General features: G+C 57.2%; 104 protein-coding genes and 1 riboswitch (2 of these 105 running past the window's edge). Of the genes, 39 read left to right on the top strand and 65 right to left on the bottom strand.

Annotated elements, in window-relative coordinates; all coding sequences use genetic code 11:
* The 4 genes from MKZ79_RS08085 to MKZ79_RS08100 all read right to left on the bottom strand — a co-directional run.
* Positions 1-263, bottom strand: partial view of a YbjN domain-containing protein gene (locus MKZ79_RS08085; RefSeq protein ID WP_336141105.1) — the 5' portion only. 217 nt of this gene lie to the left of the window's left edge; 263 of the gene's 480 nt are visible here — the first part of the coding sequence; its start codon is at positions 261-263; its stop codon lies beyond the left edge, outside the window.
* A gap of 86 nt (positions 264-349) precedes the next feature.
* On the bottom strand, positions 350-1252 hold the full coding sequence (gene rimK, locus MKZ79_RS08090) for a 30S ribosomal protein S6--L-glutamate ligase (RefSeq protein ID WP_336141106.1): 903 nt from the start codon (positions 1250-1252) through the stop codon (positions 350-352).
* Positions 1253-1273: 21 nt separating this feature from the next.
* The gene (gene nfsA, locus MKZ79_RS08095) at positions 1274-1996 is read right to left on the bottom strand and encodes an oxygen-insensitive NADPH nitroreductase (protein ID WP_336141107.1); all 723 of its coding nucleotides are present in this window, start codon (positions 1994-1996) and stop codon (positions 1274-1276) included.
* Positions 1980-2264: a DUF1418 family protein gene (locus tag MKZ79_RS08100; protein ID WP_336141108.1), complete on the bottom strand. Its 285-nt coding sequence runs from the start codon at positions 2262-2264 to the stop codon at positions 1980-1982. Before MKZ79_RS08100 ends, nfsA begins: the two co-directional genes overlap by 17 nt.
* 185 nt (positions 2265-2449) lie before the next feature.
* On the opposite strand from MKZ79_RS08100, the gene MKZ79_RS08105 reads away from it, so the two are divergent.
* Complete coding sequence (locus MKZ79_RS08105; RefSeq protein ID WP_125288765.1) at positions 2450-2713, top strand: GrxA family glutaredoxin; 264 nt, start codon at positions 2450-2452, stop codon at positions 2711-2713.
* Between the two features lie 80 nt (positions 2714-2793).
* Here the strand turns inward: MKZ79_RS08105 and ybjM are convergent, their stop codons facing one another.
* Entirely contained in the window at positions 2794-3162 is a 369-nt protein-coding gene (ybjM, locus tag MKZ79_RS08110; RefSeq protein ID WP_336141111.1) for an inner membrane protein YbjM, read from the bottom strand.
* Between the two features lie 263 nt (positions 3163-3425).
* On the opposite strand from ybjM, the gene MKZ79_RS08115 reads away from it, so the two are divergent.
* The 3 genes from MKZ79_RS08115 (at position 3426) to MKZ79_RS08125 (ending at position 7881) form a co-directional block, all read left to right on the top strand.
* Entirely contained in the window at positions 3426-5111 is a 1686-nt protein-coding gene (locus MKZ79_RS08115; RefSeq protein ID WP_336141112.1) for an aspartate:alanine antiporter, read from the top strand.
* Between the two features lie 404 nt (positions 5112-5515).
* Positions 5516-6121: an undecaprenyl-diphosphate phosphatase gene (gene ybjG / locus MKZ79_RS08120; protein ID WP_336141383.1), complete on the top strand. Its 606-nt coding sequence runs from the start codon at positions 5516-5518 to the stop codon at positions 6119-6121.
* Between the two features lie 500 nt (positions 6122-6621).
* On the top strand, positions 6622-7881 hold the full coding sequence (locus MKZ79_RS08125; protein ID WP_336141115.1) for an HAAAP family serine/threonine permease: 1260 nt from the start codon (positions 6622-6624) through the stop codon (positions 7879-7881).
* Positions 7882-7938: 57 nt separating this feature from the next.
* Here the strand turns inward: MKZ79_RS08125 and MKZ79_RS08130 are convergent, their stop codons facing one another.
* The gene (locus tag MKZ79_RS08130; protein ID WP_336141116.1) at positions 7939-9132 is read right to left on the bottom strand and encodes a serine hydrolase; all 1194 of its coding nucleotides are present in this window, start codon (positions 9130-9132) and stop codon (positions 7939-7941) included.
* A gap of 235 nt (positions 9133-9367) precedes the next feature.
* On the opposite strand from MKZ79_RS08130, the gene MKZ79_RS08135 reads away from it, so the two are divergent.
* On the top strand, positions 9368-10024 hold the full coding sequence (locus MKZ79_RS08135) for an HAD family hydrolase (RefSeq protein WP_336141118.1): 657 nt from the start codon (positions 9368-9370) through the stop codon (positions 10022-10024).
* Positions 10025-10064: 40 nt separating this feature from the next.
* On the opposite strand, the gene MKZ79_RS08140 is transcribed toward MKZ79_RS08135, so the two are convergent.
* Positions 10065-11177: a PQQ-dependent sugar dehydrogenase gene (locus tag MKZ79_RS08140; protein ID WP_336141120.1), complete on the bottom strand. Its 1113-nt coding sequence runs from the start codon at positions 11175-11177 to the stop codon at positions 10065-10067.
* 202 nt (positions 11178-11379) lie between these two features.
* On the opposite strand from MKZ79_RS08140, the gene MKZ79_RS08145 reads away from it, so the two are divergent.
* A complete protein-coding gene (locus tag MKZ79_RS08145) occupies positions 11380-12087 on the top strand; it encodes a phage antirepressor KilAC domain-containing protein (RefSeq protein WP_336141122.1) in 708 nt (235 codons plus the stop codon).
* Between the two features lie 392 nt (positions 12088-12479).
* Positions 12480-13334, top strand: coding sequence for a manganese catalase family protein (locus MKZ79_RS08150; protein ID WP_336141124.1), 855 nt, complete (start codon positions 12480-12482; stop codon positions 13332-13334).
* A gap of 143 nt (positions 13335-13477) precedes the next feature.
* On the opposite strand, the gene MKZ79_RS08155 is transcribed toward MKZ79_RS08150, so the two are convergent.
* The 6 genes from MKZ79_RS08155 to MKZ79_RS08180 all read right to left on the bottom strand — a co-directional run bounded on the left by MKZ79_RS08155 (position 13478) and on the right by MKZ79_RS08180 (position 20276).
* A complete protein-coding gene (locus tag MKZ79_RS08155; RefSeq protein ID WP_336141126.1) occupies positions 13478-13927 on the bottom strand; it encodes a DUF4385 domain-containing protein in 450 nt (149 codons plus the stop codon).
* A 65-nt stretch (positions 13928-13992) separates the two neighbouring features.
* Positions 13993-14898, bottom strand: coding sequence for a glutathione ABC transporter permease GsiD (gene gsiD, locus MKZ79_RS08160; RefSeq protein WP_336141127.1), 906 nt, complete (start codon positions 14896-14898; stop codon positions 13993-13995).
* 9 nt (positions 14899-14907) lie between these two features.
* Positions 14908-15828, bottom strand: coding sequence for a glutathione ABC transporter permease GsiC (gsiC, locus tag MKZ79_RS08165; protein WP_336141129.1), 921 nt, complete (start codon positions 15826-15828; stop codon positions 14908-14910).
* A 54-nt stretch (positions 15829-15882) separates the two neighbouring features.
* Positions 15883-17415, bottom strand: coding sequence for a glutathione ABC transporter substrate-binding protein GsiB (gene gsiB / locus MKZ79_RS08170; RefSeq protein ID WP_336141131.1), 1533 nt, complete (start codon positions 17413-17415; stop codon positions 15883-15885).
* 35 nt (positions 17416-17450) lie between these two features.
* Positions 17451-19304, bottom strand: coding sequence for a glutathione ABC transporter ATP-binding protein GsiA (gene gsiA, locus MKZ79_RS08175; RefSeq protein WP_336141133.1), 1854 nt, complete (start codon positions 19302-19304; stop codon positions 17451-17453).
* A gap of 9 nt (positions 19305-19313) precedes the next feature.
* Positions 19314-20276: an isoaspartyl peptidase/L-asparaginase gene (locus tag MKZ79_RS08180; protein ID WP_336141135.1), complete on the bottom strand. Its 963-nt coding sequence runs from the start codon at positions 20274-20276 to the stop codon at positions 19314-19316.
* A gap of 253 nt (positions 20277-20529) precedes the next feature.
* On the opposite strand from MKZ79_RS08180, the gene moeA reads away from it, so the two are divergent.
* The 4 genes from moeA (at position 20530) to MKZ79_RS08200 (ending at position 28211) form a co-directional block, all read left to right on the top strand.
* Positions 20530-21765, top strand: coding sequence for a molybdopterin molybdotransferase MoeA (gene moeA, locus MKZ79_RS08185; RefSeq protein ID WP_336141138.1), 1236 nt, complete (start codon positions 20530-20532; stop codon positions 21763-21765).
* The gene (gene moeB, locus MKZ79_RS08190) at positions 21765-22526 is read left to right on the top strand and encodes a molybdopterin-synthase adenylyltransferase MoeB (RefSeq protein WP_336141139.1); all 762 of its coding nucleotides are present in this window, start codon (positions 21765-21767) and stop codon (positions 22524-22526) included. The genes moeA and moeB overlap by 1 nt, the downstream gene beginning before the upstream one ends.
* A 107-nt stretch (positions 22527-22633) precedes the next feature.
* Positions 22634-24175 carry a GGDEF domain-containing protein gene (locus tag MKZ79_RS08195; RefSeq protein ID WP_336141141.1) on the top strand — a complete coding sequence of 514 codons (1542 nt, stop codon included), beginning with the start codon at positions 22634-22636 and terminating at the stop codon, positions 24173-24175.
* Between the two features lie 643 nt (positions 24176-24818).
* A complete protein-coding gene (locus MKZ79_RS08200; RefSeq protein ID WP_336141143.1) occupies positions 24819-28211 on the top strand; it encodes an autotransporter family protein in 3393 nt (1130 codons plus the stop codon).
* A 142-nt stretch (positions 28212-28353) separates the two neighbouring features.
* Here the strand turns inward: MKZ79_RS08200 and MKZ79_RS08205 are convergent, their stop codons facing one another.
* From MKZ79_RS08205 to ompX, 8 genes are all read right to left on the bottom strand, one after another.
* Positions 28354-29946 carry an ABC-F family ATPase gene (locus MKZ79_RS08205; RefSeq protein WP_336141144.1) on the bottom strand — a complete coding sequence of 531 codons (1593 nt, stop codon included), beginning with the start codon at positions 29944-29946 and terminating at the stop codon, positions 28354-28356.
* A 100-nt stretch (positions 29947-30046) separates the two neighbouring features.
* Positions 30047-31534: a sugar porter family MFS transporter gene (locus tag MKZ79_RS08210; protein WP_336141147.1), complete on the bottom strand. Its 1488-nt coding sequence runs from the start codon at positions 31532-31534 to the stop codon at positions 30047-30049.
* Between the two features lie 445 nt (positions 31535-31979).
* Positions 31980-33542 (bottom strand): efflux transporter outer membrane subunit, encoded by a 1563-nt coding sequence (locus MKZ79_RS08215; protein WP_336141149.1) that lies wholly within the window; start codon positions 33540-33542, stop codon positions 31980-31982.
* Between the two features lies 1 nt (position 33543).
* Positions 33544-35112: a DHA2 family efflux MFS transporter permease subunit gene (locus tag MKZ79_RS08220; protein WP_336141151.1), complete on the bottom strand. Its 1569-nt coding sequence runs from the start codon at positions 35110-35112 to the stop codon at positions 33544-33546.
* On the bottom strand, positions 35109-36287 hold the full coding sequence (locus tag MKZ79_RS08225; protein WP_336141153.1) for an HlyD family secretion protein: 1179 nt from the start codon (positions 36285-36287) through the stop codon (positions 35109-35111). Before MKZ79_RS08225 ends, MKZ79_RS08220 begins: the two co-directional genes overlap by 4 nt.
* 103 nt (positions 36288-36390) lie before the next feature.
* A complete protein-coding gene (locus MKZ79_RS08230) occupies positions 36391-37512 on the bottom strand; it encodes an SLC13 family permease (RefSeq protein ID WP_336141154.1) in 1122 nt (373 codons plus the stop codon).
* Positions 37513-37522: 10 nt separating this feature from the next.
* Positions 37523-37975 (bottom strand): manganese-binding transcriptional regulator MntR, encoded by a 453-nt coding sequence (gene mntR / locus MKZ79_RS08235; protein WP_336141155.1) that lies wholly within the window; start codon positions 37973-37975, stop codon positions 37523-37525.
* A gap of 338 nt (positions 37976-38313) precedes the next feature.
* The gene (gene ompX / locus MKZ79_RS08240; RefSeq protein ID WP_336141158.1) at positions 38314-38826 is read right to left on the bottom strand and encodes an outer membrane protein OmpX; all 513 of its coding nucleotides are present in this window, start codon (positions 38824-38826) and stop codon (positions 38314-38316) included.
* Positions 38827-39191: 365 nt separating this feature from the next.
* Here ompX and rhtA point away from each other — a divergent pair, with 365 nt between their 5' ends.
* The 7 genes from rhtA to ybiO all read left to right on the top strand — a co-directional run bounded on the left by rhtA (position 39192) and on the right by ybiO (position 46165).
* Positions 39192-40088, top strand: coding sequence for a threonine/homoserine exporter RhtA (gene rhtA / locus MKZ79_RS08245; RefSeq protein ID WP_336141160.1), 897 nt, complete (start codon positions 39192-39194; stop codon positions 40086-40088).
* Between the two features lie 365 nt (positions 40089-40453).
* On the top strand, positions 40454-40957 hold the full coding sequence (gene dps, locus MKZ79_RS08250; RefSeq protein ID WP_336141161.1) for a DNA starvation/stationary phase protection protein Dps: 504 nt from the start codon (positions 40454-40456) through the stop codon (positions 40955-40957).
* A 98-nt stretch (positions 40958-41055) separates the two neighbouring features.
* Complete coding sequence (locus tag MKZ79_RS08255; protein WP_336141163.1) at positions 41056-41319, top strand: DksA/TraR family C4-type zinc finger protein; 264 nt, start codon at positions 41056-41058, stop codon at positions 41317-41319.
* A gap of 268 nt (positions 41320-41587) precedes the next feature.
* Positions 41588-42334, top strand: coding sequence for a glutamine ABC transporter substrate-binding protein GlnH (gene glnH, locus MKZ79_RS08260; protein ID WP_336141164.1), 747 nt, complete (start codon positions 41588-41590; stop codon positions 42332-42334).
* Between the two features lie 80 nt (positions 42335-42414).
* Positions 42415-43074, top strand: a complete 660-nt coding sequence (gene glnP, locus MKZ79_RS08265) for a glutamine ABC transporter permease GlnP (protein WP_336141166.1) — start codon at positions 42415-42417, stop codon at positions 43072-43074.
* Complete coding sequence (glnQ, locus tag MKZ79_RS08270) at positions 43071-43793, top strand: glutamine ABC transporter ATP-binding protein GlnQ (protein WP_336141167.1); 723 nt, start codon at positions 43071-43073, stop codon at positions 43791-43793. The genes glnP and glnQ overlap by 4 nt, the downstream gene beginning before the upstream one ends.
* Positions 43794-43912: 119 nt before the next feature.
* Positions 43913-46165: a mechanosensitive channel protein gene (ybiO, locus tag MKZ79_RS08275; protein ID WP_336141169.1), complete on the top strand. Its 2253-nt coding sequence runs from the start codon at positions 43913-43915 to the stop codon at positions 46163-46165.
* Positions 46166-46214: 49 nt separating this feature from the next.
* On the opposite strand, the gene rlmF is transcribed toward ybiO, so the two are convergent.
* Complete coding sequence (gene rlmF, locus MKZ79_RS08280; protein WP_336141171.1) at positions 46215-47147, bottom strand: 23S rRNA (adenine(1618)-N(6))-methyltransferase RlmF; 933 nt, start codon at positions 47145-47147, stop codon at positions 46215-46217.
* 127 nt (positions 47148-47274) lie between these two features.
* Here rlmF and MKZ79_RS08285 point away from each other — a divergent pair, with 127 nt between their 5' ends.
* The 4 genes from MKZ79_RS08285 to MKZ79_RS08300 all read left to right on the top strand — a co-directional run bounded on the left by MKZ79_RS08285 (position 47275) and on the right by MKZ79_RS08300 (position 50291).
* On the top strand, positions 47275-47907 hold the full coding sequence (locus MKZ79_RS08285; protein ID WP_336141175.1) for a flavin reductase family protein: 633 nt from the start codon (positions 47275-47277) through the stop codon (positions 47905-47907).
* A gap of 260 nt (positions 47908-48167) precedes the next feature.
* Positions 48168-48692: a 5' nucleotidase, NT5C type gene (locus MKZ79_RS08290; RefSeq protein ID WP_336141177.1), complete on the top strand. Its 525-nt coding sequence runs from the start codon at positions 48168-48170 to the stop codon at positions 48690-48692.
* 73 nt (positions 48693-48765) lie between these two features.
* The gene (locus tag MKZ79_RS08295; RefSeq protein ID WP_336141179.1) at positions 48766-49920 is read left to right on the top strand and encodes a M20 aminoacylase family protein; all 1155 of its coding nucleotides are present in this window, start codon (positions 48766-48768) and stop codon (positions 49918-49920) included.
* A 218-nt stretch (positions 49921-50138) separates the two neighbouring features.
* Positions 50139-50291, top strand: a complete 153-nt coding sequence (locus MKZ79_RS08300) for a hypothetical protein (protein ID WP_336141180.1) — start codon at positions 50139-50141, stop codon at positions 50289-50291.
* Positions 50292-50442: 151 nt separating this feature from the next.
* On the opposite strand, the gene ybiB is transcribed toward MKZ79_RS08300, so the two are convergent.
* The 4 genes from ybiB to MKZ79_RS08320 all read right to left on the bottom strand — a co-directional run bounded on the left by ybiB (position 50443) and on the right by MKZ79_RS08320 (position 55196).
* The gene (ybiB, locus tag MKZ79_RS08305) at positions 50443-51414 is read right to left on the bottom strand and encodes a DNA-binding protein YbiB (protein WP_336141183.1); all 972 of its coding nucleotides are present in this window, start codon (positions 51412-51414) and stop codon (positions 50443-50445) included.
* A 20-nt stretch (positions 51415-51434) separates the two neighbouring features.
* Positions 51435-53597 carry an ATP-dependent DNA helicase DinG gene (gene dinG / locus MKZ79_RS08310; protein WP_336141184.1) on the bottom strand — a complete coding sequence of 721 codons (2163 nt, stop codon included), beginning with the start codon at positions 53595-53597 and terminating at the stop codon, positions 51435-51437.
* Positions 53598-53715: 118 nt separating this feature from the next.
* A complete protein-coding gene (locus tag MKZ79_RS08315; RefSeq protein ID WP_336141186.1) occupies positions 53716-54492 on the bottom strand; it encodes a DUF3750 domain-containing protein in 777 nt (258 codons plus the stop codon).
* A 164-nt stretch (positions 54493-54656) separates the two neighbouring features.
* The gene (locus MKZ79_RS08320) at positions 54657-55196 is read right to left on the bottom strand and encodes a GNAT family N-acetyltransferase (RefSeq protein WP_336141188.1); all 540 of its coding nucleotides are present in this window, start codon (positions 55194-55196) and stop codon (positions 54657-54659) included.
* A 217-nt stretch (positions 55197-55413) separates the two neighbouring features.
* Between MKZ79_RS08320 and MKZ79_RS08325 the strand changes: the two genes are divergently transcribed.
* Both MKZ79_RS08325 and MKZ79_RS08330 read left to right on the top strand, forming a co-directional pair.
* Complete coding sequence (locus MKZ79_RS08325; RefSeq protein ID WP_336141189.1) at positions 55414-56145, top strand: MerR family transcriptional regulator; 732 nt, start codon at positions 55414-55416, stop codon at positions 56143-56145.
* Between the two features lie 102 nt (positions 56146-56247).
* Positions 56248-56352 (top strand): protein YohO, encoded by a 105-nt coding sequence (locus tag MKZ79_RS08330; RefSeq protein WP_336141190.1) that lies wholly within the window; start codon positions 56248-56250, stop codon positions 56350-56352.
* On the opposite strand, the gene MKZ79_RS08335 is transcribed toward MKZ79_RS08330, so the two are convergent.
* The 4 genes from MKZ79_RS08335 to osmF are packed head-to-tail and all read right to left on the bottom strand — an operon-like array spanning position 56339 to position 60087.
* Positions 56339-57064 (bottom strand): ABC transporter permease, encoded by a 726-nt coding sequence (locus MKZ79_RS08335; RefSeq protein ID WP_336141191.1) that lies wholly within the window; start codon positions 57062-57064, stop codon positions 56339-56341. The genes MKZ79_RS08330 and MKZ79_RS08335 overlap by 14 nt on opposite strands.
* 1 nt (position 57065) lies before the next feature.
* Complete coding sequence (locus MKZ79_RS08340; protein WP_336141192.1) at positions 57066-57998, bottom strand: ABC transporter ATP-binding protein; 933 nt, start codon at positions 57996-57998, stop codon at positions 57066-57068.
* Complete coding sequence (locus MKZ79_RS08345; RefSeq protein ID WP_336141195.1) at positions 57995-59155, bottom strand: ABC transporter permease; 1161 nt, start codon at positions 59153-59155, stop codon at positions 57995-57997. The genes MKZ79_RS08340 and MKZ79_RS08345 overlap by 4 nt, the downstream gene beginning before the upstream one ends.
* Before the next feature lie 14 nt (positions 59156-59169).
* Positions 59170-60087 carry a glycine betaine ABC transporter substrate-binding protein OsmF gene (osmF, locus tag MKZ79_RS08350; RefSeq protein WP_336141197.1) on the bottom strand — a complete coding sequence of 306 codons (918 nt, stop codon included), beginning with the start codon at positions 60085-60087 and terminating at the stop codon, positions 59170-59172.
* 184 nt (positions 60088-60271) lie between these two features.
* Between osmF and MKZ79_RS08355 the strand changes: the two genes are divergently transcribed.
* Entirely contained in the window at positions 60272-61750 is a 1479-nt protein-coding gene (locus MKZ79_RS08355; RefSeq protein ID WP_336141198.1) for an MFS transporter, read from the top strand.
* On the opposite strand, the gene idi is transcribed toward MKZ79_RS08355, so the two are convergent.
* From idi to MKZ79_RS08415, 12 genes are all read right to left on the bottom strand, one after another.
* Entirely contained in the window at positions 61731-62279 is a 549-nt protein-coding gene (gene idi / locus MKZ79_RS08360; RefSeq protein WP_336141200.1) for an isopentenyl-diphosphate Delta-isomerase, read from the bottom strand. The genes MKZ79_RS08355 and idi overlap by 20 nt on opposite strands.
* 85 nt (positions 62280-62364) lie before the next feature.
* Complete coding sequence (locus MKZ79_RS08365; protein WP_336141201.1) at positions 62365-63468, bottom strand: suppressor of fused domain protein; 1104 nt, start codon at positions 63466-63468, stop codon at positions 62365-62367.
* 138 nt (positions 63469-63606) lie between these two features.
* On the bottom strand, positions 63607-64884 hold the full coding sequence (locus MKZ79_RS08370; protein ID WP_336141202.1) for a hypothetical protein: 1278 nt from the start codon (positions 64882-64884) through the stop codon (positions 63607-63609).
* A gap of 57 nt (positions 64885-64941) precedes the next feature.
* Positions 64942-65817 (bottom strand): oxygenase MpaB family protein, encoded by an 876-nt coding sequence (locus MKZ79_RS08375; RefSeq protein WP_336141203.1) that lies wholly within the window; start codon positions 65815-65817, stop codon positions 64942-64944.
* Between the two features lie 84 nt (positions 65818-65901).
* Positions 65902-66594, bottom strand: a complete 693-nt coding sequence (locus MKZ79_RS08380) for an amino acid ABC transporter permease (RefSeq protein ID WP_336141205.1) — start codon at positions 66592-66594, stop codon at positions 65902-65904.
* Positions 66595-66609: 15 nt separating this feature from the next.
* Positions 66610-67314 carry an amino acid ABC transporter permease gene (locus tag MKZ79_RS08385; protein WP_336141208.1) on the bottom strand — a complete coding sequence of 235 codons (705 nt, stop codon included), beginning with the start codon at positions 67312-67314 and terminating at the stop codon, positions 66610-66612.
* A gap of 46 nt (positions 67315-67360) precedes the next feature.
* Positions 67361-68179, bottom strand: coding sequence for a transporter substrate-binding domain-containing protein (locus tag MKZ79_RS08390; protein ID WP_336141209.1), 819 nt, complete (start codon positions 68177-68179; stop codon positions 67361-67363).
* A gap of 17 nt (positions 68180-68196) precedes the next feature.
* Positions 68197-68934: an amino acid ABC transporter ATP-binding protein gene (locus tag MKZ79_RS08395; protein WP_336141211.1), complete on the bottom strand. Its 738-nt coding sequence runs from the start codon at positions 68932-68934 to the stop codon at positions 68197-68199.
* Positions 68927-69508, bottom strand: coding sequence for a peroxidase-related enzyme (locus MKZ79_RS08400; protein ID WP_336141212.1), 582 nt, complete (start codon positions 69506-69508; stop codon positions 68927-68929). The genes MKZ79_RS08395 and MKZ79_RS08400 overlap by 8 nt, the downstream gene beginning before the upstream one ends.
* A complete protein-coding gene (locus tag MKZ79_RS08405) occupies positions 69505-69987 on the bottom strand; it encodes a CMD domain-containing protein (protein WP_336141214.1) in 483 nt (160 codons plus the stop codon). The genes MKZ79_RS08400 and MKZ79_RS08405 overlap by 4 nt, the downstream gene beginning before the upstream one ends.
* The gene (locus MKZ79_RS08410) at positions 69984-71444 is read right to left on the bottom strand and encodes an NAD(P)/FAD-dependent oxidoreductase (RefSeq protein ID WP_336141216.1); all 1461 of its coding nucleotides are present in this window, start codon (positions 71442-71444) and stop codon (positions 69984-69986) included. The genes MKZ79_RS08405 and MKZ79_RS08410 overlap by 4 nt, the downstream gene beginning before the upstream one ends.
* Before the next feature lie 245 nt (positions 71445-71689).
* On the bottom strand, positions 71690-72646 hold the full coding sequence (locus MKZ79_RS08415; RefSeq protein ID WP_336141220.1) for a LysR family transcriptional regulator: 957 nt from the start codon (positions 72644-72646) through the stop codon (positions 71690-71692).
* 211 nt (positions 72647-72857) lie between these two features.
* On the opposite strand from MKZ79_RS08415, the gene MKZ79_RS08420 reads away from it, so the two are divergent.
* Positions 72858-73343, top strand: a complete 486-nt coding sequence (locus MKZ79_RS08420) for a GNAT family N-acetyltransferase (RefSeq protein WP_336141221.1) — start codon at positions 72858-72860, stop codon at positions 73341-73343.
* 30 nt (positions 73344-73373) lie between these two features.
* Here the strand turns inward: MKZ79_RS08420 and bglX are convergent, their stop codons facing one another.
* Entirely contained in the window at positions 73374-75671 is a 2298-nt protein-coding gene (bglX, locus tag MKZ79_RS08425) for a beta-glucosidase BglX (RefSeq protein ID WP_336141223.1), read from the bottom strand.
* Between the two features lie 149 nt (positions 75672-75820).
* On the opposite strand from bglX, the gene dld reads away from it, so the two are divergent.
* Positions 75821-77557: a D-lactate dehydrogenase gene (gene dld, locus MKZ79_RS08430; RefSeq protein ID WP_336141224.1), complete on the top strand. Its 1737-nt coding sequence runs from the start codon at positions 75821-75823 to the stop codon at positions 77555-77557.
* Between the two features lie 121 nt (positions 77558-77678).
* Here the strand turns inward: dld and MKZ79_RS08435 are convergent, their stop codons facing one another.
* The 3 genes from MKZ79_RS08435 to MKZ79_RS08445 all read right to left on the bottom strand — a co-directional run bounded on the left by MKZ79_RS08435 (position 77679) and on the right by MKZ79_RS08445 (position 81914).
* A complete protein-coding gene (locus MKZ79_RS08435; protein ID WP_336141225.1) occupies positions 77679-80114 on the bottom strand; it encodes a DUF3772 domain-containing protein in 2436 nt (811 codons plus the stop codon).
* A gap of 85 nt (positions 80115-80199) precedes the next feature.
* A complete protein-coding gene (gene pbpG / locus MKZ79_RS08440) occupies positions 80200-81147 on the bottom strand; it encodes a D-alanyl-D-alanine endopeptidase (protein WP_336141226.1) in 948 nt (315 codons plus the stop codon).
* Between the two features lie 179 nt (positions 81148-81326).
* Positions 81327-81914, bottom strand: a complete 588-nt coding sequence (locus MKZ79_RS08445) for a Yip1 family protein (RefSeq protein ID WP_336141227.1) — start codon at positions 81912-81914, stop codon at positions 81327-81329.
* 219 nt (positions 81915-82133) lie between these two features.
* On the opposite strand from MKZ79_RS08445, the gene MKZ79_RS08450 reads away from it, so the two are divergent.
* A complete protein-coding gene (locus MKZ79_RS08450; RefSeq protein WP_336141229.1) occupies positions 82134-82709 on the top strand; it encodes a DedA family protein in 576 nt (191 codons plus the stop codon).
* Positions 82710-82775: 66 nt separating this feature from the next.
* Here MKZ79_RS08450 and MKZ79_RS08455 read toward each other — a convergent pair whose 3' ends face one another.
* A complete protein-coding gene (locus MKZ79_RS08455) occupies positions 82776-83552 on the bottom strand; it encodes an SDR family oxidoreductase (RefSeq protein ID WP_336141231.1) in 777 nt (258 codons plus the stop codon).
* Positions 83553-83695: 143 nt separating this feature from the next.
* Here MKZ79_RS08455 and MKZ79_RS08460 point away from each other — a divergent pair, with 143 nt between their 5' ends.
* The 4 genes from MKZ79_RS08460 to MKZ79_RS08475 all read left to right on the top strand — a co-directional run bounded on the left by MKZ79_RS08460 (position 83696) and on the right by MKZ79_RS08475 (position 89019).
* Complete coding sequence (locus tag MKZ79_RS08460) at positions 83696-85510, top strand: glycoside hydrolase family 15 protein (RefSeq protein ID WP_336141235.1); 1815 nt, start codon at positions 83696-83698, stop codon at positions 85508-85510.
* 159 nt (positions 85511-85669) lie between these two features.
* The gene (locus tag MKZ79_RS08465; RefSeq protein ID WP_336141236.1) at positions 85670-86905 is read left to right on the top strand and encodes a L,D-transpeptidase family protein; all 1236 of its coding nucleotides are present in this window, start codon (positions 85670-85672) and stop codon (positions 86903-86905) included.
* Between the two features lie 181 nt (positions 86906-87086).
* Positions 87087-87275, top strand: a complete 189-nt coding sequence (locus tag MKZ79_RS08470; protein WP_336141238.1) for a YjfB family protein — start codon at positions 87087-87089, stop codon at positions 87273-87275.
* Positions 87276-87759: 484 nt separating this feature from the next.
* Entirely contained in the window at positions 87760-89019 is a 1260-nt protein-coding gene (locus tag MKZ79_RS08475) for a diguanylate cyclase domain-containing protein (protein ID WP_336141240.1), read from the top strand.
* Positions 89020-89029: 10 nt separating this feature from the next.
* Here the strand turns inward: MKZ79_RS08475 and MKZ79_RS08480 are convergent, their stop codons facing one another.
* On the bottom strand, positions 89030-90037 hold the full coding sequence (locus MKZ79_RS08480) for a DUF481 domain-containing protein (RefSeq protein WP_336141242.1): 1008 nt from the start codon (positions 90035-90037) through the stop codon (positions 89030-89032).
* Between the two features lie 237 nt (positions 90038-90274).
* Between MKZ79_RS08480 and MKZ79_RS08485 the strand changes: the two genes are divergently transcribed.
* The gene (locus MKZ79_RS08485) at positions 90275-91882 is read left to right on the top strand and encodes an inorganic phosphate transporter (protein WP_336141244.1); all 1608 of its coding nucleotides are present in this window, start codon (positions 90275-90277) and stop codon (positions 91880-91882) included.
* A 10-nt stretch (positions 91883-91892) separates the two neighbouring features.
* Here MKZ79_RS08485 and MKZ79_RS08490 read toward each other — a convergent pair whose 3' ends face one another.
* The 4 genes from MKZ79_RS08490 to MKZ79_RS08505 all read right to left on the bottom strand — a co-directional run bounded on the left by MKZ79_RS08490 (position 91893) and on the right by MKZ79_RS08505 (position 96222).
* Entirely contained in the window at positions 91893-93086 is a 1194-nt protein-coding gene (locus MKZ79_RS08490) for an MFS transporter (protein WP_336141246.1), read from the bottom strand.
* 88 nt (positions 93087-93174) lie between these two features.
* Positions 93175-94122: a tRNA dihydrouridine(16) synthase DusC gene (gene dusC, locus MKZ79_RS08495; RefSeq protein WP_336141248.1), complete on the bottom strand. Its 948-nt coding sequence runs from the start codon at positions 94120-94122 to the stop codon at positions 93175-93177.
* A gap of 76 nt (positions 94123-94198) precedes the next feature.
* The gene (gene rhlE / locus MKZ79_RS08500; RefSeq protein ID WP_336141250.1) at positions 94199-95605 is read right to left on the bottom strand and encodes an ATP-dependent RNA helicase RhlE; all 1407 of its coding nucleotides are present in this window, start codon (positions 95603-95605) and stop codon (positions 94199-94201) included.
* Between the two features lie 239 nt (positions 95606-95844).
* Positions 95845-96222, bottom strand: coding sequence for a YbhQ family protein (locus tag MKZ79_RS08505; RefSeq protein ID WP_336141251.1), 378 nt, complete (start codon positions 96220-96222; stop codon positions 95845-95847).
* 185 nt (positions 96223-96407) lie between these two features.
* On the opposite strand from MKZ79_RS08505, the gene MKZ79_RS08510 reads away from it, so the two are divergent.
* Genes MKZ79_RS08510 through MKZ79_RS08520 form a run of 3 tightly spaced genes read left to right on the top strand, consistent with a single transcriptional unit; the run spans position 96408 to position 99381 of the window.
* Positions 96408-97169: an endonuclease/exonuclease/phosphatase family protein gene (locus MKZ79_RS08510; RefSeq protein WP_336141253.1), complete on the top strand. Its 762-nt coding sequence runs from the start codon at positions 96408-96410 to the stop codon at positions 97167-97169.
* Complete coding sequence (gene clsB / locus MKZ79_RS08515; RefSeq protein ID WP_336141255.1) at positions 97166-98416, top strand: cardiolipin synthase ClsB; 1251 nt, start codon at positions 97166-97168, stop codon at positions 98414-98416. The genes MKZ79_RS08510 and clsB overlap by 4 nt, the downstream gene beginning before the upstream one ends.
* Positions 98416-99381, top strand: coding sequence for a lysylphosphatidylglycerol synthase domain-containing protein (locus MKZ79_RS08520; RefSeq protein ID WP_442897133.1), 966 nt, complete (start codon positions 98416-98418; stop codon positions 99379-99381). The genes clsB and MKZ79_RS08520 overlap by 1 nt, the downstream gene beginning before the upstream one ends.
* A 27-nt stretch (positions 99382-99408) precedes the next feature.
* Here MKZ79_RS08520 and MKZ79_RS08525 read toward each other — a convergent pair whose 3' ends face one another.
* Positions 99409-100119: a Bax inhibitor-1/YccA family protein gene (locus MKZ79_RS08525; protein ID WP_336141256.1), complete on the bottom strand. Its 711-nt coding sequence runs from the start codon at positions 100117-100119 to the stop codon at positions 99409-99411.
* A 227-nt stretch (positions 100120-100346) separates the two neighbouring features.
* Here MKZ79_RS08525 and MKZ79_RS08530 point away from each other — a divergent pair, with 227 nt between their 5' ends.
* Positions 100347-102290, top strand: coding sequence for a methyl-accepting chemotaxis protein (locus MKZ79_RS08530; protein ID WP_336141257.1), 1944 nt, complete (start codon positions 100347-100349; stop codon positions 102288-102290).
* A 55-nt stretch (positions 102291-102345) separates the two neighbouring features.
* On the opposite strand, the gene MKZ79_RS08535 is transcribed toward MKZ79_RS08530, so the two are convergent.
* From MKZ79_RS08535 to moaA, 8 genes are all read right to left on the bottom strand, one after another.
* Complete coding sequence (locus MKZ79_RS08535; protein WP_336141259.1) at positions 102346-102672, bottom strand: helix-turn-helix domain-containing protein; 327 nt, start codon at positions 102670-102672, stop codon at positions 102346-102348.
* Complete coding sequence (locus MKZ79_RS08540; RefSeq protein ID WP_336141260.1) at positions 102665-103048, bottom strand: type II toxin-antitoxin system RelE/ParE family toxin; 384 nt, start codon at positions 103046-103048, stop codon at positions 102665-102667. The genes MKZ79_RS08535 and MKZ79_RS08540 overlap by 8 nt, the downstream gene beginning before the upstream one ends.
* Before the next feature lie 100 nt (positions 103049-103148).
* Positions 103149-104237, bottom strand: a complete 1089-nt coding sequence (locus MKZ79_RS08545) for a DUF1615 domain-containing protein (protein WP_336141261.1) — start codon at positions 104235-104237, stop codon at positions 103149-103151.
* A 105-nt stretch (positions 104238-104342) separates the two neighbouring features.
* A complete protein-coding gene (gene moaE / locus MKZ79_RS08550) occupies positions 104343-104795 on the bottom strand; it encodes a molybdopterin synthase catalytic subunit MoaE (RefSeq protein ID WP_336141262.1) in 453 nt (150 codons plus the stop codon).
* A 1-nt stretch (position 104796) separates the two neighbouring features.
* Complete coding sequence (moaD, locus tag MKZ79_RS08555; RefSeq protein WP_336141263.1) at positions 104797-105042, bottom strand: molybdopterin synthase sulfur carrier subunit; 246 nt, start codon at positions 105040-105042, stop codon at positions 104797-104799.
* Positions 105035-105520: a cyclic pyranopterin monophosphate synthase MoaC gene (moaC, locus tag MKZ79_RS08560; protein WP_336141264.1), complete on the bottom strand. Its 486-nt coding sequence runs from the start codon at positions 105518-105520 to the stop codon at positions 105035-105037. The genes moaD and moaC overlap by 8 nt, the downstream gene beginning before the upstream one ends.
* Positions 105521-105523: 3 nt before the next feature.
* Entirely contained in the window at positions 105524-106039 is a 516-nt protein-coding gene (moaB, locus tag MKZ79_RS08565; protein WP_336141265.1) for a molybdenum cofactor biosynthesis protein B, read from the bottom strand.
* 15 nt (positions 106040-106054) lie between these two features.
* The gene (moaA, locus tag MKZ79_RS08570) at positions 106055-107044 is read right to left on the bottom strand and encodes a GTP 3',8-cyclase MoaA (protein ID WP_336141385.1); all 990 of its coding nucleotides are present in this window, start codon (positions 107042-107044) and stop codon (positions 106055-106057) included.
* A riboswitch (molybdenum cofactor riboswitch) is annotated at positions 107031-107164 on the bottom strand. (Overlaps the previous gene by 14 nt.)
* A gap of 175 nt (positions 107165-107339) precedes the next feature.
* Here moaA and yvcK point away from each other — a divergent pair.
* A complete protein-coding gene (gene yvcK / locus MKZ79_RS08575) occupies positions 107340-108248 on the top strand; it encodes a uridine diphosphate-N-acetylglucosamine-binding protein YvcK (protein ID WP_336141266.1) in 909 nt (302 codons plus the stop codon).
* 76 nt (positions 108249-108324) lie between these two features.
* Here the strand turns inward: yvcK and uvrB are convergent, their stop codons facing one another.
* Positions 108325-110346 carry an excinuclease ABC subunit UvrB gene (gene uvrB, locus MKZ79_RS08580; protein WP_336141267.1) on the bottom strand — a complete coding sequence of 674 codons (2022 nt, stop codon included), beginning with the start codon at positions 110344-110346 and terminating at the stop codon, positions 108325-108327.
* A gap of 898 nt (positions 110347-111244) precedes the next feature.
* On the opposite strand from uvrB, the gene MKZ79_RS08585 reads away from it, so the two are divergent.
* Positions 111245-111961 (top strand): ABC transporter ATP-binding protein, encoded by a 717-nt coding sequence (locus tag MKZ79_RS08585; protein WP_336141268.1) that lies wholly within the window; start codon positions 111245-111247, stop codon positions 111959-111961.
* Positions 111962-112000: 39 nt separating this feature from the next.
* On the opposite strand, the gene bioD is transcribed toward MKZ79_RS08585, so the two are convergent.
* The 3 genes in view from bioD to bioF are tightly spaced (each overlapping or abutting the next) and all read right to left on the bottom strand, a layout consistent with a single transcriptional unit that may run on beyond the window.
* Positions 112001-112672, bottom strand: a complete 672-nt coding sequence (gene bioD, locus MKZ79_RS08590) for a dethiobiotin synthase (RefSeq protein ID WP_336141269.1) — start codon at positions 112670-112672, stop codon at positions 112001-112003.
* Complete coding sequence (bioC, locus tag MKZ79_RS08595; RefSeq protein ID WP_336141270.1) at positions 112665-113420, bottom strand: malonyl-ACP O-methyltransferase BioC; 756 nt, start codon at positions 113418-113420, stop codon at positions 112665-112667. Before bioC ends, bioD begins: the two co-directional genes overlap by 8 nt.
* Positions 113401-114250: the 3' portion of an 8-amino-7-oxononanoate synthase gene (gene bioF, locus MKZ79_RS08600; RefSeq protein ID WP_336141271.1), read on the bottom strand. It continues 308 nt past the right edge of the window; 850 of the gene's 1158 nt are visible here — the last part of the coding sequence; its start codon lies off the right edge, out of view; the stop codon is at positions 113401-113403. The genes bioC and bioF overlap by 20 nt, the downstream gene beginning before the upstream one ends.

Below are 114250 nucleotides of genomic sequence, written 5' to 3' on the forward strand. Positions count from 1 at the left end.
AAAGCCTTGACGGTCAGCGAGCTGGCATTGATTTGCGAAAGATCGCCCACCAGCGGGATCAGCGCGGTGGGTTTAACCTCCGCCAGGGCGGAAAACAGGATGACGTTGTCCACCAGATCCAGCTTGGCATCAAACACCCCGTCGAAATTTTGCATATGCGGCAGGTGAAGCGCCTGACAGGAGTCGCACTCAAACCAGGTGATGCTTTGCTGATCCAGCCAACGTCGTAGAAGGTCAATATCGGGAACGACGAGTGAATCCATGTAGTTGGTCTCTTACTGCCTTAAAATTGCGCCCTAGCTTACGGAAAAAAGCCTCTGAACACCACGATTGTGTATGAAATATCGGGTCAACCGCCCGTTTTCAGACAGAAACCCGGCTTTGCCTGCTGTTCAATCCAGGCAATCATCTGCGTGGCGATATCTCTGCCCGTGGTTTTCTCAATGCCTTCCAGGCCGGGCGAAGCGTTGACCTCCATCACCAGCGGCCCGCGCGCGGCGCGCAAAATATCCACGCCTGCCACATCCAGCCCCAGCGTTGCTACGGCCCGCAGAGCGATCTCCTGCTCGCTGGCGGTGATTTCCACTCTGCGCGCCTTTCCGCCACGGTGCAGATTAGAGCGAAACTCCCCTTCTTTGGCCTGCCGCTCGATAGCCGCCACTACCCTGCCGCCGATCACCAGGCAGCGAATATCTTTACCTCTTGCCTCTTTAATAAACTCCTGCACCAGAATATGGGCATTCAGACCGCGAAAAGCGTCGATGACGCTTTCAGCCGCCTGCCGCGTTTCCGCCAGCACCACGCCGATCCCCTGCGTACCTTCCACCAGCTTGACCACCAGCGGCGCACCGCCAACCATCTCTATCAAATCGCGGGTATCGTCCGGTGAATGAGCGAAGCCGGTAACGGGCATCGGGATCCCTTCTCTGGCGAGCAGCTGCAGCGAACGCAGCTTATCCCGCGCTCGGGTAATGGCGACCGATTCGTTTAGCGGATAGCTGCCGCAAACTTCGAACTGGCGCAGCACCGCCGTGCCGTAAAAAGTGGTGGCCGGCCCGATACGCGGTATCACCGCATCGTAATGCCCCAGCTGCCTGCCGCGATAGTGAATGGCTGACGAACCGGGATTGATATTCATATAGCAGGACAGCGGATCGATGACTTCAACGCAGTGACCGCGCAGCTGTGCGGCCGCCAGCAGCCGCTTGCAGGAGTAAAGCGAGCCATCCCGGGAAAGAATCGCTATTTTCACCCGATATCTCCAGAAAGGTTTTTAACGGGTCGCCCAACCCTGCTTATGCAGATAATCCAGCATAAACGGACGGCTTTCTTTGATAATGGTTTTCTGGATATGCTCGCTCCAGCTTTCGCGCCGCGCGTTGCTTTCCCGCGTCAGGTAGTACTCTTCATGCTCCGCGTCGTACGCGGCCAGCGTTTGCGGATCGATCGGCTGATAATGATTTTCATGCACCAGCATAGCCGCCGGCATACGCGGCTTCAGCTGCGGCGTCTGCGCAGGCCAGCCGAGACAAAGGCCAAACAGCGGCAGAACGAATTTCGGCAGCCCCAGCAGCTCGGTCACCTCGGCGATACCGTTGCGGATGCCGCCGATATAGACGCCGCCCAGCCCCAATGACTCTGCGGCAACCAGCGCGTTTTGTCCCATCAGCGCGGTGTCCACGCAGCCCAGCAGCAGCTGCTCCGCCAGGCCCAGCTGTGCTTCCGGGCAGATCTGCTGATGACGATTAAAATCGGCGCAGAACACCCAAAACTCAGCGGCCTGCGCAACATATTTCTGGCCGCCGGTCAGCTCAACCAGCCGGTCGCGCATCGTCCGGTCTGTCACGCGGATAATGGAGGAGCACTGCAAAAAGCTGGAGCTGGAAGCCGCCTGTGCAGCGGCGATAATTGCCGCACGTTCAGCCTCGCCCACGGGCTGGTCGGTAAAAGATCGAATGGAACGGTGGGCGCAAAGTAGGTCAATGGTCGGCGTCATGCTTCTCTCCTGATTGGTGCTTTTCTGACAAAGTAAACAGCTCCGGCGCCATTGCTTTGGCCGTACGCCACATCATCACGGCGGCGGCTGGCAGCATCAGGATAATGCCAGTGATAAACAGAATCGCCGCGGCGCCAGGGCCGGAAAAAGATGCGGGCAAGGGTAGCATTTGATGCAGCACGAAGTAAGAGAGCAGCAGTATAATTCCTCCCAGCGCTTCCGCCACCAACACCGCTTTAGGCATTCCGCTAAAGGTAAGGCCGCGCATATCGACTCCATCCTGATAATAAAAGGGTTAATAAAGCGTAACCTGTTTTCTCTACATAGATGAAACGAATCGAAGCGACAGGCAATTCCTTCTTTCTTTCACGGTCGGAAGTGGGCATGATAAGCGCCATTACGTGATAAGTTGTGATGCATATCACACAAAATCTGGACTTTGAGGAGAAACCTATGTTTGCCGTAATTTTTGGACGTCCTGGCTGTCCTTATTGTGTCCGCGCAAAAGAACTGGCAGAGAAGCTGACCGAAGAGCGTGAAGACTTCAACTTCCGCTATGTGGATATCCATGCCGAAGGCATCACCAAAGCCGATCTGGAAAAAACCGTGGGTAAGCCGGTGGAAACCGTGCCGCAGATTTTCCTGGATCAGACCCATATCGGCGGCTGCACCGATTTCGAAGCTTACGCTAAAGAAAACCTGGGCCTGTTCCAGTAAGCCATCCGCTACGGATTGGTAAATGAACGATAAAAAAGAGGATCGCCTGGCGATCCTCTTTTTTTTGCTTCTGTTCCGTCTTAGCTGTGCGAATGCCAGAACAGCGTACGGCAGAGCATTACGATCAGCGCGCCGGAGCCGCACCAGAAAATGGCGCTGGTGTCGAAAGCCAGCTCCTGAAAAGGCGCATGGTAATGCAGTGAATAATAGTGCAGGAAGATCAGGCAAAACGGCGTAGCCAGCAAGGCGCCCAGCAGCGCTACCGACAGCGGATGCTCCTTTGAAATCAGCGCGGCGACGCCGCCGGGCAGCGTAAACATCAGCAAACCCGGTCTTGCCTGCGCCCAGGCGGATCCTTCAATCACCATGCCATAGCGCACTGCCAGGAAAACGATGCTGTAGAGAACAAAACTAAATGCTACGCTTGTCCAGGACATACCCTTAAACATAATAGGATCTTCTCTCGGTAATGGATGTTATCACCTGGCCGGAACAATACCGGACCGATTTTCCCTGTTTTGAATAAACAAAAGCCGTGGCTTTTACTGGCTGAAAAAGCGTGATGCGATTAAAATGACGGCCGTTTTATCTGACGCTGGGCTGTAATTCGCGGAAAATCCTGAATGTTGCCGCTGCTCTGCTGGCAGTGCAATAAATTTATCGCAAAACACCCACTAATTCAACATCTTACTAGTAAACAAGAAGTTAAACCGTGAATATAAACGTCGCAGATTTGTTAAGTGGAAATGACATTCTGTTATTATTCGTCGTACTGGCGCTGGGACTGTGCCTGGGAAAATTACGCCTTGGTTCTGTCCAACTGGGTAATTCTATTGGCGTTTTAGTGGTTTCTCTTCTGCTTGGCCAGCAGCATTTCACTATTAATCCCAACGCGCTTAATCTTGGCTTTATGTTATTTATTTTTTGCGTGGGCGTGGAAGCCGGGCCTAACTTTTTTTCTATTTTCTTCCGCGACGGCAAAAACTATCTGATGCTGGCGCTGGTGATGGTGCTTAGCGCCGTCCTGATCGCGCTGGGATTGGGCAAGCTGTTTGGCTGGGATATCGGCTTGACGGCCGGGATGCTGGCAGGCTCGATGACCTCCACGCCGGTGTTGGTGGGCGCAGGCGATACGCTGCGGCATACCTGGCCAGGCGGCGCGGTACTGAGCCAGGCGCAGAACAATCTCAGCCTCGGTTACGCGCTGACTTATCTGGTCGGCCTGGTAAGCCTGATTTTCGGCGCACGCTACCTGCCTAAACTTCAGCATCAGGATCTGCCTACCAGCGCGCAGCAGATTGCTCGTGAACGTGGCCTGGACGCCGAACAGCGTAAGGTCTATCTGCCGGTTATCCGCGCCTACCGCGTAGGCCCGGAGCTGGTTGCCTGGATCGACGGTAAAAATCTGCGCGAGCTGGGGATCTATCGGCAAACCGGCTGTTACATTGAACGTATTCGCCGCAACGGCATCCTGGCCAACCCCGATGGCGATGCGGTGCTGCAGCAGGGCGACGAAATCTCGCTGGTAGGCTATCCGGACGCTCACTCTCGTCTCGATCCCAGCTTCCGCAACGGCAAAGAGGTTTTCGATCGCGATTTGCTTGATATGCGCATCATTACCGAAGAGATCGTGGTCAAGAACAATAACGCGGTAAACAGAAGGCTCAGCCAGCTGAAACTGACAGACCACGGCTGCTTCCTCAATCGCGTGATTCGTAGCCAGATTGAGATGCCGATCGACGACAGCATCATTTTAAACAAGGGCGACGTGCTGCAGGTCAGCGGTGAAGCGCGCCGGGTTAAAACGGTGGCGGATAAGATCGGCTTTATCTCTATTCATAGCCAGGTGACCGATCTGCTGGCTTTCTGCGCCTTCTTTATTATCGGGCTGATGGTCGGCATGGTCACTTTCCAGTTCAGCAGCTTCAGCTTTAGCGTCGGCAACGCCGCCGGGCTGCTGTTTGCCGGTATCATGCTGGGCTTTCTGCGGGCGAACCATCCCACCTTCGGCTATATCCCGCAGGGCGCGTTAACCATGGTGAAAGAGTTTGGCCTGATGGTGTTTATGGTTGGCGTTGGCCTGAGCGCGGGCAGCGGTCTCTCACAAGGTATGGGCGATACCGGTCTGCTGATGCTGGTGGCAGGATTGATGGTCAGCCTGCTGCCGGTAGTAATCAGCTTTGTTTTTGGCGCCTGGGTGTTGAAAATGAACCGTGCGCTGCTGTTCGGTGCGATCATGGGCGCGCGCACCTGTGCGCCGGCGATGGAAATAATCAGCGACACGGCCCGCAGCAATATTCCCGCACTCGGCTACGCGGGTACCTACGCCATCGCCAACGTGCTGCTGACCCTTGCTGGTACTTTAATCGTTTTAATCTGGCCGATGATCGGCGGCTAAAATAATTTCTGTCTGGTCGCGAACTTTTGCAACGGCCCGCAGTCATAATTAATGCCACTGCTTTTCTTTGAAATCCCCGGATTGTGGAGCCCGTCAATTTTTTGATTGACGGGTTTTTTTCGTTCTTTTTCTGGCATTTAGCTCTGCGCCACGCTTTGTTTGTCATCAAACCTTAACGAAACTGCAACCGCCTGCCGAATTAAGAACGAGACTATTTATCTTTTATCAACCCGCTTCTACCTTATCCGGCTGACAGTCAGGGAGACCGTTTACGCCTGTTGAAAAGCGACCGGTAGACGAGGCCAACCTCTGCTCAGATAAGCACTATGTTATGGCCTGACCCGGCCTGTTTTCACCTGCAGATACATCGCGTACCTGCTGAACGAGATGAGGAAATAACCATGCTGGAAGCGCTGAACCGGACGCTGTTTCTCTGGATTAACGCCACGCCCGACACGCCCGACTGGCTGATCTCGCTGGCTACTTTGGTGGCCCGCGATCTGATCACCATAGTGCCGGTGCTGATTGTCGCCCTATGGCTGTGGGGCCCGGAAAATCAGGTAGGTTCGCAGCGTCGCCTGGTGTTGAAAACCGCTATCGCGTTGGCCTGGGCGCTTACCGTCTCCTGGCTTATCGGCAACCTTTATCCTCATCCGCGTCCTTTCGTTGTTGGTCTGGGCCACCAGTTCCTTGCGCACGATGCGACGGAATCTTATCCCAGCAATCACGGCACCATTATTTTCACTTTCGCTATCGCCTTTTTCTGCTGGCATCGTGTCTGGTCGGGCATAGTGCTGCTGGCTGTCGGGTTGGCAATCGCCTGGTCGCGAATTTTCCTGGGCGTTCACTGGCCGATGGATATGCTGGGCGGGCTGCTGCTTGGCGGGCTTTCCTGCCTGATAGCCCAGATCGCCTGGCACTTCTGCGGACAGCGTTTGCTGAGTAATATTTCATCGCTCTATCGGCTGCTTTTTGCTTTTCCTATTCGCAAAGGTTGGGTAAGAGAGTAATAGTTTCTTAAGCGTTTATTGCACCTGCAATAAATGAACAAAAAACAAACGCGCTATTGCGCAACAGGTCAAAACAAAAAAGCCTTTTTATTTCCCTGTTGCGCAAGCGAGTAAAAAAACGACAAAGCCTGCTTGACTATAATCATAACTTATTGTTTTTAATGAATTAAAACTATCACCTCGGTTATTTGGTCGTTTCAAAACGCGAAACTTAACTATTTACATCCTGTTAAATACGGTTTTTATCACTACGGTAATGGCCTGTCACCAGCACATCAAACCAAATAGAAAATAGCCTGTAGCTTATTAAACTAAAAAATAGTGTTACGCTGTTCTCACCTTTCTCACCTGCCGCCTATTTTTCACTTTCTTCTTCCGTTGCTAATGGTAGAGTGTTGCTCGCCTCGGCCAGAGTAGTTAATTAAATAACGACTGGTAAGAGGATTTTCCTGCGCCAGGTTCAGGTTATTTAGCTCACTATTCTCAACCGGGAGATCTTAATGGAATCCACCAAAACGGCTAAGTTGTCGTCGACGGAGACATCGACAGCGTGGCGCAAAAGCGATACCACGTGGATGCTGGGTCTGTATGGCACCGCCATCGGCGCCGGCGTGCTGTTTTTACCAATTAACGCCGGTATCGGCGGGCTGATTCCGCTGCTGATTATGGCGGCTCTCGCTTTCCCAATGACTTTCTACGCTCATCGCGGACTCTGCCGTTTCGTCCTTTCCGGCCGTGGCGATCGCGATATCACCGGCGTGGTGGAAGAGCATTTCGGCGCAGGCGCGGGCGCGCTGCTGACTCTGCTCTACTTTTTTGCTATTTATCCTATTTTGCTGGTCTACAGCGTAGCGATCACCAATACGGTGGAAAGCTTCATCACCCATCAGCTTCATCTGCAGGCGCCGCCGCGAGCGCTGCTATCGCTGATTCTGATCGCCGGTCTGATGACGATTGTCCGCTTCGGCAAAGAGATGATTGTCAAAACCATGAGCGTGCTGGTTTACCCTTTCGTTTTAGTTCTGATGGCGCTGGCGCTGTTTCTGATCCCACACTGGAACAGCGCGATTTTCCAGCATGCGGCAGTCAGCGGCAAAGGGCTGTGGCTGACGCTGTGGCTGGCGATCCCGGTAATGGTGTTCTCTTTTAATCATTCGCCGATTATTTCAGCTTTTGCCGTCGCTAAACGTCAGGAGTATGGCGAGAAAGCCGCGCAACAGTGCTCTCGCATTCTGGCGCGCAGCCATCTGATGATGGTGATAACGGTGATGTTTTTTGTTTTCAGCTGCGTGCTCAGCCTGTCGCCAGAGAACCTGGCGGAAGCAAAAGCGCAGAATATCTCTATTCTTTCCTATCTTGCCAACCATTTTGACACGCCGCTTATGGCGTGGCTGGCGCCGCTGATTGCGATGGTCGCCATTACCAAATCCTTTTTGGGGCACTATCTGGGCGCACGCGAAGGGTTTAACGGTCTGCTGGCGAAAGCGATGCGAAATCCACCAGCAGAAAGTCGGCTGAACCGCATAACGGCGATCTTTATGTTTCTGTCCACCTGGCTGGTCGCGACGAAAAACCCCAGTATTCTGGGCATGATCGAAACCCTGGGCGGCCCGATTATCGCCGTGCTGCTGTTCCTGATGCCGATGTACGCCATTAATAAAGTGCCATCAATGCGTCAGTACAGCGGTAAAATCAGCAATCTTTTCGTGGTGGTCTCCGGCCTGATCGCTATTTCCGCGATCGCTTACGATCTGTTCTGATCGTCAGCAAGCCGGCGCCACGGATGGCGCAACCGCCCTGCTCTTTTCCTGATTTCCTCAGCCAAACCATTTACTGAACAAGCCATTCAGCTTCATCAGGACAAAATCCGCTATCCGGCTAAAGAATCCGCCCTCTTTGACTTCTTCCATCACCACCAGCGGACGCTGCTCGACGATTTTGCCATCCAGCTGAAAATCGATGGTGCCAACAACCTGATTTTTACGTAACGGCGCGCTCAGCTGCGGTTCGTTCAGGGTAAAGCTGGCCTTCAGCCCTTTTAGCTGGCCTTTAGGCAGAGTGATGGCGGCATCTTCCGCCACGCCCAGGCTGACCTCTTTACGATCGCCATACCAGACACGCTGCGTGGCGAAAGGCTTATCCGCTTTAATCGGCGTAACGGTTTCATAAAACCGAAATCCCCACGTCAGCAGCTTTTCGCTTTCGCGAAAGCGGATAGCGTCCGTTTGCGCGCCCAGTACTACGGAGATCAGGCGCTGATCCCCTTCCGTGGCCGAAGCTACCAGGTTATTGCCCGCGCCCGCCGTATGGCCGGTTTTGATGCCGTCGACATTCAGATTGGTGCTCCAGAGCAGGCGGTTGCGGTTGTACTGTTTGATATTGTTAAAAGTGAACTCTTTCTCTTTATGTAGCGCGTATTCCGCAGGGACGTCGCGGATTAAAGCCTGGCCCAGCAGCGCCATATCGCGCGCGGTGCTGTACTGCCCGGCGGAATCAAGCCCATGTACGGTTTTAAAATGGGTGTTTTTCAGGCCAAGCGCTTTCACATAGCTGTTCATCAATCCCACAAAGGAGTCCTGACTGCCCGCAACGTAATCCGCCAGCGCGATGCTCGCGTCGTTGCCGGACTGGATCACCACGCCCTTATTCAGTTCAGATACGGGAATGCGATCGCCCGGTTTTAAAAACATCAGCGATGAGCCTTTCAGTACCGGATTGCCGGTCGCCCAGGCGTCTTTGCCAATGGTGACCAAATCGTCATCATGGATTTTTCCGGCCTTCATCGCCTGCCCGATAACATAGCTGGCCATGATTTTTGTCAGGCTGGCCGGATCGTGGCGTTCGTCCGCATTAAACTCGGTCAGCACCTTGCCGCTGCGGTAGTCCATCAGAATCCAGGCTTTGGCTTCGATTTGCGGCGGCATCGGTACTTCCGCCGCACGACTGGCAGCGGCGGTTAAAAGCAGCAGAACGGGTAAGGTAGGGGCGACGGAAAGGCGCGTATTCATCATGGCGGTTCTCGGATATCCTTATGAAAGATAATAAATTTATAGCTAAACCAGGCAGAGTGCCTCCTACGCTATCGTTTACCGACGCTAAAAAGAACCGCGTTTCGGTAAAGTTTCTTAAAATTTATTAGAGAAATTTAGATGCGCGAGGCAGGCGTATTCTGATTTTACGGTGTGCTGTTAAGTCGATCACAAAACTCCGCTACGCTGAATAAAATGTCACAGTGGAGTAAGAACCATGGATTTAGCTCTGTTCGATCTTGATGAAACGCTGATCTGCGAGGACAGCGCCAGCCTGTGGTCGCGCTGGCTGGTTTCACAGGGCTATGCGCCCGCCTCGCTGATAGAGCAGGAGAGAGCGCTGATGGCCCGCTATGATCAGGGTCTGCTGTCAGCAGAGGAGTATATGCAAACCACGCTCTCGCCGCTGACGGGCATGAGTACGCTGACCGTTTCCGGCTGGGTCAGGCGTTTTATTCAGCGCGATATTCTGCCGCGCGTCTATCCTGCCGCTCGCGAGAAACTGGCCTGGCATCAACAGCGCGGCGACAAAATCATGCTCGTTTCGCCAGGCGGCGATCACCTTGCTATGCCGATTGCGCAACAGCTTGGCGCCCATGGCGCGCTGGCGGTCAGCGTAGAGATCGTAAACGATCGCTATAGCGGCCAGATCTGCGACAACTGCGCTGGTAAGGAAGATCGTATGGTGAGATTAGCCGACTGGCTGGCGTTACAGAGTCACGCTCCTTTTGACTCTGTCTGGGCCTATAGCGACTCTATTACCGATCTGCCGCTGCTCGAACAGGCGGATCGCGCGCACGTGGTGAATCCCGCTGAACCGCTTTATCAACTGGCGCAGCAGCGCGGCTGGGAAGTTTGCCGCTGGGTAAAATAGTCTCGCCACAGCATAGGCAGAACCGGCCAGGCGGCCGGTTTTATTGCAGCCCGATTTTGAGCAGCTTGCCGTCGGTTTCATCCGTCAGCACATAGAGATAGCCGTCCGGCCCGACGCGCACATCCCGAATTCGCTCGCCGAAATTTTTTAACATGCGGGATTTTTCTTCAACCTTATTCTCGTTAACGGAGAGATGAATCAGGCTTTTATCTTTCAAAGCGCCGACGAAAAGTGAATTTTTCCACTGCGGGAAGCGATCGCCCTGGTAAAAAGCCATGCCGCTGAGAGCAGGCGAAACCTTCCAGTAAAATTGAGGCTGTAACGTACCCGGCGCTTCACCGCCCTGAGAGCCGGGGACTTTGTCGCCGCTGTAATCCACTCCCCAGGTCGCCAGCGGCCAGCCGTAGTTTTGTCCCTTGCGCAACGGGTTGATTTCATCGCCGCCGCGCGGGCCATGTTCACTTTCCCACATCTCACGCGTTTGCGGATTTAGCGCCAACCCTTGCGGATTACGCATGCCGTAAGTCCAGATTTCAGGCCGTGCATCCTTTGTGTGTGCGAAGGGATTATCCTCAGGCACGCTGCCATCAGTCTTTAAACGTACGATTTTACCAGTAAGGGTTTTTAAATCCTGCGCCGTAGCGGCCTGAAAGTTATCGCCGAAGCTGGCATAAACATAGCCGCGGTCATCAAAAGCCAGTCGCGTTCCCAGGTTGGCGCCGCCAGAGAGTTTTGGCTGCTGACGCAAAATGACCCGGAAATTTTCCAGCGCGGTATTACTCTTATTCAGCGTACCGTAACCTATCACCGCGCCAGCCCGTCCATCGCTGTCGGCTTCGGTGTAGCTGAGCCAGAGTCGCCGGTTTTGCGCAAAGTCTGGCGCCAGCGCCACGTCCAGTAGACCGCCCTGCCTTTCGGCCCACACTTTCGGCACGCCCGACAGCGGATCGGACAGCCCTTTCCCCTGCTGCCATAAACGAAGCTGTCCCTCGCGTTCCGTAATCAACATTCCCTGGTTGTCGGGCAGAAAAGCGAGTGACCAGGGATGACGTAAGCCTTTTTGCAACTCGGTGACGCTCACCTCTTCAGCGACAACGGCGCCGGTTGCCAAAAGAGAGAGGCTCAGCAGACAGGTTTGCAGCGGTCGGGACATGCTTTTTCTCCTGATTAACAAGGGCTGAAATAACCTTAGCGAAGATGCCGCGGCGGCGCGTTACCTTTACAAAAAATGAAAATGAGTAAGCAATTCATATAACTCGATCGCTTAAAAAAAGTACTGGATATTTAAACAGGCAACTGTATAATATTTCTACTGCCCGCTCGGGGCTCTTTTGAAAAGCTTGGGGGTAAAACCTATGATGATTTCGACAGAAAACCTCAGCTCGCTGAATCAATCGGTCACGATGAGCAGCCGCGAAATCGCCAAATTAGTCGGCATCCCGCATGGCGAAGTAAAACGGCTGATCAAAACGCTGGAAACCACGCAGCGTCTTTCTCAACCGCTGACCATCGGAGTCTACGAGCGTGAGGGCGAAGCGCGTCAGGAGTATTGCCTGAACAAACGCGATTCGCTGCTGGCGGTTGCCCGTCTGGCGCCCGCCTTTATTGCCCAGGCGCTGGATAGCTGGCAGGAGCGTGAAAGAAACACTCGTCTGCCGGACTTTACCAATCCTGCAGCGGCGGCACGCGCCTGGGCTGAACAGTTTGAACAGCGTCAGGCGGCGGAACAGCAGCTGGCCCTTTTCGCCCCAAAAGCGGAATTCTTCGACCGTTTTGTGCAGGTAGAGGATTCGCTGGGTTTTCGCCAGCTCTGCAAGATGCTGAAAGCGAAAGAGCCTGAGTTCCGCCAGTTCCTGTTTGAGCGCAATATTATGTATCGCGCCAACGGCACGCTGATGCCGCAGCAGCATCACGTTCAGGCGGGCTACTTTACCGTTCGCACCAGCGTGGGCGAAAATCTGCATGCTTTTTCCCAGGCGCGTTTTACCTCGAAAGGCGTCAAATGGGTGACAAACCTGTGGGCGGCGCACCTCGCTACTCAGCCAAAAGGCGCGGCGGCATAATCGCTATCACCTTACTCAAGCCACGGACAGGCTTGTTATTTAGTATGTTGTAACTATAAATGCAGATGTTGTGCATGTCACCAAAACCCGCCGCGGTGACTATGTGGCATGATGATTTCGCAGTTTGCACTTTGATATTGCCCTGGTCGCGGTACTGAAAACCAGGCATAACGGCCGGTTACATAATAGCTCCTGCCTGAAAATTACTCTCATCATCGTCGTTATTTATTGATTTTAATAAGTTTTTACGACAAAAGCCCGTTTGCATCCTGCTTGTTTTTCGATCGATCACACCAGCAAAATGAGAATCTGTTGCATTTACCTTTCATTCTGAGCGATTTCAACCAGGCTTAATGCGTTGCTTAACTTACGTAACCCACCAGGAGGAAATCATGTTTCATCATTCATCGAAACTGCAATATCCGGTAAAAGTCGACAAGCCCGATCCAGAGTTTGCCATGCTTCTGCAGCAGGCCATCGGCGGCGTTGAAGGGGAAATACGTGTTGCCATGCAATATTTTTTCCAGGCGATGGGCACGCGCGGCGATCCGCGCATCAAGGATCTGCTGATCTCCACAGCCACCGAAGAGCTGGCCCATATCGAAATGCTTGGTCATGCCGTCGCGCTTAACCTGGAAGGCGCGCCGCTTTCTTATCAGGAAGAATCCGCAAAAGATCCCGTGGTTAACGCCATCATGGGCGGTATGAATCCGCGCCATATTCTGTCGTCCGGCCTGGCGGCTATGCCAGTCAACGCTAACGGCATGGCTTTTGATATGAGCCATATCTACGCTTCCGGCAACGTTGCTGCCGATATGCTGGCTAACGTGACTGCAGAGGCGACGGGGCGCGTACTGGCGACACGTCTCTATAACCTTACGGAAGATAAAGGGATGAAAGATTTTCTTTCCTTCTTGATCGCCCGCGACACCATGCACCAGCAGCAGTGGCTGGCGGTGATTGAGGATATGGGCGGCATCAGCGCTTCTATGCCCATTCCTAACAGCTTCCCGCAGTCGGAAGAAGCGCAGGAGCATTCTTACTACTGTCTGAATACTTCGCTGGATAAGCCGCTGCCGAAAGGCCGCTGGAGCGAAGGCCCGGCTTATGACGGCGTAGGTGAATTCACGGCGAAAGAGAAACCGGAGATTCTGGGACAGGAGCCTCTTCTTGGCCCGGCCAGGCCTGGCTCCGGCGCGCAGAAAGAGCAGATGCTGCCTGACGATGCCGCCGCGCTAAAAAAATAGCGCCGCTTAATTGCAGATCGACTGACAATTTAGCTATTAAAAAGCCGCGGCGGATAACGTCGCGGCTTCTTTTTTTGGGTAGGTGAATACTCTGCATCACGACTGGCAGCGGTAGCAGGCCGCCGAATAGCGGCCTGCTCCGTTCATCCATACTTTGCCTGATGCGCTTTTTTCCGTTTCAGATAGTCTTCATCTTCACGGATCTTGTCCCACCAGCCTTTGAAGATGGCGGCGGCAGCGGCTTTTTCTTCATTAACGTGATAAGGCAGCACTTTGCGATCTTCATCATATTTGCGGCCGCCTTTGTGGTTGGCATAGCGCCGGGCGCGGGTATAGCCCATCTGAATAAATTTACGCGCCATATCCATGCCGACAAAATCGTCTTTCGCTCGGTACTCTTCAAACAGCTCCATAATTTTTTTCGCGGAAGCTTCCGCGATCGCGGGGGTTTTGAAGCGCCAGTGCGGCAATATTTCGCCTTTATAGGGCTCCACCATCAGTACGCCCTGCTCGCCGCGACCTACCTGATAGCGTTCCGGATGCTGACGAAAGTCGATGGTTTTAAAATCCTGCTGATAATCAAATTCCTTCATGGCCGACCTCCGGGTAAAAGAGTAAGTCTGGCACAGGAAAGCGAAAACGCGTCGGCGGACGCGGCTCAGTTTTTTAGTTTGGGATCCAGCGCGTCGCGCAGGCCATCGCCCAGCAGGTTAAACGCCAGCACGGTAAAAAAGATCGCCAGGCTCGGGAAGATCGCCACGTGCGGCGCCATCACCATATCCGCCCGCGCCTCGTTCAGCATCGCGCCCCACTCCGGGGTCGGCGGCTGCGCGCCCAGCCCCAGAAAAGAAAGGCTGGCAGCGGTAATAATGGAGGTGCCGATACGCATGGTGAAATAGACCACGATGGAGGAAAGCGTGCCCGGCAGAATATGCCGCAGAATAATAGTGATGTCGCTGGCGCCGATGCTTCTGGCGGATTCAATATAGGTCATCTGTTTCAGCACCAGCGTATTGCCGCGCACCAGTCGGGCAAAGGCGGGAATGCTGAAAATCGCCACGGCAATCACCACATTCGCCATACCGCTGCCCATCACAGCCACAACCGCGATCGCCAGCAAAATGCCCGGGAAAGCAAACAGCACGTCGCTGATACGCATGATAATTCGATCCCACCAGCCTTCGTAGTAGCCCGCCAGCAGGCCCAGCAGCGTCCCGATCGCCGCGCCGATAGCCACTGAAAAGAAACCGGAGATGAGCGACAGCCGGGTTCCCAGCAGCACGCGGCTGAAAATATCGCGGCCCAGCGAATCCACGCCGAACCAGTGCATGGCGGAAGGCCCTTCCGTCAGGCGATCGTAATCAAAGTAGTTTTCCGCGTCGAAAGGCGCTAACCAGGGCGCGAGCAAAGCGATCGCCACCAGCAAAAGTACAAAAACTCCGGCTACCATCGCCACCGGCTGGCGCTTAAAACGCCGCCAGAACTCCCGCCACGGCGTGCGTACGCGATGTTGCTCTATTGTCGGCATCGCGGCCAGAGCCGCGTTACGTCGCCAGTTTTTCATCGCCCGTCCTTATTTGTAGCGAATCGCCGGGTTTATCGCCGCGTAAAGCATATCGACAACCAGGTTGATAAGAATAAATTCCAGGGAAAACAGCAGCACTTCCGCCTGTACCACCGGGTAATCGCGCATCTCTACCGAATCCACCAGCAGGCGCCCCAGGCCAGGCCAGTTAAAGACCACTTCCACCACTATCGAGCCGCCCAGCAGAAAGCCGAACTGCAGCCCCATCATGGTGACCACCGGGATCATGGCGTTGCGCAAACCGTGTTTAATCACCACCAGCGTTTCACGCACGCCTTTCGCCCGCGCGGTACGCATATAGTCTTCCTGCATCACCTCGACGAAAGAGGCGCGGGTAAAGCGCGCCATAACGGCGGCGACGGCCGCGCCCAGGGTTATTGAAGGCAGAATATAGTTGCGCCAGCCGTCCGCGCCAACGGTAGGCAGCCAGCCCAGCTCGACGGAAAAAATCTGCATCAGCAACATGCCGAGCGCAAAGGCGGGAAAAGAGATGCCGGAAACCGCCAGCGTCATGCCGATACGATCCGGCCAGCGGTTGCGCCAGACGGCAGAGACGATACCGATCGCCATGCCAAAAATCACCGACCAGACCATGCTGCTCAGCGTCAGCCATAAAGTCGGCAGAAAGCGCTGGGCAATTTCCATGGAAACGGGTCGGCGGGAAACCATTGACTGACCGAAATCGCCCCGCAACGCGTGGCTGATAAAGTGCCAGAACTGCTGAATTAGCGGCTGATCCAGGCCAAGCTGCTGACGTACCAGCGCCACCACGGTCGCGTCCGCTTCCGGCCCGGCCACCAGCCTGGCCGGATCGCCCGGCAGCATATGCACGAACAGAAACACCAGCACCGCCACAATGAGCAGCGTGGGGATCAGTCCCAGCAGACGTTTAATAAAATAATTAAGCATACTTTTCCCTGCGCTTTACGGCGGCGCCGGCATCTACCGATGCCGCCGTGGCGGCTACTTCAGGTCGGCCTCGTCAAAGTTGAAAGAGGTATCCGGCATCACATAAAAGCCCGTCAGGTTTTTACTGTTGGCCGACACCAGCTTTTCCACCACCAGCGGCGCCCACGGACGGTCGTTCCAGATACGATCCTGCGCGTCTTTATACAGGGAAGCTTTCTTTGCATCGTCGGTGGTTCGTAGCGCGTCGGCTAAATCTTTATCCACCTGAGGATTGCTGTAGAACGCGGTGTTAAAAATGGTCGGCGGCCAGGACTGCGTAGCGAAAAGCGGCGTTAAGGCCCAGTTGGCTTCCCCCGTCGAGGCGCTCCAGCCGGTATAAAACATTCTTACGCCGCTCTCTTTCTGGCCTTTATCCTCCACCTGGGCCGCGCGCTGGCCAGCGTCCATCGCCGTGACTTTAACCTTGATGCCGACCTGCGCCAGCTGCTGCTGCGTGAACTGCAATACTTTCTGCGCCGTGGAGTGATTGTGGGAAGACCACAGCGTGGTGCTGAAGCCGTTTGGATAGCCCGCTTCCTTCAGCAGCTCGCGCGCTTTCGCCGGATTGTACTCCGGCGCCGGGTAGCTCTGCGCATACTGGATGGATGGCGGCACAATGCCGGTAGCCGGTTCCGCGTAGCCGGCAAACGCGACCTTCACCAGCGCCTGACGATTGATGGCGTAGTTAACGGCTTCACGCACTTTCGGGTTATCAAACGGCTTTTGGGTGACGTTGAAACTGATATAGCGCTGCATAATCGACGGCGAGGCGACCAGATCCAGCTTGCTGTTTTTCTCCAGCAGTTTCGCCTGCTCGTAAGGAATCGGGAACGCGAGGTTCGCCTCGCCGGTTTGCAGCATCGCTGCGCGGGTGTTGTTATCCACCACCGGACGCCAGGTAATGCTGTCCAGCTTCGGATAGCCCTGTTTCCAGTATCCCGCGAATTTTTTTACCTTCACAAAGTCGGTCTGATTCCACGTCTCCAGCTCGTATGGGCCAGTGCCCACCGGATGGAAGCCGATCTCTTTGCCATATTTTTTCAGCGCCGTCGGCGAGATCATCGCCGCCGCCGGACTGGCGAGCGTGTTGATAAACGCCGAGAACGGCTCTTTCAGCGTAATTTTTACCGTGGTGGGATCGATAACTTCAGTGGTCGCCACGGATTTAAACAGGTTGTAGCGTTTCAGATGATTATCGGGATTGCTGGCGCGATCCAGATTTACCTTTACCGCTTCGGCGTTAAAGTCCGTGCCGTCCTGAAACTTGACGCCGCTACGCAGTTTGATGGTGTAGGTCAGGCCATCCTTGCTGGCATCAAAGCTCTCTGCCAGCACATTAACCCGCTTCATCTCTTTATCGAAGCCGAACAGGCCCTGGTAGAAGGATTTGGCAACCGCCTGCGACAGCGTGTCGTTAGCGTCGTAGGGATCGAGCGTGGTGAAGTTAGAACCTACGGCAATGACCGCGTCCTTCGCCGCCCAGGCCGGCAGTGCCGCCAGGCTGCTCAGGATCCCGGCAGCCACCAGCAGCTTGCGTTGAATCATCATGCTTGTTTCTCCTGTGATTTTATTATCTGGCCTTTTCAGACGCTGCCGACGACATGACGCGCAACGTAGTGTCCTGCGCCCACTTCCACTAACGGCGCCACTTCCGGCTCATCGCCGACGGGCCGAATCGGGCTGGGTATCTCATCCACCAGCAGCGCCCGCTCGCGGCGACGATGGTGCGGATTAGCAACGGGCACGGCGGACATCAGCTTGCGCGTGTAGGGATGCTGCGGGTTTTCGAACACCGCCTGACGCGAACCGATTTCAACGATCTGCCCCAGATACATCACCGCCACGCGATGGCTGATCCGTTCCACCACCGCCATATCGTGAGAAATAAACAGAAAGGCGATACCGAATTCCCGCTGCAGATCCATCATCAGATTGACGATCTGCGCCTGTACGGATACGTCGAGCGCGGAAACGGATTCATCGGCGATCACCACCTTAGGGTTAAGCGCCAGCGCTCGCGCAATGCAGATCCGCTGCCGCTGGCCGCCGGAAAACTCATGCGGATAGCGGCGCGCGTGTTCAGGCAGCAGGCCAACGCGCTCAAGCAGCCAGGCTACTCTCGCCTCCGCTTCTTTGCCTTTCGCCACGCCGTGAACCAGCAGCGGCTCCATAATCGAGAAGCCAACCGTCAGACGCGGATCGAGCGAGGCGTAGGGATCCTGAAAAATAAACTGGATATCGCGCCGCAGATGGGAAAGCGCCGCGCCGGTAAGGTTATCGATACGCTGACCGTTGAAGGTAATAGTGCCGCTCTGGCTGGCCACCAGCCGCAGCAGCGAACGACCGGTCGTGGATTTGCCGCAGCCCGACTCGCCCACCAGCGCCAGAGTTTCGCCCGCATACAAATCGAAACTGACCTTTTCTACCGCATGTACGCGGCGCGTAACGCGATTAAGGATGCCGCTGCGAATATCGAAACGCGTCACCAAATCGCGCACCTGCAGCACCGGCGGCGCATCGGCCTTCACCGTGTTTTGGCTCTCTTCTTCCTGCGCATCGGCGGAATTTATCAACGGAAAACGCGCCGGAAAAGGCTTGCCGTGCATCGCGCCCAGCTTCGGTACCGCGGCCAGTAGCGCTTTGGTGTAATCCTGCTGCGGGTTCTGAAAAATGGCTTCAACCGGGCCGGTTTCCACGACCTCGCCGCGATACATGACCTGGACGCGATCGGCCATTTCCGCCACTACGCCCATATCGTGGGTGATAAAAATCACCCCCATCTGCATCTCTTTTTGCAGGACGCGGATCAGCTGGAGGATTTGCGCCTGAATAGTGACGTCCAGCGCCGTGGTAGGCTCATCGGCGATCAGCAGCGCCGGACGGCAGGAGAGCGCCATCGCGATCATCACCCGCTGGCGCATGCCGCCGGAAAGCTGATGCGGAAAGCGCCCCAGCACGTTTTTGGCTTCGGGAATGCGTACCAGATCCAGCATACGCTCCGCTTCCTTCAGCGCCTCGCGACGGCTTTTTCCCTGATGCAGAATAATGGATTCCGCTATCTGGTCGCCGACGGAAAACACCGGATTCAGCGAGGTCATCGGTTCCTGAAAAATCATCGCCATATCCGCGCCGCGCACGCGGCGCAGCGCGTGTTGCGACGAACGGGCGAGATCGACCACTTCGCCATTGCGGCGCCTGAGTAAAATTTCGCCGCTGTCAATACGCCCGCCGCCCTGCTCCACCAGCCGCATCAGCGCCAGCGAGGTGACGGATTTGCCCGAGCCGGATTCGCCCACGATAGCCAGCGTTTCGCCGCGCCCAACCTCCAGCGACAGATTCTTCACCGCGCGCACGGTTTCGCCTTCCTGCGCGAAGCTGACGCTCAGATTACTGACCGACAGAACCTGCCCGTCGGGCAGATCGGATCCACTGGTCATCCTCTCTCCCTATTCTTCGCGATAGATTCCTACGTTCGGCGCTTCGCCTACGTAGCCAAAACCCCGGTACATGCCTTCGCTGTTGAAAGGCAGCGCGATATTGCCTTCGCGATCTATCGCTATCACGCCGCCGCTGCCGCCCAACACTTTAATTTTTTCCATTACTACGCGCTCGCTGGCCTGCTTCAGCGACAGGCCGCCATACTCCATCAGCGCCGCGATATCATAAGCCGCCAGCGTGCGCATAAATACCTCGCCGCTGCCGGTACAGGAAACCGCCACGTTGGCGTTATTGGCATAGCAGCCTGCGCCCACAATGGGCGAATCGCCTACGCGACCGGCCTGTTTGTTGGTCATGCCGCCGGTTGAGGTAGCGGCGGCAAGATTACCCTGGCGATCGAGAGCCACCGCGCCCACGGTGCCGAATTTACGATCGGGATCGAGCGGATCGTCCGGGGTTTGCGCCGCGCCGTCGTGATCCAGCAGCGTTTGCTGCGTCGCCAGCGCCCGCTGGAGCTGTTGCCAACGTTCAGATGTAGAGAAGAAATCGGGCGACACCGGCGTCAGTCCTTGCTCAACGGCAAACTTTTCCGCGCCCTCGCCGATCAGCATCACGTGCGGACTTTTCTCCAGGACGGCCCGCGCCGCCAGCACCGGATTACGTACCTGCTTCACGCCCGCCACCGCGCCTGCGTCCAGCAAGCGCCCGTCCATTACGCAGGCGTCGAGCTCGTGCGTGCCCTGGTGAGTAAATACCGCGCCTTTACCCGCATTGAACAACGGGCACTCTTCCAGTAGCCGCACGGCTTCCGTTACCGCATCCAGCGCGCTGCCGTTTTGAGCCAGGATAGCCTGGCCGCTGGCTACGATGGCCGAAAGCGCCTCGATATAAAGCCGCTCTTTTTCCGCGCTCATGCTGGCGCGGGCGATTGCGCCAGCGCCACCGTGAATGACAATCGCTGCTCTGCTCATAATTCCCTTACCCTGCCCGCCAAATTGGCAATAAAAACACTGTGTTAGAATAGTTTTGCCGACCTGTTGCCGTTTTTGACTATAGGCAGGCTGTAAAGTGATGTAAAGCGGAAAGTGGGGGGAGCGGTAATAACGAAAGCTTATGGTTTATAACCTGACGGCGGCTTTTCGTGACCGTACCGATAAATCACGCCATAATAATGGCTATCTGAAGTCTATGCCTGTCCGCGCTGCCGGATACGCTGAGGAAGTTATGGAAGCTTTTACTGCGGGACTTATCTCCCTTGACGATGCGCTCTCCACCATGCTGGATCGCGTTACGCCGGTTGCCGAAACGGAAACGCTGCCGCTGACGGCGGCCACAGGCCGGATTACGGCTGCTGCTGTTATTTCCCCCATCGACGTTCCGCCTTTCGCCAACTCCGCGATGGATGGCTACGCCGTTCGCCTGGCCGATCTGGCGATGGAGAGACCTCTGGCTATTGCCGGGAAAGCCTTTGCCGGATCGCCTTTCAGCGGCGACTGGCCTGCCGGCAGCTGCATCCGCATTATGACCGGTGCGCCGGTTCCGCCAGGCGCCGAGGCCGTTGTGATGCAGGAAGAAACTGAGCTGACGGAAGATAAAGTGCGTTTTCTCTCCGGTGCGAACGCCGGACAAAACATTCGCCTGGCCGGCGAGGATATTGCTCGCGGCGCCAGCGTGCTGGCTGCCGGCATTCGTCTGGGCGCGGCGGAACTGCCGCTGTTGGCCTCGCTGGGCGTGGCGGACGTCACCGTCAAGCGTCGGCTGCGCGTGGCGGTTTTCTCCACCGGCGATGAGCTACAGCCGGTCGGCAAGCCGCTGGCCGCCGGACAGATTTATGACACCAACCGCTTCGCGGTGCGTTTGATGCTGGAAAAGCTGGGTTGCGAAGTCATCGATCTGGGCATCGTTCGCGACAACCAGCCCGCGCTGCGCGCCGCCTTTATCGAAGCAGACAGCCGGGCCGATGTGGTTATCAGCAGCGGCGGCGTATCGGTGGGCGAAGCAGACTACACCAAAGCGATGCTGGAAGAGCTGGGCAAAGTCGGTTTCTGGAAACTGGCGATCAAGCCGGGCAAACCCTTCGCCTTTGGCCGTCTGCAAAATAGCTGGTTCTGCGGCCTGCCGGGCAACCCCGTTTCCGCCGTGCTGACCTTTTATCAGCTGGTACAGCCGCTGCTGGCGAAACTCAGCGGCCTGACGGCGCCCGCGCTGCCGCCGCGCCAGCGGGTGAAAAGCGCCAGTAGCCTGAAGAAAACGCCGGGCAGGCTCGATTTTCAACGCGGCAGGCTGACGCGTAACGCTCAGGGCGAGCTGGAAGTCAGCAGCACCGGGCCACAGGGCTCGCACGTTTTCAGCTCGTTCAGCCAGGCAAACTGCTTTATCGTGCTGGAGCGCGAACGCGGCAACGTCCAGGCTGGCGAGTGGGTCGAAGTCGAACCCTTTAACAGCCTGCTGGAGGGATAATGCAGCCGGAGCTTAGCGATGAAGAGATGCTGCGCTACAACCGCCAGATTGTGCTGCGCGGCTTCGATTTCGACGGTCAGGAGAAGCTAAAGGCGGCGAAAGCGCTGATTGTCGGGTTGGGTGGTCTGGGCTGCGCCGCCAGCCCTTATCTCGCCTCCGCCGGCGTGGGTCAGCTAACGCTGCTCGATTTCGATACGGTTTCCGTTTCCAATTTGCAGCGGCAGATCCTGCATCGCGACGCGCAAATTGGCCTGCCGAAAGTGGAATCCGCCCGCCAGCAGCTCAGTGAGATCAATCCGCATATCAGTGTGGAGACGATCGATCGCCAGCTTGACGATGCGGAGCTGGCCGAGCTGATCGCGCGGCATGACGTCGTGCTGGACTGCACCGATAATGTCGCCACCCGCGAGCAGCTGAACCGGCTCTGTTTCGCCAGCAAAACGCCGCTGGTATCCGGCGCGGCCATCCGTATGGAAAGCCAGCTCAGCGTTTTCACCTGGCAGGAAACGGAACCCTGCTATCGCTGCCTTAGCCGACTCTTTGGCGACGCGGCGCTCAGCTGCGTGGAGGCTGGCGTCATGGCGCCGCTGGTTGGGGTGACGGGTTCGCTGCAGGCGATGGAGGCGATTCGCCTGCTGGCGAACTATGGCGAGCGCGTGGCGGGAAAACTGCTGATGTACGATGCGATGACGCTGCAATTCCGCACGCTTAAGCTCGCCCGAGATCCGCATTGTGAAGTTTGCAGCGATCGTCCCGCCTGATTTGCTACAGCGCGTCCGTTCCCCGCCAATTTGGCCGTAAAAACAACCTATTCTTCTGGCTGCCGCTATAGTTAGATCACAGCGAATTTCGCGCCAGGGAGAATTTCATGAGCGAGGAGCATCATCCGCAACCTGATGTCAGCATGCAAAGCCTGCGTCGCCTGCTGATTCTCTTTTTGCTGGTGATAGGCTGTGCAGTCGTGCTGGTAAACGGCTGGGTGGTTTACAGTATCTGGCAGCGTATTGTGAACGAAACGCAGAACGACGCCCATAATTTATCCCAGTCGCTGTCACGACAATCTGAAGATACGCTGCTACCTGTCGAACTGACGCTGCAGGATCTGCGCGATCGTATTACGCTGGTCGGCCTTGACGCCGAGCGGCAAAACTACCTGCGCACGTTATTAATGGAAAGAAAAGCCTCGCTGCCGCAGCTGCACGGGCTGTTTGTCTATGACAGCGCCGGCAACTGGGTGCTGGCTTCGCAGAGCATGTTGAGCCAGCATAATAACAACGCCGATCGCGCCTATTTTAAATATCACCAGCAGCACGACGATCTTAGCCTGCATATAGATGAGGTGATCCGCAGCCGCTCTACCGGCGAGCTGATTATTCCGCTGTCGATGCGGCTTAATAACCGCGATGGCTCTTTTCGCGGCGTGCTGCTGGCGACGCTACGCGTTGACTATTTCCGGCAAATTTTTGGTTACTACAATCTGGGCGACAAAGGCCTGCTGGCGCTGATGACCCATACCGGCGACATCCTTTACGTCCGTCCTTTTTCCGAAAGGCTGCTGAACCGCAATATCGCCTACAGTCCGCTGTTTACCCATTTATTAAAATCCTCCTCCAACGGCACGGCCAACTACAAAGCCGCACTGGACGGCGTCGAGCGCCTGTTTGGTTACGCCAGCCTGAAACGCTATCCGCTGGTGGTCACCGTCGGCTACGACAAGCAGCAGCTGGTGCAGGACTGGCTTACGGAACTGGTGGTTTACCTGACGTTATGCGCGCTGCTGCTGCTGGTGATCGCCGCGCTGGGCTGGCTGCTGATGCGCAATATCGCCCATACTATCCGCGATCAGAAAGAGCTGGCGCTGGCGCGCGACAGGCTGACGGCGATGAATCGCACGCTGCAAACGCTGGCGCTGGTTGACAGCCTCACCGGGCTCGCCAACCGCCGCCAGTTCGATCTCTATCTGGATCGCAGCCTCGAGCGCGCCCACAAGCTGCGTTCTTCGCTGGCGTTGCTGATGATCGATGTGGATTCTTTTAAGCGGTTTAACGATACCTATGGCCATCTGGCAGGCGATGAGTGTCTGAAGTATGTCGGCAACGCGCTGCAAAGCATTGAGCATCGCACCGACGATCTGATTGCGCGCTATGGCGGCGAAGAGTTCGCGGTGATCCTGTACGACTGCAACCAGGACGTTGCCAGACGGCTGGCCGAGCGAATCAGGGAGGCCGTAGCCGCGCTGGCGATCCCGCATCGCAACAGCGAAAGCGCGACGAAAGTGGTGACGATTAGCATAGGCCTGCATGTCATGCAAAGCGAACAGCCGGAAGATCGCCAGACGCTTATCGGCCAGGCGGACAAAGCCCTCTACGCGGCAAAAACAAAAGGACGAAATCGCACAGAGGTCAGGTGAGGCGTTGTAGCTGCAGAAATGTCAGTAAGCCAGAGGGCAGCGCGGCTAACCGAATCGACCGCTAAACGCCTGCGGGTAAAATCCCCGCTTAGCCAGAAACAAAGCCGCGAGGCTAAAACCTCGGCCCGCAGTCGTCAATTACTCGCCACCTTTTTTAACTCCCCTTTTTTCAACCTAACGTCCGACCAGCAACCCGCCTGAATCTCTTCAATACCTTTTCAGGAAAATAAGCAATATAACAAGATATAATCAGTCTATGTATATTTTAAAAAAATAAAAGAATATTCCTGGAATTCTGCTTTCCCCCTACAGAATAAACGCGATATTTTTTGTAATAACTGACGACTCGCCGGCTGACCTTCTTATATTGCCTTGTTTTATGAAAAAAACAGGAAATATATTAACAAAGCGCTTAATTATACCTAAAGTTTTCATAATGAATTCTTTACAAAATAGTTTAACAAAGCTAACTTAAGCGCCAGAATAAAACTGCCGATGAAACAGGTTATTTAATATAGCGAAAAGTCTTCGCTACACTGTTTTCTGTGGCTTTATAAACTGGCATTTCAATCATTTTCTGTAACCTCTTTCATATCTGGCAGGCCGTCAATTTTATTATTAGTAATATTCAGAAGGATATAATATGACTAAGGAAATAAAGCGTTTCCTGCCCGGTATTTTAACGCTGGGATTACTCCCGTTCTGTTGCGTAGCGGCTTCGCCGTGGAAAGCGACTGAAGGCGCGACCCTACAGGTTACTTCAGGTTATACCTCAACGGAATATGGCGACAAAATTCTGGTAGCTACCGGCGCGGGCAGTCAATTGATTACCAATAACCGGTTGACGTTTAACAGCGTTGCCGCCGCCACCGCTGTCGCTTATATAACAGAGGAGGCGGCTATAAGCCTTAACGATGCCACTATCGTGGCTACAGGAAAAGATGCAGACGGGATTATTGCAGAGAGCAACGGTAAAATTAACGTTACCGACAGTCTGTTTGCGGTGACAAACAACGGTCGCGCTATCTATGCCACTGATGCTGAGGTTGCCGTCAGCGGCTCGACTTTCTGGAATAGCTTACGCAAAGGCGCTGTCGCGCTAAAAAGAAGTACGCTCCGCCTTACCGATTCATCCATTAATAAAGCGGATGCCGGTATTTTACTCTCCGATAACAGCAGTGCTGTTCTGGAGAATGTAGAGATCAACACGCCTTACGAAACCAGCATAACAAGCATCAGCCTGGTTAACAGCGATCTGACGGGCGTTAACGTTACCGTTAATAGCGGCTCGACAAATTACGATGCCATTCACGTGGGTAACGGTAGCGGAAGACGAAGTACGCTAACGCTGACTGACAGTAGCCTTAATACGGCGTTTATCGGTATTCGCGCCATGAATGGCGATATGCAGCTAAATAACGTTGATATCCACACTACTCTGGCATTCGGCAAGGCTATCGACCTTAATTTCAATGCTGACGCGGTGATTCGTGGCGGAAGCTTTCAGACAGCCGGCGATTACGCGGACGCCGTTATTTTTTCCGGAAAAACCGACAGGCCTACCACGCTGGATGCCTCTGGCGCGATTTTTGCCACTAACGGTGCGCACGCGCACGCCATTAACGCGCAATATGGCACGGCGACGATTGCTGACAGCGTCATTACTACTTCCGGAATGAGCAGCTACGGCCTGACGACCAGCTACAGTATCACCGGCAGCAATCTGAGCATCGCGACTTCAGGAGAAAAAAGCCATGCTGTGGTCGCTTATAACGGCGGAACCATTACCCTCTCCGACTCAGAAATCAACACAGCCGGGCAGTACAGCGTTGGGGTAATAGGAACGAAAGATCATCGTTTACTGCTGGAAAACCTCACGGTAACGACCGCAGGCGATACCGCGCACGGGTTGCAGGTTTCTTCAGGCGTGGGCCAACTCTCTGGTTCGGTACTGACCACTTCCGGTAATGCCTCTCATGGCGTAACGAATATCGCCAGTATGCTGGATATCCGTGAAACGACTATTTCTACCTCCGGCGAAAAGAGTAACGGGATAGCCGTTTCTTCTGACGGCGTGCTTACCGCGGAAGGATTGACAATCACCACCTCCGGAGAGAAAGCTGCTGCTTTAGTGGCCAACCGCTCTTCCGTCACTCTCTCTGACGCAGCGTTATCCAATACGGGCAGCGGCAGCACAGGGTTGTTTGCTTCAGGAAATGCGACCATTAGCGCGGATAACCTGACGCTGACCAGCTATGGCAACGCTTCGCGGGCGATGGTTACCCGTTCAGCCTCTTTAGAGATCAGCGACAGCCAGATTGAGACTCACGCCGGTTCTGATGGAATTTCCATTGGGCTGCTGGCGCAACAGGAAAACAACGTCGTTAAGCTCTATAACAGTAGTCTGCGTAGTGAAACAGGCTATGCCGTTTACGCGGAAGACGCCGCGCTTGATTTAACGTTGAGCAACGGCTCCGAACTCGAGGGCGTCGTCAGAAGCCTGACCAGCCTGACCCTGGATGAAAGCAGCCGCTGGCTGCTGACCGGCAGTTCCGACGTCGGCTCGCTGCAACAAATCGGCGGCTCGGTTATCTTCAGCCATCCTTCCGACTTCAGCACCCTTACCGTAAAAGGTAATCTCACCGGCTCCGGCGAGTTTGTCCTTAACACTCGTCTCGGCGACGATAATTCCGCTACCGACAGGCTGCTGGTTAAAGGCGATGCCTCCGGCAGCTATGGCGTCACCGTCAACAACCGTGACGGCACGGGCGCGCTTACCAGCCTCGGCATCCCGGTCATCAGCGTTACCGGCAGTACGCAGGACGCCTCTTTCGTGCAGCGAAACACTATCGTGGCCGGCAACTACCAGTATCTGCTGAATAAGGTCAGCGACCACGACTGGTATCTGCAGTCTTCACTGACTCCGGTGAAAAAGGGCCGGGCTTTCAAAACCGCCGCGCTCGCCACAACTGCCACCGCACAGGCTGTTTCAACCACTGAACAGGCTGCGGCAACCCCCGTGACCGTAACGGTGAAGGCCACGGAAAGCGCCGCCGCAACCGTGATTGCCGCTGAAATCCTGCCCGAAACCCAGGCTGAGGATATCGCGATTTCTTCTCCCGTGCTCGCTTACCGCCCGGAAACCGCCGGCTACCTTATCGCACCTTACCTTAACGCCTCGTACGGCTTTGACAGCGTCGGCAGCTGGCACGAGCGACAGAGCGCCCGCCACAGCGGCGCTGCCTGGGGCAGAATCGAGAGCCGTCGCGACGAGCATGACGCCGGACGCTTTGGCTTTAAGGTCAATACCTCTTTTGTTCAGCTGGGCGGCGACCTGCTGCAGGCAGAGTTGGCTACTGGCTGGCACCTCAGCGCCGGCCCGATGCTGACGCTTGGCCATCAGCGCAGCAACAACCGGGATAACGCGCGCAGCATCCGACCAGAGCTTTCTGCGGACGTCGGTAAAAACGTCACTCATGCCTATGGCTTAGGCGGCTACCTTACTGCATGGAGCGATGAGGGCGCTTACCTGGATGGCGTTATCCAGGCGACCCGCTACCGCAACAAATTCTCCAGCCTCACCGAAGCCACCATGAACAGCAACGGCGTGGTGGCTTCCCTGGAAGCGGGCCTGCCCGTAGCGCTGGGCGGCAGCTTCTGGCTGGAGCCGCAGCTGCAGGCCATGGGGCAATATCTCAATACCCGCGAACTGAACTCCGGCGGCGTGAAGCTCACGGCGCAGGATTTGACCACCGGCCGGATGCGCGAAGGATTACGCCTTTCCTACGGCGGCGCCGCGCTTAAACCCTGGCTGCAGGCGGATGTAGTACAGTTTGTTGGTCGGATGCCGGGCGTGGAGATGAACAACGAGGGACTGAAACCCGATTTGCGTCGTAACTTCTGGCAGGCAACCGCAGGCGTCAGCGGCAAGCTGAACCAGCGCGTCAACGCTTATGCTCAGGTGAAATATTCGCACAGCTTCGGCGCGGGTTCGAAAGGCTACACCGGCAATGTCGGCGTGGAGTATAAGTTCTGACAAGACCTGTAAACAGTGCCGACCGCCACGGGCGGGTTTAATTCCGGCCACCCTTGATCAAAACGGCGATATTAAACTGACCCGGCTCTCTGCCGGGCCAGCATAATAGCAAGGCAAAGCGGGCGCTTTGCCTTCTGTTTCCTCAGACAATACCTTTGCTGCGCAGGTAGTCTTCGTAGTTGCCGGTAAAGTCATGGATTTTGCCCGGCGTCATTTCAATCACGCGGGTTGCCAGCGAGCTGACGAATTCACGGTCGTGAGAAACGAAAATCAGCGTGCCTTCATACATCTCCAGCGCCATATTCAGCGCCTCGATTGACTCCATATCCAGGTGGTTAGTCGGCTCATCCATAATCAGCACGTTCGGCTTTTCCATCATCAGCTTGCCGAACAGCATACGGCCCTTTTCACCACCGGAAAGCACTTTGGCCGGCTTTTTAATGTCATCCTGGCTGAACAGCAGACGACCCAGAATGCTGCGCACCGCCTGCTCATCGTCGCCTTCCTGCATCCACTGGCTCATCCAGTCGAACACCGTCAGGTCGTTGGCGAAGTCATGCGCGTGATCCTGCGCGTAGTAGCCAAGACGGGCATTCTCTGACCACTTAACCGTGCCGTTGTCCGACTGCAGTTCGCCTACCAGCGTTTTCAGCAGCGTCGATTTACCGATGCCGTTCGGGCCGATAATCGCCAGCTTCTCGCCGACTTCCAGCAGCAGGTTGACGTTTTTAAACAGCGGTTCGCCATCGAAACCTTTGGTCAGAGACTGAAGTTCAAGCGCGTTGCGGAACAGCTTTTTATCCTGCTCAAAACGGATAAACGGGTTCTGACGGCTGGAGGCTTTTACCTCGTCCAGCTTGATTTTATCGATCTGTTTGGCGCGAGAAGTCGCCTGACGCGATTTAGAGGCGTTAGCACTAAAGCGGCTGACAAAGGACTGCAGCTCGTTGATCTGCGCCTTTTTCTTGGCGTTATCGGCCAGCAGACGCTCGCGCGCCTGAGTCGCCGCCGTCATGTATTCGTCGTAGTTGCCCGGATAAACGCGCAGCTCGCCGTAATCGAGATCGGCCATATGGGTGCAGACCATGTTAAGGAAGTGACGGTCGTGCGAAATGATGATCATGGTGCTGTTACGCTCGTTCAGCACCTGCTCCAGCCAGCGGATAGTATCGATATCCAGGTTGTTGGTTGGTTCGTCGAGCAGCAGAATTTCCGGGTTCGAGAACAGCGCCTGCGCCAGCAGCACGCGCAGCTTCCAGCCTGGCGCTACTTCGCTCATCGGGCCGTAGTGCTGCTCCAGCGGGATCCCTACGCCCAGCAGCAGTTCGCCAGCGCGGGACTCGGCGGTGTAACCGTCCATCTCGCCATACTTCTCTTCCAAATCGGCGACTTTGTAGCCATCCTCTTCGCTCATTTCTGGCAGCGCATAGATGCGGTCGCGCTCTTCTTTCACTTCCCACAGCTCGCTGTGACCCATGATCACCGTATCCAGCACGGAATACTGCTCAAAGGCGAACTGATCCTGGCGCAGCTTACCGATGCGTTCGTTTGGATCAAGGGAAACATTCCCCGCTGTCGGCATCAGATCGCCGCCGAGGATTTTCATAAAGGTGGACTTGCCGCTACCGTTGGCGCCGATCAGGCCGTAGCGGTTGCCGCCGCCAAATTTGACGGAAATATTTTCGAACAGCGGCTTACTGCCAAACTGCATGGTGACGTTGCTGGAAACTAGCACAGGATAGCCTTTCGTTTGCGATGGGGAAAAATCAGCGCGTAGTATGCCAAAAAAAAGGGGCGGCGAATACACCGCCGCCCGCTGAAGGCTTCCCTTTTCGTTAGTGGCTTTCCGCTTTGCGTCGGGAAGCGGGCGCCGGTCGCGACTCGGCATCGTTGCTTAGCCAGTCATGCAGATAGTGCTCGATCTGTTCCAGGCTACGGTTGCGCGTTTCCGGCACGCATTTAATCACAAAGACGGCGCCGAACAGGCCGATAAAGGCGAAAATAAAGAAGGCGCCGGAGAGGCCCACGCTCGCCAACAGCAGCGGAAAAGCCAGCGAGATAAGAAAATTGGCGATCCACATGGCGAATACCGCGCCGCCCATAAAAATACCGCGCAGGCGCGTTGGGAAGATTTCGGAAAGCAGCAGCCAGGTTACCGGCGACAGCGCGCCCTGCTGGAAGCTGAGAAACATCAGCATCCCCAGCAGCACCAGATAGCTGCGCATCACGTCCGGCTGGCCATTGACCGTTTCCGGCATAAAATAGCTGATACAGCCGATAAATAGCAGGCAGGCGGTACAGCCGAACTGGCCGATCATCGTCATAGTGCGGCGACCCAGCCGGCCCAGCAGCCCGATGCCGACAAAGGTCATCAGCACTGAAATCGCCCCGTTGGCGATGGTGGCAAACAGCGCGGCGTCGGTGCTCATGCCAACCGCCTTCAGCATGGTTGGCGCGTAGTACATGATGGTATTGACGCCGGAAAGCTGTTGAATAACCGCCACGCCGATGCCGATAAGGAACAGCTTGAACAGCCAGGGTTTGCGCAACTCTCTCAGGCTGGGCTTATTTTTGTTCTCTTCTTCGCTGAGCGTCTCTTCAATCTCGGTCAGCTCCCACTCAACGTCGCTTTTCGCTCTGGTACGCTCCAGCACCTTGCGCGCCTCGGCCAGGCGCCCTTTCATCGCATACCAGCGCGGCGTATCCGGCATAAACATCATGCCGAACCAGAGCGCCACGGCCGGCACGGTGGCGACAGCCAGCATCCAGCGCCAGGTCTGCTCGCCGCCCCAGGCGGCGTTAAAGCCCGCGTTAGAGATATAGGCCAGCATCTGTCCGGATACGATCATCAGCTCCTGCAGCGTAACCAGCTGACCGCGCTTGTTCGCGGGTGCGATCTCCGCGATATAGACAGGCACGGTCGCCGCCGCGCCGCCCACCGCCACGCCTAATACCAGGCGGAAGAAAATCATCCAGTGCACATCAGGCGCCAGCGAAGTCCCTAATGCGCCAATGGCAAAAATCACGGCAAGCACGACAATGATTTTTTTCCGTCCGGCAGCCGCAGCGAAATGCCCGGAAAGCAGCGCGCCAAATGCCGCGCCGAACAGCAGCGAGCTGGTTACCAGACCGGTGGTAAAAGGCGTAAGATGCAGCTCCGAGCCCATAAACAGCAGCGCGCCGGAGATCACCCCGGTATCGTAGCCAAACAGCAGGCCGCCCAGCGTGGCGATAACGGCGATAACCTTAACAAAAGGCTCTGTTCGCGACGTGCTGTTTGGCCCTGAAGCCCGGTTGGGCGTGAGATATTGTTCTTTCGGCATAATGATCGACCTCTTATCGTTATTCGCAGGTCAGGCCGCCAACGAGGCCCGATATAATCTCCAGGCTCTTAAGTTAGTCTGTTTTTTTCATTTGAAATAACAATGAAAATTAAATTTTGCGGCATAGCTCTCACACAATTGCTGATTTTGTGATGCCCGTATCAAAAAACGGCGGTTTAATCCCGGCATTACTCATCAAACTGGCTTTCCGGCACAGATAACAAGGAAAAGCGAAATAAAAAATTCATTTCATTTTGATGGGATAACATCAGGATAATTTCAGCAAGCGCGCTGTTTTGCTTGCAAAACTGCGATGCCGCAAAGCGAAGACGGTTTCCGGTAGCGAGCTGTACGCGTTAAGCGTTGAGGAAGGAAATTTAATGAGGTGGTGCAACGACGGCACGAACCGGCGGCACCTTATGTTGCCGCCGGTCAGTGAAAGGCGTCAGCCTGCAGGCGTATAGCCGCTTTCCGCCGGGCCAAATACGGAGTAGTCCGGCAGCTGTACGTTCTGGTAAAGCTCCCAGCCGCCGCCCAGCGCTTTATAGAGCGCGACCAGATCCAGACTGGTCTGTACCCTGGCGGAAGCGGCCTGCTGTTTCGCCTGCGACAGCTGGCGCTGTGCGGTTAACGCGTCGATAAAGGAAGAAAGTCCCTGACGATAGCTGTCGTTGGCCAGGTCGAAAGCGTTTTGCAACGCGTCGACCGTTTGATCCAGCCCTTCAACCTGCTGCTGATCGGTGCGATAGCTGACCAGCGCGTTTTCCACGTCCTGCAGAGCGGTCAGCACCGTCTGACGATAGCCAAGCGCGGCGCTGGCCTGTTCCGCCCTTGCCAGCTTCACGCCCGAAACCAGCCGACCACCCTGAAAAATGGGCAGCGAAACCGAAGCGCCATAGCTGTAAAAGTGGCTGCTCCAGTTATCGAGATAGCTGGCTTCGGTATTGCGCAGGCCAAACTGGCCGGTCAGCGAAAAGTCCGGGAAGAGCTGCGCGACGGAAACGCCGATATTAGCCGTAGCCTCATGCAGTCTCGCTTCGGCCTGACGCACATCCGGACGTCGCCGCGCCAGCGTGGACGGTAGCCCTACCGCCACCGCTTTTGGCAAAGCCGGCATCGCTTTCGGCGCGCTCAGTTCCGCATCCAGCGCGCCAGGCGGCTTGCCGATCAATACCGCCAGCCCGTTCATCGCCTGGTGAATTTGCGCTTCATACTGCGGTAGCTGGGCGTTCAGGGAATGCAGCTGCGCGCGGGCGTTTTCCACGTCCATCTGCGGCGCCAGCCCGTTACGCTGCTGGCTCTGCGTCAGCTCCAGCGTCTGTTGCGCTACGTCGATCTGCGTCTGTAGCGTCTGGCTGACAAGCTGGGCGCCGCGCAGCTGAAGATAGGTTCGGGCCACTTCTGCCTGCAGCGAAACCAGCGCGTCGTTACGGCTTTCCAGCGATTCCTGCTGCTGTGCGCCCGCGGCTTCAACCTGGCGACGTACCTTGCCCCAGAGATCCAGCTCCCAGGAGGCGTCAAAGCTGCCCTGATAGAGCCCGACAGGTTTTGTCAGGCCATCCAGCGCCGAACGGACGTCGCTGCCGCCGTCAACCTGGTCCAGCTGGCTATAGACGCCGTTGGACTCCAGCTCGCCTTTCAGACCGAGCTGCTGGCGCTGCGCGGACGCCTGGCCGTTAACGGCAGGGAACCAGGCGCCGCGAGCCTGATTAAGCTGCTGCCGCGAACCGGCAATACGCAGTACCGCCTGCTGCAGGCTCAGATTGCCGGCAATAGCGCGGTCGACCAGGCTGTTCAACTGCGGATCGCCGAAGGATTTCCACCAGCCCGGATTGGTCACGGTGGGCTGAGGACGCGACGCGCGATCGGAGGCCAGCGAGTTAAAAGCGGCCGGCGTGGAAGGTTTCGGCGCGCGGTAGTCCGGCCCAACGCTACAGGCCGACAGCGTGATAGCGGCGACCAACAGCACGCCGAGTCGCGAACGCGTAAACAGAGGAGAAACGTTCATGTCAGTGTGCTCCTGCACTGCCCTCGCTCTTAATCGGCGCCAGCAGTAAACAAAATGGAATAAGGATCAGGGCGAGAATGCTCAGCCCCATAAAGACATCGATATAGGCCAGAATTCGCGCCTGGACGATCATCTCTTTATAAAGCTGGCCGGTGGCGATAGTAATCGGATCGCCGACGGCAGAGGTAAAGTCTTTGACGCCCTGCGCCCAGCGCTCCACCGCCAGGTTAAAAGGCTCGTTCAGCGGCGTCATGTTATGCACCATATGCGCGCTGCGCGCCTGTTCCCGTTCGGTGATCATCGCGGTGGAAAGCGAGATGCCGATTGAGCCCGCCACATTGCGGCACATGGTAAACAGCGCCGAAGCGTCGGCATTCAGCCTCTGCGGGATAGTGACAAAAGCGATCGTGGTCAAGGGCACAAACAGGAAGCCAAGCCCGATAGTCTGCGCGCTGCGCATCATCACCAGCGTGGTGAAATCGATATTGGGCGTCAGCTGCGCTGAATAAATAAATGAAACGAACAGGCAGGTGAAGCCGAAGGCGATAATCCAGCGCGTCTGCACCAGCGGCATCAGCTTCAGTACCAGCGGAATAGTCAGAACGATCAGCACCGCGCCGGGCGAGAGCACCAACCCAGACCAGGTTGCGGTGTAGCCTAAGTCCTGCTGCGCCAGTTGTGGGATCACTACCGAGCTGCCATAAAGGATGGCGGCCATGCCCGACATCAGAATACTGGCGACGGCGAAATTGCGATCCTTCAGCACGTGCAGATCTACTACCGGCTTTTTGGCATAGAGCAGCCAGTAAACCGCGCCGACCAGCCCGATGGCGCTCAGGATGGCAAACGTCACGATAAAGTGAGAGCTGAACCAGTCGTCGTCTTCGCCGCGATCCAGAAATACCTGCAGGCAGCCGAGTCCCAGCGTAATCAAACTGATGCCGATATAGTCGATTGAGAGCTTGCCCTTCGCCATCTTGCGCTCCCACGGCGGATCTTCCAGCAGCTGATAGATAGCCAGCACGCTGAGAATGCCTACGGGAATATTGATAAAGAAGACCCAGCGCCAGCTGTAGTTATCGGTGATCCAGCCGCCTAGCGTCGGGCCGAGCACCGGCGCGACAATAATCGCGATAGAGGAAAGGCCAAACGCCTTGCCGCGATCTTCCGGTTTAAAATAATCGAGCAGCACCGACTGCTGCACCGGCTGCAGGCCGCCGCCAAAAAAGCCTTGCAGCACCCTGAAGAGAATGATTTGCCACAGTTCGGTAGCGATGCCGCACAGGAAAGAGCAGACGGTGAACATCACAATGCAGATCAAAAAGAACTGCTTGCGGCCAAATACGCGGCTGAGAAAGGCTGAGATCGGCAGAACAATGCCGTTCGCCACCAGATAGGATGTCAGCACCCAGGTCGATTCGTCATAGCTGGACGACAGCGAACCGGCCACGTGCGGCAGCGCCACGTTAACGATGGTGGTGTCCAGGATTTCCATAAACACCGCCAGCGTCACCGTCATGGCGACCAGCCAGGGATTACTGGCCGGCTGCCAGCTCTGGCTGTGACTCATTCCACTGTTACCTCAGGCTCTACCGACAGTCCAATCGGCAGCGGCCTGTTGGGATCCAGTCCTTTATCAATCACGATTTTTACCGGTACGCGCTGCACGATCTTCACGTAGTTGCCGGTGGCGTTCTCTGAAGGGAAAGTGGAGAAGCGTGAACCGGAACCCATCTGGATGCTGTCCACATGCCCTTCCAGCTTCATATCCGGCCAGGCATCCACGGAAATTTCCACTTTGTTACCTGGCTTCATGCGCTCCAGCTGCGACTCTTTGAAGTTAGCGGTGATCCAGACATCAGGCGAAACCAGCGAAAAGAGCGAGGTTCCGGCCTGCACCAGCGTACCGACCTGCACGTTGCGTTTGGTCACAAAGCCGTCGTAAGGCGCGCGCACTTCAGTGTAGGAGAGGTTCAGATTGGCGGTGTTCAGCTGGGCTTTCGCCTGCTCGACCTGCTGCTGGCGCGCTTCCACATTGGTTTCCTGCTGACGGATCTGCAGCTGGATTTGCGAAGCGACTTCTACCTGCGCTTTCGCGCTTTCCAGCTCGGCTTTGGCGCTTCGCAACTGTGCGCTGGCGGCATCAATATTGCGCTGCGAGGTGGCGCGAGGATCGACGCCGCGCTGGCGCTTGTAATCTTCCTGGGCGTTGAGCAGATTCGCTTCCGCCTTCGCCTGCTGAGCCAGCGCCTGATCGCGCTGCGCCGGATACTGCACGCGGGAAAGCGCCAGCTGGGCCTGAGCCTGATGCAGCTGCGCTGTCGCCAGACCGAGCTGCGCCTGCGCCTGATCGCGCTGGGCCTGATTATCCTGCGGATCGATAACTACCAGCAGATCGCCCTTCTTCACCAACTGGTTATCTTTCACCAGCAGCTGCGTGACGTAGCCGGAAGCCTTCGGCGCGATGGTGACCGCGTCCGCTTCGGTAAAGGCGTCGTCGGTGGTTTCGATATTGCGGCTGGTAAACCAGAAATAAAAGCCGACAACGATCATCACGATGACCACAATTGCCAGAATAATCAGCGGTTTTTTGCCGGGGCGTTTGCGCTCCGGCTGCTCATCATCCTGCTGTTTATTGTCGTCCTGCTGACGCTGGTTATCACCCTTGTCGGACTGAGCCTGGTTATGCGGATGACGCTGGTCATCATCTGAGGAAGAATTTGATTGATTAGCCATAGTTCTCATCAGGTTACGGCGGGCTCAAGCCGAGCCCGCAGGATTCACGCTGCTATAAACATAGGGCTTAAATTGACAAATGCCAGCATTTCTTTACGAAGTCAGAGTAGCCTTAGCCTGACAAAGCACCAATCACTAAAAGCAGCGCCCAACCCAGCGCCATCGCCCACAGCAACATCGGCAGCGAGTAATAGTGAAAACGCAGCCAGACGCTGCGATCCTGCGCCATCCGCAGAGCGATCAGATTCGCCAGCGAGCCTGGCAGCAGGCCAAAGCCGCCAATATTGACCGCCCAAGCCAGCAGCGTAGTAGCGGGAAGATTCGCCAGCAGCAGAATGGTCGCCGGGACGTTGCTGATCGCCTGCGACAGTCCGATCGCCAGCAGATATTGTCCGCCTGCTGACAGCTGCGGAATTTGCTGTAATAAATGCTGTGAGGCGGGCAGCCGCGTTAGCAGAAAGACATCCACAAACATAGCGATAAACACCGCCAGCAGGCTCCAGTCAATCGCCAGTAAAATACGGCGCGCCATCAGAAGAAAGACGAGAAAGACGCCCAGCACGCCCCAACCCGCATAGCCAAACTCCAGCGCGGCAATAAAGAGCGGATAGAGCACTACGCTGGTAATCAGCAGCGGGCGTTGCCACTGCGCCTCCGGTGAGTGCTGCGGCCGCTCAATGCGTTTCGCGGAGAAGCTGAAAGCGGTAAGCAGCAGCAAACTTAGCAGCAGCGTGGCGCCCAACGGCAGCATTTGCCAGATAAACCCGGCGAAACCGGCTTTGCCATGCTGCCACAGCAGGATATTCTGGGGATTACCGATAGGCGTCAGCAGCGAACCCGCGTTGACGGCCAGCGCTTCGAAAATCACAAGCCGGGTTATGGGTAGCGAAGAGTAGCGGCGCAGCGTCAGCGTTAACGGCACCAGGATAAAGAGCGCGACATCGTTAGTCAGAAAAGTCGAGAGCAACGCGGCGGCGGCAGTCAGAAACAGCGCCAGCGAGCGCTGAGAATCAAAACGCTGGATCAGCCGCCTGCCCAGCACGTCAAAATAACCGCTGGCCTCGATGCCTTTGGTCAACATCAGCAGTCCGCACAGCGTCAGAATGGTTGACCAGTCAACCGCTGCCGGCAGTTGACGGAGCTGGAAAGGCGCAAAAAAGGCCAGCAGCAGCCCCAATAAAACCAACAGATGCAAAAAGCGATCGTGCAAAAAAGGCCTGAGCAGCGCGGTCATTTATCACCCGTTATTGGCGGCTTTCGTAAAATTGCTGAAATATGGCCAGCGTTTCATCGCTGACGTGGTGCTCCAGCCCTTCGGCATCACGGCGAGCCGTATCGGGGCTGATGCCCAGCGCCAGCAGAAAAGTTTCCACAATGTGGTGTCGCTTGCGGCTCTCTTCCGCCAGCGCCTCGCCTTCGGCGGTCAGAAAAACGCCGCGATAGGGAACCTGCTCGACCAGCCCGCCCGTCGCCAGCCTTTTTAACATTTTTGCTACGGTAGGCTGAGAAACGCCAAGACGCGCCGCCATATCAACCTGACGGGCCTCGCCGAATTCACGGATCAGATCGGAAATGAGCTCAACGTAGTCATCGATCAGCTCGCGACGATGGGCTTCACGCACCTGCCGGAAGCCTTCGACGTGCTCTTCAATTTCTTTCAGTGGCGCAGGCACTGCGGTTTTCGCGCGACGACTCATTAAGCTTCCTCTTTATTATCACTAACGCGCATTACCATTCGCATCAGCCTTCAGGTGCAACAGTGTAAACGAAGCTCGGGGAAGCACAAAATTTCGCGCAACAGCGCTGGCTATGAATTATAGCCTGTGCTATACCTGTCTATAAAGCGACCAGAGGAGAACGCGATGAAAAAGCCCCTTTTACTGCAGCTGTTCTGTCGCTCGCCTTTTACGCTGCGGCTGATGCTGCTGGAGATGCTGAGCGAGCGGCGAAAAACCTGCCGCTGAAACAGCCATAAAAAAATCCGCCACTTGGGCGGATTTTTTATCGACCGGTCGAAACCGGCTCTCAGCAAACCTTAGAAGCTGTAGCCAACGCCAGCGATCCAGGTGCCAACGTCTACGCTGCGGATGCGGCTCTGCTCGTAGCCAACGTCCAGAGCAACGTTTTCGATGCCTGGGTTGAACTGGAAGCCTGCACCGTAGGAGAAGCCAACATCGCTTGAGTCAGACTTCACGCGATCTGCTGCGTTCTGCTGGAATTTACCGTAACCGATACCCACCACGCCGTAGATGCTCGCCCAGTCGTTTAGACGGAAAGCAGGACCACCGGTGATGCCGTAGTACTGGCCTTTGTTATAGACGCCAGCGTCGGTACGATCTTTCTCGGTGTAGGTGAAAGAACCGATCCAGCCCAGTGGATCGCTGCCGTTTTCGTAGCGGTATTTCAGGTTGAAACCGTTAGCTTTGTTAGCCACGCCCTGCATATCGCTTTGTGCGTAACCACCGGAAACAGTGCTCTGTGCCATTGCTGAACCAGCAGAAACTGCCAGTACACAAGCCAGTGCTGAAAGACATGCAATTTTTTTCATAACCACCTCAAATGTGAAAGTACTTATCTCCTGACAACGCTGAAAATATAACAAAACTCAGACAGAAACTCTGCCCCGATTTTGTTGTCCAAGACAATGTTTGGTGTAACAGGACGTTAATGAATCATTGTATGTCATTATTATTTCTTATTTTTTTCTGTTTACCGCTTCGTTATGTCTGGAATGTAAAAAATTGTTCATTGAGATAAATCTTAAATAAATTGACAATTCTTTACCTGCGCGCCACAAAATCTCCGAATTTTCTTAGCCTTTTTTCGGCGGTTTTTGCTGTTTCAGCGCGATCTGTTGATACACTGCTGGGAACTTTTTCCTCGTTCAATGGACAAACAAGGTTGGTCAACAGGATGTCTTCCCCTTCTCGTGCTTCCTCAATCTGGCTTCCCGTTTTACTGCTGCTTCTTGCCATGACCTCTATTCAGGGCGGCGCAGCTCTGGCCAAAACGCTGTTTCCGGTGGTTGGCGCGCCTGGCATTACCGCGCTGCGTCTTAGTCTGGGCACGCTTATCCTCTGTGCGATCTTCAAACCCTGGCGCCTGCGCTTTAGCCGTCAGCGCCTGCTGCCGCTTATTATGTACGGCCTGGCGCTGGGCGGAATGAACTATACCTTCTACCTGGCGCTGCGCACCGTGCCGTTGGGTATCGCCGTCGCGCTGGAGTTTGTCGGCCCGCTGACGCTGGCGCTGGCAGGCTCAAGAAGGCCGCTTGATTTCCTTTGGGTGGCGCTGGCGTTGGGCGGGTTATGGTTTCTGCTGCCGCTGCATCAAAGTCTTTCCGGCGTCGATCCTGAGGGCGCGCTGCTGGCGTTGCTGGCGGGCGCCTGCTGGGCAGTCTACATCCTCAGCGGCCAGCGCGCCGGTGCGGAGCATGGGCCTGCGACCGTAGCGATGGGTTCGCTGGTAGCGTCACTGATTTTTGTGCCGGTTGGCTTCACTTTTGCTGACAGCGGCGTCTGGAGCCTGTCGATTCTACCGGTCGCCCTGCTGGTGGCCATCCTTTCCACCGCTTTTCCCTATACGCTGGAGATGATGGCGCTCACCCGGCTGCCGGCTAAAACCTTTGGGACGCTGATGAGCCTGGAGCCGGCGATGGGCGCGCTTTCCGGTATGCTTTTCCTGGGAGAGCTGCTGACGCTGCCGCAGTGGCTGGGCCTGCTGGCGATAGTTGTTGCCTCAGCGGGAGCGACGCTGACGCTGCGTCCCGCAAAAAACAAAATCGATCCGGTTAGCGAAATCCGTGAATAGCGCTAATTCCTTGTTATGACGCAGCCTAATAAAATAATCCTCTGTTTCAGAGGATTGATTTAACTTTAATCGGATTATTCTGAGCAAAACGAATAAAAGAGGGTGAATTTCATTCATATTGTCAGGGAATAAACAGCGAACGGATAAATTTAAAAGAGGCTTATTATCAGTAAGTTAATAAAAAGGTGTAAATGAGAATATTTATTATTAACACTTGCCAGTTTATTTAGTTGAAATACCAGTGAGTTGAGGCGCAAGATCGTCGCTATTTTTGCAATAGGCAGCATCTTCATGGCAAGAGTGGAAAGCGCTGCTATACTTAATCGGTACATTTCAGGACAACTGACATTAAGAGGATATTAATGATGAGTACCGCAAAACTGGTAAAAACGACTGCAACCGATCTGCATTATACCCGCAACGACGTGGCCGACGAGGAAAAGAAAGCCACCATCGAGGTGCTGAATCGTCTGGTAACGGAATTCATTGATTTGTCCCTGATCACCAAACAGGCGCACTGGAACATGCGCGGCGCAAACTTCATCGGCGTACATGAAATGCTGGACGGCTTCCGTACCACGCTTACCGATCACCTTGACACTATCGCCGAGCGTGCGGTGCAGCTGGGTGGCGTGGCGCTGGGTACCACTCAGGTAGTGAACGACAGAACACCGCTGAAAAGCTATCCGCTGAACATTCATACCGTTCAGGATCACCTGAAGGCGCTGGCGGAACGTTACGCTATCGTGGCTAACGATACCCGTAAAGCGATTACCCAGGTAGAAGATGAAGATACCGCCGACATCTTTACTGCGGCCTCGCGCGATCTGGACAAATTCCTGTGGTTTATCGAATCTAATATCGAATAAATCGCAGCAGGCGGTCAAAGTGGCCGCCGTTTCATAGAGTAGTTACAGAGCAGATGAGGCCTTCATCTGCTTTTTCTTTTTCTTATGGAGGATTAACGATGGCCAGTGGTTGGGCACGTGATGATGCCGTACAGGAACAGATTGATTCGACGGTGGAAGATGCCGTTAATCGTGCAAGGCGCGCCATTCACCACGGCGTCAGCGCGGAGTATTGCGAAGAGTGTGGCGAACCTATTCCACAAGCACGTCGCATCGCCTTACCAGGCGTGCAATATTGCATCCAATGTCAGGCGCAGCGCGATAAGCAGCAGGCCGCCTCACTTTATAATCGCCGTGGCAGTAAAGACAGCCAGCTGCGCTGATCAATTAATTTTTCTTATCAGATTTTTCCGTCTTTTTCACTTTGTTTTTTCTTCCCGCCAGGTTACAACAGATATGCACCATGATGAAACTAATGCACCATTTTGGTGATCCATTATGGTGCATAGCGCCGCTACGGGCGCTGTTATCCCGGTTAAATTGACTCAACGTGCTGTTTTCAATATATTTCGAAAAACTGGCATAGTTTTTTCATATGGCTGCTGGCATTCAATCGGACAAATGCTTGTCCGACTGCATAAGGATAAAAAGATGAAGTCACTTGTTAAGTTTTCCCTGGCTGCGCTGACGCTGGCGTTTGCCGTCTCTTCTACCGCCGCAGAAAAAAAGCTGGTTGTCGCTACCGACACCGCCTTCGTGCCATTCGAGTTCAAACAGGGTAACCAATACGTTGGCTTCGATGTGGAACTGTGGGCCGCTATCGCGAAGGAGCTGAAGCTGGATTACACCCTCAAGCCGATGGATTTCAGCGGTATCATTCCTGGTCTGCAAACCCGCAACGTCGATCTGGCGCTGGCCGGCATTACCATCACCGATGCCCGTAAAAAAGCGATCGATTTTTCCGACAGCTACTACAAAAGCGGCCTGCTGGTAATGGTTAAAGCCAACAACGACCAGGTTAAAAGCATCAAAGATCTGGATGGCAAAGTCGTTGCAGTGAAAAGCGGTACCGGCTCGGTGGACTACGCTAAGCAGAACATTAAAGCCAAAGATCTGCGCCAGTTCCCGAATATCGACAATGCCTATATGGAACTGGGTACGGGCCGCGCTGACGCCGTCCTGCATGACACGCCAAACATCCTTTACTTTATCCATACCGCTGGCAAAGGTCAGTTTAAAGCGGTAGGCGACTCTATCGAGGCGCAGGACTACGGCATCGCCTTCCCGAAAGGCAGCGATGAACTGCGCGAGAAGGTCAACGGCGCACTGAAAACCCTGCGTGAGAACGGCACTTATAACGCTATTTATAAAAAATGGTTCGGTTCAGAACCTAAATAAGAGTGTTTTACTTTTGCAGGCGCGCGCCTCGCGCCTGCTTTTTCCACACCAACAAATGGTTTTGAACCGGAGAAATAAGAATGCAGTTTGACTGGAGCGCCATCTGGCCATCTATTCCGGCCCTGCTTGAGGGCGCCCGACTGACGCTGTGGATTTCCGTCCTCGGCCTGATCGGCGGCCTGATTATCGGCCTTATTGCGGGTTTTGCCCGCGCCTACGGCGGCTGGCTGTCGCGCAATATCGCGCTGGTTTTTATTGAGCTGATCCGCGGCACGCCGATTGTGGTGCAGGTGATGTTTATCTACTTCGCGCTGCCGATGGCGTTCAGCGATCTGCGCATCGATCCCTTCAGCGCGGCGGTGATCACTATTATGATCAACTCCGGCGCCTATATCGCCGAGATCACTCGCGGCGCCGTGCTTTCCATCAATAAAGGCTTTCGCGAAGCGGGCCTGGCGCTGGGGCTCTCCAGCCGTGAAACGCTGCGCTATGTGATTATGCCGCTGGCGCTGCGCCGTATGCTGCCGCCGCTGGGCAACCAGTGGATCGTCAGCATCAAGGATACCTCGCTGTTTATCGTTATCGGCGTGGCGGAGCTGACTCGTCAGGGCCAGGAGATCATTGCCGGTAACTTCCGCGCGCTGGAAATCTGGAGCGCCGTAGCCGTTATCTATCTGTTTATTACGCTGGTGCTGAGCTTTGTTCTGCGTCGCATTGAGAAAAGGATGAAAATCCTGTGATTGAATTTAAGAACGTCTCCAAGCACTTTGGCGAAACCCAGGTGCTGCACAATATCGATCTGACCATTAAACAGGGCGAAGTCGTGGTGATTATCGGTCCGTCAGGCTCTGGTAAATCCACGCTGCTGCGCTGCATCAACAAGCTGGAAGAGATCACCTCTGGCGAACTGATTGTGGATGGCCTGCGGGTTAACGATCCGAAAGTAGATGACCGCCTGATCCGTCAGGAAGCGGGCATGGTGTTTCAGCAGTTCCATCTTTTCCCACAGATGAGCGCGCTGGACAACGTCGCTTTCGGCCCCATCCGCGTGCGCGGCACTAATAAAGCCGACGCGCAAAAGCTGGCGAAAGAGCTGCTGGGCAAGGTTGGCCTGGCGGAGCGCGCACACCATTTCCCTTCAGAGCTTTCCGGCGGCCAGCAGCAGCGCGTTGCCATCGCCCGCGCGCTGGCGGTTAAGCCCAAAATGATGCTGTTTGACGAGCCGACTTCCGCCCTCGATCCGGAACTGCGTCACGAAGTACTGAAAGTGATGCAGGATCTGGCCGAAGAAGGCATGACGATGGTGATCGTCACGCATGAAGTGGGCTTCGCCAAAAAAGTAGCTTCCCGTCTGATCTTTATCGATAAGGGCCGTATCGCGGAAGATGGCGATCCAGCAGCGCTGATCGACAATCCGCCAGGCGCGCGCCTGCAGGAATTCCTGCAGCACGTTTCCTGATGTCACGGGGCGGTATCGCCGCCCCGCTTTCTTTGCGCTAAAAAAGCGCCCTTCCCGTTTCTCCCGGCAGACTATACTTGCTGGTCGATGCTTGTTTTGCGTCGTCTCAGGAGAAAATAATGTTGGGAGCTGCCCCATTCTGGCGCCATCTGCTCAGATGGCTACTGTTAGTCGCTGTTATCTTTTGCTATCAGGCGCGAGCCGTCAGCCCATCCGCCGCCATAGCGGCATCCCAGACCAACGCCGCCAGCGCGCCCGCTGAACCCAGCCTCGCCGAGAAAAAAGCCGCTTACGCCGCGCTGGCTAATATTTTGCAAAATGACCAGTCGCGCGCGGAACTGATCGAGCAGCTGCGCAGCGCTTCCGAAAGCGCCTCCAAAACCAAAGATCCCGTGCTGACGCCGCCGGACGAGGAAGATAAGACGGTGCTGGAGAGCGTAACGGACGTCAGTCGCCATTTCGGCAGCGAATTTTTGGGCAAGATAGAGAGGCTTCAGCGCAATATCGCCAGCGCGCCGCACAAGGCTTTTAACCCCACCACCTTTTATAATGCGCTGAGCCATTTCGCCATGCTCGCCGCTGCGCTGTTCGCCTTTTACTGGCTGCTCTGTCGGGCTGTGGCGCCGCTCTATCGCCGCATGGGCGCATGGGGAAGGCGTAAAAACAGCGAGCGCACCAGCTGGCTACATCTGCCCGCAATGATTTTGGGCGCCTTTATCATCGATCTGCTGCTGCTGGCGCTGGCGCTGTTTGTCGGTCAGTTGCTTAGCGATATGCTGAACGCGGGCAGTCGAACCATTGCTCGCCAACAGGGACTGTTTTTAAGCGCCTTTGCGCTGATTGAATTCTTCAAGGCGATCCTGCGGCTGATCTTCTGCCCGCGCTATCCGCAGCTACGCTTTTTCCATCTTTCCGACGAGCGCGCCACCTACTGGAATACCCGGCTTAGCTGGCTGAGCGGCGTTATCGGCTATGGCCTGCTGGTTATCGTCCCTATTGTTTCCAATCAGATTAACGTGCAGATTGCGGCCGTGGTCAATCTGGTATTGATGTGTGTGATTACTGCCTGGGCGCTCTGGCTGATCTTTCGCAACCGCCGTGCCGTACAGCTGGCGCTGACGCAGCTGGCCGATCGGTCGATGAGCTTTTTCTCGCTGTTTATCCGCGCTTTCGCCCTGATCTGGCACTGGCTGGCCAGCGCCTATTTTATCGCGCTGTTTTTGCTTTCGATCTTCAACCCTGGCGACAGCCTGAAGTTTATGATGTCCGCCACCGTGCGTTCGCTGGCGATAATCGGCCTGGGCGCGCTGGTTTCCGGTATACTCAGTCGCTGGATCGCCAAAACCATCATTCTTTCGCCGGAGCTGCGCCGCAACTATCCCGAGCTGCAAAAAAGAGTCAACGGCTGGGTTTCTATGATGCTGAAGCTGGCGCGCACGCTGACGGTCTTCGCTGTCTGCCTGCTGCTGCTCAATGCCTGGAATCTGTTTGATCTCTGGCACTGGCTGACGGTCGGCGCGGGCGTGAAAATGGTCGACGTGATTATCCGTATCGTGATGATCCTGTTTTTCTCGGCGGTCGGCTGGACGCTGCTAGCCAGCCTGATAGAGAGCCGTCTCGCTTCTGATTCGCACGGCAGGCCGATGCCCAGCGCCAGAACCCGCACGCTGTTGACGCTGTTCCGCAATGCGCTGGCCGTGGTCATCAGCACCATCACTATTATGATCCTGCTGTCGGAAATCGGGGTGAACATCGCGCCGCTGCTGGCGGGCGCAGGCGCGCTGGGTCTGGCGGTGTCATTCGGCTCGCAAACGCTGGTGAAGGATATTATTACCGGTATTTTTATCCAGTTTGAGAACGGCATGAATACCGGCGATCTGGTCACTATTGGCGCGATTACCGGTACGGTGGAACGCATGTCGATCCGTTCGGTCGGCGTGCGCCAGGATACCGGCGCCTACCATATTATCCCGTGGTCTTCGATCACCACGTTCGCCAACTTTGTACGCGGCATCGGCTCTTTTGTCGCCAACTACGATGTGGATCGCAGCGAGGATAGCGATAAAGTCAACGCCACGCTGCGGGCGGCGGTTAGCGAGCTAATGCAGGATGAGACGATTCGCGGCATGGTCATTGGCGAACCCAACTTCGCGGGGCTGGTAGGATTGACCAATCAGGCTTTCACCGTACGCGTCTCTTTCACTACACAACCGCTGAAGCAGTGGACGGTGCGTTTTGCGCTCGACAATAGGGTGAAAAAACATTTCGACGCGGCCGGGATCAAAGCGCCGCACCCTACCGTGCAGGTGATGCAAACGGGCAGCGAGCTGGACGCCGCCGCCAGCTATCCTTCTTTGCCAGCGCCGGAATAACGGCCATAGCCCGCGTCATTGCAGAGGCGGGCTGGCAACGCCGCGTGGGTCAGCTGCGGCTCATCTGACGCTCGCGCGCCGGTTTTTCCATAAAGGTCCAGGCGATAAAGCGGCTCTGTTTCTGGCCCTGCGCCATTTCCACGGTGCGTACCGCAACCGCACCGACCTGCTCCAGCGCGCGCCACAGCTCGGGCAGATTTTCGCGTCGCGATACCAGCGAGGTAAACCAGACGCACTGCTTCGCAAAATCCACGCTTTCGTTAATCATGCGGGCGATAAACGCCTTTTCACCGCCTTCGCACCACAGCTCATCCTGCTGGCCGCCGAAATTCAGCGGCGCGTTTTTATCCAGGCCGAGATTGCGCACCTTGCGCTGGCTCCCCTGCTGCGCGTCGCTGGCGGAAGCGTGAAACGGCGGATTGCAGATCACAGCATGATACTGCTCGTTTTTATGGATAACGCCGTGGAAAATAGCCTGGCTGTTTTTCTGGCGACGCAGGCGGATAGCGCGGTTCAGTCCGGGATTAGCAGCGATAATAGCGTTGGCGGCACGCACGGCTTCTTCATTGATCTCGCTGCCGGTAAAGCGCCATTCATATTCACGGTGACCGATCAGCGGATAGATGCAGTTAGCGCCGCAGCCAATATCCAGCACGTTAATATTGCGTGGCGGCACGGAGCGGTTATCTTCCGCCAGCAGGTCGGCCAGATGGTGAACATAGTCCGCCCGGCCCGGCACCGGTGGGCAGAGAAAGCCGTCCGGGATAGCCCACTGCTCAATCTGGTAGAAATGCTTCAGCAGAGCCTGATTCAACATCTTTACCGCGGCCGGATCGGCGAAATCCACCGACTCATCACCGTATTGATTCACGGCCACAAAAGCGGCCAGCGGCGGATGGCTGGCGATCAGGGAAGGAAAATCATAGCGGCCGCGATGGCGGTTACGGGGATGAAGCTGGGCTTTTTCAACACTTTTTTTCATGAACGGCTCTCTTATCTGCAGGCGCGTAAGATACCTGCTGCGGTAAAGATCGTAAACAATTCCCGCCTTTTTTCCCGCGCCTGAACGGCTACTATGTAGTAACTATCCTTTAAAAACAGGAGTTATGATGTCATCTTCCCGCCACTCGTATCAGCCTCGTCTGGGCCACGGTCTGCCTCACGATCCGCTTAACGCTATTATCGGGCCGCGTCCCATCGGCTGGATCAGTTCGCAAAGCGCCAGCGGCGAGCGGAATCTGGCGCCCTACAGCTTTTTTAACTGCTTTAACTATAAGCCGCCGATTATCGGCTTCTCCAGCCAGGGCTGGAAAGACAGCGTGGCGAACATTGTGGAAACCGGCGAGTTTGTCTGGAACCTGGCGACCCGCGAGCTGGCTGTCGCGATGAATGAAAGTTCCGCTTCGCTGCCGCGCGGCGAAGATGAGTTCGCTTTCGCTGGCGTGACGCCCATTCCCGCGACTCAGGTGGCGGTCAGCATGGTGGCGGAAAGCCCGGTCAATTTTGAGTGCAAGCTGACGCAGGTTATTCAACTGCAGGATGCCGACGGCGGCAAGCTGGAACAGTGGCTGGTGCTGGGCGAAGCGGTAGCTATCCATATCGACCACGCTCTGCTGGAAGACGGGATCTATCAGACGGCGAAAGCCAACCCCATTCTGCGCGCCGGCGGCCCAAGTGCTTACTACGCCATCAGCGACGAGCTGCGTTTTGACCTGGTTCGTCCGGATGCCCGCAAGTCCTGATATTCATCGTGGCTTTCGCCGATAGAACACTTTCTTTTAGCTTATTCACAACCGCTATCGTTGTAGCCTGAAAAAACGCCCGCTAACGGCCGATGCGGCCTTGCTGCATCGGCTTCCGGCTGTTTTACCCCTGGCCGACGCGAAAGCAGGTGCGTCTCTTTTTCCCTCTTCTCCTGCGATTTTCGGTCAGCGCCTGAAGCCGGGCATCGGGCTTTTTTGGTATGATAGAGAAAAATCCCGAATGCAGTCATGGAGCGATAATGAAAAGAATTGCTATTGATATGGATGAGGTCATCGCCGACTTCCATCCCAAGATGGTTGCCACTTTCAACCGCCATTTTTCGCTTGAACTGACGCACAGCGAGCTGAATCTGTTCAGCCTTTCCCGGGAAAAGCCGGAGATGCTGCAGGAAATTTTTAGCCTGGTGAGCGAGGATGTGGATTTCTTTGGCGATCTGCCGGTTATCGCCGACAGCCAGCGCGTGATTGAGGCGCTGAGCCGCCGCTACGAGATCTTTATCACTACCGCCGCCATGCAGATGCCAACTTCATTTAACGCCAAGTTCCGCTGGCTGAATACGCATTTTCCCGCCATCAAACCGAGCAACATCGTGTTCTGCGGCAATAAAAGCATTATCAACGCCGACTATATGATCGATGACAACGCCCATAATTTCGAAGGGTTTTGCGGTGAAGGGATCCTTTACAGCGCTCCGCATAACGCAGAGGTAACAGGCTACCGTCGGGTTAAAAACTGGCAGGAAATAGAGAATCTGCTGCTCTGACTTTCCGGTAAAAATTATCGCCCGGCGCGCTCTCGCGCCTGCCATCCAGCTTATCGTCCGCTAAGGAGAAAATATGATTCCCGTTTCGCTGATTCAGGAAGCTATTGCATGGCGCAGGCAGTTTCATGCCCAACCTGAGCTGGGCTATCAGGAGCACCACACTTCTCAGCGGGTCGCGGCGCTGCTGCGCGAGTTTGGCCTGCAGGTACATACGGGCCTGGCCGGCACCGGCGTGATCGGCACGCTGGAAAACGGGCTTGGCCCGACAATCGGTTTCCGTGCGGATATGGATGCGCTGCCGATCACCGAACTGGGCGATGCGCCGTGGCGTTCTGGTCAGCCAGGCGTCATGCACGCCTGCGGACACGATGGTCACACCGCCATGCTGCTGGCTGCGGCGAAGCACCTCAGCGCGACGCGCCGCTTCAGCGGCACGCTGCACTTTGTTTTTCAGCCTGCGGAAGAGAATCTGGGCGGCGCCAGAAAAATGGTCGCCGACGGTTTGTTTACCCTGTTTCCGATGGACGCCATCTATGGATTGCACAACTGGCCTGGCCTGCCGGTCGGGCATCTGGCGGTAAACAGCGGCCCGATGATGGCCTCGCTGGATGCCTTTGCCATTACGCTGCGCGGCAAGAGCTGCCACGCGGCGATGCCGGAAAACGGCGCCGATCCTGTTGTCGCCGCCGCGCAGCTGATTTTAGCGCTGCAAACCATTCCGGCCCGCCGTTTGTCGCCGCTCTCTTCTGCGGTAGTCAGCATCACGCAAATCAACGGCGGCGAGGCGATTAATGTTATCCCGGAAAGCGTAGTGCTGCGCGGTACGCTGCGCTGTCTGCAAAGCGATGTAAGAACGCGGGTGCGCACTATGATCGATGACTTTGTCACGACCTTTACCGCGCCGCTGGGCATCGACGGCAGCATTGAGTATCTGACTGACTATCCCGTGACCTGCAACGACGCCGCCGCCGCACAGCAGGTTCGCGACTGCGCGCTGGCGATGCTGCCGGCGGAAAAAGTGCACTGGGAAACCAATCCTTCCATGGCTTCTGAAGATTTCGCCTGCATGCTGGAAGCCTGTCCCGGCGCCTATTTCTGGCTGGGCGCGGATGGCGAGCGCCCTTCCGCCCCGCTGCACAATGCCCGCTACGATTTTAATGACCAGCTTATCGCGGAAGGCGTCGCGTTCTGGACGGCGCTGGCGGAAAAGCTTCTGCCGATGCGGTAAAAATCGCCGCTACTCGCTATCCGCAAATTCAGATCCACTGCAAAAAAGAGAGCAAAACGCCTGGGCTCGTAAAATATTTTGCGTAGCCCATTCCTGTTTGGCAAAACGTCACTGGTATCCTCGCTTTACCTGTCGCCTGAGTTTGCTTAAGCTTTGCAGAAGCCTGCCGCACCGGATAGCGGCCGTTTACCAAAACCTTGATCCTCACAGGAGGGGTTATGCCATTAAACTCAAATAAACGCACCAGACCGCTGACGCTGGAAGAGGCGATAGCCCTTAAGGCCCGGCGGATGAAAGAGGTTCACGCGCACTTTCAGAAGCTGGATAAAAAACGCACTGAAAGCGTGATTTTTCTTACGCCGCAGGCGTAACCGTAAAGTAAGGCTCGACGAGCCTTACTTTTGTCTTCTTCAGCCAACTTCCGTTTGCCTGAAGAGCAGGCCAGTCGTCGCTTCTCTGTCCACGGCTGAGCGTTTTTATTGCTTCTGCCCGACTGTCGCACAGGAGTGACGTTGGCCTCTCTCAATATCCCGCCTTTGCGATTTGCTCCAGCGCGCTTTCCACATCCGCCGCACGGCCTGTAGCAACATAGCAGCAGGCGATCTGCTGACGCAGCGACTGCGGCACCGCCACTTCACGATTCAGGCAGCGGCTAATCCATTCAGCGGTAGTCTGCGCATCTTTGCCCGCGGGCAGCGCGTCGCGAGCGATATCGCTCTCCAGCTGGCGCGCCAGCAGCACTTCCGGCTCCTCGCCAGCGATCAGGTTTATCGCCGGGCAGCGCTGCGGGTTGGCGTAGACCTCGCCTTCCGTGCCGTTCAGCAGCAGCGCGCGGCCACCGACCGCATGAAAAAACTTGCCGACGCGCGGGATATATTCCGGGTGCGACACGCTGGAGAGTCGCAGCGCCGCGTCTTCGCCAAAAGGCGTCAGCAGCTTGGCCAGCGTATGGGCGCTGTTACGCACGCCAAGCTGCCAGCGCAGCGAAAGCTGTCGCGCCAGCGGCGCACAAAGCGTATCGACGGTGAGGAACACCAGCTTGCCCGCTTCCAGCCGCTGCTGCGCTTCTTCCAGTGAGGACGCGGCTTGTATGCCCATTTCAGCAAAGATCGCCTCGCTGGTGACGCGGGTCGGATCGTCGCTGACGCCGTGTACCACCACCGGAAAACCCTGCGCGGAAAGCAGCAGCGCCAGCAACGGTGTCAGATTAGCCTGCTTGCGCGCGCCGTTATAGCTGGGGATAACCACCGGCATCGGCAGGCTGGCCGGCGGCTGCAGCTTCAGCACGCGCTCCTGCGTGGCCTGATAAAAACCGCGCATCTCCTCTTCGCCTTCGCCTTTGATACGCAGCGCTATCAGGATGGCGCCCATCTCCAGCGGCGGCACCTCGTCCGCCAGCATTCGACGATAAAGCTCGCTGGCGGCAGCGGCATCAAGATCGCGGGCATGATTTTTTCCGCGGCCGATCTCTTTAATGATTTTTGTATAGTCCATGCTTCTGCTCTGTTTGGTTGTTAGCGACGTCGACGACGCAGGCTTTTCTTACCCTGAACGCTTGCTACCGGCTTCGGCGGCTCGCCTGGCGGCATCGGCGGCTGCTCAATCGGGAAAACCGGCAGCGCGCCCAGCAGTCGTGCGCCATAGCTTTTGCTGAGCAGGCGACGATCGTAGATCACGATTTCGCCGAAACAGTCGTGACTACGAATTAGCCGACCTACCTGCTGAATCAGGTTAAAAGAGGCGCTGGGCAGGCTCTGTACTTCAAAAGGATAGCGCTTCAGGCTTTTCAGCCATTCACCCTCGGTCAAAATAACCGGACTGTCCACCGGCGGAAAGGCAATTTTATGGATATGCACCTGAGACAGCAGTTCGCCTTTTAAATCCAGGCCTTCGGCGAACGACTGCAGGCCTACCAGCACGCTGGTTTCGCCCTGCTGCACCTTCTTGCGGTGCAGCGCCACCAGCGCCGGACGCGGCTTATCGCCCTGCACCAGCAGCATCAGCCGCAGCTCCGGCAGGTAAGAGATAAACTGCTGCATGGCGCGACCGCTGGCGAAGAGCACCAGCAAACCTTTATGTTTGCCTTCTTTAATTTGGTGACGGAAAAAGTGCGCCATCTCCGCCAGATGCTCCACCTCGTTAGCCAGCATCGGCTCGTAGCGCATCTGCGGGATAATCAGCTTGCCCTGCTCGACATGGTTGAAAGGCGAATCCAGCGCGATAAAGCGATCGCCCGGCTTGTCGCTCAGTCCCGACATCTCCTGCAGGCGCTGGAAGCTGTTCAGCGAGCGCAGCGTAGCTGACGTCAGCACCACGTGCGGGATCTTGCGCCACAGCAGCTTTTCCAGCTGTTCGCTGACGCGGATGCCGGCGCAGTGAAACAGCAGATGGGCGTTGCCTTCGCGCAGCTCGCGGGTCACCCATTTGGAAACTGGCGCGCCGGAAGCCTGCGCCATAGAGGCGAGCCGCCAGAGCTTGCTGCTGGCTTCGAACCAGCCCAGCGCGCGGTTCATCTGAATCAGCGTGCGGTGCAGCCGCACCACGTCAAACTGGCCGGTTTTTTCGCTAAGATCGTTCAGCAGCGCCTCCGCCAGCCCGCGCAGGCCGTCGCTCAGCTTGAACAGGCGGGCGCACAGCGTCATTACCTCTTCCGGCAGCTCGCCCATCTCAAAGCGGTATTCGCCTTCCTGATTGCCGGGCGGCAGCAGCTGCGTCAGGATTTGCGACAGCTGCTGTAGCTGCTCGCGCACCTCTTCGCAGTGCGCCTTAAGCCGCTCGGGATTGCCGAGATGCGGCGGCTTCTTCGGCCGGAACTGCGCCATGCACTGCTCCACCAGCCGGCAGAAAAGATCGAGCTGCAGCGTGCTCCAGGCCGGCGTGATATCGCCGCTCATTTCCAGCGCGTCGCGCGCCACGTCCGGCAGATGATGGCCCTCGTCCAGCACCAGCAGCAGGTTTTTCGGCGGCGGCAGCACCGACTCCGTTTCCAGCGCCGCCATCACCAGCGCATGGTTGGCTACCACGACGTCGGCGTTTTCGATCTCGCGGCGAGCAAGATAAAAGGGGCATTCGCGAAACCAGTGGCAGTTGCTGCCCAGACAGTTGGCCTTGTCGGTGCTGATGCGCTGCCAGAGCGAGTCTTCTATTGTCTCTTCGCAGTGATCGCGCAGACCGTCCCACTGATGACGATCGAGATTTTTCGCCAGCGTGGTGCAAAGCGCCCGTTCATCTTTGCTGGCGGTCATTTCGTCGTCCAGAAACAGCAGCAGATCGCCCTGTTTCTCTTCATCGCCGCCCAGCGCGGAGAGGTTGCGCGGACAGACATAGCGTCCGCGACCAAAGGCGGCGGTGAATTGCAGATCGGGAATGATCTTGCGCAGCAGCGGCAGATCTTTGCTGTAGATCTGATCCTGTAGCGCCACGTTGGCGGTGCTGACCACCAGCGGCTTATCTTCCGCCCGGCTGACGGCGATGCCCGGGATCAGATAGGAGAGCGTTTTCCCCACGCCGGTCGGCGCTTCAATCGCCAGATGGCGGCCTTCATCGCCCGCCAGCGTTTTCGCCACTTCGGCAATCATCTGCCGCTGCGGCGCGCGGGAAATAAAATCGGGGATCTGCTGCTGGAGAGCTTTGTACCAGCCGGCAATTTGCGCTTTTAACGCGGCATTTAGCGCCATAACAACCACTTTTTATTGAAACGGCCTGTATTTTTACACAGTATTCCGTTCAGCAATAGCCCCTGAAAGTGAATCCTTCGGCCCGGCTCGCAACTTATCGCTCTGGCCGCCGCGCCGGTTAATCGCCGTCGTCCGTCTCAAGCTTGCTGCTGCCCAGCCTGCCGGTAAAAGGCAGCCGCAGCGCTGGATGCCTGAAATCGATGCCGAAATTAAAGGCGAGGACGTTAAACTCCAGCCCCTCTTCCGCGCCCAGCGTCAGGCCAAGAACGCCCAGTAGCGAAACCTGCAGGCCTCTGCCTGACGCAGGCAGGCCAACAGGACGACTCAGCGGACGAAAATCCTTGCCGATGGCGTTGGCGGGCAAATCCAGCTTCAGTGCAGGCACTTCCCTGCCGATATGGGCCAGAAAGGTATTGCTGTTGGGGCCGGGCCAGACGCGGTAGCTGTGTGGCCAGGGATAGCTGGCGATAGCGGCCTCAATCTGCGGGATCATCATTGCGGCGCGCTTGCCGCGATGATCGACCAGTAGCCTGGGCTTAGCGCCAAACCAGTAGCCATCAGGCAAAGCGTAGTTATGGCGCACGACATTGCTGCTGCCCCAGCTGACTACCTCATAGCGGTTGAAGCGGCTTTCGCCCGCTTTTTTATAGATAATCCAGGGATGAACGGCAAAGAGTCCGCGCCAGCCGAAAGTCGGCGCGGTATAGACCTGAACAATCGCCGTATTGATAAATTTTTGCGGATCCGGCGCTATCTCTGCTGAATCACGTCGTGCCGTAGACCAGTGCTGTCCGGTGATGGCTACGCCGCTGTGCGTGGCTTTGATATAGCTCTGTACGAATGAGAGCAGCAGCATACAGAGAAAACCGATACTGATGACTTTTGTAAGAAACATAATACCTTTAGCCGCCCGCGACAGCAGGCCTGGTCAGGAATGAAAAAAGTTAGCGAGCAGCGTTCCGTCGCTTAGGATGTGAGCAGAATCACACTACTGAAAATCGGGCCGCCATTCAATCGCTATTAGCCGAATGGTGTAATGAGGAAAATGAATAAATCCGCCTACGAGCTGGATGCCGCGGGTTCCGACAGCTTGTACATCACCGTGGTGGCATCCAGGTCGCCCTGCGTTGAGCGTGCAAAACAGGGGATCTGTCCGCAGACCTGCCAGCCCTGCGCCAGGTAAAGCTGCTCTGCCGCGTCGCCGCTGCGCGTATCCAGCACCAGCAGCGTTTTCCCCTGCTCTTGCGCCAGCTTTTCCGCCCGGGAGAGCAGTTCGCGCGCGATGCCCTGACGCCTGGCGTCTGGATGCACCAGCAATTTGGCGATCTCCGCGCGGTGAGCGCCGTTCGGCTTGCCGCAATACTCCACGATCACCGTCCCGACAATCTCCTGCTGACGACGCGCCACCAGCAGCTGCTTCTCGCCGCTGGCGAGGCTGGCGATAATACCCCGCCAAAAATTTCGCATAGGTTCAGGATTGTTATCAGTAAAACCGATACTGGCGCCCAGAGCGACACAGGCGCTCAGCACCCGGTAGAGCTGCTCGAGGGCGGATTGCGCCTCTTCTTCGCTAAGGAGCTGGCAGGTAATAGTGGTCATAATCAGCAAAATATCCTGTAAATCGTGCTTTGGCGGCACGGAGATTAGCGGGTAAACTATCGCGGTCGTTTAAAGGGCGGCCAGCGGTTTTCCGGCGCCTTTCAATAAGATATACGATGTCGTCAATCGCGCCGCAAGTTGTACAGTTAAATAATAGTTGTACAACAATGGAGAGTTGGTTAGGCTCAGGGAAGTCAAACGGGTTTTAAGGAAATGCATGGCTTTATACAGTATTGGTGACGTCGCCGAACGCTGCCGGATAAATCCCGTCACGCTGCGCGCGTGGCAGCGCCGCTACGGTTTACTGAAGCCGCAGCGCACCGAAGGCGGCCATCGTCAGTTCGATGATGAGGATATTCAGCGCATTGAAGAGATCAAGCGCTGGATTGAGAGCGGCGTGCCGGTAGGTAAAGTCAAAGCCCTGCTGGAAGGCGAAAGTGTTAACGTTCATGACGGCTGGACGGCGCTACAGGAAGAGCTGATGGCGGTGCTGCGCCACGTCAGGCCGGCGAAGCTAAGAGCGAAAGTCGCGGCCGCCGGCAAAGAACATCCCGCCGACGCGTTAATCGATCATGTTTTTATTCCTATCCGCCAGCGTCTGGGCCTGGATCAAAATACGGCCAGAACGATGTGCAGTCTGCTTGACGGCATCCTTATCGACTACGCGACCTTTTGCCTGGCGGGCAGCCGCAAAAAAATGGGCAAGGACGCGCTGATTATCGGCTGGGGCACGGAAGACCGCACGCGCATCTGGCTGGAGGCCTGGCGTCTTTCGCAGCAGGGCTGGCGGATGGAAGTGCTGGCTGAACCTTTGGATCTGCCGCGGCCCGAGCTTTTTCCCGGTCAGCAGCTGTTTATCTTTACCGGCAAGCCGCTAACCCGTCGCCAGCAGGAGCAGATCGTTCACTGGCAGGAACAGGGCTACGCCGTTACCCATCAGGCGGGTTAACGCTCGCCCCGCGTTTTCCCACAAAAACTCAGCAAAGGCTTAACGTCCGTTAATGAAAAGCGATATACTTTGCCCTCTTTTTGGCGGCAGATGGACAACGGCATGAACTGGCAGAAAATCGGCGTAACCCTTATCTTTTTAATGATGGCGCTGGGCGGCATCGGCGGCGTAATGCTTACTGGCTACACCATTCTTATTCGTTCCTGAAGCGGCGCAGCAGCCGTTCGAAAAGGCGATCCGTGATAATCGCCAGCAGCGCCACCAGACAGGCGCCCTGCAGAATATAGGCGGTATTAAAGCCGCTCAGCCCGATAATCACCGGCGATCCCAGCGTTGTGGCGCCCACCGTGGAAGCGATGGTGGCGGTGCCAATATTGATAATCACCGACGTGCGGATACCGGCCAGAATAACGGGCGCGGCCAGCGGCAGCTCTACCCTGAACAGAATCTGGCGCGGACTCATGCCGACGCCCGCCGCGACTTCTCGCACGCTGGCCGGCACGGCGCCTGTACCTGCCAGCGTGCCCTGTAGTACAGGCAGCAAGCCATACAGCAGCAGCGCCATCATCGCCGGTTTTTCGCCAAAGCCCATCACCGGTACGGCCAGCGCCAGCACGGCTACCGGCGGAAAAGTCTGTCCCGCGGCCACCAGCGTCTCCACCACCGATCGAAACTCTTCTCCCGCCCGGCGCGTGACCGCGATACCGGCGCTGACGCCAATCACCACGGCGGCAAAGCTGGAGAGCGCCACCAGACGAATATGCGCCAGCGCCAGCCTGGCGAAGCTCTCCTGCTGATAGAGCGGCCTGTCGAGCTCCGGAAACCAGCGTCCGAACAGCGGGCCGCTGTAGGGTAACAGCCACAGCAGCGCCGCAAACAGCAAAATAAGCCAAAGAAGCGGATCGCGGAACAGGCGCATGTTAATCCCCTTTCTGCCGCAGCAGATCGGCGAAATGCAGCACGCCCAGCGGTTGTTGCCCGCTGTCCCGTACCGCCAGCCGATCGGTGCCGCGCGCGATAAAGACCGACAGCGCTTCTCTCAGCGTCAGGCTGGCCGCGATGCCTTCCTCTTCCAGCCACTCTCCGCGCCGCGCCGCTTCGCCAGCCAGCCTCTGCGACAGCAGCCGAATGCCCCATTCGCTCTGGCCGAAAAAGCGCCGAACGAAATCGCTGGCTGGTTGGGTCAACAGCTCTGTCGGCGTGCCCTGCTGTACAATCCTGCCGCCGTCCATCAGCACCAGCCGATCGGCCAGCGCCAGCGCTTCATCGATATCGTGCGTCACCAGCACGATAGTTTTGCCGGAGAGCTGATGAATACGGGCAAGCTCCTGCTGCAGCGCGGCGCGCGTGACCGGATCGAGCGCGCCGAAAGGCTCGTCCATCAGCAACACCTCCGGATCGGCCGCCAGCGCTCTCGCCACGCCGACGCGCTGCTGCTGACCGCCGGAGAGCTGATGGGGATAGCGATGGCGAAAAGCCTCTTCCATATTCAGCAGCGCCAGCAGCTCGCTGACGCGTTCGGCTATCCGCGCCCTGCTCCAGCCCAGCAGCGTCGGCACGGTGGCGATATTTTTCTCTACCGTCCAGTGGGGAAAAAGCCCCGTCGACTGAATCACATAGCCCATCCGGCGGCGTAAAGCCTGCGGATCGAAGCGCCTGATCTCTTCGCCGCCAAAGCGAATCGCGCCCGTATCGTGCTCCACCAGCCGGTTAATCATCTTCAGCGTGGTCGATTTGCCGCAGCCAGAGGTGCCAATCAACACCGTCAGTTCGCCTTTAGCGATACGCAGCGTCAACTCGCTGACCGCCGCTTTGCCTGCAAAATGTTTGCTCACGCCCTGAAATTCAATCACTGAACTTGTTTCCCGGTTATGGAGAGTAAAAGCTTAAACAGCGCGTCCACCGCTACCGCCAGCGCGATGACGGGGATAACGCCCAGCATCACCAGATCCAGCGCGCTGCTGAGCAGCCCCTGAAAGATAACGGCGCCAAAGCCGCCAGCGCCGATCAGCGCGGCGATAACCGCCATGCCGATAGTCTGTACCGCCGTGACGCGCAGCCCGGTCAGCAGCACCGGCAGCGCCAGCGGCACCTCGACCTGCCAGAAAATTTGCCGGCCGCTCATGCCCATTCCCCGCGCGCTTTCCGTCACCGCGGTCGGCACGTTCTGCAACCCTGCCACCACGCTGCGCACCAGCGGCAGCAGCGCGTAAAGCACCAGAGCGAGCAGCGCAGGCGCCATGCCGATCCCGCTGATGCCGAGCGAGGCCAGCGCCGGAAACTCGCGAGCCAGGCCGCTGAGCGGCGCGATAAGCAGGCCGAACAGCGCAACGGAAGGCACGGTTTGAATAATATTCAGCGTGGCGAACACCGGGGACTGAATGCCCGGACGACGGCAGCAATACCAGCCCAGCGGCACGCCGATCAGCAGCGCCGGCAACAGCGTGCCGCCGAGGATCAGCAAATGCCGACCAAGCGCCTGGTCGAAAACTTCCTGCCGGTTAGCGTACTCTTTCAGCAGCGACAGCGCGTCAAGCTCGCCGCTCAGCAGCAGAAAAATAACGGGCAGCCAAATCTGGCCGTTCAGCAGTAAGCGCCACAGCGGATGTTGCGTAAGGCGGCTGACGGCATCCGCCGCAATCAGTAACGCCAGCGCAGAGGCCAGCCAGAAGCCGCTGCCGTAAGAGGTTCTCGCCAGCGGATGTCCCTGCTGGGCCAGCGAAGCCGCCGCAAAACCGCCTGCGGCGACCATGACGATAAACAGCGCCTCGCTACAGCACAGCGTCAACACAGGCCCGATGCGCCGCTGCGGCAGAAAGGCCAGCAGCATCAGTAAAACGGCGGGCAGCAGCAGCAGCCAGCCGAGGCCGTTCGCTATCTGCCCCAGCGCGACGGCCTGGCCGGAAACCAGTCGGTTTGGCGCCCAGTTAAGAAAAGGAAGCGCGACAAGCGCTGCGGCCAGCAGCAGCGCCAGCGTCAGCGCGACGCGGTTATAAACCCGGATAGTCATCCTGCAACGCGCGTCTACAGCTTTTTCTGCTGCAGGTAGTCGGCGGCCACTTGTTTGGCATCCATTCCTTCCACGGCGATTTTGGCATTCAGCTGCTGGAGCGTCTGCTCATCCAGAGAGGCGAAAACCGGCTGCAGCCAGTCGCCGATCTGCGGATAAGCTTTCAGTACCGCCTCGCGGATCACCGGCGTTGGCGCGTAAACAGGCTGCACGCCCTGCGGATCGCTCAGTGTTTGCAGACCAAGCGCCGCTACCGGGCCATCGGTGCCGTAAGCCATTGCGGCGTTGACGCCGGACGTCTGCTGGGCGGCCGCTTTCAGCGTTACCGCCGTATCGCCTCCCGCCAGCGAGAGCAGCTGATCCTGGCTCAGCTTAAAGTTGTAGGCGCGCTCAAAAGCGGGCAGCGCGTCGGGCCGCTCGATAAATTCCGCCGAGGCGGCCAGCCGGAATTCGCCGCCTTTTTTCAGATAAGCGCTCAGGTCAGCCAGCGTGGCCAGCTTGTTCTTTTGCGCCAGCTCGCCGCGCACCGCAATCGTCCAGCTATTGTTGGCAGGCGAAGGCGTCAGCCAGATCAGATGATTTTTCTCGCCGTCGAGCTTTTTCACCAGCTGATAGCCCGCCTGCAGGTTCTTCCAGGCCGGATTTTTCTCGTCATGAAAGAAAAAGGCGCCGTTGCCGGTATATTCCGGATAGATATCCAGTTCGCCTGCGGTAATCGCGCCTCTGACCACCTGAGTGTTGCCCAGCTGGATTTTATTCACCGTCTTGACGCCGTGCTTGTCCAGCACCTGCAGAATAAGGTTGCCCAGCAGCGAGCCTTCCGTATCGATTTTCGAACCCACTTTTACCGCTTCCGCCGCCTGCGCGCCGCCGGTCAACGCCAGCCATACCGTCAGCGCCAGCGCGCTGCCTAATCGGGTACCTTTTGCCATTTCGTCTGTTCCCTGTTGTCGACTCAGCTTCAAGAGTAGTCGAATTATTAATCGCTTAAAACTTCTTCTTTACAACCTCATACCGTTGCGCCATTTGGTTGTAACTTATAACCAGCCGGAATTTAACTCTGTTATGACCGGGAGTATGCTCACCTACCCCACACTTAAAAATGAACCTGACGCCATGACTGACTTATCCTCTTCGGCTCATATCGCTACGGCAGGCAGCGAGCCTGCGGGCGAGATCTTCACTCTTCGTCAGGCTGCCGACGTTTCAGCGCTGGTCAACAACAGCAACCAGGCGCGCAACAACGCGCATATCGTTATCGCTATCGCGCTGGGCGGCGTTTTTTTGGACGCTTACGATTTGGGCGCGCTGGCGTTCGGCATGAAAGACGTCACCAAAGAGTTTGGCCTGACGCCGACCGGCGCCGGCATGGTAGCTTCCGCCATCGCTTTCGGCGCTATTGTCGGCGCGCTGATCGGCGGCTATCTCACCGATAAAATCGGCCGCTACCGCGTTTTTATGGCCGATATGTTTTTCTTTGTGGTGGCTGCGCTGGCATGCGCCTTCGCGCCAAACGAATATGTGCTGACCGGCGCGCGTTTCGTCATGGGATTGGGCGTCGGTATCGACCTACCGGTTGCGATGGCTTTCCTGGCCGAATTTTCAAAGCTAAAGGGACGAGGCAATAAAGCCGCCAGTATTGCTATGTGGTGCCCGACCTGGTATGCCGCGATCTCCGTCTCTTATCTGCTGGTGCTTTTTTTCTACGCGGTGTTGCCGGAAGCGCATACGGGCCTGTTGTGGCGTATCATTCTCGGCTTCGGCGCCGTGCCCGCGCTGCTGATTATCGCTATCCGCAGCCGCTATATGAGCGAATCGCCGGTCTGGGCGGCCAATCAGGGCGATCTGCACGGCGCCGCCGCGATCCTGCGTCGCTCCTGGGGGATTAACGCCCGGGTGGCGAAAGAGGCCGATTTGCAGCCTGTTGCGCCGGTTCGCCGCGCCGGCTGGCGCAACTATGGCGAATTATTTAAGGGCGTTTACCTGCGCCGCACGCTGCTTGCCGCAGTCACCGCCATCGCTTCCGCCTTCGCCTATAACGCCGTCGCCTTTGGCCTGCCGGTGATCCTTTCCAGTTTTCTGGCCCAGTCGATGCTGAGCACTATTCTGGTTTCGCTGGCGCTGAATCTGCTGTTCGCCTTTGTCGGCGGCCTGCTGGCGGTGCGTCTGGTGCCGCGTTTCGGCGCCTGGAAAATGACGGTGACGGGCTACGGCTGCCAGTTTATCGCGCTGCTCGGTCTGGCGCTGATTGGCCGACCAGATGACGGCGCGCAGGCGGCGGTTTCCATTGCCATGCTGGCGCTGTTTCTGCTGGGCCAGGGGTTCGGCCCTGGCTCTCATACCATGACCTTAGCGTCGCTGAGTTATCCGACTTCGCTGCGCGGCGTGGGCGTTGGGATGAACCAGACGCTGATGCGCGGCAGCTCAACCCTGTCGCTGTTTCTCTTCCCGCTGCTGTCGGCGGCGCTGGGCACCAATGTCTTCTGGATTATCGGCCTGGCGCCGCTGGCGGGATTACTGGCGCTGCTGCTGGTGCGCTGGGAGCCTTCAGGCTATGACGTGGATGCCGAAGATTTCAGGCCGGCTGGTTCGTAGCGGCGCGGGTAAAGCGGGCGAATTCAGCGGGGATGCGCGCAAAGGTAAGCAAAAACCAGGGCGTAAAACGCTCCGGATGCTCGGCGATTTCCTGGCGGATTTCCGCCAGCGAGGCGTAGCGCCAGTCGTCCGCCTCTGCCGGATTAGGCTGCGGTAGCTCGTCGCTCAGGGTAAACCAGACGTGGCCATACTCATGCTCGATCAGGCCGTTGTCCAGCGGCAGCCGGTAGCTGAGTTCAAACATCGGGCTCAGCGTCAGGCTCAGCCCCATCTCTTCGTACAGGCGTCTTTCCGCTGCGTCGCGCGTCGATTCATCGGGATAAGGATGGCCGCAGGTCGTATTGCTCCACAGCCCGCCGCAGTGATATTTGCCGCTGGCGCGCTTTTGCAGCAGAAGCTGATGGCGAGAGTTAAAAACGTAAACGGTTACCGCACGATGCAGTAGCCCTTTCTGGTGAACCTCAAGCTTTTCCATGCGACCTATGGCGCGATCCTGACCGTCGACCAGGATGACTTCAATTGCAGACATGCACACCCCTTCAGAGTAATCTCTGATAATTGTGGCATATCTTCCGTCACCCTGGCTGAAGAAATTCGTGCGGAAGTATGAAGGTTTACTTAGCGGGTTCCACCAGCTCGGGCCGCGCCCGAAAAATATGATTGTTGCCGGATTCAGTAAAACGTTCCACTAACGCCTGGCCGCCACGCGGCTCTTCTTCCACAAATGCCTGCTCGGCCGCGGTCACCGGCGTTGTCCATAGCAGCGTGACCTTATCGCCTTCGCGCGGCGGCAGCCGGACAGCGTCGCCCAGCGCGGCGGAAAGCAGAAAACCTTCAAAGCCGACCGGCGCGACGGCAGAAGAGAGCGTATGACCTTCGCCCAGCCAGCTCAGGCGCGCCCAGGGAAAATGCGCGAAGCCCGCCAGCGCGCTGGCCATCTGCACCGCGTTTTCTTCGCTCATCACTTCGGCGTCGATCGCCATCGCCAGCTCGATGCGGCGATGATCGGCCGCCTCTTTATCCTTGTAGAGAAAATCGATCCACGGCATCGGACGAATGCTCATGCCCAGCGTCAGGAAAAACCAGCTGCCCTGATGGTAGTGCTGCGAAATCGCCATCGGCGGCCAGCTGCCCTGATCGATGGCGTAATATTTCAGCGATTCGCCGTAGTGCGTCTCATAACAGCGCAGTATCTCGCGCTGGATCGCTTCCCACGGCTGACCATCCTGCCAGTCGCGCCAGAAAAGCCGATCTTTTTCCGCACGCGCGTACCAGCTGTTGGTGGACGCGGAGCCGAGCGGCGCGGTCAGACGATTCTCTTTAATACAGCCGGCCGAAAAGCTGACCTGCTTATCCTGATAGAGGCTCCAGCCAGGAATAACCGCCAGCAGCTGTCCCTGATACCAGAGCGACGCGCCGTCGTCGCCGGGCGTCCAGACAACCTGTAGTCCGGCGGGATGCAGAATCGGCTCGGCTTCCAGCGTGCGGCAATATTCCGCGCTGAGCAAAGGCGGCACGCCCTGCTCCATCGCGGCGATATCTTCCTGCGCGGGCGCGGGCAGCAGGTTTCTCAGCCAGCAGCCGCGTACGGGGAACTGACCGCGAAACGGCTCGGCGGGACGAAGATAGAAATAGGCGGTGCGCTCATCCTGCTCAACCGTGGCAATAAGGGTTTGTTGCTGATTAAAGACTTCAGCCAGCCGGTACGTCTGTGTCATAGCGCCTCGACAAGGGTTCAGGGGCATCCCAATCCCGGAGAATAGAGCAGGATGCCCGCGCGCGCCATGTTACAGCAAGGGTAAAACTCTCAAATTTCGCCTTATCCTGTTGAATAACCGGCACGTCCCCGTTGCCGACTATTGCCGTTTGATAGCGCCACTGGAAAGCGCTTTTACCATTTCGCCGTTAGCGAAGCAGCGCAGAAAATAATCCGGCGAGACGGTATAAAAGCTTCGGTTATCGTCGGCATTTTTGGTTGGGCAGGTTACCAGTTCGCCGATAAATTTTTGCTCCACCGACTGAAACAAAGGATGGCCTTTGGTAGCAAAAGACCAGCCGTTATAAAAAGCGATGGCGTCGGAAACTCTTAATTCTTTCAGCAGCAGCGTAATGTCATAATTAATCCACTTCAGGTTATCTGATTTCAGCCCATCGTTAACGATAAAAAGTTGATTATTATATGTCGCCTGACCTTGATGAAAAAAGATAGCCTTACGGGAATTTCCTGATAACAGGGGATTCGCTGCCAGCACCGCGTCTGTTATGGTCAGATCAACCGCAGGCGAAGTCATATGGGCGAAGAAATCATATCGACGAAGCAGAGCGAAATACTTGTGGTAATCATTGTAAATAATTTCATTAATATCTTTACTCAGAGAAAGCTTGCCAGCATTTTCGCTATAAAAAAAGAGAGTATTAATAGAAATTAACTGCAGCACATTATCAGGGATCAGTGACCTGACTATATTTGAATAGCTTTTCTCTTCCGGTTTAGCGTAAGAAAACCTGTCGCCAGGCGAAAAGTTATCCGCTATTCCTTTTAAAAGATGATAGAGAACGCGCATGTAGGGGCTAAAGACAATATGGCCTCGGATAAGATCGGTCACTTCCCCTGCCGTGCAGAGTTTGCCGTTTTCGGTTAAGGCATTCAGGTTGTTGAACCTTTTACCCTGTTTTGACTCAAGGTAGCTGAGGACAAGCGTCAGCTGGCGGTTATGCTGCTCCAGCAGCAGCGTAAAGCGGCGATCGAAAGCATCCTGCTGATTTTTCTTTTCGTTTTTATCATTGCTGCGTTGCGCGGAAATAGCGGCCGAGGCGGCCGAGAAAGCAGCGAGAGCCGTAGCGAAGGTCGTTAACACCTCAAAGGGTTTATCTGAGGAATAGACGCCCTTAATAAAATAAAAAATGACACTCGCCAGCGCCAGCCATACCAGCAAAACGCATAATAAATCTGCAATCCTTCTGTCGCTGGATAAATTATCTTTTTCAGGCGGCTTTGCCGTTATCACTTTATCCGCCAGCGCGAGCGCCTTCCCGCTTAGCCACGTATTTTTCTCGATTCGCTTTGCCAGCGAATTAACGTACAGAACATTTTTTTCCCTGAGAAAAGTTGCCCATTCTGACAGATATTTCATTTTGCTACCCCGAAAGTGTCATTTGCTGGCATTAGAGTATGCAGAGAGAGGCAGAAATTAACAAACTTCACGTCCCATTCGCTTCATTGCCCGATAGTAACCACCGCGCCGCACGCACCAACGCAGCCCGGCGGCGAGCCATTTCATCCGTTGCTGAATCAGCTTTCGCCGCCAGCCCGGAAAGTCGAAGCCAAACTGCTGCTGAGCCCATTCCGGCAGCAGTTCAATGCCCGCCATCATCATGGTGCGCATCGCCGGACGCGCCTGCCAGCTCGGCGCAGGCGTCTGCAGCAGAATGTTCAGCACTTCCCTGGTGCGCTCGTCACAGCGCAGCTGCGGCCGCATCGCCGTCAGATACGCTGCCACTTCGTCTGCTGTTTTCGGAACCTGCCGCGCGCCCAGCGCCTCGGCTACTCTCGCCGCTTCGGCGTAATAACGATTCTGCTCCTGCAGGCTTAAATCAGGGTTTTTATAGCGCAGATGGGCGGCCAGGAAACGACTGGTTTCCGCTACGTGTACCCAGGTCAGCAATGCAGGATCGCTGGCGGCGTAGGCGTTGCCCTCATTATCCACGCCGTTAATTTTTAAATGAATGCGCTTAACGCGCTCAATTAAGGTATGGGCGTCCGCCGTGTTGCCGAAGGTGGTGACGGCGATAAACTGGCTGGTGCGCCGCAGTCTGCCGAACATATCTTCGCGGAAGGTGGAGTGATCCCAGACGCCCGCCAGCGCCTGAGGATGCAGCATCTGCATCAGCAGCGCCGAGATACCGCCGCACAGCATCGAAGAGAAGTCGCCGTGAACCTGCCAGATAGTGCTGTCCGGCCCGTAAAGACCGGGATCGCCCGGCGGCTGGCTGAGGTCGAAGTCGTTCATCGCCAGACCGTTAAGGCGAAAGACCTGCTGCTGGATCCTGTCTCTGAGAGAAAGCATAACGCTCCACGAATAAAAAAACCGGAAGCGCTGAACGGCGGCTTCCGGCCTGGTTTTGCCTTAGCTTAACAGTTTTCGCCAGCCTCAGGTACGCACCCTGAGCGCCGCCTCGATCTTATCGGCCAGTTTAGTCACTGCCCACGCGATAACCATATAGAACACTACCGCTACCGCAAAGGCTTCCAGATAGTAAAAGTTCAGTGCGGCAGTCAGCTGCGCCTGCGCGAAAATATCCACGACTTCGATGGCGAACGCCAGCGACAGCGCTTTCATAATCACCATAAACGCGTTGGCGAGATCCGGGATTGCCGCCACGATCATCTGCGGAAACAGCACCCGTCGAAACAGCTGGCCGCCGGTGTAGCCCAGCGAACGCGCCGCTTCAGCCTGACCTGCGTCGAAGGAGTTCAGCGCCCCTTTCACCACTTCCGCCTGGAAAGCGGCCATGCAGGCGGTCAGCGCGACGATAATAATGACCCAGCCGGGTACGGCGTGCGCGTTATAGTCAATACCGAACAGCGAGACGACAAAATGCAGCGCCGGCGGCAGGCCATAGTAGGCCAGGAAAATCACCACCACCATCGGCACGCCTTTAAAGGCAACCTTATAGGTCACTACCAGCTGGCGCAGCAGCGGCAATTTTTTATGTTCCACCAACGCGAACAGGCCGCCGAGCAGCGTGGAGAAAATAAAAATGGTCAGCGCCATCGCCAGCGTAACCGGCACCGCGTCCAGAATGCTCCAGAAGTCGGGCAGCAGCAGATCTAACTCAAACATGATTTTCTCTCTTTATCAGACGCTTGCCGTAAACCTGACCTTCGCCGTGTCGCTTTTCGCGCCCCAGGCGTGGCGACGTTCAAAGAAGCGCACGATCAGCCAGGCGATCAGGCAAAGCAGCGAATAAAGCACCGCCAGCACCAGGTAAGTGCCGAACTGATACTGGTTATAATCGCGTTCCATAATCAGGTGGGCGGTAGCCATAACATCGGCCGCGCCGATATACATAACCAATGCCACATTGTGGATCAGATAGATAAGGGCATTACCGTAGCCGGGCAGCCCGACATGCAGCGCCTGTGGCCCAATGATGCGGGTCAGCTTCTGGCGAAAGCTATAGCCGAGGCTGTCCGCGGCGTCATGCTGACCGCGTTCGACCGCCAGAAAGGCGGGCCGCATTACTTCGGAAAGGTAGCCGCCGTGATAAAGGCTCAGGCCCACCATTGAAGCCGTGGTCGCCGAGAAAAAATCGTCCAGGCCGAACGCACCGGCAATCAGCGGCAGACCGTAAAAGGCTACGAACAGCTGCAACACGACCGGCACGCTGCGCGCGTAGGAGACGTACAGATCGGCAAACAGGCTCAACAGCGGTATTCTGCGCACGCGCAGCGCGGTGGCCGCCAGCGCCAGAAAGAAACCGGCGATCAGCGCGACAAACACAATCGCAAGCGTCAGCGGCAGCGCCGACAGCAGCTCGGGGATCATGGCGGAGAGGTTCATGCAGGACTCCTTTTATCGCCCGGCCGTCAGCAGCCGGGCGAAGCAATTACTTCATGTATTTGACGACTGGCTCGCCAAACCACTTCTGCGACAGCTTATCGAGCGTGCCGTCATCCTTGAGTGCTTTCAGCGCCTTCGTCATATCCTCGTTCAGCGCTTTGTTCTTATCGGACTTATGGATCAGTACGTATGTGTTGTTAGTGACCACCGGCTCGCTCGCTTTAATGGCCAGTTTCTGGTTATCGATCACCGTTTGCTCGCCCAGATTTGACGGCAGGATCAGCGCGTCATATTTGCCGTTCTGGACTTCCTTCAGGCGATCCGGATAGGGAATACCGGCGCTGGAGGCCTTAATGGTGATTTTGTCGTCCGGATTATCCTGCTGCCACTGGGTGACGAATTTATAAACGCCGCCGCCAGCGGTTACGGGCACGATATTTTTGCCGACCAGATCCTTCATGCTGTTGATGTTGCTGTCTTTACGACTGTAGATCTTCATCAGGCTCGCGCCGATGGGCGCGTCAGGGATCAGGAACTGCTTGCTGCGCGCGGGCGCTTTGTAATAGCCGCCGGTTGCCATATCGTATTTGCCGGTTACCAGACCGGTCTCCTGCGCGATATCCGCCGCGCCTTCCATCACAAATTTATACTGCGGCAGTCTGGCGTTGATCGCCTTCAGCACGTCCGGCTCGTAACCCTGCGGCTCAACGCCGATAGCGCCCCACGACAGCGGTTTGGATTCCGCCGCGGTTGCGATTTTAATAGTGCGAACGCCGTCGGCGGCATGGGCGCCAAAAGCGGTAAACAGAGCGATGGCGACGCCGCCGGAAAAGGCCAGACGACGCAGAGTGGTGATTGCAGGCATAGTATTTCCTTTTATTATCAGAGTTCGCGTTCGGCGTTCAGGAAGCGGGCGAGGCGCGGCAGCGTCGGCTTATCGAAAATCGCTTCCGGCGAGCCTTCAGCGGCGACGACGCCCTGATCCATAAAGACGATGCGGTTAGAGATGCTTCTGGCAAACTGCATTTCATGGGTGACCAGCAGCGAAGTGATGCCGGAAGAGGTGACGTCTTTAATCACTTTCAACACTTCGCCGACCAGCTCCGGGTCGAGGGAAGAAGTCGGCTCGTCAAACAGAATTACGTCCGGCTTGACCGCCAGCGCGCGGGCAATGCCCGTACGCTGCAGCTGCCCGCCGGAAAGCTGCGAAGGATAGTGATGCTCTTTGTTGCCGAGGCCAACACGCGCCAGCTCCTGCCGGGCGATAGCTTTCGCTTCCTCTTTGGTTTTGCGTTGCACCACCACCAGCGGGTCCATCACGTTTTCCAGCACCGTCATATTGCGGAAAACGTTGAACTGCTGGAAAACCATCGCGGTTCTGAGGCGGATCGCCTGCACCGCGCTTTTGTTAACCGCCTGATAGTCCATACGGATATCGTCAAAGGCGATAGAACCGGCATCGGGCTTCGCCAGATAGTTAATACAGCGCAGCAGCGTGGTTTTGCCGGTGCCGCTGGGGCCGATAATAGAGACGACGTCGCCGCGATTGACCGAAAGATTGACGCCTTTCAGAATCGGGTTATTGCCGTAAGCGAGCTTAATATTATTAAGTTCAAGCATTTGCAGACCCTTTTGCAGAAGAAGCATGGCCGAGCACGTGCATCAGGCGGTTGGCCCAGCCGAAGATAGCGATAGCGTGGATCAGATCGACAATTTCCCGATCGTCCATCCCGTGTTCGCGCAGCGCGGCAATATCCTCAGCCGTAGCCTGCGAAGGCGTCACCGACAAGCGGCAGGCAAAGCGATAGATCGCCGCATCGCGCGGGCCCAGCTCTTCCGGCCTGCTGAAATAAAGCGCGCTGACCACCTGCTCGCTTTTGCTCAGCTGAACATGACGACGCGCATGAACCACCGCGCAATATTTGCAGCCGTTAACGATGGAAGCGCCCAGCGCCCCCAGCTCGCGATCGGCGCGATTCAGACCGCCTTCCACGTACATAATGGCGTTAAACAGCACGGTGCGTGCGGTATAGCTTTCCGGGTCGTGCGCCAGCGTGCGGACATAGTCAGAAATTTTCTTGCCGGATGGCGTCACTTCCATCGCCGCGAGCTGCTCCTGCGTGGCGTCGGCTATGGCCAGCGGCGCGATATAAGGATGCCAGACCAGCGGCTTCAGGCGAACTAAAGGCGTCATGAAGACCTCATCAGGCGCAGCCCTGCGGCCACGCGCGTCTGGAAATTAACGAAAGCAATCAGCTCGGAAAGCGCGACAATTTGCGGATTGTCCAGCCCGGCTTTTTCCAGCTTGCGGATATCGTCGGCCTCTGCTTCGCTCGGCGTCAGCGTCACCAGATCGACATGGCGCACTATTGTCGCCAGCGGCTCCGCCAGCGAGGTTTCGCCTGCGGCAATCGCCAGCAGCGCTTCTGCGGGTTTTAACGCGGCCAGCTGCGTCTCGTAATCTGCCGTAAGCGCTGCGTCGTTGTTCAGCGTCGCCATACGACACGCCAGCGCAACCCGCAGTTCTTTCGCCAATCCCTGCTCGTTCGCAGGCTGCAGCACGGAAAGGCGACACTGCTCCGCGCCCTGCACAAACTCGGGCCGAAAGCGGCGGGCGTTGAACAGCGCCTCGTCCGGCGCTAAACCGGCGGCTTTATCGATAGCGTCAATCACAACGCGTTCTCCTGTAGCAAAGGGGTGGAATCCGTCCATTCGTCGCCTTCCAGCTCGGGCTTGTCGTAAGCGACCAGGCTGGCGAAGTGGCTGTCGACATCCTCGGCGAACAGCGAGGCTGTGATGCCGCGCACCAGACGATCCGCGCCAGCGCTCACCGCCGGAATATCGCCGGAGACTTTGCCGTGCGTTAGCATGGCAGCGTCGTTGAAGCAGTAAATATGCGCCAGCAGCGGACAGCTACCCGCCACGCGTTCGCGAAATTCGAAAGATGGCCCTAAGTCCGGCGCGTCCGTCATGCCCGCGCGCGGCGCGCCCATTTCCGGCTGATAACGACCGTCGGCCCAGCTGCGAATATGCGGCGCGATAGCGGCAAATTCCGGGCGACCGTTAAAACTATTGGTGAAGCCGGTGGCCGCAATCAGATAGTCGTAGCGCATCTCGCCCTGGGTAGTTTCGATAAGCAGCCCCTCTTTTTCCTGCTTCACCGCCCTGATGCCGCAGTTCAAAAAAAAGCGCGCATTGGCGTGGCGGGAAACGCGCAGCGTAGAAGAGCGCGGCGGCGGCGTTTGGGTCGTTGCGGTGTAGTCGACGAACTTCCATTTCCAGGCGTCCGGCAGATGCTGCATGCCGTGCACCACGCCCTGGCTGCCGATGCCGGTCATCTTGTTGATGCGCGGCATCTCTTTGCGGCGAATTAACAGATCCACCGCGCCTGCGCCTGCTTCCAGCGCCGTCGCGGCGTTGTCCATAGAAGAAGCGCCCGCGCCGATCACCGCCACGCGTTTGCCTTTCAGGGCATTGAAATCGATATCGTCCGCAGAGTGCGCCCAGTAAGCGCGATCGACGTCTTTCAGGAAATCGGGCACGGCGAAGCCGCCCAGTCCTGAACGGCCGGTCGCCAGCACCAGCCGACGAGCGTAAATTTTGTCGGTGGCAAAGCCTTCCAATTCCAGCGCAATCAGGTCGTCCTGCTGGCTGATGCCGGTCATGCGCACGCCGTTGCACACGGGCAGCTTCAGCACGCGGCGATACCAGACCAGGTATGCCATCCATTGATCTTTGGGAATTTTATCCAGCGCCTGCCAGGCTTCGCTGCCATGCTGCGCGATAAACCAGGCGCGGAAAGTGAGCTGCGGCAGGCCCAGCGCCGGGCCCTGCAACGTTTTAGGCGAGCGCAGCGTCTCCATTCTGGCAAAGGTGACCCACGGCCCTTCCTGTCCGGCCACGGCCGCGTCCAGCGTTAGCACATTATCAATGCCGCTCAGTATCAGCTTTGCCGTCGCCGCCAGTCCGCACATGCCTGCGCCGATAACCACGACGTCATGCACCGGCTCGCCCTGGTAAGTGCGCGACGGCACCCAGGATTTGGCGGGTAGCTCAAGATACTCCAGATCCTGCTGAAGCTGAGCCTCAAGAGCGGCCAGCCCGGCTAACGATTCAGCGTGCGCCATCATAATAATCCCTGGTTTATTCCCGAGTCGGGAGCGTTACAGCGGCTGGCGTAGTCGCACCGGCCGGTCGCCTTTAATGATTCCGTTACCACATAATTGCGCATTAACTATCACAAATACGCATAGTAACGGCTGAGGTCTGGAATCATCCTTTTCACAGCGGTGAGCGTCAAGCAAAACGCCGCTGAAGGGATCGACCTATTTCTTATAACTTATGCCGGAAAAGATATAAGGCGTGGACGGTTCGCTTAGTCCTGATTGATTAAACGCATAATGCGAGGATGCTCGCTGGCTGCAAACTTTTGAAAGAAAGGAAGAAGCTCACTGGCTGCGGTTTCCAGCGCATCAATCAACGCCTGCGCGGCGGCGGAAAGCTGACGGCCCTGCGGCGTAATCACGCCGAAAAAGTAAGGGATATCTTCGTCCAGCGCGCGGATAGCGACGCCTTCCAGCGGCATGCCCCAGGCCGTTACCGGTTCCAGAATAGCCACGCCTAATCCGGCCCGCACACAGGCAAGAATATTGGCGGAGGAGTTAGTTTCAATGGTTTCATGCGGCGGCGTTTTCAGCTTTTTTAACGCTTTGGCAAAACGTCCGCGCAGACGCTGTGGGTGCCACGGCGCGATTAAACGTCGTCCGGCCAGGCTGGCCAGCGCGACCTGCTGCTGCCGTGCCAGCGGATCGTCCTGCGGCAAGGCGACAACGCAGCGCGACTGCCCGATCCAGTGCAGCTGCACCGCATGGTGCTCCAGCGGCAGGCTGCACAGACCCACTTCCGCTTCGCCGGTAATCACGGCATGGGCAGTTTGCTCGGCGGATTCGCTGAGGATCTGCACCTTGTTCTGTAGCCCCAGCGTAGAGAGCGCCTGCGGCAGCAGTCCGGCAGCCAGGGCTGGCGTGGCCACGATGCTGAGCGGACGATGCTGCTGCTGGCCTATCTCCTGCGCGCGCAGCCGAATTTGCTGCAACGACAGCAGCGCTTTTTGCACGTACTGATGCAGCTGCAGCGCCTCTTCCGTAGGATGAATACGCGGCCCGTTACGCAGGAAAAGCGGATAGCCCAGCGTCTGTTCCAGCTCCTGAATCAGGCGCGACACCACGGGCTGCGAACGGTTCAGCGTTCTGGCGGCGGCGGTGACGCTGCCGGCGGCGATCACCGCGGCAAAGGCTTCCAGCTGTTTCAGATCCAAATCTTGTAGGCTCATACGGCGCGGGTTTCCTGACTGAGTGAACGCTTCCGCCAACTGGCGGAAAGGCCTCATCATAGAGTGACTTAGCCAGCCTGGCTACCGGCAACCGCGATTTGTTCCGGGCTTATATGCCTGCCGGGATTATGGATAAAAGTGATAGCGCTTAATTCCTTGCGCAATAACCTTTATGCTTGTCCGCTTCAATCCGCAGGAGAAAAGAAAAGCCATGAGTATCTCTATCCGCCAGGCTCGTCCGGCAGACGCGCAAACCATCTATGACATGATTTATGAGCTGGCCGTCTATGAAAAAGCGCCGGAAGAAGTGGTAACTACGCCGGAGGAAATTCGTGAAACGCTGTTTGGCGCAGAGAGCAAAACCGAAGCGTTGATTTGCGAAGTGAACGGCGCGACCGTCGGCTACGCGGTATTTTTCAGCAGCTATTCCACCTGGCTTGGCCGCAACGGCATCTACCTGGAAGATCTCTATATTTCACCTGACGCGCGCGGCAACGGCGCGGGCAAGGCGCTGATCCGGCATATCGCGCAGCTGGCCGTACAGCGTCGCTGCGGCCGCCTGGAGTGGAGCGTGCTGGACTGGAATCAGCCCGCCATCGATTTCTATAAAAGCATCGGTGCCGAGCCGCAGAGTGAATGGGTGCGTTATCGCCTGGCCGGCGACGCGCTGGTGAACTTTGCCGAAGGCGGCAAGTAAAAAAAGAGGCGAATACTCGCCTCTTCCGTTTTACAGGTAATCGAACTCGGCGTCGCTGGTACGCACGGAATCCAGCCCGATCATCACGCTGAACTTGCCTGGCTCCGCCACCTGCTGCATTTTGGCGTTCCAGAAGCTTAGCGCTTTCACATCAATCGGGAAGGTCACGGTCTGCGACTCGCCCGCCTTCAGCATGATGCGCTTAAAGCCCTTCAGCTCTTTTACCGGACGGCTGATGCTGGCGACCTGGTCACGCAGATACATCTGTACCACCGTCGCACCGTCCAGTTTGCCGGTATTGGTCACCGTCACCGAAGCGTTGACCGTGCCGTTACGCGGCATGGTTTTCGCTGAAAGCTTCACCGGCGAAACCTTAAAGCTGGTGTAGCTCAGGCCATAACCAAACGGATAAAGCGGGCCGTTTTCCGCGTCGTAATAGTGCGATGTGTACTTATTCGGCTTCGCAAAATCATACGGACGACCCGTGTTCAGATGGTTGTAGTAGATCGGGATCTGGCCAACCGAACGCGGGAAGGACATCGGCAGCTTGCCGGACGGATTGTAGTCGCCGAACAGCACGTCCGCGATGGCGTTGCCGCCTTCGGTGCCGCTGAACCAGGTTTCCAGCAGCGCATCCGCCTCGCGGCTCTGTTTAACGATAGCCAGCGGACGGCCATTCATCAGCACCAGCACCAGCGGCTTGCCGGTCGCCTTCAGCGCGCTAATCAGCGCCTGCTGCGAAGGCGGAATGGTGATATCGGTGCGGCTGGAAGCTTCATGCGCCATACCCTGCGCCTCGCCCACCACGGCCACCACCACATCCGATTTTTTCGCCGTCTCAACGGCTTCGTCCAGCATCTGCTGCGGCGTACGCGCATCCACCGTCACCGCTTTTTCATACAGGTTCAGGAAGTCCTGAATGCCTTTGTTGTCGCTGACGTTAGCGCCTTTGGCGTAAAGCACCGTCGCTTTTCCAGCCGTGGCGTTTTTCATGCCTTCCAGCACGGTCACGGACTGCGAAGCAACGCCGGCCGCCGACCAGCTCCCCATAATGTCACGCTGGCTGTCGGCCAGCGGCCCGATCAGCGCAATGGTGCCCGATTTTTTCAGCGGCAGCGTCTCAAGGCGATTTTTCAGCAGCACGATGCTTTTGCGGGCGACATCGCGCGCTTCCGGCCGGTGCAGGCGGCTTTCGGCATTGGTGTCTTTGGGATCGCTCTGCGCCGGGCCAAGATGGCTGTAAGGATCGTTAAACAGCCCCATATCATATTTCACGTTCAGCACGTGACGGGTCGCGTCGTCGATATCCGCCATGCTGACCGCGCCGCTTTTCACCAGATTCGGCAGGTACTTGCTGTAGTATTCGTCGCTCATGCTCATATTGACGCCGGACTGGATAGCGACACGCACCGCATCCTGCGGATCGCTGGCGACGCCGTGCTTCATCAGCTCTTTGATGGCGCCGTGATCGCTTATGGTGATGCCTTTAAACTTCCAGTCGTCACGCAGCAGATCCTTCAGCAGCCAGCTGTTAGAGGTGGCCGGCACGCCGTTAATGGAGTTCAATGACACCATCACGCCGCCGCTGCCCGCGTCCAGCGCCGCTTTATAAGGCGGCAGATAATCCTGGGCCAGCCGCTGCGGACTCATATCCACCGTGTTGTAGTCGCGACCGCCTTCCACCGCGCCGTAGGCGGCGAAGTGCTTTACGCTGGTCATCACCGAATAGCGATCCGCCGGGCTTTTGCCCTGCATCGATTCCACCAGCGTGCGCCCCAGTTCCGAAGTCAGGTAAGTATCTTCGCCGAAGCCTTCCGATACCCTGCCCCAACGCGGCTCGCGCGTCACATCCACCATCGGCGCCCAGGTCATATTCAGGCCGTCGTCCGCCGCTTCATAGGCCGAGACGCGCCCTACCGTCGCCACCGCGTCCAGATCCCAGCTGGCCGCCAGCGCCAGCGGAATAGGGAAAACGGTACGCTGGCCATGCACCACGTCATAGGCGAAAAACAGCGGAATTTTCAGGCGGCTGAGCTGCATCACCTGATCCTGCATCGCACGAATATCCTGACGAGTGACGGTATTAAAAATCGCGCCGACCTGCTCATGCTTGATCATCTCCCGGATCGCCTCTTTCGGGTTATCCGGCCCGACGCTGATTAGCCGAAGCTGGCCAATTTTTTCATCCAGCGTCATTTTTTGCAGCAGATCGCTGACAAAGGCGTCGCGGGCTTCGGGCGTCAGCGGATGCTGCCCGAAATTGCCGTCGGCAAAGGCTGGCTGCAGCGCCAGCGCGACGGCAAAACTAACAGAACAAATCCATTTCATCAGGTTGGTTTCTCTCAGGTGAACGGCTCGGACGGAAAGCAGCGAGTGTGCCATAAGTTGAGAATAGCAGGTAGTTTTCAGGCTGTTAAAGCCCGTAATGATTCAGCGATGCTAAAGTTATGGCGTGCGTAAAAAAAGGACACATGGATATGAACAGACCCTCACCGACCGGCCGCGCGCTGGTTTCTGAACTGGCGCGCATCGTCGGGCGCGCTCATCTGCTGACCGATCCGCAAAAAACCGAACGCTATCGCAAAGGCTTTCGCTCCGGCGAAGGCGAAGCGCTGGCGGTGGTGTTCCCCGGCACGCTGCTGGAGCAGTGGCGAATCCTCCAGGCCTGCGTAGCGGCCGACGCTATCGTGCTGATGCAGGCCGCCAATACCGGTTTGACCGAGGGGTCGACGCCTAACGGCCATTACGACCGCGATATCGTGATTATCAGCACGCGCCGCATGGATAAAATTCAGCTGCTTAACGAAGGTAAACAGGTGCTGGCGTTTCCCGGCAGCACGCTCTGGCAGCTGGAGAAAATCCTTAAGCCGCTGGGCCGCGAGCCGCATTCGGTGATCGGCTCCTCCTGCATCGGCGCGTCGGTGCTGGGCGGCATTTGCAACAACTCCGGCGGTTCGCTGATCAAGCGCGGCCCCGCCTATAGCGAAATGGCGCTCTATGCGCAGAAAGACGCCAGCGGCAAGCTGACGCTGGTCAATCATCTGGGAATCGAACTGGGCAGCACGCCGGAGCAGATCCTCGGACGGCTGGACGATGACACCTGGCGGCCGGAAGATGTCAGAAACGACCAGCGCCACGCTTCGGATCACGACTACGCCGACCGCGTGCGCGAGGTGGAAGCGGATACGCCTTCGCGTTTTAACGCCGATACGCGCAGGCTGTTTGAAGCGTCCGGCTGCGCGGGCAAGCTGGCCGTGTTCGCCGTGCGGCTGGATACCTTCGCCAGTGAGAAAGCACAGCAGGTTTTTTATATCGGCACCAACCGGCCCGAGGTTTTGGATGAACTGCGCCGCCATATTCTTAGTCATTTCAGCGAGCTGCCGGTCGCCGGCGAATATCTGCATCGCGATATGTTCGATATCGCCGAAGTTTACGGCAAAGATACTTTTGTGATGATAGATAAGCTTGGCACCGACAAAATGCCGCTGTTTTTTGCCTTGAAAGGCCGCGCCGACGCACTGTTTAAGCGCTTCTCTTTTATCAAACCCAATTTTACCGATCGCGCGCTGCAGAAAATCAGCGGCCTGCTGCCCTCGCACCTTCCGCGTCGGCTTAAGGCTTATCGCGATCGCTTTGAGCACCATTTGATGCTGAAAATGGCTGGCCCCGGCGTGGAAGAAGCGCGCCGCTATCTGCAGGACTATTTCCGCGCGGCGGACGGCGAATTTTTTGAATGCACGCCGGAAGAAGGCGGCAAAGCCTTTCTGCACCGTTTCGCGGCGGCGGGCGCGGCCGTGCGCTATCACGCGGTGCATCAGCAGGAAGTAGAAGATATTCTGGCGCTGGATATCGCTTTACGCCGCAACGACCGCGACTGGTTCGAGAAACTGCCGCCGGAGTTTGACGACGCGCTGGTACATCGGCTCTATTACGGCCATTTTTTCTGCCACGTTTTCCATCAGGATTACATTGTGAAAAAAGGCGTGGACGCGCACGCGCTGAAAGAGAAGATGCTGGAGATCCTCGCAGAGCGCGGCGCGGAATATCCGGCCGAGCACAACGTCGGCCATCTTTATCAGGCCAAACCGCAGCTGAAAGCTTTCTATCAGCAGCTCGATCCCACTAATAGCTTTAATCCCGGCATCGGGAAAACCACTAAAGCGAAAAACTGGATGGCGTGCGGCTGCGGGAAAAACCCGGAGCGCCATCTGTAGGGGTTCAGCCTTAAAGCCGGTCATTAACTGAACTGACCTTAACGCATTAGCCAGGCTAAAATCGGTACGAACACTACCTTTTCGTACCGATTTAATAGCGCTGGCTTAAGCCGCAAGCGCCTTAAGCCTCGCCGTCCTGCACCACCACTTTCTGTCCATTGCGCTGCTCGACAATCATCGTCTGCGGCGTGGAGAGCACGATGCCCTCTTTACGCAGCCGCGTCAGAATATCAAACAGCAGATCGCTTTTCGCACCGGAGACCTGGCGCGGGCTGGCGACGTTACCGGTCACCGCCAGCACGATGCCCGCTGGCGTCAGATCTTTAAACGTCACCGACGGATCTGGCGTCTCCAGGATACGCTCGTTCTCAATATAGACATCCAGCAGGAGCTGGCGCACTTTCACCGGATCGATATCCAGTGGGAAAGTCAGCGTAATGGTCGCTACGCCCTGCGCGTTGCCCATAGTGGCGTTACGTACGTTTTGCGAAATAAACTGCGAGTTGGGCACGATGACCGTGGATTTGTCGCCCAGCTGAATTTCAGTGGCGCGCACGTTAATGCGGCGAATATCGCCTTCAATGCCGCTGATGCTGACCAGGTCGCCGACTTTCACCGGACGTTCGGTCAGCAGGATCAGGCCGGAGATAAAGTTTTTAACGATCTCCTGCAGGCCAAAACCGATACCGACCGACAGAGCGCTGACGATCCAGGCCAGCTTATTCCACTGCAGGCCCATCACCGACAGCGCCAGCAGGATCACCAGTACGTAGCCCACGTTGCTGAACAGCGTGATCAGCGAGACGCGCATCCCGGTATCCATGGTGGTTTTCGGCAGGAAATCTTGATCCAGCCAGCGCTTGACGGAGCGCAGCACATAGATGCCGACAATCAGGCACAGCAGCGCGTTAAGCACGTGCGCCGGAACGATATTCAGCGATTCCAGGCCCTTGCCGCCCCAGAACTCAATGGCTTTCTGCACCAGCTCAATTGGCGTGGCGCTGCTGAAAGTGCCGTTAAGCAAGGCCATCGCGGCGATCAGCACCAGTACGGTTTTCCCCAGCGCGCCCAGCAGCGCGGCGACCTGAGAAAGATGGCGCTCATCGATATTCAGCGAGCGCTGGATACCTTTGCCGGTGGCGTTGCTGGTGGAGAAGAGCGATTCACAGGCGTCCGCAACCAGATGGCTGAGAATATAGAAAGAGCCGAACACGATGCCCGCCCAAATCAGCTCGTAGCTTAAAAAGCGCGCCAGCGTGACGTAGCCGATCGCCAGCGTGACCATAATCGCCACGCCGGTCAGGGTAATCGCCATCTGGATCAGGCCGACCAGCGTCGATTTCGCCTCCGGCTGCGCGCCTTCCAGCACCAGTTTGCGACGCACGCGGTTGGTGCGGAAGCTAATCGACAGCGCCGCCGCGCCAATCAGCAGCGCGGTAATGCCGTTCGCCAGAACAGTGGTGGCGACGCTGGTGTTGGCGCTGCTGTTAAGGTTTTCCAGCGCCTGAAAGAGAAACACCAAACCGGCCATTAGCGGCGGGAACGGCTTCAGCGCCAGCGCGACCTCGTTGGAAATGGTCGGCAAACGCCAGGAAGGTCGACGCGTGGAGAGAAACGCCCTGCCCAGACCGGCGATCAGCCCGCAGAAAATGCTCAGCCCAACCAGCTTGTCGGCGAATTCCCGCACGTCGTCCGTCACATCAGGATGACGGGTAAAGGCGAGGTTCAGGAAATTAAAGGCCAGCACAACCGCGGCGAGCGTGGTCAGCGCGATAGCGGCAGCAAGGAAACTGCGGCGCAGGCGCCCTTCCGGCAGGCGATGAATGCCGACCCACGCCAGAAACTCTTCCATATAGCGACGTCCGAAAGTCGCCGTCAGGCCAGCCAGCACAATCCAGAAAAGCGTCCCGACGCGCCACTCCGGCGAAGCCGCCAGCACCGCCGTATCCGCCAGCTCACCGAGGAACCCTTTTACCTTGTCGTTATCGCCGCTCTGTCCGTTGAACAGCGGCGCCCAGAAGCGCGGCCCCAGAATACTGCCCGCGTTCAGCGCCAGCTGGGTTTTTAGCGCGTCACGACGCAAATTGACGATCTGCGTGGAAAGGTTGACCGCGCCGGTTTTGATCGCTTCCGCCTGGCTGATCTGATCGTCGATTTTGCTTTTCTGGCTTTGCAGATTTTTACGTTTAGCCGTGACTTCCGCCGTCTCTTTGACGCCGCTTTCCGGCTTCGGCGCCGGGCCAAGCACCTCCAGCTGAGCCTGCAGCTGGGCGCGCTGTGGCGCAATCGCCTGCGCCAGCGTCTCGGCATCGCTGGAAAGCTCCAGCGCCATATCGTTCAGCGCGCTCAGTTTGCCATCGTTGCTTTCGCTGGAAACCTGCTGTTTGATTTTATCCAGCACTTTCTGCATTTTCGGCAGTTCAACGGCGGCGTTGATTTTGGCTGGCGCTTCAACGGCTGGCTCGCTGCCGTTATCGTCGGCGGCGTAAACCAGCGTCGGGGAAAAGACCAGCAGCGCCAGCAGACAGGCGCGGAAAAAAGTCGTTATTGTAGACATGAAGAGTTCCAGATATCAGCCCATCGGGCGGGCAAACGCGCGCTATTTTAGGCGCTTGCCCGTCCGAAAACCAGCGGATGTTTAACTATTCGATAACGTCGCTGTTACCGTCATTGCTGGCCATTTCAGAGGCCTTCTGCTTTTTATAGCTCAGCGCCGCAGCGGGAACCGGCGACACTTTGCCCGTTTCCAGCCAGCTACGCAGACGATTGGCGTCGGCAAAATGAGTATATTTTCCAAAAGCGTCCAGCACCACCAGCGTCACCGGGCGCTGCTTGATCACGGTGCGCATCACCAGACAGTGGCCCGCCTGGTTGGTAAAGCCGGTTTTGGTCAGCTGGATATTCCAGTCCGGACGATAGACCAGATGATTCGTGTTGCGGAACGGCAGGGTATAGGCTGGATTGGCGAAGGTCGCCATCTCTTCATGCGTGGTGCTCAGCTGGCCCAGCAGCGGATAGCGTTTGGTGGCGATCAGGAGCTTAGTGAGATCGCGCGCGGTGGAAACGTTTTGAATCGACAGCCCGGTAGGCTCTACATAGCGCGTATGGGTCATGCCCAGCTCGCGCGCTTTAACGTTCATCGCCCGGATAAAGGCGTCATAGCCGCCAGGATAATGGTGCGCCAGGCTGGCGGCGGCGCGGTTTTCCGAAGACATCAGCGCCAGCAGCATCATATTTTTACGGCTGATCTCGCTGTTAAGCCGGACGCGGGAGAAAACGCCGCGCATTTCCGGCGTATGGCTGATATCCACTTTCAGCATCTCATCCATCGGCTGATGCGCATCCAGCGCGACCATCACCGTCATCAGCTTGGTAATGGAGGCCATCGGCCGCACCAGATCGGGATGGCTGGCGTAGAGCACTTTATTGGTATTGAGATCGACAATCATCGCGCTGCCTGAGGCGATTTGCGGCTGTGAGAGCGACTCGGCTGCCGCTGCGCGCGGACTGGCGGCGGCCTGATGCGGGAAAACCTGTCCGGTAAAAAGCAAAGCCAGACTCAGAAGAGACAAGCGAATTTTTGCAGGCATTATTGAAAACTTTATTGGGTAGTGGTTCAGGTATGGTCGGGCCATACGCCGCCGCCGCACAATAGACGCCGCGCGGAAGCTGGCGGCGTTATCATACGCCTGAGGCTAATCTTTTTCCTAAGGGATATTCGTATCCGGGCGTTACCGATCCGCCGTCGGAAACCCGACGGCGGCGGCGGTCAGAACAGGCGGTAGCCGTAGCCCCAGAGGATAACGGTCAGCGCCATCAGCACTTCAAACACCAGCACGCCGATAGCCAGCGTGGAGCCGGAAAAGCGCAGGCCCTCTTCCCGGTCGATATTCAAAAACATCGGGATGCCGAGGTAAAGCAGATAGCCGGTATAGACCAGCGCCAGCGCGCCGACAAAGACGCACAGCCAGACCAGCGGATAGAGCGCCACCAGACCGCTGATAAAGAGCGGCGTGGCGACATAGCCTGCGAAAACGGTACAGCGCTGCAGGCTGGGCCGCTGCGGATAGTCACGCGCCATCCAGTGAATAACCCGGCCCATCACCGCTACGCCGCCCAGGATCAGCGCGTAAAAGAGAATGGCCAGGGCAAAGGCGTTAATCAGCGTCAGCTGCACGGTGCGCTGGGCGCCGAAATCCCAGCCGAGCTGGGTTGTGCCGATAAAGGCGCAGATCACCGGGATCAGCGCCATCAGTAAGACATGATGCGTATAATGGTGCGAGACGGTTTCGTTTTCTTGCCGGATATCGCGCATTTCACGGTCAGGATGCGCAAGAAGTCCCCAGACATGGTTCATATCTTCACTCCTTAATCTTCGGGAAGCCGCAGCGGGCTGGCGGGTCAGGATAAAGTATAAACGATGGTGAACTGTTTATTTTTTAAACGCGTACGCCGCAGGCTAAGCGCTTCTGTTTGTTACGAAAAAATTTACGCTTTCCGGCAACTTTTAACGCGCTATAGCCGTCAGCGTTTAGACTAAAGGCTTTCGGCGCATTTACCGCAGGAGCAAGGACAAATGGATATTACTCATCTGATCGAGCAGTACGGTTACGTGGCGCTGTTTTTAGGCTGTCTTGCCGAAGGGGAAACTTTTACGCTGTTAGGCGGCGTGGCGGCTCATGAAGGGCTGCTGCACTACGGGCTGGTGATCCTGGTGGCCATGGCGGGCGGCATCCTGGGCGATACCGCGCTCTTTTTTCTCGGCCGCTATTACGGCGCGAACATCCTGAAGAAATTCAAAAAACACCAAAAGCAGATAGATAAAGCCAACAGGCTAATCCGCAAAAAACCGGTGCTGTTTGTGATTGGCGTGCGCTTTATGTACGGCCTGAGGATTATCGGGCCGATTATTATCGGTTCCAGCCGCCTTAAGCCGCAAAAGTTTATGCTACTAAATGTGATTGGCGCGATGCTGTGGGCGGTGATATTCGTCTCGCTGGGCTACGTCGGCGGCCAGGTTATCGCGCCGTGGCTGCATAAACTGGATCATCATCTCAAGCAGATTTTCTGGGTGGCGCTGATCGTGGCGCTGGTCTGGGGCGCGAGAATGTGGTTTAAACGCCGGGCCGCGCGTCAGCCGGACAACGACTAAACTGGCAGCCAAAGAGAACAAAGCCTTATTCTCTTTGGCTGCTGCACGATCGGCAATCTCCCTCGACTATTTCTGGATATAAAACTGCGGATTCGCCAGGGTAAAACCGCCGTCGATCACGAAAGACTGGCCGCTGGTGTAGCTTGCCCATTCGGAACAGAGCCACGCGACCATGCTGGCGATTTCACGCGGGTCGCCAGGACGGCCTGCCGGAATTTCCGGGATAGAGACGTTATGAGCGTCGTCATCGCTCATCTCATTCATCGGCGTGGCGATCGCGCCAGGCGCCACCGAATTCACCAGAATGTTATGCGGCATCAGGCTTAGCGCCATTGATTTGGTCAGGCCGCCCAGCGCGTGCTTCGCGGCGGTATAGGCCACGGAGTTTGGCAGCGGCGTATGCTCATGCACGGAGGTGATGTTAACGATCCTGCCGCCGTCGCCCTGCTGCACCATATGACGCGCGGCAATCTGTCCACAGACGAAAGCGCCGTCCACATCCACGGTAAACACTTTCCGCCAGGCTTCGAAAGAGGTTTCCAGAAAATCCGCCTGCTCGTTGGTGCCGGCGTTATTGACCAGCGCGTCGATGCGGCCAAGTTTGCCGATCAGCGCCTCCAGCGCTTTGCCGCCTTCCTGCGCGTCGGCCAGATCCAGCTGAACGATCTCCGCTCTGCGGCCCAGTTCGCGAACCCGGTTCGCCGTATCCTGCGCGCCCTTTTCGTCCGATCGCCAGGTCACGCCGATATCGTATCCCTGCTCTGCCAGCATAATGGCGCTGGCCTTGCCAATACCGGAGTCGGAGGCGGTGACGACGGCTACTTTACGCTCTGCTTTACTCATGGATCTCTCCTCGGTGGTGATCGAACAGCTAAGTATAGATGAGGTAATTTCAGCGGCGTTTACACTTGCTTGCGCTTCCTGACGTCGGCTCCGCCAGCCGCTGTCTATAGTTAAAAAACACGACCCGAAACCAGAGGAAGGGCATGAGCGAGATAAAAAGAAAAATTGAGGATCACGGCGTTATCGGCGACCTGCGAACCTGCGCGCTGGTCGCCAACGACGGCGCTATCGACTACTTCTGCTGGCCGGATCTCGACAGCCCATCCGTGTTCAGCGCGCTGCTGGATGGCGACGACGCCGGGCTTTTCGCCATTCAACCCAACTGGCCGGAAGCGCGCCGTCAACAGCTCTATCTGCCCGACACCAATATTTTACAAACCCGCTGGCTGGATCGCAGCGGCGTGGCGGAAATCACCGACTATATGCCGTTGTGCAATCGGGAAGACACCCAGCCACGCCTGATACGTCGGGTAAAAGTGGTGCATGGCGAAGCGACTTTTACCCTGCGCTGCGCGCCGGTACACGACTATGCGCGAGCGGAAACTCGCGCCACGGTCGATCAGCATGGCGTAACCTTTTGCGCGGAAAATCACCCTGCGCTTCGACTAAGCGGAAAAGTCGATTTTGCGGCGGAAGGCAATGCGGCAACGGCGACCTTTACGCTCGGTGCCGGTGAACATCGGGAGTTCGTGCTGGGCTGCGCGGATGATGAGAAAGTGGATGAAGAGAAAACCGCGCTCTGCTTCCAGGAAACGCTGCGTTTCTGGCGCGACTGGAGCGCGCAAAGCACCTATCGCGGCCGCTGGCAGGAGATGGTGACCCGATCGGCGCTAACGCTGAAGCTGCTGACCTCCTGGAAACACGGTTCCATCGCCGCCGCCGCGACTTTCGGCCTGCCGGAAGAGCTGGGCGGCGAACGCAACTGGGACTATCGCGCTTCCTGGCTGCGCGACGCCTCTTTCAGCATGTACGCGCTGATGCGGCTGGGTTACGTCGATGAAGCCCGTCATTTCACTCATTGGGTCGGACGCTGCGTGGAAAACAGCCATCATGACGTGGAGAAGCTGCAGGTGATGTATCGCCTGGACAGCGGCACCGAGCTGCATGAAAGCGAGCTGCTTAATCTGTCCGGCTACGCCAACTCTACGCCGGTGCGTATCGGCAACGACGCGTGGAGCCAGAAACAGCTGGATATCTACGGCGAGCTGATGGATGCCGTCTATCTGGCCAATAAATATGGCGAAGCGATCTCTCATCGCGGCTGGCAGCACGTCTGTAAAATGATCGATTACGTTGGCGAAAACTGGAATCAGCCCGACGCGGGCATCTGGGAGATGCGCGGCGAACCGGAGCATTTTCTGCACTCGCGCCTGATGTGCTGGGTGGCGCTGGATCGGGCGATACGTTTGGGCCAGAAGCGCTCGCTTTCATTCCCTTATGAGCGCTGGCTGCGCGTTCGCGACGAGATCCGTGAGGATATCTGGACCAACTTCTGGAACGAGGAAAAAGGCCACTTCGTCGCCACGCGTCACGGCGATTTCGTCGATGCCTCTATGCTGCTGATGCCGCTGGTGAGGTTCGTCGGCGCCACCGACGCCGACTGGCTGGCTACGCTGGATATCATTAAAGATCAGCTGGTCAACGATGGGCTGGTCAAACGCTATAATCGCGCTGAAACGCCAGCGGACGGGCTGGAAGGTACGGAAGGCGCCTTTGTCGCCTGTTCATTCTGGTATGTCGAGTGTCTGGCGCGCGCCGGTCGGGTTTACGAAGCCCATTTCGAATTTGAAAAGCTGCTAAGCTATGCCAATCCACTGGGATTGTATGCCGAAGAGTTCGATCATCAGGGCTTCGCATTAGGCAATACGCCGCAGGCGCTCAGTCATCTGGCGCTGATCAGCGCGGCCTTTTTCCTGAATCGTAAACTCAACGGCGACGATCCCTTATGGCAACCCTGAGCGGCTTTTCAGAAAATTATTGTCTGGTAAATCTGGCCGCTTAACTGTAAATGCAGGTTTATTCCTGACGAGTTATGACCATATAATGTGCAGCCGGTCGCAGCCGTTCTGCACAGGCTCCTTTATCCACAGTTTACATGGCGCTATACCTTGAAGAATATGAAAAAGAGCATCCGCGCGTTAGCCACTTTACTGCTGGCCGTCACCGCTTACAGCCAGTCTGCTTTTGCCGTGATTTACAACCTGCCCGCCGCCAACAGCCGTCTGCTTGGCGAAAACATTGAAATTACCGTGCCTGCGGAGAGCAAGCTGCCGCTGGAGGCATTTGCCGCCCAGTATCAGATGGGCCTGAGCAATATGCTCGAAGCCAACCCTGGCGTGGATGTTTATCTGCCTAAAGCGGGCAGCAAGCTGATTATTCCTCAGCAGCTGATCCTGCCGGACGCGCCGCGTGAAGGCATCGTGATCAACAGTGCGGAAATGCGTCTTTATTATTATCCAAAAGGCACCAAAACAGTGGTCGTGCTGCCGATTGGCGTGGGCGAACTGGGCAAGGATACGCCGGTAAACTGGACCACCACGGTGCAGAGCAAAAAAGATGGCCCGACCTGGACGCCAACCAAAAAGATGCATGAAGATGCTGCCGCCGCCGGTTCGCCTCTGCCGCCGATCTTCCCGGCCGGCCCGGATAACCCGATGGGCCTGTACGCGCTCTATATCGGCCGCCTGTACGCTATTCACGGCACCAACGCCAACTTCGGCATCGGCCTGCGCGTCAGCCACGGCTGTGTGCGCCTGCGCGCCGACGATATCAAATGGCTGTTCGACAACGTGCCGGTCGGCACCCGCGTGCAGTTTATCGACCAGCCGGTGAAAGCCAGCGTTGAGCCGGACGGTTCTCGCTATATCGAGGTGCATAACCCGCTGTCGCAGACCGAAGAGCAGTTTAACTCCCGCGAGCCTGTTCCGCTGACCCTGACCGCCGCCGTCAATAAAGTGGTCAGCGACGCCAGCGTCGACAGCGCCACGCTGGAAGCCGCGCTGAAAGCTCGTACCGGTATGCCGACCAAGATTAACGGCGCTGCAGGCAACGGCTACGCCGCGCCGATCCCGGTACAGGAAAACAATCAGGCGCAGCCGCAGGAGCAGCCAACCACGCCGGTAACGCCTCAGGGCGCTAACGTCGAAGGCGGCGCCGCGCCAGCCGTCGACGCCCCAACCGTAGACGGACAGCCTGCGGAAAATGCGCCCGCTGCCACAGATGGCCAGGCGGCGCCAGAGCAGCAGGATCCGGCTGCCGGAAACAGCACTTTCGTGGTGCCTGCCCAGCCAGGCCCGGTTTACGATAAAACCACTAAACCGGCAGCCACTTTGGTGACGCCAGCGCAGTCTTAACGGCGCGCAAACTGAAAAACGGGCCTGATGGCCCGTTTTTTTTCGGCCGTCATCCTGTCGGTTAAGCACTATTAGCGCCACCGCAGACTTAAAGATTATCCCGAAAACGCCGATACCCGTTTCAGGCTTTCTGTAAAGCCGCTTTCAATACCCTGTCCGCTATATTAATCAGGAGAGCAAGATGGATGTATCACAAATAGCCTCACTGGCTACCGGCCTTGATAACATGGAACTTGGTAATAAAGTCAGCACGCTGGTACTCAAGAAATCACTGGATAGTCAGCAGTCGCTGGCCGCCGGGATCGTCAACGCTATCCCTCAGCTACCTGCAAACCCGGCAATCGGACGTAACATCAATACTACCGCCTGATTATCGGCAATGCTTGCGGCCGCGACTGGGCTTAGCAGGAAGGCCGCCTGGCCTTTTGCTACGACTTCGTGGTGAGATAAGTTTCTGGCTTTGATGTGCAAACTAACGCGGAAGCACGGACGCTTCCTTTTAAGCGAACACGCCTCAACATCATTCCGCTGAATCCGCACGTGAAGCTGCCATGCAGGATTAGGTTGCCCATTGCCGCATAATGCGGGGTTTATTAAAGATTTCGCGTCGATCGGCCGATAACCATAAAACTAACACTGCTGATCCTGAAGATTTCCCGCCTGGTTATGCGGATAACGCGGCACAATAGCCTCTGCTGCTGGACTGCAACCTCGGCCGCCGCTCATCACCGACATTCGCGAACCTTTTACTGCGGCACCCGCGAGTTTGTGGGGGCAGCCATAACCGCGAGCAAAAGGTCAGTGATGGCGGGCATTATTATTCAGTCTCGTCAGCAAATAACGGACCGATCACCATGAATACTCTATTAAAACCTGTTCTTTCCGCCGTTTGGTCCACGGACGCCCAGGGCACGTGCATCACCAGTCATGAAAACCCTGCCGGCCTGATGCCCGCCATGAAAGGCGTGTCGCTGAGCGCATGGCTGAGGTTGGCGCAGGCTGATGATGATGCCAGAATCGCGCGCCAGCTTACTGCGGCGCTGGAACTGATGACCCCTTTTCATCTTGAAGTGCCGATCGCTTGTCTGGACGGGACGACGCGACGCGTCATTGTTTCCGGCCTGCCGGATGGCCAGGCTGGCGCTTCCCATCTGCAATACAGCGGCTTCATTCTTGATATCACCTCACAGCGCAAAGCGCTTGAGGATGCGTTGCGCACGGCAGCGGAATACCGCCTGCTGATCGAAAACAGCACTGACCTGATCGCCCATTGCGATGCGAACGGTAAATACGTGTCGATCTCGCCTTCCTACAGCAAAATGATAGGCTGGTCAGCCGAGGAAATGACAGGCCGGGCAGTAGTGGATTTCCTGCATCCTGACGACCGCGCGTCCGCCACAGAAGCGCTTCTGCATATCTTTAACGGTGGCGTGCTGCCGGACGTAGTAGAGGTGCATAAACAACATCGCGACGGTCACTACATTACGCTTGGCACCAAAGCTTGCGGCGTCAGCGATCCTTCCACAGGCAAAAACATTGGCGCGGTACTGATCTCGCGCGACATTACTCGCGACAAGGAAAAAATCCGCCAGCTCGAGAAACTGGCTACCTTTGACCCCTTGACCGGTCTACCCAACCGGGCCTGGATCAACGACCAGGTTGGCTTTATGCTCGCACAGAGCGACGATCTGGCCTACACCACGCTTCTCTTTATCGATCTGAACGGCTTTAAAGCGGTTAATGATTCGATGGGACACGCGGCGGGCGACGTTTTGCTGCAGCAGGTAAGCGAACGCCTGCAAAGCTGTATGCGTCCGGGCGACTCGGTGGCTCGCCTGGGCGGAGACGAGTTTGTGGTAGCAGCGAAGTGCCGCGATCGCGAAGCGGCGTCCGCTATCGCCAGCCGCCTTATTGAAAGTCTGGATACCCCTTTCTCTGTCAATGGCATGGAAGTGCGGATCGGAGCCGCTATCGGTATCAGCCTTGCACAGTGCGGCACGGACTCGGTCAAAATGCTATTCGAAACCGCCGATATAGCGATGTACCAGGCAAAAGCGAGGCGTGACGGCTCATATCAATTTTTCGAGCCTTCGATGCTGCCGTTACGCCATTAAACCGCTGTTGCTACCATTTCAGTCCCAGGCCAGTGGTAAAATTACGCTCGTTTAGCGTATCCCGCGTGCCGCTGACCAGATCGTGGCCGTATGAAATATTCAGCGAAGACCAGCTGGTCAGCTGATAGCGCAGCCCGACTTCCGCATCCATAGTGAAAATATTGCCGTCGAGCGAGTGGCCCACGTCGCCGCGGCTGAACAATACGAGCTTGCGGCCCTGCAGGAAGCGCTGATAGTCCCAGCGCAGCGACGCGCCGAGATGGCTGTCGGCGCTGCCGTCGCTATAGCCATAGCTAAAAGCGCCGCCCAGCAGCGCCAGCGAAAAAGAACCCAGCTCGTTGTCCCAGAACTGATAGCCCGGTCCGGTGCCGATCAGCGCCTGCTCCGATAAATCCTCTACCCAGTCGCGCTTATAGCTGGCTCTGCCCTGCCAGAACAGCTGCTGCTGAAACTGATAGTCCAGCGCGTAACGCAGGCTATAGTTCTCGGTATTCATGGTGTCGTCTTCTTTTTCGCGCGTATAGGTGCCGCCGAAGTCGTTACGCCATTTGCCTACGTTGATTTTGTTGTTGTAAGCAAAGTGAGAATCCTGCGTATGGGTGGAGGCTTTTTTCAGGCTGACTCCCACATCAATATTCCCGGTCCAGCTCAGCGCATCGGTTTTAGGTTTAGGCTTCATAAACTCTTCGAATTGAGAGACGCCCACACGCTGCTCATCTTCGCCTCGCCGCACCACGATAAAACCGCGATCGGCGGCGTCCAGCTGCGCTTTAAATACCGTTTTGCCGCTGCGCACCTCTATCGGCTTTTCGCTGGAGAGCGTGCTGACCGCTTTCCAGTCCAGCGAAAGCGTGCCGCCATAGCTGCTGTCCATCACCAGCTTGCCGTCGCTTAACGATCGCACCGTGCCGCTGAGGCGATCGCCGTTTTTCATCCAGACCGTATCGGCGTGAGCGGCTCCTGCCGCCAGCAAAAGCGGCAGCATCAGGCCGACGAAGCGGCGCAAAAAATAGGGCATGACAATCCTTTAAAACGGCGTAGCTGGCGATGCTTATACCTTAGTTGATAAACGTCACGCTAAGCAGGCGGATATATCTGATAAATAAGGCGATTCATATCACGCCAGGCGTTATCGGGCCGGACGCCAGGACAATAAAAATCAGCCTGCGTCCGCATGGTCATCTTACTGTCATCATCGCTGCGTACACCTTCAGCAGACCGGTGTCTCTTTTTTCGCTGACAGCAAAGAGGATTTATGAGCCACAATAGCGCCATTCCGCACTATCAGGCGGCGGACAGCCGTCCCGTGTTTCGCAAAAACAGTCGCTTCTCCGTACTGCTGTTTATTCTGCTGACGCTGCTGGGTATCGCCTTCGCTGGCGTGAACCTGTTTAACGACGTGACCGACGCGGGCGGCGCCAGCACCAGCTATGTGCCTTATCTGCTGCTCGGGCTGGCGCTGCTGATCGCGCTGGGCTTTGAGTTCGTTAATGGATTTCACGATACCGCTAATGCGGTGGCGACGGTGATCTATACCCATTCGCTGACGCCGACCGTGGCGGTGATCTGGTCAGGCTTTTTTAACTTTTTAGGCGTGCTGCTCTCCAGCGGCGTGGTGGCCTTTGGCATTATCTCGCTGCTGCCCGTTGAGCTGATTTTGCAGACCAGCAGCGGCGGCGGCTTTGCGATGGTTTATGCCCTGCTCTTCTCCGCCATTCTCTGGAATCTGGGCACCTGGTGGTTCGGCCTGCCCGCCTCCTCTTCCCATACGCTTATCGGCTCTATTATCGGCGTCGGCGTGGCGAATGCGCTGATCCACGGCCGTACCGGCACCAGCGGCGTGGACTGGGATCAGGCGTTGAAAGTAGGCTATGCGCTGCTGTTTTCGCCCATAGTGGGGTTTGTCTGCGCGGGTTTGCTGCTGCTGCTGATGAAGCGTCTGGTAAAGAATCGTCGCCTCTATAGCGCGCCTCAGGGCAATAAAAAACCGCCGACCTGGATCCGCGGTCTGCTGATTTTGACCTGTACCGGCGTCTCTTTCGCGCACGGCTCCAATGACGGGCAGAAAGGCATGGGGCTGATTATGCTGATCCTGGTTGGCACCATGCCGATGGCCTATGCGCTTAACCGCTCTATTCCTGCGGAACAGAGTCCGCGCGTGGCGGCGCTGGCCACCGTCACGCAGCAGGAGCTGCTGCGGCAGTCGCCCGGCGTGCCGTTACCCGCCTCGCCCTATAACGTGCTGACGGACTATGTGCGCACCGATACGCTGACGCCGCAGGTGCTGCCCGCGCTGGCGCAGCTAACCGGCGCCATTGGCGATCAGATCCGTCAGTACGGCACGGTAGATAAAATTCCGGCGCAGGCGGTTTCCAATACGCGTAATAACATGTATCTCGCTTCCGAAACTATTAAGCATCTGAAGAGCGATCCGCAGTTTAAGCTGCCTGCGCAGACGCAACGGGATCTGGACGCGCTGAAGGCCGAACTGGACAACGCCACGCGCTTTATTCCCTGGTGGGTAAAAGTCGTGGTCGCCGTCGCGCTCGGTTTAGGGACGATGGTGGGCTGGCGCAGAATAGTGGTAACGGTAGGCGAGAAGATTGGCAAGGCGCACCTCAGCTATGCGCAAGGGGCCAGCGCCGAGCTGGTGGCGATGGCGACCATCGGCGCCGCCGACGGCTTTGGCCTGCCGGTTTCCACGACTCACGTGCTCTCTTCCGGCGTGGCGGGCACTATGGCGGCAAATCGCTCCGGCCTGCAGCTTGCTACCCTACGCAACCTGGCGATGGCCTGGATACTGACGCTCCCGGTGTCGATTCTGCTCTCCGCCTCGCTCTACTGGCTGTTTACCCGTTTTTAACAGAAACCGGTCAGTTTGCCTGCGCGGCTGACCGGGAAATAAATTGCAGCCGCCAGCTTACCGCGAGCGCAAACAGGACAACCACTGCCGCCGCCAGATAGATGGAATCCGTGCCCCAGCGGCCAATCAGGAGTCCGGCGACCGGCCCGGTGATCCCCAGGCCAAAATCGAGAAAAGCGGAATAGAGGCCCAGAGCCGATCCCTGATTCTGCGGCGCCACCTGCCTGATCGCCTCCACGCCCAGCGCCGGGAAAATCAGTGAGAAACCCGAGCCGGTCAGGAAAGCGCCGATATCCGCCATCAGCGGCGAATGCGCCTGCCAGATAATCAGCAGGCCGACGCCCTCAACGGCGAAAGAGAACAGGGAAACGCGAATGCCGCCAAAACGACCGATAAAACTGCTGAATATCAGCCGCATAGCGACAAAGCCCAGGCTGAACAGCGACAGCGAAAAGGCCGCGCCGCGCCAGTCGTGGCTGGAAAAGTAAAGCGTAATAAAAGTGGCGATGGTGCCAAAACCGATGGTGCCCAGCCCCAGACAAAGCCCATAAGGCCAGATGCGGGAAAAGACTTTACTGAAGGGAATGCGCTGGCCGACCGCGGCCACTACGGCCGGCCGACGAGCGGCGAGCCAGAAACCGAAGAGCGCCATCAGCATAATCAGCACGGCAAAGCCGGGGATGCCGAACGCCGAGTTAAGCATGACGCCCAGCGGCGCGCCCATCGCCATCGCCAGATAAGTCGCTACACCGTTCCAGGAGATAACGCGCGCGCTTTGCGTAGTGCCAACAATGTTCATGCCCCAGAGCATCGAGCCGGTTGAGGTCAGGCTCTCGCCAAAACCCAGCGCCACTCGCCCGACCGCCAGCAAAACAAGGCTGGTCAGCGGCGCGTGAAAAATAACCGCCAGCACGCTGAACAATCCGCTGGCGCCGCACAGCGCCAGTCCCATCAGCACCACCTTTTTCGGCCCGAGCAGATCGGCATAGCGCCCAGCCTGCGGACGACTTATCAGCGTGGCGAAATATTGCAGGCTGATAATCAACCCGGCGACAAAAGAGCTGTAGCCCAGTTGGTTATGCACGTAGCCTGGCAGCACTGCCAGCGGCAGGCCAATCGAGAGGTAGCAAAAGAAGGTGAAAATCACTACCGAAATAATGCGCTTGTTGAGCTGTGCGCTGGATAACGCCGGGATTGCAGACATGTTAAAGCCGGAAAATAAGTGTGATAAGCCTCAAATTATACCCTTAGCAGGCTAAGATAGCGCGCCGCAAATGTTACAAATTTGTAATTCAAACCGACGCCAGCGCATAGCGATCGATAGCCAGCGCTATCTCGCCCGAACTTTTCAGCGCGCGTACCTGGCTGAACAGATCGCTGGCCTGCTGGTACTCTTTGCGCAGATAGCCCAGCCACTGCTTGATGCGCGCCACATGATAAAGACCGGTATCGCCCTGCTTCTCCAGCTGAACATAGCGCTGCAGCAGCGCCACCACTTCCGGCCAGGGCAAACGAGGCTCGTTATATTTGATCACCCGGCTCAGATTGGGGACGTTCAGCGCGCCGCGTCCGATCATCACCGCGTCGCAGCCGGTGACGCGCAGGCAATCCTGTGCACTTTGCCAGTCCCAGATTTCGCCGTTGGCGATAACGGGAATGCTCAGGCGCTGGCGGATGTCGCCAATAGCCTGCCAGTTGATGCGCTCCGGCTTATAGCCATCTTCTTTGGTTCGTCCATGCACCACCAGTTCGCTGGCGCCCGCCTGCTGCACCGCGTCCGCGATTTCAAACTGTCGCTCGCCCGACTCCCAGCCCAGCCGCACCTTGACCGTGACCGGCAGATGTGACGGCACCGCCTCGCGCATCGCTTTCGCGCCGCGATAGATGAGCTCAGGATCTTTCAGTAAAGTCGCGCCGCCGCCGCTGCCGTTCACGGTTTTGGATGGACAGCCGCAGTTGAGATCGACGCCCCAGGAGCCCAGCTCCACCGCGCGCGCCGCGTTCTCCGCCAGCCACTCAGGATACTGACCGAGCAGCTGAATACGCACCAGCGTGCCGGAAGGCGTTCGGCTGGCATTTTGCAGTTCAGGGCAAAGGCGATAAAAGGATTTGGCGGGCAAAAGCTGATCGACCACCCGCAGAAATTCAGTGATGCAGAGATCGTAGTCGTTGACGTCGGTGAGCAGCTCGCGCACCAGTGAATCCAGCACGCCCTCCATCGGGGCCAGTAAAACGCGCATGTCACAAACCGTTGCAGAGAAAAAAAGAGGATAAGCGATAATAAGGGGATCTGGCGATCCCCTTATTCTTTAACCGTTACGCCGGGTTAGAGCGACGCTGACGGGTTTTATTGGTGCGCGGTGCGCCAGCGCTTTCGCCCTGACGGCGCGGGCCGTTGCCTGAACGCTCTGACTGGCCGCGCTCGCCGCCGCTAGCCTGTGGACGACCGCCGCCGCTGCGGTTGCCGCCCTGACCACGCTCGCCGCCACGGTTGCCCTGAGCAGGCGCGCCACGGCCACGACCGCCACCACCGCCGCCGCCACGCTGCTGACGACCGTTCTGAATCGGCTCCGCCTTGATGCTCGGATCCGGCTCGTAGCCTTCAATGGCGATGCGCGGAATTTCACGCTTCAGCACGCGCTCAATATCACGCAGCAGTTTGTGCTCGTCCACGCAGACCAGCGACAGCGCTTCACCGGTAGCCGCCGCGCGGCCCGTACGGCCGATACGGTGCACGTAATCTTCCGGCACGTTCGGCAGCTCATAGTTAACCACGTGCGGCAGCTCGGAAATATCGATGCCGCGCGCAGCGATATCGGTCGCCACCAGCACGCGAATATTGCCGTCTTTAAAATCGCTCAGCGCACGGGTACGCGCGCCCTGGCTCTTGTTGCCGTGGATCGCCGCAGCGGTGATGCCATCTTTGTTCAGCTGCTCGGCCAGATGGTTGGCGCCATGCTTGGTGCGGGTAAATACCAGCACCTGCTGCCAGTTGTCGCGGCCAATCAGGAAAGAGAGCAGCTCCCGCTTGCGCTTTTTATCGACGAAATGCACGTGCTGGGTAATCTGCTCGGAAGCGGTGTTGCGGCGAGCCACTTCCACCTGCTCCGGATTGTGCAGCAGTTTTTCCGCCAGGGTTTTAATCTCGTCAGAGAAAGTAGCGGAGAACAGCAGGTTCTGACGCTTAGCAGGCAGCTTAGCCAGCACGCGACGGATATCGTGAATAAAGCCCATATCCAGCATACGGTCGGCTTCATCCAGCACCAGGATCTCAACCTTAGAGAGATCCAGCGCGTTCTGATGCTCCAGATCCAGCAGACGGCCTGGCGTCGCCACCAGCACGTCGACGCCGCCACGCAGTTTCATCATCTGCGGATTGATGCTGACGCCGCCGAACACCACCAGCGAGCGCAAATCCAGATACTTGCTGTAATCGCGGACGTTTTCGCCGACCTGCGCTGCCAGCTCGCGGGTTGGGGTTAAAATCAGCGCGCGGACGGGACGGCGGCCTTTCGGATGCGGGCTTGAGCTGCTCAAAAGCTGCAGCAGCGGCAGCGTAAAGCCGGCGGTTTTACCGGTACCGGTCTGGGCGCTGGCCATCAGATCGCGACCGCCTAATACTACCGGGATCGCCTGACGCTGGATTGGGGTTGGCTCGTTATAGCCCTGTTCGGTGACTGCACGCAAAATATCGGCGTTAAGGCCGAGAGAATCAAATGACATAAAGTTGACTGACTCCGGTTCCGCCCTGACCGCAGCAAGCGGTGTAGTTTCCAGGGGGAAATATGACGCCAGGCTCAGCCTGACGCTTGAAAGGGGGCACAAACCACGGTGCGTAAGGGGCGGATTATAACAGATGTTGCGCACGCACAGCGAAATATTCTTTCATGGCGGCAAAAGGGTGATAACCAGGCGGGAAAACAGCAGGTGAGAAGGAGCGGGCCGCGATGGCCCGCCCGGCTTTAACGCGAACGCGCTGACTCTTTTGCCAGCAGCGACACAACGGCCGGCCCGGTCAGCATGACTACGCCGACACAGCCCAGCAGCAGGTTGTTATGCACTACGCGGGAAAGCAGATAAAGCACCAGCATAGCGGCGCCGAAATAGTAAGTAGTGGTGACGTCTTCTAAAAAGTCGCCCAGGCGACGTAGACGCGGTACGCGCTGCGCGGGCAGCATCGCGATAAAGACGCTGGCATACATCGCTACCAGCACCATGCTGACCTGTAACAGCGCATGATGCTTCCAACCCATTACCAGGGCAGCAATCAGCAGCAGGTGCAGCGTGATATGGACACAGGTTTGTCCGGTGACAATCTGAATACGATTGGACCATTTCATGTTTTATCTCCTGGCAGACCCGAGAGCGATCTGCCCAAGCCTGGCTGCCGCAGTAAGCGACAGCGCATTTCATCAGACTACCGTAGTTCTCAATTAATGCCGTAAATATCTACACTTAGCAGCACGCTTTTGTGACAAGGACTACACTTTACTCTTCCTGATCCGAAGAGGAGAGCGCGCACAGTATGTCACAAAAACCGCAAGGATTTTCATTAAAAGTCCTGACGATCAATACGCACATGGGTTTCAGCGCTTCCAATAAGCGTTTTATTTTGCCGGAATTACGCGACGCGGTCAGGGCCACCTCAGCCGATATCGTCTTTTTACAGGAGGTGATGGGCTCGCACGATCTGCACTCGCTGAAGGTGCCCAACTGGCCCGCCACGCCGCACTACGAGTTTCTGGCCGACATGATGTGGAACGATTTCGCCTATGGTCGCAACGCCGTCTACCCGGAAGGTCATCACGGCAACGCCCTGCTTTCTCGCCTCCCCATTTTGTCATTTGAAAACCGGGATATTTCTGTGGAAGGCACGGAAAAAAGAGGACTTTTGTACTGTCAGATCGCGCTACCGGACAGCGAAACGGTTCTGCACACGGTTTGCGTGCATCTGGGATTACGGGAGTCTCATCGCGCTGCCCAGCTGGCGATGCTGTGCGATTTGCTTAACAGCCTGCCCCCGGAAGCGCCGGTGGTGGTCGCAGGCGATTTCAACGACTGGCGCCTGAAAGCCAACAACATTTTAAAACAGGGAGCGGCGATGGAAGAGGTCTTCAGCCGAAAAACCGGCCGTCCGGCACGGACTTTTCCGGCCCGCTTCCCGCTGCTACGGCTGGATCGCATTTACGTCCGCAACGTCGGCACCAGCGATCCGCACACCATACCGCTGCGACCCTGGTCGCACCTGTCCGATCACGCGCCTTTAGCTGTGGAGATACACTTATGAAAATGGAATGGCGTGACGGTAATCGTCTGCGCCTGCTGATCAACGGCGAGCAATATTTTCCGCGCGTGTTTGAGGCTATCCGCCGCGCGAAAGAGAGCGTGCTGCTGGAAACGTTTATTCTTTTTGAAGACGAAGTCGGCAAAGAGCTGCAGCAGGTGATTCTGGAGGCCGCGCAGCGCGGCGTCAAAGTCGAGATGCTGCTGGACGGCTACGGCTCCAACGATCTGTCGCCGGAGTTTATTCGCAGCCTGACCTCGGCGGGCGTGCGCTTTATTTTCTACGATCCGCGCCAGCCGGTGTTCGGTATGCGTACCAACGTATTCCGCCGAATGCACCGTAAAACCGTGGTTTGCGACGGCGAAATCGCTTTTGTCGGCGGCATCAACTACTCCGCCGAGCATAACTCCAGCTACGGCCCGGAAGCGAAGCAGGATTACACCGTCGAGGTAAAAGGCCCGGTGGTGGAAGATATCGCGCGCTACGTTAAAGAAGCCATCAACAGCGAACAGCCGATTCGTCGCTGGTGGAATAGCCGGTCGCATCGTGCCGTGCGTAATCAGACGCCGGGCGATGCGCAGGTACTTTTTGTCTGGCGCGATAATGACGAACACAGCGACGATATAGAGCAGCACTACATAGAGATGCTGCGCGAAGCCAAACGCGAGGCGATTATCGCCAACGCCTATTTTTTCCCTGGCTATCGTCTGCTGCGCGAGATGCGATCGGCGGCTCAGCGCGGCGTGTCGGTGAAATTAATCGTGCAGGGCAAGCCCGATATGCCCATAGTTAAAGTGGGCGCAGAGCTGCTTTACAACTATCTGGTCGGCGGCGGCGTGGAGGTTTACGAATATATTCGCCGACCGCTGCACGCCAAAATCGCCATTCAGGACGATTACTGGTCAACGGTCGGCTCCAGCAATCTCGATCCGCTGAGCCTGTCGCTGAATCTGGAAGCGAATTTGATGATCCACGATCGCTCGTTTAACGAGACGCTGCGCACCGAGCTGACGCGCCTGCTGGTCGAAGATTGTGAACGCGTGGACGAGAGCAAGCTGCCCAAACAGAACTGGTGGCAGCTGGGCAAAAGCATCGTTGTTTTCCACTTCCTGCGGCATTTCCCGGCCATCGCCGGCTGGCTGCCTGCGCACACGCCAAAGCTGGCGCAGATCGCGCCGCCGGTTCAGCCGGAAATGGAAACCCAGGATCGTGTCGAATCCGCCACTGAAAAAGAGAGGGCGAAATCCTGATGTCGCAACATGCTCGCTGGAAATGGGTAAAAAAGGGCCTTACCGGCCTCTTTTTTATCGCGGTAGTGGTGCTGCTGGTGATCTATGCCCGCAAGGTCAACTGGCACGACGTGCTCGACGTCATCACTAACTACAACCGGACGGCCATCCTCGCCTCGGTGGCGCTGGTGGCGGTCAGTTATCTCACCTACGGCGTCTACGATTTGATCGGCCAGGCCTATTGCGGCCACAAGCTGCAAAAGCGTCAGGTGATGCTGGTTTCTTTTATCTGCTACGCCTTTAACCTGACGCTCAGCACCTGGGTCGGCGGCGTGGCGATGCGTTACCGGCTCTACTCGCGGCTTGGGCTGAGCAGCAGCACCATTACGCGCATTTTTTCGCTCAGTATCGCCACCAACTGGCTGGGCTACGTGCTGGTCGCCGGCGTCGTCTTCAGCAGCGGCGCGGTGCCAATCCCCAAAGGCTGGTTTATCGGCGAAGGCACGCTGAGAACCATCGGCGCAGGCCTGCTGGCTTTTGTGGTGTTTTATCTGGCGCTGTGCGCCTTTTCCAAACGCCGCCACTGGACGGTAAAAGGGCAAAAGCTGGCGCTGCCCTCTTTCCGCATGGCGCTGCTGCAGTTTGCCGTCTCCAGCGCGAACTGGCTGGTGATGGGGATGATTATCTGGCTGCTGTTCGCGCAGAAAGTGGATTACCCGCAGGTGCTGGGCGTGCTGCTGATCAGCAGTATCGCGGGCGTGATTATTCATATTCCCGCCGGGATCGGCGTGCTGGAAGCGGTGTTTCTGGCGCTGCTGAGCGGCGAACATCTTTCGCATGGCGCGATTATCGCGGGTCTGCTGGCCTATCGCGTGATCTACTTTATCGCGCCGCTGCTGCTGGCGCTGGTGCTCTATCTGTGGCTGGAGAGCCGGGCGAAAAGCCTGCGGCATAAAAATCAGCAGGATATGCAGAAACAGGCGTAAAAAAAGGGGCGATTCGCCCCTTTTTCCTTAACGGCGGTTGCCGAAAATACGCAGCAGCATCAGGAACAGGTTGATAAAGTCCAGATAGAGCGTCAGCGCGCCCATAATGGAGTAGCGGCGCAGATTCTCTTTGTCATCCACGTTGATATTCTCACCGATGTTTTTCAGCTTCTGCGTGTCATACGCGGTCAGCCCGACAAACACCAGCACGCCGATATAGGTCACAGCCCACATCAGCGCCGGGCTTTTCAGCCAGAAGTTCACCAGCGATGCCAGCACGATGCCGATCAGCGCCATAAACAGAATGCTGCCCATTTTGCTGAGATCGCGCTTCGTGGTGTAACCCCAAAAGCTCATCACGCCGAACATGCCGCCGGTCACTACAAAGGTGCTGGCGATCGAAGAGTAAGTGTAAAGCAGGAAAATACTGGCCAGCGTCAGCCCGGTCAGCGCCGAATAGAGCATAAACAGGCCGGTAGCGACCGCGCCGCTCAGCTTATGCACCATCCCCGACAGCACAAAAACCACCGCCAGCTGCGCGATGATCAGGCCGAAGAAGGTGATGCGGCTGGAGAAAACCAGCTGCATTACCGCAGGCGTGTTCGCCGCGAACCAGGCGACAAAGGCGGTCAGCAGCAGGCCGCAGGTCATCCAGCCGTAAACCTGGGCCATATAGGCCTGCAGGCCTGTGGTGGCGTTAGAAACAATCGAGCCGTTGGAACGAGGATATCTCTCCATGATGTTCTCCTTAAAGGTGAATTTACTGCTAAGTCTGGCACAGTCCGACCGGGTTGGGCCAGCGAAGGCCAGCGCTTTTTCGTATCAAAAGATACCATCCCGCACAAATCACATCGAACGTTCTTTGCGCTGCATAAAGATCGACCGCCTTTTGCCGATAGAGTGAACACAGGGAGAACGCTTACCGGGAAGTCTGAGAACAATATTACCAACTCCAGGGGTTCCTGATGACTAAGCCACACCAGAAGCGAAAAATGAGCACGCGCACCGTGATGCTGCTGACCGGCGCACTGACGATCACGCTCGGTTTCACCATCACTATCGGCCTGCTTAGCTGGCAATCCAGCCAGCAACAGCGCAACATCGCCGAGCAGTATCTGGGGCAGATCGCCGAGAGCAACGCGCTCAGCGTGCAGCAAAGCCTTGATTACGCCCGCACCGTCGCCAGAGATATGGGTCAGAGCATGCTCGCCCTGCCCGCCGTTGGCATCACCGACCGCAAAGTCGCGGAAGAAGTGATGAAATACGCTATGAAGCAGAATCCCGACTATCTGTCGCTGTCGGTTATCTTCGAGGCCAACGCCTTCGACGGCAAAGACGCCGAATTCGCGGCACAGCCCGGCACGCCGCCGCAGGGCCGCTTCGCACGCTTTGTCGATCGCGACAGCTCAGGCAATCTCGCCATGCACAACCTGGAATCTATCTTTACGCCGGGCCAGGGCGACTACTATCTGATCCCGCAGAAACTGCAGAAAGATGTGCTGATCGAGCCTTACAGCTATGCCTATAACGGCGTGCCGACGCTGCTGACCTCGGTGGCGGCGGTGATTATGGATAATGGCCAGCTGAAAGCGGTCGCCACCTCCGATATTTCGCTTGCCTCGCTGCAGAAAAGCGTGGGCGCGGTTAAACCCTGGAACGGCACAGGTTACGCGCTGCTGCTTTCCAATAAAGGTCTGGTAGTTTCCAGTCCGAATAAAGCGGAAGCGGGCAAAGCTTATAAGGGCGAAACCAATAGCTTTACGCAGAATGTAGTACAGCATTTTGACAGCGTGCTGGGCGAAGACGTGCTGGAAACCTGGCGTCCGATAACGGTCGGCAACAGCCAGCTGCCGTGGTATCTGGGCGTAGTAGCGCCGGTCAGCGCCGTGATGGCCGAAGCCAACCGCCAGCTGATGCACGCGCTGATTTTGATGGTGCTGAGTATCGTTACCGTCTGTGCCGTACTGGGCGTGCTGTTCAGCCGTAAAATTTCCCGGCCGGTTGGCGGCGAGCCTTTGCAGGCGGCGGAAATCGCGCTCGGCGTGGCCGAAGGCAACCTGACTGCGGAGATTCCGGTCGGCGCGCAGGATAAACAGAGCATTTTCTTCGCAATGCAGACCATGCAGCAGCAGCTGCGCACTATGGTTGGCGAGATTATTTCCGCCAGCGACTCCGTGCGTCAGGGCGCAGAGGAGATCGCTTCCGGTAACCTGGATCTGGCTTCACGTACCGAGCAGCAGGCGGCCGCGCTGGAGGAGACGGCAGCCAGCATGGAGCAGCTGACCGCCACGGTGAAGCACAATGCCGACAATGCCCACAGCGCCACCGAACTGACCGATAACGCTACCGCCATCGCGCAAAGAGGCGAGCAGCTGGTTCATCAGGTAGTGCAAATTATGCAGCAGATTGATGAGAGCTCGCAGAAGATCGGCGCCATTACCAGCATCATTAACGGCATCGCTTTCCAGACCAATATTCTGGCGCTGAACGCCGCGGTAGAGGCCGCGCGGGCGGGCGAACAGGGACGCGGTTTCGCCGTGGTGGCATCAGAAGTGCGTAGTCTGGCGCAGCGCAGCGCCAACGCGGTAAAAGATATTTCGGCGCTGATCGGCGAATCGACCCAGCGTGTCAATATCGGCGTGTCGCTGGTGCAGGACGCGGGCAGAACCATGCAGGAGATGAACGCCGCCGTTAACTCTGTGAAGACCATTATCGGCGAAATCGTGCACGCTTCCGACGAGCAGTCGCAGGGTATTGGCCAGGTGACAGTGGCAGTGAATCAAATGGACGGCGCTACCCAGCAGAACTCCGCGCTGGTGCAGCAGATGTCCGCCGCCGCCGCCTCGCTGGAAGACCAGGCGAAGCAGCTGGCGCAAACGGTACAGCTGTTCAGGCTGGAATCGGCTTAAGGTTAACTGGCAGCCTCATATCGGGGCTGCCAGAATATCCTGCGGATCGGCACTGTCAGGCAAATACATCCGGGCCTTTGCGCGCCAGCGTATTCAGTAGCCGTAACGCCGCGCCGTTAGGTTTCTTTTCACCTCTTTCCCATTTGGAAATGGTCACCACCGACATATTGACGTATTCGGCCAGCATCGCCTGGCTGAGATCGAAGCGCTCGCGTAACTGGCGTATCGCCTGGCCGGTCATCTCCTGGACGGCAGGAAGACGCTGACGAAGCTCCTGTAGTCGTACACGAGCATCGATATATTTCATGGTTTCATCAGATACACCGCCAACTTCATTAAAATCGTGGGCGATTTCCTGTAAGTCTTTCAAATGGTCAACCATCAGATTTCACCTCTCGCATTTTCCCGGCAGCGATCGCTCTTGCCACGGTTTCAGGCGGCATCGCGAGCAGATCCGCCGCGACTCTTCTGTACGCATCCAGTTCGCTGTCCGAAATTTCTTTACCTGACTTTTTAGCAGAGGATTTAGCGTAGCCGTTTACAAAGAACAGATGCTGTTCCAGTTTGAACACGATAACGGCACGTGCGCCTCCGCTTTTTCCTGCAGCCAGCGGGATGCGCTTTTTATAGACGTGGCCGCCCAGGTTGGCTTCATAACAGCCCGCGGTCACTTCCCTGGCCGCCTGCCGGATTTTATCGTCATTGATATCCGTTCCTTTCAAATTTTTGTCGAACGGCTTTAATACAAAAATCGCCATTATCGCTGTCCCTGCCGTTAATCAGTTGGCGCTTCCCGCGCCCTGGCAAACCCAGCTATCGTACTAAGGATTATAGCAAGGGACAATATTTTATTTCGCCTCAGTTCGCCCGCGCCATGCAGCTCTGATAGCGACCGTTAACACGCTGGGCAAACCAGGCCGTGGTCAGATTGCGGGTGATTTTCGGGCTTTCCAGCTTGATGCCCGGCAGCATCTCACGCGGCTGGCGCTTGCCGGCGTTTTTATCCGCTCGCGCAAAGACTTCCTGCCACAGATCGGTTTTTTCAAACGCCAGCGTTTCGCCTTTTTCCAGCGCGCTGCGGATTGCGCCGTTGCTCATCCCCAAATGCAGCGAGCGCACGGCCAGCTCGGTGGAACCGGCGGCATCGGAACCGTACTGAATCAGATCGCCATCCAGCGCCAGCTTAATGCCGCTGAGCCGGGCGACCGCCGCCTGGAAAGCGGCATTGCGGCTGGCGTACCAGCCTGCGTTGAAATCCGCAAAGCGATAGAGCGGCTGGCTGTAGTTCGCCGGATAGCCCAACAGATGACGCGTGCCGAACCAGACGCCGCCGCGACGGCTGAAGACCTCCTGGCGGATTGTGCCTTCAACCTGATACGGATAGCTGTCGGCGTGCGCTTCGGCAAAGGCGATACTGACCTGCATCGGGCCACCGGTGTGGATCGGATTGAGGTTGCCGAACAGCGTCTGGCCCATCGGCACCCTGTTGATAAAGTCATCAAAAATGGCGCTCAGCTCTTTTTCGCTGCGCACCTTGTCCAGCCGTTCGGTGTAGCTTTCGCCATTTGTTGATTTGATCCTCAGTGCGGTACGCACCAGGAAGGAGGGAATATGCAGTTTGGCCGCGCGGCGATCGATTTCACCCCAGGCGATTTTCGGCAGGCCCGGCACGCTGGCGTCGGCGTTAAAACCGGTTTCCTGATCGGCCACGGCGATAACGGCGCAAAGGTTACTGGCGGAGGGATCGAGCTTCTGGCTGCTGAAGGCGGCAAAGATATCGTCGCGCCAGCCCGCGCGATCGCTGACTTTCGCCGGCAGCAGCCGGGTGATTTGCGCTTTAACGTCCGCCGGACGGCGTTCGGGGAGTTTCTTTTCGGGCTGGCTGCTACAGCCTGCCAGCGTCAGCAGAGCCAGCAGCACCAGACGTTTCGCGATGGAAGAAGACATGACTTTCCCTGTGTAAGACTATTTTCCCTCAAGGTTACACAGCGAAACGCCATTTAGCCATTGGCGTTAATCCTTCCGGCGAGAAAGCAGCCAGCTCCTGCCGGATTATTCCCAGCGCGAAGCGGCCTCTTTGTCGCTGTCGCGGGATTCTACCCAGCGGTCGCCTTCCGGCGTGGCTTCTCTTTTCCAGAAAGGCGCGCGGGTTTTCAGGTAGTCCATGATAAATTCGGCGGCGGCGAATGCGGCGCCGCGATGCGCGCCGCTGACGCCGACCAGCACGATCTCATCACCGGGAAACAGCTCGCCAATACGATGGATAACCGTGACGCGCTGCATCGGCCAGCGCTCGCGCGCTTCGGCGACGATCTCCGCCAGCGCCTTCTCAGTCATGCCCGGATAGTGCTCCAGCGTCAGCGCGGCAACGCTGTCGCCCAGATTGTGGTTGCGCACTTTGCCGGTAAAGGTCACCACCGCGCCATCTTCATCACAGGCGGCCAGCCAGCGATACTCTTCCGCCATCTCAAACGGCGCCTGCCCTACTCTGATACGGGTTTCCATTTCAGCCTCCGGTAACCGGCGGGAAAAAAGCGACCTCGTCGCCCGATTTCAGGGGATGCTGTGCGGAAACCAGCGTCTGGTTCACCGCCGCCAGCAGCTTGTCGGAAGAGAGCGCCAGCGCCCAGCGATCGCCACGAGCAGCCAGCGCCGCACGCAGCGCTTCCACGGTGGCGTACTCTTCGGCCACGCTCAGGCTGTCGGTGCCGACCAGCTCGCGCACCTGCGCGAAAAAAAGCACGTTAATCATTGGAGTCCGCCCTGAAATCGCCGGATTTGCCGCCGCTTTTGCTCAGCAGCCGGCACTGTTCGATGCTGATATCTTTCTGTACCGCTTTACACATATCGTAAATGGTCAGCGCGGCCACCGAAGCTGCCGTCAGCGCTTCCATCTCCACGCCGGTTTTGCCGGTCAGGCGGCACAGCGACTCAATACGCACGCGGCTGTGGGCCGGCTCGGCGCTGAGGGTGACCTCGACCTTGCTTAACAGCAGCGGATGACAGAGCGGGATCAGCTCCCACGTCCGTTTAGCGGCCTGAATGCCCGCAATACGCGCCGTGGCGAACACATCGCCTTTGTGATGGCTGCCGTCGAGGATCATCTGCAACGTATCAGGGTGCATCACCACGAAGGCTTCCGCTCGCGCTTCGCGCACGGTTTCGGTTTTGGCGGAGACATCCACCATGTGCGCCTCGCCGGAGGCGTTGATATGGGTCAGTTGGGACATGGCTTAAGGCTTCTTCAGGTGCGAGACGAAATTACAGGGACGAGTACGGGCATCCAGCTGTTCGCGGATAATTCTTTCCCAGCCGCTTTCACAGGCGCGGGTGGAACCCGGCAGCGCGAAAATCACCGTCTGGTTAGCCATACCGGCTACGGCGCGCGACTGGATGGTGGCGCCGCCGATATCTTCGTAAGACACCATACGAAACAGCTCGCCGAAACCGTCGATTTCGCGGTCAAACAGCGGCAGCAGCGCTTCAGGCGTGCTGTTTTTGCTGTTGAAACCCGTGCCGCCGTTGATGATAACGACCTGCACATCGGTGCTGGCGATCCAGCTGGAAACCACGGCGCGAATACGATAAAGATTATCTTTCACCAGCACATGATCCAACACCTGATGGCCCGCCTCACTCAGCGCCTCGCGCAGGTAGTCGCCCGAGCTGTCTTCTGACGCGTCACGGATATCGGATACCGTCATTACCGCCACGTTAAGCGGCACAAATTCCGCTGTCGATTTTGCCATTGTTGACTCCATGCGTTAACCGCCGATAAAAGAGAGATTCTGCGTGATGCCGGTATTGCCCTGATGCAGAAAATGCGTCTGCTTTTTGGTTTGCAGGCTGGCGGCGATGCGCGCCTGCAGCTCGTCCTGCTGCTCGTCGCTTTGCAGCAGATCGCGCAGCGACACGCCGCCGTCGCCAAACAGGCAAAGATGCAGCTTGCCGACGGCCGAGACGCGCAGCCGGTTGCAGCTGGCGCAGAAGTTTTTCTCATAGGGCATAATCAGGCCGATCTCGCCTTCGTAATCCGGATGGCAAAAGACCTGCGCCGGGCCGTCGCTGCGGCCGCGGATCTGACGGATCCAGCCCTGCTGCAGCAGCTGGTCGCGAATAAACTCGCCGGAAATATGGTGCTTGCGGAACAGATCGCCGCCCTCGCCGGTTTCCATCAGCTCAATAAAGCGTAGCTGGATTGGCCGGGTACGGATCCAGTCGAGGAAAGTTTGCAGGCTATGGTGGTTGACGTCGCGCATCAGCACGGTATTGACTTTCACCTTGCTGAATCCTGCCTCAAAAGCCGCGTCGATGCCCGCCATCACCTGGTGGAACTTATCCTGGCCGGTAATGGCGTGAAACTGACGGGCATCCAGGCTGTCGATACTGACGTTCAGCGCGGTCAGACCGGCCTGGCGCCAGCTGGCGACGTCGCGAGCCAGACGGTAACCGTTGGTGGTCACCGCCAGCTGACGGATAGCGCTGTTTTCACGCACGGCGGCGATAATATCGGTAAAATCGCGGCGCAGCGAAGGCTCACCGCCCGTCAGGCGCACCTTTTCCGTGCCCGCCGCCGCAAAGGCACGGGTCACGCGCCGGATCTCGTCCAGCGACAGGAAGCTTTTGTTGCTGACGCCCTGTGGCTTATAGCCGTCCGGCAGGCAGTAATTACAGCGGAAATTGCAAACATCGGTGATCGACAGGCGCAGATAGTAGAAACTGCGGTCGAAATTATCAGTAAATTGTGACACCAGAACACCTTTCCAAATATCGGGAGATGCAGGCATTTCTTTCTGCACCCTGGCAACTCGGGGTTGCGGCCAGGGCGCCCTATCCGAAGACTTAGGCGCCAGGGCTAAGTGTGACGAACCGAAATGGCCGTCATGGTTAGCGAATTCTACCGCTTAGAACAGATTGACGCCAGCGGGGAATTTCGCTATGTATTTTGATATATAACGTTTTTTTACTCTCGTTTACCGCACCTTAGCGTAAAATAAGGCAAAAGCCACTGACGGGCTGGTCGCCTTGTTAACATCCTGAAGGAATTTTATGCGTAACCGCACTCTGGCCGATCTTGACCGCGTTGTAGCGCTTGGCGGCGGACACGGACTGGGCCGTGTTCTATCGGCGCTCTCCTCGCTCGGCTCTCGCCTGACCGGCATTGTCACCACTACCGACAATGGCGGTTCCACCGGCCGCATTCGTCGCGCGGAAGGCGGTATCGCCTGGGGCGATATGCGTAACTGCCTGAACCAGCTGATCACCGAACCCAGCGTGGCTTCCGCCATGTTCGAGTACCGCTTTGGCGGTCAGGGCGAGCTGGCCGGACACAATCTGGGCAACCTGATGCTGAAAGCGCTGGATCATCTGAGCGTGCGGCCGATCGAAGCGATCAACCTGATCCGCAATCTGCTCAAGGTGGACGCGTTTCTGATCCCGATGTCCGAACAGCCGGTAGATCTGATGGCGATTGACGATCAAGGCCAGCAGATCTACGGCGAAACGGCGATTGATAAGCTTGCCATGCCGCCGCGCGAGCTGCTGCTTTCCGCCAGCGTCAGCGCCACCAAAGAAGCCGTCGAGGCCGTTAACGAAGCCGATCTGATCCTGATTGGGCCAGGCAGCTTCTATACCAGCCTGATGCCGGTGCTGCTGCTGCCGGAAATGGCGCAGGCCCTGCGCCGTACGCCCGCGCCAATGGTCTTTATCGGCAATCTGGGCAAAGAGCTTAGTCCGGCCGCCGCGCAGCTGACGCTGGCGGACAAGCTGGCGATCATGGAAAAGTATATCGGCAGGAAAGTGATTGATGCGGTAGTGGTCGGCCCGCAGGTTGATACAGCCAACATTGCCGGGCGTCTGGTGGTGCAGGAGCCGCTGGAAGCGGCTGATATCAAATATCGTCATGACCGGCAGCCGCTACGCAACGCGCTGGAACACGCTATTCAGCGACTGGGATAGCCACAAAAATTACCGCTGACCGACAGCGTAGCCGGATAGTCCGACTGCGCTGTCGCTACAGAGCTTCGATCCGCCGTTACGAAGCCGCGATAAACAGCTCGCGTACCTGATGCAGCTGGTCGCGCACGTTCGCCGCCTCTTCGAACTCCAGATTCTTCGCGTGCTCCTGCATTCTTGTTTCCAGTTCGCGAATACGTTTCTGCAGCCCTTTTGGTGACAGATCGACCACCGCCGCATCGTCTTCCACCACATCGCGAGGTGATTTAAGGCGCTTGGGTTTGTTTTTGTTGATGCCCTGGCCCAGCTCCAGAATATCGGCGATCTTCTTGTTGAGCGCCTGCGGCACGATGCCTTTTTCCTTGTTATAGATCTCCTGCTTCTCGCGGCGGCGCTCGGTTTCGCCAATCGCCTTTTCCATCGACGGCGTAATCTTATCGCCGTAAAAAATCGCCTTGCCGTTAACGTTACGCGCGGCGCGGCCGATGGTCTGGATCAGCGAGCGTTCGGAACGCAGGAAGCCCTCTTTATCGGCGTCCAGAATCGCCACCAGCGACACTTCCGGCATATCCAGCCCTTCTCGCAGCAGGTTGATGCCCACCAGCACGTCGAACTTGCCCAGACGTAAATCGCGGATGATCTCCACGCGCTCCACGGTATCGATGTCCGAGTGCAGATAGCGCACCCGCTCGCCGTGCTCGGTCAGGTATTCCGTTAAATCTTCCGCCATGCGCTTGGTCAGTACCGTTACCAGCACGCGCTCGTCGATGGCCACGCGCTTGCGGATCTCCGACAGCAGGTCGTCGACCTGAGTCGCCACCGGACGCACTTCAATCAGCGGATCCAGCAGGCCGGTTGGACGTACTACCTGATCCACCACTTCGCCGCCCGATTTCTCCAGCTCATATTTGCCGGGCGTGGCTGACACGTAGATAGTTTGCGGCGCCAGCCCTTCGAACTCTTCAAACTTCATCGGACGGTTATCCAGCGCCGACGGCAGGCGGAAGCCATACTCCACCAGCGTCTCTTTACGCGCGCGGTCGCCGCGATACATGCCGCCGATTTGCGGAATGGTGACGTGGGATTCGTCAATCACCAGCAGGCCGTCCGCCGGCAGGTAGTCGAACAGCGTTGGCGGCGCTTCGCCCGGCCCGCGGCCTGAAAGGTAGCGCGAGTAGTTTTCAATGCCCGAGCAGTAGCCCAGCTCGTTCATCATCTCCAGATCGAACTGCGTGCGCTGGGAGATGCGCTGCTCTTCCAGCAGCTTATTGTTGGCCAGCAGCGTCTTACGACGGTCGGCCAGCTCTACTTTGATCTCTTCCATCGCCTGCAGGATACGCTCGCGCGGCGTGACGTAGTGCGTTTTAGGATAGATGGTGTAGCGCGGGATCACCGAGGTGATCTGGCCCGTTAACGGGTCGAATATCGACAGCCGCTCGACCTCTTCGTCAAACAGCTCGACGCGCAGCGCGTAGTCGTCCGATTCCGCCGGGAAGATATCGATAACTTCGCCACGCACGCGGAAGGTGCCGCGCTGGAACGCCTGGTCGTTGCGGGTATATTGCAGCTCCGCCAGCCGCCGCAGGATGGCGCGCTGGTCAATAACCATGCCGCGCGTCAGGTGCAGCATCATTTTCAGATAGGAATCGGGGTCGCCCAGACCGTAAATCGCCGATACCGACGCCACCACGATGACATCGCGACGCTCCAACAGCGCTTTGGTGGCCGACAGGCGCATCTGCTCGATATGTTCGTTAACGGACGCGTCCTTTTCGATAAAGGTGTCCGAACTGGGCACATAGGCTTCCGGCTGGTAATAGTCGTAATAGGAGACGAAGTACTCCACCGCGTTTTCCGGAAAGAATTCCTTCATCTCGCCGTAAAGTTGCGCCGCTAAGGTTTTATTCGGGGCCAGCACCATCGTGGGCCGATTGAGATCGGCAATCACGTTGGCCACGGTGAACGTTTTGCCCGACCCCGTTACGCCGAGCAGCGTCTGGTGCGCCAGTCCATCCTGCAGCCCTTCTTCAAGACGGCGAATGGCTTCTGGCTGGTCGCCGGAAGGCTTAAAGGCGGAATTAAGTTTAAAGACTTTGCTCATTGCATGGCTACCTGGTGATAAAAAGCGCGGACAGGCTGATAATTTTACTCTGCTGTGCCGATTTTGCCAGCAAAAAATACTGGATATATCAACAGTTATTCAGTACAACAGAGTAAGCGCCTGATGAAACCGCCCTGCTTAAGGCCGCCGGATGCTTAAGCGGCGGAAAAGTGGCGCGGTTATCCCCAGCCGGGAGGAAACTTTAACATTTGTCAAGACGCGCTGACAAAATGGCCGCTGCAAAACCGCCGTGGTTCCTTCGCCGCTTGATTTTAAATAACTTATTGATATATAAATAATTCATTGTAAAGACGAGTTTAGCATCAACTCAAGCCTAAGCCGCGCCGGCTCTCGCCTGGCAAAGGTTTTCATTGATTCATACACATGGTTATCCACAAGAATAGTGGATAACTGATTTCAGCGCCCAAGCCGTCTGCTGTGTATAAAATGGATTGGCCTGTGAACGCGTACGCAAAAAAAATTTTTTCCATAAATTTTTCGTTTACCCGTAGCGGTTTCGACTGCTCCCAGGCACAAATCCCCTTGCAGAACCAGTGTTGTTTGCGCTTTTTTTCTGACGCGAAATCGCCCCGCTTTGCCTTATCGGCAGGCGCCTGCACCACCAAAGATAAGTTTTCGGCACCATCAAAGTGCAGCCAGAAATTTACCTGGGTGATTATTAACTTTTTTTGACCAATACCTGGCCCTGTTCCTCTCTGACCGCGCCGTTTTTTATGCGTCGCAAAAAACTGGCCTGTGAATTGCAGTACTCCCTGACCGCCTCACGCTTTCAACATACCAGAGCGAGAAGCACAAGCCGCGAACGTTGCGTCAACGTCGACCGCTGTCGGCCACAACACGAAGGCGCGCTCGAAAACTGTCTGGAGGAGAGGGTCAGATGCTGAGCTTACATGCGATAAATCAGTTTTACGGGCAGGAACATATTTTGTGGGATGTCGATCTGGAGCTGCCGCCAGGCACCTGCACCGGCGTGCTGGGCAGACCGGGAATGGGAAAAACCACGCTGGTAAACTGCATCATGGGCCATCTGCCGATCAACAGCGGTTCCATTATGTGGCAGGAAGACAATCTGCCGCCGCAGAATCTGCTGCTGCAGCCGGTAGAGAAACGCGCGGCGCTGGGTATCGGCTACGTTCCCCAGGGCCGTCATCTCTTCTCGCAGCTCAGCGTTGAGGATAATCTGCAGATAGCGCTGCTGGCGGGCGCCGGACAGCAGCGTCATCCAGCCATTCCGCCGATGGTTTTCGATCTTTTTCCCGCACTCTATTCCCTGCGCCATCAGCGCAGCGGCGAACTGCCGCTCGCTCAGCAGCAGCAGCTGGCGCTGGCCAGAGCGCTGGTGCTGCAGCCCAAACTGCTGATTCTGGATGAGCCGACTGAGGGAATGTCGCCCTGGCTGGAAGAGGAGATGGGAAATCTGATCCATCGGCTGAATCACGATTTCGGCCTGACCATTCTGCTGCTGGAGCAGCGTATTTCGTTTATCCGTAAGGTCGCCGACTATTTTTTGCTGCTGCATCGCGGACGCAACGTGGCTCACGGCAGAATGGCGCAGCTTGACGAAAGTATGGTCAATACCTGGCTGACCGTTTAACAGAGCGATCCGGCGCGAAAACGCGCCGAACGCTATAGCTTACTCCGGCAGGCGCACGTAGCCGCCGAGCCGCTCAAAATCGGCGCTATTGGTCAGATACGGAATTTCGCCCAGCAGCGGCGCCGGCAGCCGCTGTTGCAGCGTCGCCATATATTCCGCGTGGCGTTTGCCCGGCGGCTGCACCTGATTGGCAATCCAGCCCGCCAGACGCAATCCGCTGGCTTTAACAGCCTGCGCTGTTAGCATGGCGTGATTAATGCAGCCCAGCTTTACGCCGACCACCAGCACTACCGGCAGCTGTTCCAGCGTCACCCAGTCGGCGAAGGTGGTGGACGCCGACAGCGGCGTAAACCAGCCGCCAGCGCCCTCGACCAGCACCCAGTCCGCCTGCTGCCGCAGCGTCATCAGTCCCGCTGAAAGCGTGGCGAACTCAATGGGCCGGTTCTCTTCCGCGCTGACGATGTGCGGCGAAGTAGGTTCCAGAAAAGCCAGCGGATTGATTTGCTCGTAAGGCAGATCCAGTACGCTATTGCGCTGCAGAGCCAGCGCGTCGCTGTTGCGGATGCCACCCGGGGTCATTTCACAGCCGGAAGCGACAGGCTTATAGCCTACGCTGCGCAATCCGGCGGCCTTAGCGGCCTGCAGCAGCGCGGTACTCGCCACCGTTTTCCCTACTTCCGTATCCGTTCCGGTAATAAACCAGCTACTCACAATCGATAACTCCATACAGCAGATGATAGCTGAGCAGAAAACCGCGCTCGTCGCGCGGCCAGCGCTGCGCCAGCAGAGTCAGACGATGACGGCTCAGGCCGTCGCGGCGTCCCTGATGCAGATGGGTTGCGCCGATGCCCTTCAGCGATCGCAGCGCGCCAGCCACATCCGGAAACGCCAGCGTCAGTGTTTGCGGCACCAGCCGTACTCCCAGTCTTTGCCCTGCTTCCCAAATTTGCGCCGTGCTGAGAAAACGGTTGACGGGCGCGGGCTGATCCAGCGCCTGCCAGGCCTGAGTCAGCTCGCCCAGCGAGCCGGCAGCCAGCGTCGAAAACAGCACCTGACCACCGTCTCGGGTCACACGGCGCATCTCGCCCAGCGCAAGCCGCAGGTCGCTGCACCACTGCACCGCAAGATTGCTCCAGCACACGTCGAAGGTGGCGTCGGCAAAAGGCAGCGCTTCGATATCGCCCAGGCGATAATCGTCAGCCGTCTCGCTCTCCCTGGCTTTGTTAAGCATTTCCGGGGAGAGATCCAGCGCGGTTACGCGGTTGCCCGCGCTGCGCCAGCGTTCGCTGAACCAGCCCGGCCCGCAGCCCGCGTCCAGCACCTGCCGATCGCAGGTTACACGGGCCATTGAGTAGAGCGTCTCGCCGCATAATCGCTGCAGTTGCGCATGTTGGTTATAGCTTTGCGCCGCCCGGCCGAAAGCTCTGGCGACCGCCGCTTTATTGACCATTTGCGTCATGCAACGCCTCCAGTAATTGTTGAATATCTTCTTCCCGGTGCGCCGCGCTCAGCGTAATGCGCAGCCGAGCGGTACCTTGCGGAACGGTTGGCGGACGAATAGCCGTTACCCAGCAGCCTTTTTCGCGCAGCGTTTCCGCCAGCCGCAGCGCCGTTTGCTCCTCGCCTGCCAGCAGCGGCTGAATAGCGGTAGCGGAAGGCAGAAGAGCCAGCCCGCTCGCCGCTGCGCCTTGCCGGAACAGACGAATATTGTTTTGCAGCCGCGCGCGCAGCTCGTCGCCCTGCTGCACGGCTTGCAAAGCCGCCTGCAGCGCCCAGGCCTGAGCTGGCGGCATCGCTGTGCTGTAGATCAGATGGCGGGCGAACTGCAGCAGGTAATCGGCGGTTTCTTCGCTACAGAGCACTGCGGCGCCGCTCAGGCCGAACGCTTTGCCAAAGGTGACGATCAGCAGCTCCGGCCGCACTTTTTGCCGCCAGCAGCTGCCGCGTCCCTGCTCGCCCGTCACGCCGATGCCGTGCGCGTCGTCCACCATCAGCCAGCTGTTGTGTTTGACCGCCAGCTCGTGCAGTTCGCCCAGCGGCGCGCTGTCGCCGTCCATGCTGAACACGCCTTCCGTCACGACCAGCGTTTCGCCACCGTCGACGGAAGACGCGAGCAGCTTCGCCAGCGCTTCCGGCTGGTTATGCGCAAATCTTCGCAGCGAGGCCGGACTAAGCGAGGCCGCTTCCAGCAGCGAGGCATGCGCCAGACGATCGGCGAAAATACGGTCATTTTTTTGCAGCATTGCCGCAATGAGCGCCTGATTAGCGGCAAATCCGGAGATAAACAGC

This window comes from Erwinia sp. CGal63 (assembly GCF_037026505.1).
In the GTDB taxonomy this organism is placed as follows: Bacteria; Pseudomonadota; Gammaproteobacteria; order Enterobacterales; family Enterobacteriaceae; genus Erwinia.

Excerpts from the sequence above, each read along its gene's own strand:
- nfsA (WP_336141107.1), bottom strand. The coding sequence starts at position 1,996 with ATGACGCCGACCATTGACCTACTTTGCGCCCACCGTTCCATTCGATCT.
- MKZ79_RS08100 (WP_336141108.1), bottom strand. The coding sequence starts at position 2,264 with ATGCGCGGCCTTACCTTTAGCGGAATGCCTAAAGCGGTGTTGGTGGCG.
- MKZ79_RS08105 (WP_125288765.1), top strand. The coding sequence starts at position 2,450 with ATGTTTGCCGTAATTTTTGGACGTCCTGGCTGTCCTTATTGTGTCCGC.
- ybjM (WP_336141111.1), bottom strand. The coding sequence starts at position 3,162 with ATGTTTAAGGGTATGTCCTGGACAAGCGTAGCATTTAGTTTTGTTCTC.
- MKZ79_RS08125 (WP_336141115.1), top strand. The coding sequence starts at position 6,622 with ATGGAATCCACCAAAACGGCTAAGTTGTCGTCGACGGAGACATCGACA.
- MKZ79_RS08130 (WP_336141116.1), bottom strand. The coding sequence starts at position 9,132 with ATGATGAATACGCGCCTTTCCGTCGCCCCTACCTTACCCGTTCTGCTG.
- MKZ79_RS08135 (WP_336141118.1), top strand. The coding sequence starts at position 9,368 with ATGGATTTAGCTCTGTTCGATCTTGATGAAACGCTGATCTGCGAGGAC.
- MKZ79_RS08140 (WP_336141120.1), bottom strand. The coding sequence starts at position 11,177 with ATGTCCCGACCGCTGCAAACCTGTCTGCTGAGCCTCTCTCTTTTGGCA.
- MKZ79_RS08145 (WP_336141122.1), top strand. The coding sequence starts at position 11,380 with ATGATGATTTCGACAGAAAACCTCAGCTCGCTGAATCAATCGGTCACG.
- MKZ79_RS08150 (WP_336141124.1), top strand. The coding sequence starts at position 12,480 with ATGTTTCATCATTCATCGAAACTGCAATATCCGGTAAAAGTCGACAAG.
- MKZ79_RS08155 (WP_336141126.1), bottom strand. The coding sequence starts at position 13,927 with ATGAAGGAATTTGATTATCAGCAGGATTTTAAAACCATCGACTTTCGT.
- gsiD (WP_336141127.1), bottom strand. The coding sequence starts at position 14,898 with ATGAAAAACTGGCGACGTAACGCGGCTCTGGCCGCGATGCCGACAATA.
- gsiC (WP_336141129.1), bottom strand. The coding sequence starts at position 15,828 with ATGCTTAATTATTTTATTAAACGTCTGCTGGGACTGATCCCCACGCTG.
- gsiB (WP_336141131.1), bottom strand. The coding sequence starts at position 17,415 with ATGATGATTCAACGCAAGCTGCTGGTGGCTGCCGGGATCCTGAGCAGC.
- gsiA (WP_336141133.1), bottom strand. The coding sequence starts at position 19,304 with ATGACCAGTGGATCCGATCTGCCCGACGGGCAGGTTCTGTCGGTCAGT.
- MKZ79_RS08180 (WP_336141135.1), bottom strand. The coding sequence starts at position 20,276 with ATGAGCAGAGCAGCGATTGTCATTCACGGTGGCGCTGGCGCAATCGCC.
- moeA (WP_336141138.1), top strand. The coding sequence starts at position 20,530 with ATGGAAGCTTTTACTGCGGGACTTATCTCCCTTGACGATGCGCTCTCC.
- moeB (WP_336141139.1), top strand. The coding sequence starts at position 21,765 with ATGCAGCCGGAGCTTAGCGATGAAGAGATGCTGCGCTACAACCGCCAG.
- MKZ79_RS08195 (WP_336141141.1), top strand. The coding sequence starts at position 22,634 with ATGAGCGAGGAGCATCATCCGCAACCTGATGTCAGCATGCAAAGCCTG.
- MKZ79_RS08200 (WP_336141143.1), top strand. The coding sequence starts at position 24,819 with ATGACTAAGGAAATAAAGCGTTTCCTGCCCGGTATTTTAACGCTGGGA.
- MKZ79_RS08210 (WP_336141147.1), bottom strand. The coding sequence starts at position 31,534 with ATGCCGAAAGAACAATATCTCACGCCCAACCGGGCTTCAGGGCCAAAC.
- MKZ79_RS08215 (WP_336141149.1), bottom strand. The coding sequence starts at position 33,542 with ATGAACGTTTCTCCTCTGTTTACGCGTTCGCGACTCGGCGTGCTGTTG.
- MKZ79_RS08220 (WP_336141151.1), bottom strand. The coding sequence starts at position 35,112 with ATGAGTCACAGCCAGAGCTGGCAGCCGGCCAGTAATCCCTGGCTGGTC.
- MKZ79_RS08225 (WP_336141153.1), bottom strand. The coding sequence starts at position 36,287 with ATGAGAACTATGGCTAATCAATCAAATTCTTCCTCAGATGATGACCAG.
- MKZ79_RS08230 (WP_336141154.1), bottom strand. The coding sequence starts at position 37,512 with ATGACCGCGCTGCTCAGGCCTTTTTTGCACGATCGCTTTTTGCATCTG.
- mntR (WP_336141155.1), bottom strand. The coding sequence starts at position 37,975 with ATGAGTCGTCGCGCGAAAACCGCAGTGCCTGCGCCACTGAAAGAAATT.
- ompX (WP_336141158.1), bottom strand. The coding sequence starts at position 38,826 with ATGAAAAAAATTGCATGTCTTTCAGCACTGGCTTGTGTACTGGCAGTT.
- rhtA (WP_336141160.1), top strand. The coding sequence starts at position 39,192 with ATGTCTTCCCCTTCTCGTGCTTCCTCAATCTGGCTTCCCGTTTTACTG.
- dps (WP_336141161.1), top strand. The coding sequence starts at position 40,454 with ATGAGTACCGCAAAACTGGTAAAAACGACTGCAACCGATCTGCATTAT.
- MKZ79_RS08255 (WP_336141163.1), top strand. The coding sequence starts at position 41,056 with ATGGCCAGTGGTTGGGCACGTGATGATGCCGTACAGGAACAGATTGAT.
- glnH (WP_336141164.1), top strand. The coding sequence starts at position 41,588 with ATGAAGTCACTTGTTAAGTTTTCCCTGGCTGCGCTGACGCTGGCGTTT.
- glnP (WP_336141166.1), top strand. The coding sequence starts at position 42,415 with ATGCAGTTTGACTGGAGCGCCATCTGGCCATCTATTCCGGCCCTGCTT.
- ybiO (WP_336141169.1), top strand. The coding sequence starts at position 43,913 with ATGTTGGGAGCTGCCCCATTCTGGCGCCATCTGCTCAGATGGCTACTG.
- rlmF (WP_336141171.1), bottom strand. The coding sequence starts at position 47,147 with ATGAAAAAAAGTGTTGAAAAAGCCCAGCTTCATCCCCGTAACCGCCAT.
- MKZ79_RS08285 (WP_336141175.1), top strand. The coding sequence starts at position 47,275 with ATGTCATCTTCCCGCCACTCGTATCAGCCTCGTCTGGGCCACGGTCTG.
- MKZ79_RS08290 (WP_336141177.1), top strand. The coding sequence starts at position 48,168 with ATGAAAAGAATTGCTATTGATATGGATGAGGTCATCGCCGACTTCCAT.
- MKZ79_RS08295 (WP_336141179.1), top strand. The coding sequence starts at position 48,766 with ATGATTCCCGTTTCGCTGATTCAGGAAGCTATTGCATGGCGCAGGCAG.
- MKZ79_RS08300 (WP_336141180.1), top strand. The coding sequence starts at position 50,139 with ATGCCATTAAACTCAAATAAACGCACCAGACCGCTGACGCTGGAAGAG.
- ybiB (WP_336141183.1), bottom strand. The coding sequence starts at position 51,414 with ATGGACTATACAAAAATCATTAAAGAGATCGGCCGCGGAAAAAATCAT.
- dinG (WP_336141184.1), bottom strand. The coding sequence starts at position 53,597 with ATGGCGCTAAATGCCGCGTTAAAAGCGCAAATTGCCGGCTGGTACAAA.
- MKZ79_RS08315 (WP_336141186.1), bottom strand. The coding sequence starts at position 54,492 with ATGTTTCTTACAAAAGTCATCAGTATCGGTTTTCTCTGTATGCTGCTG.
- MKZ79_RS08320 (WP_336141188.1), bottom strand. The coding sequence starts at position 55,196 with ATGACCACTATTACCTGCCAGCTCCTTAGCGAAGAAGAGGCGCAATCC.
- MKZ79_RS08325 (WP_336141189.1), top strand. The coding sequence starts at position 55,414 with ATGGCTTTATACAGTATTGGTGACGTCGCCGAACGCTGCCGGATAAAT.
- MKZ79_RS08330 (WP_336141190.1), top strand. The coding sequence starts at position 56,248 with ATGAACTGGCAGAAAATCGGCGTAACCCTTATCTTTTTAATGATGGCG.
- MKZ79_RS08335 (WP_336141191.1), bottom strand. The coding sequence starts at position 57,064 with ATGCGCCTGTTCCGCGATCCGCTTCTTTGGCTTATTTTGCTGTTTGCG.
- MKZ79_RS08345 (WP_336141195.1), bottom strand. The coding sequence starts at position 59,155 with ATGACTATCCGGGTTTATAACCGCGTCGCGCTGACGCTGGCGCTGCTG.
- osmF (WP_336141197.1), bottom strand. The coding sequence starts at position 60,087 with ATGGCAAAAGGTACCCGATTAGGCAGCGCGCTGGCGCTGACGGTATGG.
- MKZ79_RS08355 (WP_336141198.1), top strand. The coding sequence starts at position 60,272 with ATGACTGACTTATCCTCTTCGGCTCATATCGCTACGGCAGGCAGCGAG.
- idi (WP_336141200.1), bottom strand. The coding sequence starts at position 62,279 with ATGTCTGCAATTGAAGTCATCCTGGTCGACGGTCAGGATCGCGCCATA.
- MKZ79_RS08365 (WP_336141201.1), bottom strand. The coding sequence starts at position 63,468 with ATGACACAGACGTACCGGCTGGCTGAAGTCTTTAATCAGCAACAAACC.
- MKZ79_RS08370 (WP_336141202.1), bottom strand. The coding sequence starts at position 64,884 with ATGAAATATCTGTCAGAATGGGCAACTTTTCTCAGGGAAAAAAATGTT.
- MKZ79_RS08375 (WP_336141203.1), bottom strand. The coding sequence starts at position 65,817 with ATGCTTTCTCTCAGAGACAGGATCCAGCAGCAGGTCTTTCGCCTTAAC.
- MKZ79_RS08380 (WP_336141205.1), bottom strand. The coding sequence starts at position 66,594 with ATGTTTGAGTTAGATCTGCTGCTGCCCGACTTCTGGAGCATTCTGGAC.
- MKZ79_RS08385 (WP_336141208.1), bottom strand. The coding sequence starts at position 67,314 with ATGAACCTCTCCGCCATGATCCCCGAGCTGCTGTCGGCGCTGCCGCTG.
- MKZ79_RS08390 (WP_336141209.1), bottom strand. The coding sequence starts at position 68,179 with ATGCCTGCAATCACCACTCTGCGTCGTCTGGCCTTTTCCGGCGGCGTC.
- MKZ79_RS08395 (WP_336141211.1), bottom strand. The coding sequence starts at position 68,934 with ATGCTTGAACTTAATAATATTAAGCTCGCTTACGGCAATAACCCGATT.
- MKZ79_RS08400 (WP_336141212.1), bottom strand. The coding sequence starts at position 69,508 with ATGACGCCTTTAGTTCGCCTGAAGCCGCTGGTCTGGCATCCTTATATC.
- MKZ79_RS08410 (WP_336141216.1), bottom strand. The coding sequence starts at position 71,444 with ATGATGGCGCACGCTGAATCGTTAGCCGGGCTGGCCGCTCTTGAGGCT.
- MKZ79_RS08415 (WP_336141220.1), bottom strand. The coding sequence starts at position 72,646 with ATGAGCCTACAAGATTTGGATCTGAAACAGCTGGAAGCCTTTGCCGCG.
- MKZ79_RS08420 (WP_336141221.1), top strand. The coding sequence starts at position 72,858 with ATGAGTATCTCTATCCGCCAGGCTCGTCCGGCAGACGCGCAAACCATC.
- bglX (WP_336141223.1), bottom strand. The coding sequence starts at position 75,671 with ATGAAATGGATTTGTTCTGTTAGTTTTGCCGTCGCGCTGGCGCTGCAG.
- dld (WP_336141224.1), top strand. The coding sequence starts at position 75,821 with ATGAACAGACCCTCACCGACCGGCCGCGCGCTGGTTTCTGAACTGGCG.
- MKZ79_RS08435 (WP_336141225.1), bottom strand. The coding sequence starts at position 80,114 with ATGTCTACAATAACGACTTTTTTCCGCGCCTGTCTGCTGGCGCTGCTG.
- pbpG (WP_336141226.1), bottom strand. The coding sequence starts at position 81,147 with ATGCCTGCAAAAATTCGCTTGTCTCTTCTGAGTCTGGCTTTGCTTTTT.
- MKZ79_RS08445 (WP_336141227.1), bottom strand. The coding sequence starts at position 81,914 with ATGAACCATGTCTGGGGACTTCTTGCGCATCCTGACCGTGAAATGCGC.
- MKZ79_RS08450 (WP_336141229.1), top strand. The coding sequence starts at position 82,134 with ATGGATATTACTCATCTGATCGAGCAGTACGGTTACGTGGCGCTGTTT.
- MKZ79_RS08455 (WP_336141231.1), bottom strand. The coding sequence starts at position 83,552 with ATGAGTAAAGCAGAGCGTAAAGTAGCCGTCGTCACCGCCTCCGACTCC.
- MKZ79_RS08460 (WP_336141235.1), top strand. The coding sequence starts at position 83,696 with ATGAGCGAGATAAAAAGAAAAATTGAGGATCACGGCGTTATCGGCGAC.
- MKZ79_RS08465 (WP_336141236.1), top strand. The coding sequence starts at position 85,670 with ATGAAAAAGAGCATCCGCGCGTTAGCCACTTTACTGCTGGCCGTCACC.
- MKZ79_RS08470 (WP_336141238.1), top strand. The coding sequence starts at position 87,087 with ATGGATGTATCACAAATAGCCTCACTGGCTACCGGCCTTGATAACATG.
- MKZ79_RS08475 (WP_336141240.1), top strand. The coding sequence starts at position 87,760 with ATGAATACTCTATTAAAACCTGTTCTTTCCGCCGTTTGGTCCACGGAC.
- MKZ79_RS08480 (WP_336141242.1), bottom strand. The coding sequence starts at position 90,037 with ATGCCCTATTTTTTGCGCCGCTTCGTCGGCCTGATGCTGCCGCTTTTG.
- MKZ79_RS08485 (WP_336141244.1), top strand. The coding sequence starts at position 90,275 with ATGAGCCACAATAGCGCCATTCCGCACTATCAGGCGGCGGACAGCCGT.
- MKZ79_RS08490 (WP_336141246.1), bottom strand. The coding sequence starts at position 93,086 with ATGTCTGCAATCCCGGCGTTATCCAGCGCACAGCTCAACAAGCGCATT.
- dusC (WP_336141248.1), bottom strand. The coding sequence starts at position 94,122 with ATGCGCGTTTTACTGGCCCCGATGGAGGGCGTGCTGGATTCACTGGTG.
- rhlE (WP_336141250.1), bottom strand. The coding sequence starts at position 95,605 with ATGTCATTTGATTCTCTCGGCCTTAACGCCGATATTTTGCGTGCAGTC.
- MKZ79_RS08505 (WP_336141251.1), bottom strand. The coding sequence starts at position 96,222 with ATGAAATGGTCCAATCGTATTCAGATTGTCACCGGACAAACCTGTGTC.
- MKZ79_RS08510 (WP_336141253.1), top strand. The coding sequence starts at position 96,408 with ATGTCACAAAAACCGCAAGGATTTTCATTAAAAGTCCTGACGATCAAT.
- clsB (WP_336141255.1), top strand. The coding sequence starts at position 97,166 with ATGAAAATGGAATGGCGTGACGGTAATCGTCTGCGCCTGCTGATCAAC.
- MKZ79_RS08520 (WP_442897133.1), top strand. The coding sequence starts at position 98,416 with ATGTCGCAACATGCTCGCTGGAAATGGGTAAAAAAGGGCCTTACCGGC.
- MKZ79_RS08525 (WP_336141256.1), bottom strand. The coding sequence starts at position 100,119 with ATGGAGAGATATCCTCGTTCCAACGGCTCGATTGTTTCTAACGCCACC.
- MKZ79_RS08530 (WP_336141257.1), top strand. The coding sequence starts at position 100,347 with ATGACTAAGCCACACCAGAAGCGAAAAATGAGCACGCGCACCGTGATG.
- MKZ79_RS08535 (WP_336141259.1), bottom strand. The coding sequence starts at position 102,672 with ATGGTTGACCATTTGAAAGACTTACAGGAAATCGCCCACGATTTTAAT.
- MKZ79_RS08540 (WP_336141260.1), bottom strand. The coding sequence starts at position 103,048 with ATGGCGATTTTTGTATTAAAGCCGTTCGACAAAAATTTGAAAGGAACG.
- MKZ79_RS08545 (WP_336141261.1), bottom strand. The coding sequence starts at position 104,237 with ATGTCTTCTTCCATCGCGAAACGTCTGGTGCTGCTGGCTCTGCTGACG.
- moaE (WP_336141262.1), bottom strand. The coding sequence starts at position 104,795 with ATGGAAACCCGTATCAGAGTAGGGCAGGCGCCGTTTGAGATGGCGGAA.
- moaD (WP_336141263.1), bottom strand. The coding sequence starts at position 105,042 with ATGATTAACGTGCTTTTTTTCGCGCAGGTGCGCGAGCTGGTCGGCACC.
- moaC (WP_336141264.1), bottom strand. The coding sequence starts at position 105,520 with ATGTCCCAACTGACCCATATCAACGCCTCCGGCGAGGCGCACATGGTG.
- moaB (WP_336141265.1), bottom strand. The coding sequence starts at position 106,039 with ATGGCAAAATCGACAGCGGAATTTGTGCCGCTTAACGTGGCGGTAATG.
- yvcK (WP_336141266.1), top strand. The coding sequence starts at position 107,340 with ATGCGTAACCGCACTCTGGCCGATCTTGACCGCGTTGTAGCGCTTGGC.
- uvrB (WP_336141267.1), bottom strand. The coding sequence starts at position 110,346 with ATGAGCAAAGTCTTTAAACTTAATTCCGCCTTTAAGCCTTCCGGCGAC.
- MKZ79_RS08585 (WP_336141268.1), top strand. The coding sequence starts at position 111,245 with ATGCTGAGCTTACATGCGATAAATCAGTTTTACGGGCAGGAACATATT.
- bioC (WP_336141270.1), bottom strand. The coding sequence starts at position 113,420 with ATGACGCAAATGGTCAATAAAGCGGCGGTCGCCAGAGCTTTCGGCCGG.